The organism is Sedimentibacter saalensis, from assembly GCF_007830175.1.
Taxonomy (GTDB): domain Bacteria; phylum Bacillota; class Clostridia; order Tissierellales; family Sedimentibacteraceae; genus Sedimentibacter; species Sedimentibacter saalensis.
Genome location: NZ_VLKH01000013.1, coordinates 1 through 102,838, shown reverse-complemented (window position 1 = coordinate 102,838; position 102,838 = coordinate 1). Strand labels below are relative to the sequence as shown.

Annotated in this window: 107 protein-coding genes, 1 tRNA gene and 1 riboswitch; of the genes, 94 read left to right on the top strand and 14 right to left on the bottom strand. The window is 36.6% G+C overall.

The window, feature by feature from the left end:
* From LY60_RS16710 to LY60_RS16665, 10 genes are all read left to right on the top strand, one after another.
* Positions 1-2,137, top strand: a 2,137-nt coding sequence (locus tag LY60_RS16710) for an S-layer homology domain-containing protein (protein ID WP_145086547.1), incomplete at its 5' end; no start/stop codon positions are given.
* Between the two features lie 194 nt (positions 2,138-2,331).
* Positions 2,332-2,419, top strand: a riboswitch (cyclic di-GMP riboswitch).
* Between the two features lie 130 nt (positions 2,420-2,549).
* Positions 2,550-4,931, top strand: coding sequence for a DUF7507 domain-containing protein (locus LY60_RS16705; protein ID WP_145086544.1), 2,382 nt, complete (start codon positions 2,550-2,552; stop codon positions 4,929-4,931).
* Between the two features lie 55 nt (positions 4,932-4,986).
* Entirely contained in the window at positions 4,987-5,730 is a 744-nt protein-coding gene (locus LY60_RS16700) for a class D sortase (protein ID WP_170226283.1), read from the top strand.
* A 196-nt stretch (positions 5,731-5,926) separates the two neighbouring features.
* Positions 5,927-8,632: an FAD-dependent oxidoreductase gene (locus LY60_RS16695; protein WP_170226282.1), complete on the top strand. Its 2,706-nt coding sequence runs from the start codon at positions 5,927-5,929 to the stop codon at positions 8,630-8,632.
* 365 nt (positions 8,633-8,997) lie between these two features.
* The gene (locus LY60_RS16690; RefSeq protein ID WP_145086534.1) at positions 8,998-9,891 is read left to right on the top strand and encodes a sigma-E processing peptidase SpoIIGA; all 894 of its coding nucleotides are present in this window, start codon (positions 8,998-9,000) and stop codon (positions 9,889-9,891) included.
* Positions 9,869-10,591, top strand: a complete 723-nt coding sequence (sigE, locus tag LY60_RS16685) for an RNA polymerase sporulation sigma factor SigE (RefSeq protein ID WP_019227360.1) — start codon at positions 9,869-9,871, stop codon at positions 10,589-10,591. Before LY60_RS16690 ends, sigE begins: the two co-directional genes overlap by 23 nt.
* 61 nt (positions 10,592-10,652) lie before the next feature.
* Positions 10,653-11,426 carry an RNA polymerase sporulation sigma factor SigG gene (gene sigG / locus LY60_RS16680; protein WP_019227359.1) on the top strand — a complete coding sequence of 258 codons (774 nt, stop codon included), beginning with the start codon at positions 10,653-10,655 and terminating at the stop codon, positions 11,424-11,426.
* Between the two features lie 207 nt (positions 11,427-11,633).
* Positions 11,634-11,906, top strand: a complete 273-nt coding sequence (locus LY60_RS16675) for a YlmC/YmxH family sporulation protein (RefSeq protein WP_019227358.1) — start codon at positions 11,634-11,636, stop codon at positions 11,904-11,906.
* A gap of 240 nt (positions 11,907-12,146) precedes the next feature.
* Positions 12,147-14,987 (top strand): LCCL domain-containing protein, encoded by a 2,841-nt coding sequence (locus LY60_RS16670; protein ID WP_145086530.1) that lies wholly within the window; start codon positions 12,147-12,149, stop codon positions 14,985-14,987.
* 44 nt (positions 14,988-15,031) lie between these two features.
* Positions 15,032-15,325, top strand: a complete 294-nt coding sequence (locus LY60_RS16665; protein WP_145086527.1) for a copper amine oxidase N-terminal domain-containing protein — start codon at positions 15,032-15,034, stop codon at positions 15,323-15,325.
* An 85-nt stretch (positions 15,326-15,410) separates the two neighbouring features.
* On the opposite strand, the gene LY60_RS16660 is transcribed toward LY60_RS16665, so the two are convergent.
* Entirely contained in the window at positions 15,411-16,565 is a 1,155-nt protein-coding gene (locus LY60_RS16660; RefSeq protein ID WP_145086524.1) for a 1-deoxy-D-xylulose-5-phosphate reductoisomerase, read from the bottom strand.
* A gap of 211 nt (positions 16,566-16,776) precedes the next feature.
* Between LY60_RS16660 and thrC the strand changes: the two genes are divergently transcribed.
* From thrC to LY60_RS16640, 4 genes are read left to right on the top strand one after another with little or no spacing between them, the layout of a single operon-like run.
* Positions 16,777-18,264 carry a threonine synthase gene (gene thrC, locus LY60_RS16655; RefSeq protein WP_145086520.1) on the top strand — a complete coding sequence of 496 codons (1,488 nt, stop codon included), beginning with the start codon at positions 16,777-16,779 and terminating at the stop codon, positions 18,262-18,264.
* A gap of 9 nt (positions 18,265-18,273) precedes the next feature.
* Positions 18,274-19,155, top strand: a complete 882-nt coding sequence (thrB, locus tag LY60_RS16650; protein WP_145086518.1) for a homoserine kinase — start codon at positions 18,274-18,276, stop codon at positions 19,153-19,155.
* Between the two features lie 35 nt (positions 19,156-19,190).
* On the top strand, positions 19,191-19,628 hold the full coding sequence (locus LY60_RS16645) for an ACT domain-containing protein (RefSeq protein WP_145086515.1): 438 nt from the start codon (positions 19,191-19,193) through the stop codon (positions 19,626-19,628).
* 9 nt (positions 19,629-19,637) lie between these two features.
* On the top strand, positions 19,638-20,846 hold the full coding sequence (locus LY60_RS16640) for a patatin-like phospholipase family protein (RefSeq protein ID WP_145086512.1): 1,209 nt from the start codon (positions 19,638-19,640) through the stop codon (positions 20,844-20,846).
* 330 nt (positions 20,847-21,176) lie between these two features.
* Here the strand turns inward: LY60_RS16640 and LY60_RS16635 are convergent, their stop codons facing one another.
* The gene (locus LY60_RS16635) at positions 21,177-22,589 is read right to left on the bottom strand and encodes an N-acetylmuramoyl-L-alanine amidase family protein (protein WP_145086509.1); all 1,413 of its coding nucleotides are present in this window, start codon (positions 22,587-22,589) and stop codon (positions 21,177-21,179) included.
* Positions 22,590-22,770: 181 nt separating this feature from the next.
* Between LY60_RS16635 and cysS the strand changes: the two genes are divergently transcribed.
* The 53 genes from cysS (at position 22,771) to LY60_RS16370 (ending at position 58,725) form a co-directional block, all read left to right on the top strand.
* A complete protein-coding gene (gene cysS, locus LY60_RS16630) occupies positions 22,771-24,180 on the top strand; it encodes a cysteine--tRNA ligase (RefSeq protein WP_145086506.1) in 1,410 nt (469 codons plus the stop codon).
* Positions 24,162-24,623 carry a Mini-ribonuclease 3 gene (locus LY60_RS16625; protein WP_246145555.1) on the top strand — a complete coding sequence of 154 codons (462 nt, stop codon included), beginning with the start codon at positions 24,162-24,164 and terminating at the stop codon, positions 24,621-24,623. The genes cysS and LY60_RS16625 overlap by 19 nt, the downstream gene beginning before the upstream one ends.
* The gene (gene rlmB, locus LY60_RS16620) at positions 24,610-25,338 is read left to right on the top strand and encodes a 23S rRNA (guanosine(2251)-2'-O)-methyltransferase RlmB (protein ID WP_170226281.1); all 729 of its coding nucleotides are present in this window, start codon (positions 24,610-24,612) and stop codon (positions 25,336-25,338) included. The genes LY60_RS16625 and rlmB overlap by 14 nt, the downstream gene beginning before the upstream one ends.
* 1 nt (position 25,339) lies before the next feature.
* Positions 25,340-25,855: an NYN domain-containing protein gene (locus LY60_RS16615; RefSeq protein ID WP_145086503.1), complete on the top strand. Its 516-nt coding sequence runs from the start codon at positions 25,340-25,342 to the stop codon at positions 25,853-25,855.
* Positions 25,856-25,923: 68 nt separating this feature from the next.
* Positions 25,924-26,571, top strand: coding sequence for a sigma-70 family RNA polymerase sigma factor (locus LY60_RS16610; protein ID WP_145086499.1), 648 nt, complete (start codon positions 25,924-25,926; stop codon positions 26,569-26,571).
* Positions 26,572-26,788: 217 nt separating this feature from the next.
* Positions 26,789-26,864 (top strand) — tRNA-Thr (locus LY60_RS16605).
* A 39-nt stretch (positions 26,865-26,903) separates the two neighbouring features.
* Positions 26,904-28,097, top strand: coding sequence for an elongation factor Tu (tuf, locus tag LY60_RS16600; protein ID WP_145086496.1), 1,194 nt, complete (start codon positions 26,904-26,906; stop codon positions 28,095-28,097).
* A gap of 500 nt (positions 28,098-28,597) precedes the next feature.
* Positions 28,598-30,022 carry an alanine/glycine:cation symporter family protein gene (locus tag LY60_RS16595; RefSeq protein ID WP_246145545.1) on the top strand — a complete coding sequence of 475 codons (1,425 nt, stop codon included), beginning with the start codon at positions 28,598-28,600 and terminating at the stop codon, positions 30,020-30,022.
* 559 nt (positions 30,023-30,581) lie between these two features.
* Positions 30,582-30,893, top strand: a complete 312-nt coding sequence (rpsJ, locus tag LY60_RS16590; RefSeq protein ID WP_019229603.1) for a 30S ribosomal protein S10 — start codon at positions 30,582-30,584, stop codon at positions 30,891-30,893.
* A gap of 91 nt (positions 30,894-30,984) precedes the next feature.
* Positions 30,985-31,617 (top strand): 50S ribosomal protein L3, encoded by a 633-nt coding sequence (gene rplC / locus LY60_RS16585; RefSeq protein ID WP_019229602.1) that lies wholly within the window; start codon positions 30,985-30,987, stop codon positions 31,615-31,617.
* 26 nt (positions 31,618-31,643) lie between these two features.
* A complete protein-coding gene (rplD, locus tag LY60_RS16580) occupies positions 31,644-32,267 on the top strand; it encodes a 50S ribosomal protein L4 (protein ID WP_019229601.1) in 624 nt (207 codons plus the stop codon).
* The gene (gene rplW, locus LY60_RS16575) at positions 32,267-32,557 is read left to right on the top strand and encodes a 50S ribosomal protein L23 (RefSeq protein ID WP_019229600.1); all 291 of its coding nucleotides are present in this window, start codon (positions 32,267-32,269) and stop codon (positions 32,555-32,557) included. The genes rplD and rplW overlap by 1 nt, the downstream gene beginning before the upstream one ends.
* A gap of 32 nt (positions 32,558-32,589) precedes the next feature.
* Positions 32,590-33,423 (top strand): 50S ribosomal protein L2, encoded by an 834-nt coding sequence (rplB, locus tag LY60_RS16570; protein ID WP_145086490.1) that lies wholly within the window; start codon positions 32,590-32,592, stop codon positions 33,421-33,423.
* Between the two features lie 31 nt (positions 33,424-33,454).
* Positions 33,455-33,736, top strand: coding sequence for a 30S ribosomal protein S19 (gene rpsS / locus LY60_RS16565; RefSeq protein ID WP_019229598.1), 282 nt, complete (start codon positions 33,455-33,457; stop codon positions 33,734-33,736).
* Positions 33,737-33,754: 18 nt separating this feature from the next.
* Entirely contained in the window at positions 33,755-34,090 is a 336-nt protein-coding gene (rplV, locus tag LY60_RS16560; RefSeq protein ID WP_145086487.1) for a 50S ribosomal protein L22, read from the top strand.
* A gap of 21 nt (positions 34,091-34,111) precedes the next feature.
* Positions 34,112-34,855: a 30S ribosomal protein S3 gene (rpsC, locus tag LY60_RS16555; RefSeq protein ID WP_019229596.1), complete on the top strand. Its 744-nt coding sequence runs from the start codon at positions 34,112-34,114 to the stop codon at positions 34,853-34,855.
* Positions 34,856-34,883: 28 nt separating this feature from the next.
* Positions 34,884-35,327, top strand: a complete 444-nt coding sequence (rplP, locus tag LY60_RS16550) for a 50S ribosomal protein L16 (protein WP_145086484.1) — start codon at positions 34,884-34,886, stop codon at positions 35,325-35,327.
* Entirely contained in the window at positions 35,317-35,520 is a 204-nt protein-coding gene (rpmC, locus tag LY60_RS16545; protein ID WP_019229594.1) for a 50S ribosomal protein L29, read from the top strand. Before rplP ends, rpmC begins: the two co-directional genes overlap by 11 nt.
* An 18-nt stretch (positions 35,521-35,538) precedes the next feature.
* Complete coding sequence (gene rpsQ, locus LY60_RS16540) at positions 35,539-35,793, top strand: 30S ribosomal protein S17 (protein ID WP_019229593.1); 255 nt, start codon at positions 35,539-35,541, stop codon at positions 35,791-35,793.
* A 31-nt stretch (positions 35,794-35,824) separates the two neighbouring features.
* Positions 35,825-36,193, top strand: coding sequence for a 50S ribosomal protein L14 (gene rplN / locus LY60_RS16535; RefSeq protein WP_019229592.1), 369 nt, complete (start codon positions 35,825-35,827; stop codon positions 36,191-36,193).
* A 16-nt stretch (positions 36,194-36,209) separates the two neighbouring features.
* The gene (gene rplX, locus LY60_RS16530; RefSeq protein ID WP_019229591.1) at positions 36,210-36,515 is read left to right on the top strand and encodes a 50S ribosomal protein L24; all 306 of its coding nucleotides are present in this window, start codon (positions 36,210-36,212) and stop codon (positions 36,513-36,515) included.
* Between the two features lie 29 nt (positions 36,516-36,544).
* Positions 36,545-37,084, top strand: coding sequence for a 50S ribosomal protein L5 (gene rplE, locus LY60_RS16525; protein WP_145086481.1), 540 nt, complete (start codon positions 36,545-36,547; stop codon positions 37,082-37,084).
* Positions 37,085-37,100: 16 nt separating this feature from the next.
* On the top strand, positions 37,101-37,286 hold the full coding sequence (locus tag LY60_RS16520) for a type Z 30S ribosomal protein S14 (protein ID WP_019229589.1): 186 nt from the start codon (positions 37,101-37,103) through the stop codon (positions 37,284-37,286).
* Positions 37,287-37,315: 29 nt separating this feature from the next.
* Positions 37,316-37,714, top strand: a complete 399-nt coding sequence (rpsH, locus tag LY60_RS16515) for a 30S ribosomal protein S8 (protein ID WP_145086478.1) — start codon at positions 37,316-37,318, stop codon at positions 37,712-37,714.
* A 25-nt stretch (positions 37,715-37,739) separates the two neighbouring features.
* Positions 37,740-38,279, top strand: coding sequence for a 50S ribosomal protein L6 (gene rplF, locus LY60_RS16510; protein ID WP_145086475.1), 540 nt, complete (start codon positions 37,740-37,742; stop codon positions 38,277-38,279).
* Between the two features lie 21 nt (positions 38,280-38,300).
* Positions 38,301-38,669: a 50S ribosomal protein L18 gene (gene rplR / locus LY60_RS16505; RefSeq protein ID WP_019229586.1), complete on the top strand. Its 369-nt coding sequence runs from the start codon at positions 38,301-38,303 to the stop codon at positions 38,667-38,669.
* 14 nt (positions 38,670-38,683) lie between these two features.
* Positions 38,684-39,193: a 30S ribosomal protein S5 gene (gene rpsE, locus LY60_RS16500; RefSeq protein WP_019229585.1), complete on the top strand. Its 510-nt coding sequence runs from the start codon at positions 38,684-38,686 to the stop codon at positions 39,191-39,193.
* 11 nt (positions 39,194-39,204) lie between these two features.
* Positions 39,205-39,381, top strand: coding sequence for a 50S ribosomal protein L30 (rpmD, locus tag LY60_RS16495; protein ID WP_019229584.1), 177 nt, complete (start codon positions 39,205-39,207; stop codon positions 39,379-39,381).
* Positions 39,382-39,402: 21 nt separating this feature from the next.
* Positions 39,403-39,843: a 50S ribosomal protein L15 gene (rplO, locus tag LY60_RS16490; RefSeq protein WP_019229583.1), complete on the top strand. Its 441-nt coding sequence runs from the start codon at positions 39,403-39,405 to the stop codon at positions 39,841-39,843.
* A 1-nt stretch (position 39,844) separates the two neighbouring features.
* Positions 39,845-41,113 carry a preprotein translocase subunit SecY gene (gene secY / locus LY60_RS16485; RefSeq protein WP_145086471.1) on the top strand — a complete coding sequence of 423 codons (1,269 nt, stop codon included), beginning with the start codon at positions 39,845-39,847 and terminating at the stop codon, positions 41,111-41,113.
* A 15-nt stretch (positions 41,114-41,128) separates the two neighbouring features.
* Complete coding sequence (locus LY60_RS16480) at positions 41,129-41,776, top strand: adenylate kinase (protein ID WP_145086468.1); 648 nt, start codon at positions 41,129-41,131, stop codon at positions 41,774-41,776.
* Between the two features lies 1 nt (position 41,777).
* The gene (gene map / locus LY60_RS16475; protein ID WP_145086465.1) at positions 41,778-42,524 is read left to right on the top strand and encodes a type I methionyl aminopeptidase; all 747 of its coding nucleotides are present in this window, start codon (positions 41,778-41,780) and stop codon (positions 42,522-42,524) included.
* A gap of 10 nt (positions 42,525-42,534) precedes the next feature.
* Complete coding sequence (locus LY60_RS16470) at positions 42,535-42,837, top strand: KOW domain-containing RNA-binding protein (protein ID WP_145086463.1); 303 nt, start codon at positions 42,535-42,537, stop codon at positions 42,835-42,837.
* A gap of 3 nt (positions 42,838-42,840) precedes the next feature.
* On the top strand, positions 42,841-43,059 hold the full coding sequence (gene infA, locus LY60_RS16465; protein WP_019229578.1) for a translation initiation factor IF-1: 219 nt from the start codon (positions 42,841-42,843) through the stop codon (positions 43,057-43,059).
* A 12-nt stretch (positions 43,060-43,071) separates the two neighbouring features.
* Positions 43,072-43,185 carry a 50S ribosomal protein L36 gene (gene rpmJ / locus LY60_RS16460; RefSeq protein WP_019229577.1) on the top strand — a complete coding sequence of 38 codons (114 nt, stop codon included), beginning with the start codon at positions 43,072-43,074 and terminating at the stop codon, positions 43,183-43,185.
* 52 nt (positions 43,186-43,237) lie between these two features.
* Positions 43,238-43,606, top strand: coding sequence for a 30S ribosomal protein S13 (gene rpsM / locus LY60_RS16455; RefSeq protein ID WP_145086461.1), 369 nt, complete (start codon positions 43,238-43,240; stop codon positions 43,604-43,606).
* Between the two features lie 14 nt (positions 43,607-43,620).
* Complete coding sequence (gene rpsK / locus LY60_RS16450; protein ID WP_019229575.1) at positions 43,621-44,019, top strand: 30S ribosomal protein S11; 399 nt, start codon at positions 43,621-43,623, stop codon at positions 44,017-44,019.
* A gap of 19 nt (positions 44,020-44,038) precedes the next feature.
* Entirely contained in the window at positions 44,039-44,662 is a 624-nt protein-coding gene (gene rpsD / locus LY60_RS16445; protein ID WP_019229574.1) for a 30S ribosomal protein S4, read from the top strand.
* Positions 44,663-44,715: 53 nt separating this feature from the next.
* Positions 44,716-45,663, top strand: a complete 948-nt coding sequence (locus LY60_RS16440) for a DNA-directed RNA polymerase subunit alpha (RefSeq protein ID WP_019229573.1) — start codon at positions 44,716-44,718, stop codon at positions 45,661-45,663.
* Positions 45,664-45,683: 20 nt separating this feature from the next.
* Entirely contained in the window at positions 45,684-46,025 is a 342-nt protein-coding gene (rplQ, locus tag LY60_RS16435; RefSeq protein ID WP_019229572.1) for a 50S ribosomal protein L17, read from the top strand.
* Between the two features lie 181 nt (positions 46,026-46,206).
* Positions 46,207-47,346, top strand: coding sequence for an aromatic amino acid transport family protein (locus LY60_RS16430; protein ID WP_145086457.1), 1,140 nt, complete (start codon positions 46,207-46,209; stop codon positions 47,344-47,346).
* 18 nt (positions 47,347-47,364) lie between these two features.
* Positions 47,365-48,708, top strand: a complete 1,344-nt coding sequence (locus tag LY60_RS16425) for a B12-binding domain-containing radical SAM protein (RefSeq protein ID WP_145086454.1) — start codon at positions 47,365-47,367, stop codon at positions 48,706-48,708.
* A gap of 9 nt (positions 48,709-48,717) precedes the next feature.
* Positions 48,718-50,022, top strand: coding sequence for a B12-binding domain-containing radical SAM protein (locus LY60_RS16420; RefSeq protein WP_145086452.1), 1,305 nt, complete (start codon positions 48,718-48,720; stop codon positions 50,020-50,022).
* The gene (locus LY60_RS16415; protein WP_145086449.1) at positions 50,003-51,346 is read left to right on the top strand and encodes a B12-binding domain-containing radical SAM protein; all 1,344 of its coding nucleotides are present in this window, start codon (positions 50,003-50,005) and stop codon (positions 51,344-51,346) included. Before LY60_RS16420 ends, LY60_RS16415 begins: the two co-directional genes overlap by 20 nt.
* A complete protein-coding gene (locus tag LY60_RS16410; protein WP_145086446.1) occupies positions 51,343-52,692 on the top strand; it encodes a B12-binding domain-containing radical SAM protein in 1,350 nt (449 codons plus the stop codon). Before LY60_RS16415 ends, LY60_RS16410 begins: the two co-directional genes overlap by 4 nt.
* Positions 52,682-53,740, top strand: coding sequence for a hypothetical protein (locus tag LY60_RS16405; RefSeq protein ID WP_145086443.1), 1,059 nt, complete (start codon positions 52,682-52,684; stop codon positions 53,738-53,740). The genes LY60_RS16410 and LY60_RS16405 overlap by 11 nt, the downstream gene beginning before the upstream one ends.
* 132 nt (positions 53,741-53,872) lie before the next feature.
* Entirely contained in the window at positions 53,873-54,700 is an 828-nt protein-coding gene (locus LY60_RS16400; protein ID WP_145086556.1) for an energy-coupling factor transporter ATPase, read from the top strand.
* The gene (locus tag LY60_RS16395) at positions 54,691-55,551 is read left to right on the top strand and encodes an energy-coupling factor transporter ATPase (RefSeq protein ID WP_145086440.1); all 861 of its coding nucleotides are present in this window, start codon (positions 54,691-54,693) and stop codon (positions 55,549-55,551) included. The genes LY60_RS16400 and LY60_RS16395 overlap by 10 nt, the downstream gene beginning before the upstream one ends.
* Positions 55,544-56,341 carry an energy-coupling factor transporter transmembrane component T family protein gene (locus LY60_RS16390; RefSeq protein ID WP_145086437.1) on the top strand — a complete coding sequence of 266 codons (798 nt, stop codon included), beginning with the start codon at positions 55,544-55,546 and terminating at the stop codon, positions 56,339-56,341. Before LY60_RS16395 ends, LY60_RS16390 begins: the two co-directional genes overlap by 8 nt.
* Complete coding sequence (gene truA / locus LY60_RS16385; RefSeq protein WP_145086435.1) at positions 56,335-57,084, top strand: tRNA pseudouridine(38-40) synthase TruA; 750 nt, start codon at positions 56,335-56,337, stop codon at positions 57,082-57,084. The genes LY60_RS16390 and truA overlap by 7 nt, the downstream gene beginning before the upstream one ends.
* Before the next feature lie 170 nt (positions 57,085-57,254).
* A complete protein-coding gene (gene rplM / locus LY60_RS16380) occupies positions 57,255-57,683 on the top strand; it encodes a 50S ribosomal protein L13 (protein WP_019229561.1) in 429 nt (142 codons plus the stop codon).
* Positions 57,684-57,703: 20 nt separating this feature from the next.
* The gene (gene rpsI / locus LY60_RS16375; RefSeq protein WP_019229560.1) at positions 57,704-58,093 is read left to right on the top strand and encodes a 30S ribosomal protein S9; all 390 of its coding nucleotides are present in this window, start codon (positions 57,704-57,706) and stop codon (positions 58,091-58,093) included.
* A gap of 122 nt (positions 58,094-58,215) precedes the next feature.
* Positions 58,216-58,725 (top strand): QueT transporter family protein, encoded by a 510-nt coding sequence (locus LY60_RS16370; RefSeq protein ID WP_145086432.1) that lies wholly within the window; start codon positions 58,216-58,218, stop codon positions 58,723-58,725.
* A 249-nt stretch (positions 58,726-58,974) separates the two neighbouring features.
* On the opposite strand, the gene LY60_RS16365 is transcribed toward LY60_RS16370, so the two are convergent.
* From LY60_RS16365 to upp, 3 genes are all read right to left on the bottom strand, one after another.
* Positions 58,975-59,916 (bottom strand): diacylglycerol/lipid kinase family protein, encoded by a 942-nt coding sequence (locus tag LY60_RS16365; RefSeq protein ID WP_145086428.1) that lies wholly within the window; start codon positions 59,914-59,916, stop codon positions 58,975-58,977.
* Between the two features lie 82 nt (positions 59,917-59,998).
* Positions 59,999-61,366: an MATE family efflux transporter gene (locus tag LY60_RS16360; protein WP_145086425.1), complete on the bottom strand. Its 1,368-nt coding sequence runs from the start codon at positions 61,364-61,366 to the stop codon at positions 59,999-60,001.
* A gap of 272 nt (positions 61,367-61,638) precedes the next feature.
* Positions 61,639-62,268 carry a uracil phosphoribosyltransferase gene (gene upp / locus LY60_RS16355; protein WP_019229556.1) on the bottom strand — a complete coding sequence of 210 codons (630 nt, stop codon included), beginning with the start codon at positions 62,266-62,268 and terminating at the stop codon, positions 61,639-61,641.
* A 123-nt stretch (positions 62,269-62,391) separates the two neighbouring features.
* Here upp and acpS point away from each other — a divergent pair, with 123 nt between their 5' ends.
* The 4 genes from acpS to LY60_RS16335 all read left to right on the top strand — a co-directional run bounded on the left by acpS (position 62,392) and on the right by LY60_RS16335 (position 64,063).
* Positions 62,392-62,757, top strand: coding sequence for a holo-ACP synthase (gene acpS / locus LY60_RS16350; protein ID WP_145086422.1), 366 nt, complete (start codon positions 62,392-62,394; stop codon positions 62,755-62,757).
* 73 nt (positions 62,758-62,830) lie between these two features.
* Positions 62,831-63,334, top strand: a complete 504-nt coding sequence (locus tag LY60_RS16345) for a hypothetical protein (protein WP_145086419.1) — start codon at positions 62,831-62,833, stop codon at positions 63,332-63,334.
* A 101-nt stretch (positions 63,335-63,435) separates the two neighbouring features.
* The gene (locus LY60_RS16340; RefSeq protein ID WP_019229553.1) at positions 63,436-63,711 is read left to right on the top strand and encodes a CopG family ribbon-helix-helix protein; all 276 of its coding nucleotides are present in this window, start codon (positions 63,436-63,438) and stop codon (positions 63,709-63,711) included.
* 1 nt (position 63,712) lies between these two features.
* A complete protein-coding gene (locus LY60_RS16335; RefSeq protein ID WP_019229552.1) occupies positions 63,713-64,063 on the top strand; it encodes a type II toxin-antitoxin system PemK/MazF family toxin in 351 nt (116 codons plus the stop codon).
* Between the two features lie 206 nt (positions 64,064-64,269).
* Here the strand turns inward: LY60_RS16335 and LY60_RS16330 are convergent, their stop codons facing one another.
* Positions 64,270-65,583 (bottom strand): bifunctional folylpolyglutamate synthase/dihydrofolate synthase, encoded by a 1,314-nt coding sequence (locus tag LY60_RS16330; RefSeq protein ID WP_145086415.1) that lies wholly within the window; start codon positions 65,581-65,583, stop codon positions 64,270-64,272.
* Positions 65,584-65,821: 238 nt separating this feature from the next.
* Here LY60_RS16330 and LY60_RS16325 point away from each other — a divergent pair, with 238 nt between their 5' ends.
* From LY60_RS16325 to yhbY, 8 genes are all read left to right on the top strand, one after another.
* Positions 65,822-67,675: a TIGR03960 family B12-binding radical SAM protein gene (locus LY60_RS16325; RefSeq protein ID WP_145086412.1), complete on the top strand. Its 1,854-nt coding sequence runs from the start codon at positions 65,822-65,824 to the stop codon at positions 67,673-67,675.
* Positions 67,656-68,336: a TIGR03936 family radical SAM-associated protein gene (locus tag LY60_RS16320; RefSeq protein ID WP_145086409.1), complete on the top strand. Its 681-nt coding sequence runs from the start codon at positions 67,656-67,658 to the stop codon at positions 68,334-68,336. Before LY60_RS16325 ends, LY60_RS16320 begins: the two co-directional genes overlap by 20 nt.
* A 92-nt stretch (positions 68,337-68,428) precedes the next feature.
* Entirely contained in the window at positions 68,429-69,928 is a 1,500-nt protein-coding gene (locus LY60_RS16315) for an Rne/Rng family ribonuclease (protein WP_170226280.1), read from the top strand.
* Between the two features lie 110 nt (positions 69,929-70,038).
* A complete protein-coding gene (gene rplU, locus LY60_RS16310) occupies positions 70,039-70,350 on the top strand; it encodes a 50S ribosomal protein L21 (protein WP_145086403.1) in 312 nt (103 codons plus the stop codon).
* Positions 70,351-70,354: 4 nt separating this feature from the next.
* The gene (locus LY60_RS16305) at positions 70,355-70,684 is read left to right on the top strand and encodes a ribosomal-processing cysteine protease Prp (protein WP_145086400.1); all 330 of its coding nucleotides are present in this window, start codon (positions 70,355-70,357) and stop codon (positions 70,682-70,684) included.
* A 2-nt stretch (positions 70,685-70,686) separates the two neighbouring features.
* Positions 70,687-70,980 (top strand): 50S ribosomal protein L27, encoded by a 294-nt coding sequence (gene rpmA / locus LY60_RS16300; RefSeq protein WP_019229545.1) that lies wholly within the window; start codon positions 70,687-70,689, stop codon positions 70,978-70,980.
* A 241-nt stretch (positions 70,981-71,221) separates the two neighbouring features.
* Positions 71,222-72,493, top strand: coding sequence for a GTPase ObgE (obgE, locus tag LY60_RS16295; protein WP_145086397.1), 1,272 nt, complete (start codon positions 71,222-71,224; stop codon positions 72,491-72,493).
* Between the two features lie 56 nt (positions 72,494-72,549).
* The gene (gene yhbY, locus LY60_RS16290) at positions 72,550-72,840 is read left to right on the top strand and encodes a ribosome assembly RNA-binding protein YhbY (RefSeq protein WP_019229543.1); all 291 of its coding nucleotides are present in this window, start codon (positions 72,550-72,552) and stop codon (positions 72,838-72,840) included.
* Between the two features lie 59 nt (positions 72,841-72,899).
* On the opposite strand, the gene LY60_RS16285 is transcribed toward yhbY, so the two are convergent.
* The gene (locus tag LY60_RS16285; RefSeq protein WP_145086553.1) at positions 72,900-73,538 is read right to left on the bottom strand and encodes an undecaprenyl diphosphate synthase family protein; all 639 of its coding nucleotides are present in this window, start codon (positions 73,536-73,538) and stop codon (positions 72,900-72,902) included.
* A gap of 550 nt (positions 73,539-74,088) precedes the next feature.
* Here LY60_RS16285 and LY60_RS16280 point away from each other — a divergent pair.
* The 4 genes from LY60_RS16280 (at position 74,089) to LY60_RS16265 (ending at position 76,753) form a co-directional block, all read left to right on the top strand.
* The gene (locus tag LY60_RS16280) at positions 74,089-74,850 is read left to right on the top strand and encodes an HAD family hydrolase (protein WP_145086394.1); all 762 of its coding nucleotides are present in this window, start codon (positions 74,089-74,091) and stop codon (positions 74,848-74,850) included.
* 110 nt (positions 74,851-74,960) lie between these two features.
* A complete protein-coding gene (locus LY60_RS16275) occupies positions 74,961-75,155 on the top strand; it encodes a hypothetical protein (protein ID WP_019229540.1) in 195 nt (64 codons plus the stop codon).
* Between the two features lie 248 nt (positions 75,156-75,403).
* Positions 75,404-76,234: a thymidylate synthase gene (thyA, locus tag LY60_RS16270; protein WP_145086391.1), complete on the top strand. Its 831-nt coding sequence runs from the start codon at positions 75,404-75,406 to the stop codon at positions 76,232-76,234.
* A gap of 9 nt (positions 76,235-76,243) precedes the next feature.
* Complete coding sequence (locus LY60_RS16265) at positions 76,244-76,753, top strand: dihydrofolate reductase (protein ID WP_145086388.1); 510 nt, start codon at positions 76,244-76,246, stop codon at positions 76,751-76,753.
* 61 nt (positions 76,754-76,814) lie between these two features.
* Here LY60_RS16265 and ppdK read toward each other — a convergent pair whose 3' ends face one another.
* On the bottom strand, positions 76,815-79,439 hold the full coding sequence (ppdK, locus tag LY60_RS16260; protein WP_145086385.1) for a pyruvate, phosphate dikinase: 2,625 nt from the start codon (positions 79,437-79,439) through the stop codon (positions 76,815-76,817).
* A gap of 401 nt (positions 79,440-79,840) precedes the next feature.
* Between ppdK and dxs the strand changes: the two genes are divergently transcribed.
* Positions 79,841-81,700, top strand: coding sequence for a 1-deoxy-D-xylulose-5-phosphate synthase (dxs, locus tag LY60_RS16255; RefSeq protein WP_145086382.1), 1,860 nt, complete (start codon positions 79,841-79,843; stop codon positions 81,698-81,700).
* Between the two features lie 2 nt (positions 81,701-81,702).
* Positions 81,703-82,434, top strand: coding sequence for a gamma-glutamyl-gamma-aminobutyrate hydrolase family protein (locus LY60_RS16250; RefSeq protein WP_145086379.1), 732 nt, complete (start codon positions 81,703-81,705; stop codon positions 82,432-82,434).
* Positions 82,435-82,502: 68 nt separating this feature from the next.
* Here LY60_RS16250 and LY60_RS16245 read toward each other — a convergent pair whose 3' ends face one another.
* The 5 genes from LY60_RS16245 to LY60_RS16225 are packed head-to-tail and all read right to left on the bottom strand — an operon-like array spanning position 82,503 to position 86,372.
* Positions 82,503-83,594: an NADH:ubiquinone reductase (Na(+)-transporting) subunit F gene (locus tag LY60_RS16245; RefSeq protein ID WP_145086376.1), complete on the bottom strand. Its 1,092-nt coding sequence runs from the start codon at positions 83,592-83,594 to the stop codon at positions 82,503-82,505.
* A gap of 9 nt (positions 83,595-83,603) precedes the next feature.
* Positions 83,604-84,194, bottom strand: a complete 591-nt coding sequence (locus tag LY60_RS16240) for an NADH:ubiquinone reductase (Na(+)-transporting) subunit E (protein WP_170226279.1) — start codon at positions 84,192-84,194, stop codon at positions 83,604-83,606.
* Entirely contained in the window at positions 84,191-84,817 is a 627-nt protein-coding gene (locus LY60_RS16235) for an NADH:ubiquinone reductase (Na(+)-transporting) subunit D (RefSeq protein WP_145086373.1), read from the bottom strand. The genes LY60_RS16240 and LY60_RS16235 overlap by 4 nt, the downstream gene beginning before the upstream one ends.
* Positions 84,817-85,425 carry an RnfABCDGE type electron transport complex subunit G gene (locus LY60_RS16230; RefSeq protein ID WP_145086370.1) on the bottom strand — a complete coding sequence of 203 codons (609 nt, stop codon included), beginning with the start codon at positions 85,423-85,425 and terminating at the stop codon, positions 84,817-84,819. The genes LY60_RS16235 and LY60_RS16230 overlap by 1 nt, the downstream gene beginning before the upstream one ends.
* The gene (locus LY60_RS16225; protein ID WP_145086367.1) at positions 85,422-86,372 is read right to left on the bottom strand and encodes an RnfABCDGE type electron transport complex subunit D; all 951 of its coding nucleotides are present in this window, start codon (positions 86,370-86,372) and stop codon (positions 85,422-85,424) included. Before LY60_RS16225 ends, LY60_RS16230 begins: the two co-directional genes overlap by 4 nt.
* A gap of 244 nt (positions 86,373-86,616) precedes the next feature.
* Here LY60_RS16225 and LY60_RS16220 point away from each other — a divergent pair, with 244 nt between their 5' ends.
* The 3 genes from LY60_RS16220 to LY60_RS16210 all read left to right on the top strand — a co-directional run bounded on the left by LY60_RS16220 (position 86,617) and on the right by LY60_RS16210 (position 92,422).
* Positions 86,617-87,696 (top strand): cell division protein ZapA, encoded by a 1,080-nt coding sequence (locus tag LY60_RS16220; RefSeq protein WP_145086364.1) that lies wholly within the window; start codon positions 86,617-86,619, stop codon positions 87,694-87,696.
* Between the two features lie 44 nt (positions 87,697-87,740).
* Positions 87,741-89,921 (top strand): U32 family peptidase, encoded by a 2,181-nt coding sequence (locus LY60_RS16215; protein WP_145086361.1) that lies wholly within the window; start codon positions 87,741-87,743, stop codon positions 89,919-89,921.
* A 122-nt stretch (positions 89,922-90,043) separates the two neighbouring features.
* Entirely contained in the window at positions 90,044-92,422 is a 2,379-nt protein-coding gene (locus tag LY60_RS16210; RefSeq protein WP_145086358.1) for an endonuclease MutS2, read from the top strand.
* Between the two features lie 221 nt (positions 92,423-92,643).
* On the opposite strand, the gene abc-f is transcribed toward LY60_RS16210, so the two are convergent.
* Complete coding sequence (gene abc-f / locus LY60_RS16205) at positions 92,644-94,218, bottom strand: ribosomal protection-like ABC-F family protein (protein ID WP_145086354.1); 1,575 nt, start codon at positions 94,216-94,218, stop codon at positions 92,644-92,646.
* Between the two features lie 336 nt (positions 94,219-94,554).
* Here abc-f and LY60_RS16200 point away from each other — a divergent pair, with 336 nt between their 5' ends.
* From LY60_RS16200 to LY60_RS16175, 6 genes are all read left to right on the top strand, one after another.
* On the top strand, positions 94,555-95,634 hold the full coding sequence (locus LY60_RS16200; protein WP_145086351.1) for a GNAT family N-acetyltransferase: 1,080 nt from the start codon (positions 94,555-94,557) through the stop codon (positions 95,632-95,634).
* 135 nt (positions 95,635-95,769) lie between these two features.
* Positions 95,770-97,476, top strand: coding sequence for an arginine--tRNA ligase (gene argS, locus LY60_RS16195; protein ID WP_145086348.1), 1,707 nt, complete (start codon positions 95,770-95,772; stop codon positions 97,474-97,476).
* A gap of 350 nt (positions 97,477-97,826) precedes the next feature.
* Complete coding sequence (locus LY60_RS16190) at positions 97,827-98,486, top strand: lytic transglycosylase domain-containing protein (RefSeq protein WP_145086345.1); 660 nt, start codon at positions 97,827-97,829, stop codon at positions 98,484-98,486.
* Positions 98,487-98,537: 51 nt separating this feature from the next.
* Entirely contained in the window at positions 98,538-99,416 is an 879-nt protein-coding gene (locus LY60_RS16185; protein WP_145086342.1) for a hypothetical protein, read from the top strand.
* Positions 99,413-101,143, top strand: coding sequence for a B12-binding domain-containing radical SAM protein (locus LY60_RS16180; RefSeq protein ID WP_145086339.1), 1,731 nt, complete (start codon positions 99,413-99,415; stop codon positions 101,141-101,143). Before LY60_RS16185 ends, LY60_RS16180 begins: the two co-directional genes overlap by 4 nt.
* On the top strand, positions 101,127-102,269 hold the full coding sequence (locus tag LY60_RS16175) for a tetratricopeptide repeat protein (protein ID WP_019229520.1): 1,143 nt from the start codon (positions 101,127-101,129) through the stop codon (positions 102,267-102,269). Before LY60_RS16180 ends, LY60_RS16175 begins: the two co-directional genes overlap by 17 nt.
* Positions 102,270-102,838 lie beyond the last annotated feature (569 nt).

The window sequence follows — 102,838 nt, the reverse complement described above, 5'->3', positions numbered from 1 at the left end:
CGATACTTATGAAAATAGTTACCCAGGCTGGACATATGTTAGCGGAGCAGTAGACGGATTAACATCAGCGGTAGTGGAAGCACCGAACGGAACAACAAAATTGAAACTATATTACACAGTGGATAGTGTTGATTTTACGGTAGAACATTATCTGCAAAATTCAGATGGAACAACATATCCAGCAACACCGACATATACAGAAACAGACAGTGCAAATACTGGAGTGACAGTATATGACGATACTTATGAAAATAGTTACCCAGGCTGGACATATGTTAGCGGAGCAGTAGACGGAGTAACATCAGCGGTAGTGGAAGTACCGAACGGAACAACAATATTGAAACTGTATTATGAGTTGAGAACAGACTTGAGCTACACAATCAACTACTATAAGGATAATGTTACTAATACCGATGATGTAAACTTCTTAGAAACAGAATCAGTATACAATGTAACATTCTTATCAGGAATAACATTGACAGAAGAACAATTAAATAAACATCAGCCAACAGGATATCATTCAGGAGTTCAACAGGGAACAGTACCATATGTAATCCAGGTGTCAGGCAATGTGATTAATGTGCTTTATTCAAGAATAACTATTGAAATACCTGTAAATAAGGTATGGATAGGTGAAGTGCCGTATGAAAGCAATGGCGTGGTAGTTAATCTGATGAGTGGAGAACAATTAATAGACAGCTTAACATTGAATGAACCTGAATGGACAGATAGCTTTGTGGTTCCAAAGTATGATGATCAAGGCAATGAAATTCAATACACAGTTGAAGAAGTTGAAATTGATGGTTATATTTCAAAAGTAATTAAGAATGAAAATGGAAGCTATACAATAACAAACACTGAAACTGTAGATATATTTGTACAAAAGTATTGGATTGATGAAGTATATGAACCGACTCAGGAAATGAGTATCATGCAAGACAAAGTAACTAGACCGAACATTATTATCAATTTGTGGGTAGGGGAAGCTATAATTACTTCTGTTACTCTTGAAAATGGTGACACTGAACACGTGTTTGAAAATCTCCCAAAATTTGATAGTAATGGAGTTCCAATCAATTATGGCGTTGATGAAGTAAAGGTTGTAGGTTACGATACTTTTGTTCATGAATATGAAGATGATTATTATGTTTTAATTGAAAACATAATTCAAAATCATGATGTATTCTACAATGCAAATTTTACAACAACAGATACCATGACTGATAACCTCAATCCATATAAATATGGTGAGAAGGTAACAGTACTAGGTAACACATTTACAAGATACAATTACACATTTATAGGATGGAATACAGAATCAAACGGAAGCGGAACATCTTATTATCCTGGCAATGTCGAACGTAATACATTCGATATGCCGGCTAACGACGTAACTCTTTATGCACAGTGGAGTTACAACGGGGATGACGATGACGATGACGACGATGAAGATATTCCTGATCCACAAGTACCGTTGGCAGACCTTGAAAAATTAGATCACTTTGCGTACGTAATTGGTTATCCAGAGGGAGATGTTAGACCTCTTAACAATATAACCAGGGAAGAAGTGGCAATGATTTTCTACAGACTGCTGACAGATGAAAGCAGAAACAATTTGTTAAGCGATTCTAATCCATTTACGGATTTAGAAAATCATGGATGGTCAAATCGTGCAATATCAACATTGTACAATGCTGGTATAATCAAAGGCTATCCTGATGGAACATTTAAGCCGTCAGATCCTATTAGCAGAGCAGAATTTGCAACTATTGCTGCTAAGTTCGATAAACTCGAGCTAGGCAGTACAAGTAAGTTCACAGACATATTTGGTCATTGGGCAGAGAAGTATATAACATCTTCTGAAATCAAGGGATGGATTAAAGGTTATCCAGATTTAACATTTAAACCTGAACAAGATATTACAAGAGCTGAAGCAATGACATTGATTAACAATGTATTGGAAAGATTAGTTCCGGAAGAAAATATACATCCAGATGCTATGTTCTGGCCGGATAGCACAAGTGACAAGTGGTACTTCGAAGCTGTAATGGAAGCAACAAACAGTCACAATTATATTTATGAAGAAGACGGAGATGAACTCTGGACAGGATTAAAGGCTAATAAAGTTTGGCCGTAAGCATAACAAAAAAAACAACCACTAATGGTGGTTGTTTTTTTTGTTGAATTTACAGATATTGTAGTTAAATTTGAAATTATGTAGAATAAAGAATATATTCTATAAATTAACATATTTATTTACAAAACATATTAATAAGGGAAATATTTTTTAAAATGTTTACAGTTGCTTTTTTGTGGTATAAATTAAATACAATTTAATATTGGCAAAACTATTGAAAAATAGTGACGCAAAGCTATGAAGTCTAAAGTATGAAACTACTATGATAGTTCAGCTGCAAATTAATTATAGAATTATTTTGCAGCTTTTTTATTTTAGAAATAATGGGAGAAGAAAATGTATCTTTAGCTTTTGTTTAAAAGAACAAGGCAACAATTTTATTGGGATTTTCAAATTTGGAAAGGAGAAAATTATGAGAAAAATCAATACCCACAAAAGAATATTAGCGATAGTATTATCTGTAATGCTTATAACGCTGGGAATACCATTGACAGCTCAGGCAACGACTTCAAATTGGAAACAGTTTGCAGATGAATCTGGCAATCAAAAATGGATAAACGGAGATCTTAACCGAAACAATTCTACATATACAGAAGGCAGATCTGTCCCACAACGTCTTATATTGAATGATATTACCACAGGCAGTGGAATACACTATGTTGATTTCGAATACCAGTTTACAAAAGGCGGAAAGTATGCCTATGACTTTATTGTAGGTTATGATCAGGCAGAATCAACATCCGGTCACACTTGGGATGAAGGATGGATATGGTATGACATTGATGAAGAAGACATAGAAAGACTTAATGATAATGTAACGTATATTCCTATACCTACAAACAATTATGCTACAGAAAAGGAAGATGCATTCGAGGATACTAACGGAGAACGAAGGATTTATATTTATTCCAACAAACCATTAACGGATGCTTCAATAACCATGAATAACCAGTTGGACGGAGATTTGAATAAAGACAGCACTCTTGGTTTTACAGTCAGTTGGGAAGGTGATGCTGATGAAGTAATGATTATATATGCTTCTCACATTGCTATGGGTGTTGAAGGGCCAGAAGGCTGGGGTCTTGGTATGGGTGCAAGCGAAATTAACGGTTCACCTTATCACAACAAGCTTGGACCGTACAGCTCAGAATGGAAAGGCAGCAGGTCACAAGACAATCAACTTCAGATTAAGGATGGGCCAGAGACTGTATACGGAAAAATTGAAGTAACTAAAACAGCCAGTCCGTTGACAATGGCTGAGCCTGGTGGAGAGTTTACGTACACATATGTTGTTAAGAATATTGGAACGGTTCCGGTAACATTGACAAGTGTTGTGGATGATATAATAGGTCCCATTGAACTTCCTGCAGATGTAGAACTTGCTCCCGGTGAATCAACAGCAGCTATGACAGCCAAACATACGTACACAGACGATGGAGTGTATACAAATACAGTAATTGCAACAGCAAAGGATAATAAAAATAATACAATCACTGATACAGATTCTGCTGAAGTAACTGTGACAGATACATTACCAAGTATCACAGTGACAAAGGTTGCAAATCCAACAAGTCTGCCAAAATCAGGCGGAGTGTTCACATATACTTATGTGGTTAAAAATAATGGCATTGTGCCGGTGACAGTAACAAGCGTAGAAGATAATGTAATAGGAACCATAACATTGCCGGCAGACGTAGAACTTGCTCCCGGTGAATCAACAACAGCCATGACAGGAGTTAAAACTTACACTGAACCAGGTACTTATTCTAATACAGTAACAGCAAAAGCTGAAGACGATGACGAAAATGAAGCCACAGCAACAGCAGTTGCTTCTGTAACAGTAACAAATTCTGATGCAAGTATTATAGTAACAAAGACAGCAGACCCTATTGTTATGGCAGAGCCTGGTGGAGAGTTCACATATACGTATGTTGTAAAAAATAATGGTAATATACCTGTTACAGTAACGAGTGTAATCGATGATGTAATTGGAGTGATAACATTGCCATCAGATGTTGAACTTGCACCTGGAGAATCAACAGCAGCAATGACAGGCAAGCACACTTACACAGATGATGGAGTTTATACAAACATTGTAACTGTCAAAGCTGTCAATGGTGAAGACGAAGTCACCAACACAGCTAGTGCTACAGTAACCGTAACAGATACAAAACCGATTATATCAGTGACAAAGACAGCCAATCCAACAAGTATGGCAGTGCCTGGAGGACAGTTCACATACACATATATAGTAAAAAACATAGGAACAGTACCGGTGACTGTTACAAGCGTTGAAGATAATGTAATAGGTAAAATAAAATTACCTGATGATGTAAATCTCGAACCTGGTGAATCAACTATTGCCATGACAGGTACAAAGATTTATACAGAAATAGGAACTTATCCAAATACAGTTGTGGCAAAAGCTGTTGATGATGATGAAAATGAAGTCACAGCTTCAGCTAATGTATCTGTAACAGTAACAAGAGCTAGTGATCCGGACGATGATGAAGATGAAGATGATGAAGATGACGATGACGGCGAAGATGAAGAAGAGGACTTAGTTCCAATAGAAGACCCGGATGTTCCAAGAGGGGAAATATTACAGGTGCCGGATGAGCCATCTAGCCCGGATGTTCCTGTTGAAGATGAAACAATAGAGGAAAGTGCTGTTCCTAAAGGAACACTTCCAGATACAGGATCGGTATTTAATACATGGATTTTAGCTGCTATTGGGTTATTTATGATAATAGCGGGTATAATCATAAATAAGAAAAATAAAGTTCAAGGTTAACAATAGCAATAAGGAGGAACGTTAAAGTTCCTCCTATTTAAAAAGGATGATTTTTATGAGAAAATATTTATCACGGATTTTGATAACAGCAGGCTTAATAATAATTGGAATTGCACTGTATCAAAAAGTGAATACCATATATTATCAAAACAAATTAATGAATGAATATGATGAATATATTAGTACGCTTAAAAATCAGGGTACAAATGAAATTGAAGAATTAATAGATGATGTACTTGTTGAAACAGATGATGATATTCTTGAGGCTAACTTGCTGGTGCCTGAAACCGAAGAAGCAAAAGAAATTGATAACTCTGAAGAAAACAATATTGCAGAACCTGAAGGTGTTGAAAACTCAAAGCCTGATCTTGTAAAACTATTTGAAAATAAAGAAATCAGCGGTATTATTGAAATACCCAAAATCAATGTAAGTGCTGCAATACTGGAAGGTACTGATGACAGTGCATTAAAATATGCAGTTGGACATTATCCCGGAACAGTACAGCCAGGCGAAGATGGCAATAGTGTATTGCTGGGACACAGAAATTACGTATATGGGCATTTTTTTAGAAAGCTTGATAAATTGGAAGCAGGAGACAGAGTTGTTATAAAAAAAGATGAAAATATTTATACTTATGTAATTTATGAATCATTTGTAGTGAAGCCGGAGGATACATGGGTATTAGATAAAACATCAGATTCTATTATAACAATGATTACATGTACTCCCATCGGTACATACACAGATAGATTAGTTGTAAGAGGTGAATTGCTGGAAGAAAAAGAAAATCAGTCATAGTCATAAGCGGAGCATAAAATCTCCGCTTATTTTTATGCCTTTTTTGCTTGATGGTTATGGAAAATGTTTACATTTAGGTTAAAAGAGGTTAAAATAATAACAAGAATTAATCAGTATTCGTCAAGATGTGAGTTTGAATTCATAAATGAGGGGTATAATTAAAATTGGCGAAACTTTAATGTTAAGAGGAGGAAAAATGAAATCATTAAAATTGAAAGATAATATTTATTGGGTGGGGAGCCTTGATCCTGAACTTGAGGTGTTTGATATAATTATGCGCACCGAGTTCGGCACATCATACAATTCATATGTTGTGAAAGGCAGCGAAAAAATTGCGCTGATTGAAACAGTTAAATTGAAGTGTTTTGATGATTATCTGGAAAAGTTAAAGGAATTAAATATATCAGCACAAGATGTGGATTACATAATAGTAAATCATACAGAACCTGACCACTCGGGCTCAATTGAAAATCTTGTTAAAATGAACCCTGACATTCAGGTTGTTGGTTCAAAACAAGCAATTGAATTCATGAATCACATAAGCAATACTCAGTTTAAATCCATTGCAGTTAAGGATGGAGATGAATTGTCACTGGGGGACAAGACGTTTAAATTCATTGATGCAAAGTTCCTGCACTGGCCTGATTCAATGTTTTCTTATTTGAAGGAAGACAAGACATTGTTCACATGTGATGCTTTCGGAGCTCATTATTCTCTGGATACGGTTTTGCAGAGCACCGTTATTAACAAAGATGATTACATGGGTGCTTTCAAATATTATTTTGATAATATTCTTGCTCCTTTTAAATCTTTTTATCTTCAGGCAATTGAAAGAATTGAAAATCTTGACATAGATATGGTCTGCACAGGACACGGTCCTGTCCTTGATGAAGATCCATGGAAAATTATCAATCTTTCCAAACAATATTCAACAGAAAAGAAGCCATTTGAAGGAAAATTGGTTGTAATTCCATATGTTTCAGCATATGGCTACACAAAATCAATGGCTGAAGAAATTGCAAAAGGTATTTCAGAGTCAGGTATCAAGACTGAACTATATGATATGGTTTATGAAGATGAAAAGAAAGTGCTTGATAGAATATACTGGGCAGACGGTGTGCTGTTTGGTTCACCTACAATGGTGGGAGAAGCATTAGAGCCCATATGGAGTATTCTAATTAAAATGTATGCTCCTATTTACAAAGGAAAATATGCATCTGCTTTTGGTTCATATGGCTGGAGCGGAGAAGCGGTTCCAAACATCATGCAAAGAATTAAGCAAATAAGACTGAAGCCTTTTGGTGAAGGCCTGAGAATTCGATTTAAACCTTCTGAGGAACAAATAAAAGAAGCATACAATTTCGGCGTAGAATTTGCATATGCTGTTGATCCAAGTGCAAAAAAAGAAACTCAAACAAAGTGGAAATGTATTGTATGCGGAGCAGTTGTTGAAGGTGAAGAGCCTCCTGCAAAGTGTCCTGTGTGCGGCGTTGGACCTGAAAATTTTGAAAAGGTTCAAGAAGAACTTAAAGTTCAATCAACAAAGGTAAATGAAGCAGCAGTTGCCGGTGATGAACAAAAAACTTTCAGATGGAAATGTACCGTATGCGGTGAAATTATAGAAGGAACAAATCCGCCTGAAGCATGTCCTGTATGCGGCGTGGGCCCGGAATATTTTGTAAAGGTTGATGATGAAGGTTCAGAAGAAAATTATGCTGACATAAATGAAAAAATAGTCATCATAGGTGCAAGCGGTGCTGGAATGGCAGCTTGTGTTGAAATAAGGAAAAGAAACAAAATAAGCGACATTACAATTATCTCTAAGGAGAGTGTTAAGGGATACTACAGGCCGCAGCTTTCTAAAATGCTGTCAAACGATACAGTAACAGTTGAATCGATGATTATAAAGGATGACAAGTGGCTTCAGGAAAACAAGGTTAATCTCATGCTTGACAAAGTAGTTACATCAATTGATTCAGAAAATAAAACTGTAACACTTGAAAGCGGAGAAAAGATTGAATACACTAAACTCATAGTTGCATCAGGAGCAGAAGTGTTTGTGCCTCCTTTTGCAGGAAGAGATAAGCAGGGGGTATTTACACTGAGATATGCCAAGGACGGCAATGACATAAAAGAATATTCAAAAGGCAAGAAAACAGGAGCTGTAATTGGCGGCGGTGTTTTAGGACTTGAAGCAGCCAATGAGTTAAAGAATTTAGGACTTAAGGTTACTGTAATTGAAATGGCAGACAGGATTCTTCCTCGTCAGCTTGACGGTGATGCTTCAAAAATACTTGAAGAAATAGTTGAAAATTCAGGTGTTACATTTTTAAAAGGTGTAGGAACAAAGGAAATTTTAGGCGATGACAAAGTTAAGGGAATACTACTGGACAACGGTGAAACGGTGGAGGCAGAAGTTGTAATAGTATCTACTGGAGTCAAAGCCAACACCAAAATTGCAGAAGGAACAGGCATTGAAATTAAAAGGGCCATTGTTGTTAACAGCAAAATGGAAACAGCTGCAAAAGACATATATGCATGCGGAGACTGCGCTGAATACAACGGCATAAACTACGCGTTATGGAGTGAAGCAATTGAGCAGGGAAAAGCAGCAGGAATCAATGTCTTAGGCGGAAGAAGCGAATATGAAACAATAATTCCTTCCACAACTTTAAATGCCTTTGGTTCAAGCGTATTTTCAATAGGTGACATAGGTTCTGATCCTAATGCTGAATACATGACATTTGAAAAAAATGAAGGCAAAAATTACAAGAAGCTGTATTTCAAGGAAGGGATACTTGCTGGAGGAATACTAATCGGTGACACCTCACAGACTGTAGACCTTATTCAGGGATTTGAAAATAAAAAAACCATGGAAGAAATGGCTGAAAAGTTTAAATAATAGAATCATTATGTGCGGATTTTATTTGAGCTAATAACAGCGGGCGGACAGTAATCCGCCCCTACGCATTAGAAACATTGATATTTGGCGATGTATCGGAATTCCAGATTGTAGGGGAGAACTACTGTTCTCCCGCATATAAAAATTATTGAATCAATAACAACGGGCGGACAGTAATCCGCCCCTACGCATTGGCAATATTGACATTTTTCGCGGGATTTATTCCGCGTTTTTTTTTATTTTTGATTACATGTTATGACAAAATATTTTAAAAGTGTATTTTATAATGAATAATGTGATTTCTCAAAAATACTGACGCAGTGTGTATTTATGACAATCATATTATTACATTTTGCGAGGTGGAGATGGTTTATTACGTTGAATATATCTTCGCTGAAAATTTTTTGATTGATTTCATATTGCTTTTCATAACAGGAAAACTCTTAAAAAAAACAATTATATACAGGAGGTTGATCATTTCATCTGTTCTTGGTGCAGTGTATGTAATTTTGACTGCATATATAGGCAGAGAATTTATGACATATTTCATAGTCAAGTTCAGCGTTTCGGTTTTAATGGTAATGATTGCTTATGATTCCAAAGGAATTGCAGCAAATTTAAGAACCATAATAGTCTTCTACATCACATCACTGTTGATGGTTGGGATTATAACCGCTTTGTACTATCTGGACTATGACAAGTTGACTGTTAATGCAATTGTATGCTCAATTTTTATGGGCTATGCAGCGTTGCATTTCTTTTTTAAAGAAATAAAAGCCAAATTTGAGAAACATAATTATATGAGAAATGTGGAAATAACAGTCAACAACAAAAGCAAAATACTGAGGGCGTACATTGATACTGGAAACGAGCTTACAGAACCAATGAGCGGGAAACCTGTAATAGTTGCAAATATGGAATGCATTAAGAACCTTTTAAGCAAAGAACTGTATGAGGAAATACTAATCTGCTGCAAGAATGGAAAAAACAGTTACGAAAATCTGCTAAACATGAAGAGCGATGTTAATCTCAGGATTGTTAAATACAACACCATAAGCAGCATAGGCGAAAATATGATTTGCCTGGTGCCTGATAATATTGAAATAACAGATGATAAAAATAATATTGTCAAGACAGATGCAGTAATAGGAATTTATCCCGGAAGAATAAACAAGAAGGATGACTATGATGCGCTGCTGTTTAAAAAATTGCTAGAATTGGAGAGGGAAACAAATAATGAGTATGTTAAATCATGTTAAAGATTTTTATAATAAAATACTTAACTTTATCATAGAGAAGTTTGGTTCTGACAAGGATATATTTTATATTGGCGGAAGTGACACTCTTCCTGCCCCTTTGTCTCAGGATGAAGAAAGAGAAGTAATCAACAGGCTAAAGGATTCGGATGATGCAAAAGCAATTCTCATTGAACACAATCTTAGGCTTGTGGTGTACCTTGCCAAGAAATTTGAATCCACAGGCATAAATGTGGAGGATTTAATTTCAATTGGAACTATCGGACTCATAAAAGCTGTCAACACATTTAAAGTTGAAAAGAATATTAAGCTTGCAACATATGCATCAAAGTGCATTGAAAATGAAATCTTGATGCACTTAAGGCGCGTTGGTAAGGCAAAGACGGAAATTTCACTGGATGAACCACTGAACATTGACTGGGACGGAAATGAACTTTTGCTGTCTGATATTTTGGGAACAGAGGAAGACATTGTTTTTAAAGACATGGAAAATGAAGTTGATTTGACGCTTCTCAATGAGTCCATAAAAAAACTTAACAAAAGGGAATACATGATTATGAAACTCAGGTTTGGCCTCAACAATTCAAGAAGCTTCACTCAGAAGGAAGTTGCTGACATGCTTGGAATCTCTCAATCCTACATATCACGCCTTGAGAAAAAGATACTGAGCAGACTAAAAAAGGAAATAAACAAGGCTGTATAAAAAGCATATACACGGTAATAATTTTAAAGGGGGATAATTTTTTATAAGGGGAAAAACGACGATGATAAACAAAGTAGTTATATGTGGCGTTAATACTTCTCAATTGCCTACAATAAAAACATCAGAAATGAGAGGTATGATAAAGAAAATCCAAGAAGGCGACAATGAGCTAAGAGAACAGTTTATAAATGGCAATTTAAGGCTAGTGCTAAGCGTGATTCAAAGATTTAATTCGAAAAACGAGCCAGTTGATGATTTGTTTCAAATCGGATGCGTTGGTCTTATAAAAGCAATTGATAATTTTGACTTGTCTCTTGACGTTAAGTTTTCTACATATGCTGTGCCTATGATTATAGGGGAAATCAGAAGGTATCTGAGAGACAACAATTCAATCAGGGTGTCAAGGTCTATGAAGGATACAGCCTACAAAGCTCTGCAAGTAAGAGAAAGACTTACAGCAGTTAATTCTCAGGAGCCTACAATAGCTGAAATAGCAAATGAAATTGGCGTTGACAAAGAAGAAATCATATTTGCTTTAGAGTCCATTCAAGAGCCTGTATCGTTGTTTGAACCCATTTACAATGACGGAGGAGATGCTCTTTACGTTGTAGATCAGGTCAAGGATGAAAAAAACATAGACGAAAGATGGATTGAAAAAATTACTTTAGAAGACAGCATAAGCAATTTGTCAGAAAGAGAAAGGCAAATAGTCGACATGCGTTTTTATAAAGGAAAGACTCAAATGGAAGTAGCCGAAGAAATAGGAATATCTCAGGCCCAGGTGTCCCGTCTGGAAAAATCAGCGCTGACACAATTGAAAAAAGGGTTCAGGTGAAACAGTTAATAAAAATTAAGAGTTAAGAATTAATAATTATGAATTAATGTTGGAACGCGTAGGCGTTCCTTCTTTTAATTCTTCACTCTTCACTCTTAATTCTTAATTTGTGACTATTTATTCTGAAATTCTAATGAACAGTGAATTTTTGGAATATTTTGTACAATCGGACATACCTTGTAATATATGCTGTGAAGGGGTGAATCTATGACTAACTACTGGGACATGATTGAAAAAGATGTTGTTAATATCAAAAACGGTGAAGTTTTAGGCAGATTTGACGATGTGGAAATAGACACAAGGGCAGGAAAAATTTCAGCATTTTATATAGAAGAAGCAAGCAAGTTCATGGGTATGCTGGGAAAATCAAAATCACGAAAAATAAAGTGGGAAGAAATACTAAAAGTTGGCATGGATGTTATTATAGTAAACGTCGACGATGATGAAAACAACGCAAGAATAAAAGACATGCTGGACTGAGCGTTAAAATATTACTTGAATTGAAATATAAGTTTGCAAAATGTTTATGGAGGGATACCCTACTGTAAATACCTATGTTAATTTCAAGAAAAAATGAAACAGACCTAATTAGAATTACCTAGGTCTGTTTTTGTGTCTCAATTAGACTTAATGAATATACTTTTAATGCTATTGAACATAAAATAATGTTAATGATATTAAAAGTGATTCACAAATTTGAAAATAGGTAAGGGGGTAAAAATGAGCAAAAAATCTATTATTAAAGTTATAACGCTTCTTATTATTCTGTATTCACTGAATGTGTCACAGGCATATGCATGGAAAGTAAAAACACATGTATACTCTGCAAATTTAATTTTAGAGGATGTAAGTGATGGATTTGTTGAAATAAAACCTTATGGTGAATTTGAAGTGTTGCCTGAATATGCAGAAATACTCAGGCAGTATCCGGAATATTACAGAGCTGGTGCACTAGGGCCGGATCTTATGCCGGATATTTTAATCGGTCAGACCATATTTCATCCCGGCAACACATATCAAACACCGGGAGACATGATTAATACGTTTTGGCACTTGGCTAATGAGCTGCCGGATTATGTTCCATCTCAAATGCAGCAGTCTATGAGCAACTATATAAGTTCAACCGTTCAAATTGATGTTATTCCACCAAAAGATGAAAATGATCCTGCAAATGATTTTTTGAGGATGAACAATAAACAACAGGCAAAAGCTTATGTCCTTGGTTTTATGGCACATGCAGCCGGAGATTATTTCGGGCACAGCTACATCAATAAATGGGCTGAAAAACCATGGCCAAATGTAGTTGATGGAATCAATGCAGAAGAAAAAAACATAATAAAGCGCCATTCAGTATTAGAATCATACATTGATTCAAAGATTCCTTCAAAGTATAAGACTAGACAATATAATTTAATCAAGGTGCCGCAAAGATTTTTGTTTGATACAATGTTGGTTGACGGAGAATTAAATATGCACAACATTGCACTGGACAGCAGGATGGCTCAATTTTTCGGAGATACTGAGTGTGTGCCTCCTCACATGGAACTATTCTTTGCAATCCGTGATGCCTGTGCAAGCAGAATCCAAACAATAAATAACAACAAAAACGGAAATGCATGGGATCAGTTTGTTTGGGGCATTTCTCTGCAAGCTGCACAAAAAGCATATTGTGAAGCGTGGATTGAAGATATAGATAGGGGTCTTGGCGCGTGGATAGATGCCAATGAAAGGGCTGCTCAGACAATGGTTATTGATGGATACGGCATGGAGCAGTACAAGGATGAGCTGAAAAAATGGTATGATGAGCACTTTTTGAGCATGCTTGGTTATCCTGATGTGGCAGTCAGTGTAAAAAATGATTTAGGCAGTGTTTCTGATTTCATAATGGAAATCGTACCGAATTCTGTTGAACAGGATTATAAGGCTGCAAAGCAGGATGCCATAAACTATGCTGTTAAAAAAGTGTTTAACATTGACCTTAATGAATGGATGACTCTTTTAAATCCGCCGCTCAGTTCAATGCAGACAGGCGGACTGTTCCGTCTAGGATCTTTTGATACAATTAATCAGGAAATGGGAAATTTTGCAACATGTACAAATACCAATGACCAGGAATTTGCTCCATTCAAGAACACGCTGACGCTAATGAAGCTTACATTGATCGGAGAGCCTGGTATACAGGAATTAAGAAGAGTATCAGGTTCTGGTGGATCACTCAGTTTTCCACCTTTTAAAAATACCATGACATATTTCATCAGAAACATGGATGTGGGATATGATTGGAATAATGGATCACCGCTGATGGGTTTCTTCATGTGGGGAAGCAATGAAGACAAGAACAAAATATTGAATTTAATATTTGATTTGAATCCTGAAGGTGTAAGGCCAACATTTTCAGATATGACACAGGGACCGATAGAAATTGTTCCTGGACCGCGTGAATATGGGTCAGTTCCTGATATATATGTTAAATATCAAAATGCACCTAATCAAATCAACGCAACCATAGGCTTGTATTCAACAGATAGCTTCATTAAAAATCCTGAGCAATGGAAAAACATCGCAGGTAAGGTAAACAGTGATTTTCTTGTTACAACTCCAGGAAAAGCAGGAAAATATCATTTCAGAATCTATGACAACAACAATGTATTGCTGGCAGTGAGCAATGAAATTGAAGTTGTTGCAGTAGAAAAAGAAAACAATAATTCCTCTCAAACAACTACAACGAAACCGACTGATGCAAACACTCAACCACCAGCCGTTGACAATGGCGCATTAAATGGTAATGGTTTAGATCTGACATACTATAGAAGCCGGGTAAATCAAACTTTAAATATAACTGTTACTGGAAGACTGGATGGATCAGTCTGGGGCAACGGAATTTATACTGATGATTCTGATGTTTCCACAGCAGCTGTCCATGCAGGAATAGTAAAATGTGGTGAAACCAAGACAGTGAGGGTAACAATTTTGCCCGGTCAATCTAGCTATGAAGGCAGCTGGAGGAACGGAGTTCGTTCAGAAGATTATATTGAATTTGATGGCAGTTTTAAATTTACCGACGTAAGTCTGCCGCTTTCTGAACAAGGTTTAACAGAAGGTATAGGAACCACAACCCGTGAAGAAGACTTGTATCTTGTAGAATATCAGGGAATGCATGGTACTGTAATAAATCTCATAGTAACAGGAGATACAGAAGGTGATGTGTGGGGTACCGATGTTTATACGGATGATTCAGATATTTCAGCAGCAGCTGTTCATGCAGGAATTTTAAAAGTAGGCGAGACAAAGACAATCAGCATTACAATACTTCCAGGACAAAGTTCATACAGAGGGACATTAAGAAACGGTGTAGAATCAGGTGATTACGGAGAATGGGACGGAAGCTTCAAATTTAACGATGTCTCCGCGGCACCGACACCGGTGAATGATTTAAATGAACAGGATGATATAACGGGTGTTAAAAATAAATATTATGCTGAAACAAATGACAGCAGTATTTTTGAATTAGCAGAAAACAGCTTTATAATGCTGCAGATAGATAATCCAAACATGACGTAAATGGTGAATGGGAGGAAATTGACCCGGGAAGAGGCACCACCCCTATGATAATTTCGTCACGTTCCATGGTTCCCATCAGAGCAGTTGTGGAAGCACTTGACGGGACTGTAAGCTGGGAAGGAAGCAGTCAAAAGATCACATTGACTGCGCAGGGTAACACGGTTGTTATGTGGATTGATAAAAATGAAATTCTGGTTAACGGCAACAGGTACTACATTGATGTGGCTCCTACCATTGTCAACGGACGCACATACGTACCATTAAGATTTGCAGCTGAAAACCTTAATACTAAGGTTTATTGGATAAATTCAACAAGAGAGGCTGTTATTATTTATTGATTCATATTATGACTTATGGGGATGATTTATCATCCCAATAAGTTTAAAGTATTATAACAAACTCTCAGCTTCCGAATGGTTCATTCTAATTTTTCAACAAGGAGTTTATTGTTCGTTTAGTCCATTCCTCGGCACTGAGGATTGTTTCTATTGATTCTATTTTTTCTTTTTTGTGCATGTTCATAATTTTTTCGTTTAAGTCTCCTATTTCAAGGAAGCTTATTTTTTTATCCAAAAACAAGCTGACGCATACTTCGTTTGATGCATTCAGCACAGCCGGCATGGTTCCTCCTTCTCTAAGTGAGTCAAAGGCAAGCCTTAAGCATTTGAAAACTTCCATGTCAGGCTTTTCAAATGTCAGATTGCCGATTTCAGAAAGAGAAAGGCTCTTGTAGCTGTTATTTAAACGTTTTGGATAAAACAAAGCAAACTGTATTGGTACTCTCATGTCCGGAAGTCCAAGCTGAGCAATGGTTGAATGATCACAGAACTCAACACCCGAATGTATTATGCTCTGAGGGTGTACCACAACTTCAATTTGTTCAGGTTCCACGTCGAATAAAAACTTTGCTTCAATAACTTCAAGTCCTTTGTTCATAAGCGTTGCTGAGTCTATGGTGATTTTTTTACCCATTGACCAGTTAGGATGCTTTAGTGCATCTTCAACCTTGACATTTTTTAAAAAATCAGTGTTTTTCCCCCTGAATGGTCCTCCGGAAGCTGTAAGGACTATTTTATTTATGGATTTTTTGTCATTTGCCATGAGGCTTTGGAAAATTGCACTGTGTTCGCTGTCAACGGGAAGTATTGGAGCATGATATTGTCTTGCAAGGTTCATTATGTAATCTCCGCCTGTTACTAATGTTTCCTTGTTTGCCAGGGCTATGGTTTTTCCTTTTTTTATTGCTGCAACTGTTGGCTTAAGACCTATCATTCCTGATACGGCAGTTACTATTATTTCACTCTTTTCATATTCTGCCGCTGCAATTAATCCGTCCATTCCAGACATTATTTCTGTCTTCACGTTGGATGGAAGAATGTTTTTTAAGGCAGATGCTTTTTCTTCGTTCATTACGCAGCAAAGCATTGGTGAAAATTCAATTATTTGTTCTCTTAAAAGTTCTATGTTGTTATTGCCTGTAATTGCGCACACCTTCAGCTCATCATCATGTTCGCGGACAACATCAAGAGTCTGGGTTCCTATGGAACCGGTGGAACCAAGTATACTTATATATTTCATGGCTGCTCCTTATTGTTTATGTAATTTTTAAATAATTTTATTTTATGAGTTACATTTTATCACAAAGACTATTACTTGCATAGCAAAATCAGGAAATTGCAATGATGTTCAAAATATTATGCTTACGAATTGTTTTATTTAAAAAAACACTTGTAATAATTTTGAGAACAGTATATCATATAGTATTATATCAAAGTACACGGAGGATAAAATGTTTCAAAGTTATGAAAGCACTAGAAACTCAAGTCTTGTTTCAACAGCGTCAAAAGCGGTACTGAAGGGAATAGCAGACGACGGCGGCTTGTACGTAATGAGGAATATTGAAGATAAAAATATTGACATAGAACGACTTCAAGGCAAGAGCTACACAGAAATTGCAGAAGAGATCTTAAGTATTATGCTTGATGATTTTCCAAAAGACAAAATAAAACAATGCGTCAAGAATGCATATACAGGCAAGTTCAGCACTGACGAAATAACTCCTGTTGTTAAGGTTGGAGATTCATATGTATCAGAGCTTTTCCACGGACCTACATCAGCATTCAAGGATGTTGCTTTGTCCATATTGCCGCACCTTTTGACAACAGCATATGATATGAACGATCTGAAGGGTGAGGTAATAATTCTTACAGCAACATCGGGAGACACAGGAAAAGCAGCTCTTGAAGGATTCAAGGATGTAAAGGGTACAAAAATAATTGTGTTTTATCCTGACGGTGGGGTCAGCCAGGTTCAAAAAGCACAGATGGCCACACAGGAAGGAACAAACACATATGTTTGTGCAATAAAAGGAAATTTTGATGATGCCCAGACAGGCGTTAAGAACATATTTGCAAATGAAAATTTAAGAGATGAGCTTGAAAAAAGAAATGAAATGTTTTCATCGGCAAATTCAATAAACATAGGCAGACTTGTTCCGCAAATCGTATATTATTTTTATGCCTACATGAAGCTTGTAGAATCAAATAGTATTAAAATAGGGGACAAGGTTAATTTCGCAGTTCCCACAGGAAATTTCGGAAACATTCTGGCAGGCTATTATGCCAAGAATCTTGGACTTCCTGTAAATAAACTAATTTGCGGATCAAATGAAAACAACGTGCTATATGATTTCATTAGGACGGGAATTTATGACAAAAACAGAGAATTCCACAAAACCATTTCTCCATCCATGGACATTCTTGTTTCAAGCAACCTAGAAAGGCTTTTGTACTATGTAAGTGGCAAGGACAACAATACTATAAAAAATCTAATGGAACAGCTTAATACTGCTGGAAAGTACGAAGTAAGTGATGAAATGAAAAAAGTCATCAGTGAGGAATTTTACGCTAATTGCGTTTTCAAGAATGAAACTGAAGAAACAATAAAAAGTGTATTCGAAAAATACGGATATCTTCTTGATACCCACACAGCTGTTGCATATAAGGCGCTGGAAACATACAAAAATGAAACAAATGATAATACAATGAGCATTGTTTTGTCCACTGCAAGTCCGTACAAGTTTTCAAAAAGTGTGTATGAATCACTTTACAATGAAACAAACAGCGACGAGTTTGAAATAATGCAGGAGCTTTCTGAAAAAACAGGAGTGAAAATACCTGAAAACCTAAAAGGATTAAAGGAAAAGAAAGTGATTCACAAAGAAGTGTGTGAAAAAGATGAAATGGAAATCTACGTGAGAAAAATTGCAATGAAATAGGAGATGAAAATGGTAAGAGTTACTGTACCTGCAACTACAGCAAATATAGGGCCGGGCTTTGACACTTTGGGGCTTGCTCTTAACATGTACAATGTTTACAATTTTGAAGAAACAGAACTAGGGCTTATTATAGAAGGCTGCCCTGATGAATATAATAATGAAGACAATTTGATTTATAAATCATTTGTAATTGCTGCAAAGGAAATGGGAAAAGAAGTAAAAGGTCTTAAAATTTCCATGAACACTGAAATTCCTGTTTCAAGAGGACTTGGAAGCAGCTCAGCCTGTATAGTGGGAGGAGTATATGGAGCCAATGAGCTTCTTCATGGAGGGTTGTCAAAGGATGAACTCTTTAGAATTGCAGTAAAAATTGAAGGACATCCCGACAACATCGCTCCTGCTGTTTACGGTGGACTAACTGCCTCAATAGTGGAGGATGACAAGACTTACTGCATGAAGTACAACTTAAGCGAAAAACTTAAATTTTGCGCACTCATACCTGACTTTGAAACTTCAACATGCGAAGCAAGAAAACTTCTGCCTCAGGATGTGACTTTCAAGGATGCGGTTTTTAATATTTCAAGAACAGCAGTGCTGTTAAAAGCCATGGAGGAAGGAAACTTTGAAGTAATAAGTGTATCCCTCAAGGACAAACTTCACCAAAAATACAGAAAGACACTAATTCATCAATATGATGAAGTGAAAAAAATTTGTATTGAAAATAAATCAGATGCGTTTTTTATAAGCGGTTCGGGGCCTACTTTGATGAACATAATTCAAAATCCTGAATTTACAAACAGAATAAAAGTGAGTATAATGAATCTAGAACATAATTGGATTGTCAAGTATCTAGAAGCAGACAAATATGGAGTTACTGTAGAACAAATATGATGATTAAAAATTATTTTAAATAAAGAGGTGGATTTATGTTAAAGAAGTATTTAATTGTAAGCAAGAAAATATTGCCGGATGTATATGAGAAGGTTATTGAAGCACGTAACCTGATTAATAACGGCAATGTAAAGGGAATCAGCGAAGCAGTAAAAAAGGTTGGAATAAGCAGAAGCACTTATTATAAGTACAAAGATTATGTTTTTTCTCCTTCTGAGAATTCAATCGGAAGAAAAGCAGTTATTTCCATGATGTTAAGACATGAGAAGGGTGTTCTTTCAAATGTATTGAATTACATGTCATCAGAAAATGCAAATATACTAACAATAAACCAAAGCATTCCAATTAACGGCAAGGCTTCGGTGAATGTGTCATTAGACATTTCTGACATTAGCAAGTCAATTGATGATATCATAACAGAAATGAAATCAATAAAAGGTGTAAGTTCTGTAAAACTGTTGTCTATCGAGTAGGAGAAAGCTATGTATGGATTGGTTTTAGAAGGCGGAGGCGCAAAAGGTTCCTACCATGTGGGAGCATACAAGGCTCTTATGGAGCTTGGCGTAGAAATAGGTGGAATTGCAGGAACTTCAATAGGAGCAATAAATGGAGCACTGATGGTTCAGGGGGATTATGAGCTTTTAGAAAAAGTGTGGTACAATGTAAATTCCCATGAACTGTTTGATATTGACGAGAAGGCAATAGATAATATTAAAAATTTCAATCTGCAGGAAATAAATTTTTCCTATCTAATCCACCAGTCAAAGGAAATTTTAAACAACCGCGGACTTGATACAACAAAAATGAGGGAGCTCTTTGATACATATGTTGATGAGGATAAAATCAGAAAGTCAAACATCGACTTTGGAATTGTAACAGTCAACATGACAGACAAAAAGCCTCTTGAACTTTATAAAGAAGATATACCTGAAGGCAAACTTGTTGATTTTCTCTTGGCAAGTGCAAATCTACCTGCTTTCAGGATGGAAGAGATGGACGGCAAGAAATATCTGGACGGTGGATTTTATGACAATCTTCCAATAGGTCTTCTTGCAAAAAAAGGATTCAAAAACATAATTGCCGTAAGAACAATGGCAATAGGAATTGTAAAAAAGGTAAAAACTAAGGACTTAAATATCATCTACATACAGCCTGCCGTAGGTCTGGGCGGAATGCTCGGCTCACTTGATTTCAACAGGGAAAAGGCAGAAGAACTTATTAAGCTTGGATATTACGACACCATGAAGGTTTTTAAACGCCTTAGAGGATACAGATACTACTGCACTCCATATGAAGGTCATTTCATTCAAGTGTTGGTGGATTTTTTGTTGCAGCATAAGGAAAAGATTGAAAATATAGGAATGATGTTGGGTTTTGAAGATGTTTATGATGAAAGAATGCTTTTTGAAAAAATACTTCCAAGGGTTGAAGCCATCCTTGATATGAAGGGAAAGAACGATTATCAGGACATATTGCTTCGTCTCACGGAAAGAATAGCTGAAAAATATGATATTGAAAGATATAAAATTTATTCAGCCAAGGAATTTATGGAGCTTACTGCAAAGAAGTTTATTGAAAAGCCTCTTCCGTTCACCAGGAATGTTCCTGCATTTGTAAAGAGAAACAAAATATTGTCCCTGGCAGTAAAAGAAGACATAATATCGGAAATTTTCGCAGAAATATTTCTGTAATTAGTAGTTAAATAATGAAGAATTAAGAGTTAAATGAAAAATCAGGGCGCAAGCCCTGATTTAGTTTTTTTAGTCAATATATTTTACAGTATGCGTTGAATTTGGAATCGCGGATTGTAGGGGAGGACCTCGTGTCCTCCCGCAGTTACTAGATTAATAACCCCGGGCGGACACAAGGTCCGCCCCTACGCCTCGATTAATTTGACATTTTGCAGTGAATTAAGAATAGCGAGTTGTAGGGTAGAGCCTTGTGCTCTCCCGCAGATATAAATTTCTGAATTAATAACCCCGGGCGGGCAGTAACCAGCCCCTACGCAATGTGAGTCGCTTTTAATTATTGAAATAGTCTGTTATTCCGGCTGCTATTTTTTCAACAACTATATTTTGAAAGCTTGAGTTATGAATGTTCATTTCTTCTTTTGGATTAGACATGAATCCTATTTCTATTAAGGCTGCCGGTGTCTTTGTTTCCCTTAGGACCTCGTAGTTTCTGTCAAGTATACCGTCTCTATATACACCGTTTACCGTCACGGCATTTAAATAAATCGATTCAGCTAAATTGTATCCATACTTCTTATCTTTAAAATTCTTTGTGTTGTAGTAAGTTGACAAACCAAAATAATCGCTGTTGTTAAGTGAGTTGTGGTGTATGGAAAGCAGTATGTCGCATCCAAGTTTGTCTGCCATTCGTCCTCTTTCTGAATTTTTTATGTATGTGTCACCATTTCTTGTAAGATAAACAGTTGCTCCGAGATTTTCAAGCTTTTCTTTAAGCATAAGCGCAACATCCATGTTCACATATTTTTCAAACTTTCCGGTGAAGCTTATACTGCCCGGGTCTTTGCCGCCGTGTCCGGGATCAAGAAGTATTTTTTTGCCGGACAATGGTAGAACTTCCTTTAAATAAGAATTGTTGCACCAGCCCACGTTTCCTTTTTTATCAACAATTTTGTCCCACCCGTTTTCTGTATCAACAACTGTAACGGATGAACCTTTTTTTATTGAAAGTACTTTTTTGTCTTTTGTTGAAGGGCCTGTCCTGATATTAAGATCATCGGTTGTTTTTTTGTAAGACACGGTTCCTTCAGAATAATAGTTCATGTTGTATGAGGTAAGCCAAGCTGCAACGTATCCCGACTGCCCGTCAGGAAGTTTTAATTTAAGCCAGCCACTTTTTTCTCCACATACTTCAAAACTGTCATATTTGTTTCCTTGAGCAACAACATTTCCGCTGACACTGTCAGTGTCCCTGATGTTGATGTTGTCATAAAGAAAATATACATTTTCAGATTCATCATATTCAATATCTGTAAGCCAGCTTGCTATGTAATATTCTGTACCCTTGTATTCGATTATGTGCCAGCTGTGGTATGTATCTATATATTTTGCCTTTTCTCCCGGGGAAAGCTGTCCCACTTGTTTTGAAGTTGTGGTAGGGGCTGTCCTTATGTTGATCATGTGTTCTGTGTTGTTCTTAACATATTTATCAGCTGGAACAGTAACGAAGTATTTTTCAATCCAGCCTGTTTTTCCGTCTTGGGTTTTTACATTGTACCAGTCTTTGCTTTCCTTAACAATGGAAATCCTGCTGTTAATTTTCAATGTGTCAACAACGTTTGATGTATAATTATCGCTTTTGTACAGGGCAATGTTTGAGATGTTCGTGTAGCCTATTTCATCGCCTAGAGCCTCAGGCATTGACAATGCAAGGATAATTGAAGCAAGTAGTAATATTTTTTTCATTTTTAACCCCCTTTTTGAATGATTTTAATATTGCTGTCAATGTATGAAAATTATAACATTTATCGACAAAATAAACCATTACAGTTTAATTACATTAAAAAATTGTTCGTGAAAAAATAACTTGATAGTCAACAAACTGTATTATATAATGATTTTAAAGTCACGAGGGGAGATATTTCTTATGAAACTTTATAATACACTATCAAGATCAATCGAAGATTTTAAACCTATAGATGAAAATTCGGTAAAAATGTACACATGCGGACCAACTGTATATAATTATGCTCATCTGGGCAATTTAAGGATGTACATACATGAGGACGTGCTTGAAAAAACATTGAGATACATAGGTTACCCTGTTAAAAGAGTCATGAACATTACAGATGTTGGACATTTGGAGTCTGATGCCGATGACGGCGAAGATAAAATGCTCAAGGGCGCAAAAAGGGAAAACAAGACTGTATGGGAAATTGCACAGCACTATACGGATGCTTTTTTTAGAGACATAGAAAAGCTTAACATCAAGAAAGCGGATGTTGTAGCAAAAGCAACTGATTATATAGATCAATACATTGAATTTATAAAAGGGCTGGAAAAAAAGGGATTCACATACATTGCAAATGGAAATGTGTATTTTGACATAACAAAGGTTACGAACTACACAAAACTTTCCGGCATGGACCTGGAACAGCTCAGAACTGCTTCCAGAGAAGATGTGGATGTTGATGTTCACAAGAAAAATCCTCAGGATTTTGTTTTGTGGTTCACAAAATCAAAGTTTGAAAACCAGGCAATGAAATGGGATTCCCCATGGGGTGTAGGTTATCCGGGCTGGCATATTGAATGCTCGGTAATAAGCCTCGTTAATCTTGGAGAACAAATGGATATTCACTGCGGGGGAGTAGACCATATACCTGTTCACCACACAAATGAAATAGCTCAAACTGAAAGCTACACAGGAAAAGATTGGGTCAAATACTGGTGGCATGGTGAATTTTTAATTGATAATGACGGAAAGATGAGCAAATCAAGCGGAGAGTTTCTGACGCTGTCCCTCATAGAGAAAAAGGGATTCAATCCTTTGTCTTACAGATACTTTGTTCTTAACTCCCATTACAGAAAACAGCTTGCATTTTCTTTTGATTCACTTGCTTCAGCTGAAAATGCATACACAAAATTAAAAAGCAGAGTAAAGTCAATAAAAGACAATTTAGACGACAAGGGAGCAAATGAACAGGCAGCTGTCAGATACAAGGAAGCATTCAAAAAATGCCTTGAAGATGATTTAAACACTGCAAATGCCATTACTGTTTTGTTTGATATGCTCAAGACTGACGAATTAAACAGCAGCCAGAAATTAGAACTTGTTGCTGATTTTGAAAAAGTTTTATCTCTTGATCTTTTGAAGGAAGAAACAATCGAAATACATGACGAACTTGCCGATTACATTGAAGAAATGATTCAAAAAAGACAGGACGCCAAGAAAAATAAAGACTATCAGCTGGCAGATTCCATTAGAGCAGAACTTCTGGAAAAAGGAATAGTGCTGGAAGATACAAGACAGGGTGTAAATTGGAAGAAAATAAATTAGAATTTGAAAAAGAAATGCTTGTATCAGCAAGCAAAAAATCATCAAAAAATACGACTATGTATTCACCTGCACAACTAGCTTATGCAGGTGATGCTGTTTATGAGATGCTGGTGAGAAGTTACATCATAAAAAACAACGACATTAATGTAAATAAAATGCACCGCCTCACCGTTAAATTTGTAAAGGCAAAGGCTCAGGCTTATATTGTAAGTAAGCTTGACAATGAACTTACAGATGAGGAAAAAACAATTGTAAAAAGAGGAAGAAACGCCAAAGTAACATCATCCCCTAAAAATGCAGAGCTTATGGATTACAGATATGCCACAGGTTTTGAAGCATTGGTGGGGTACTTGTATTTAAATGATGAACTGGACAGGTTGATGGAGCTTTTTGAAAAGATTATTGAAATAATTGAAAAGGATGAAGAACATGAGAATAATTGAGGGTAAAAACCCGGTAATGGAAGCGCTTAGAAGCGATACCCAGATAGATACAATATTAATAAGCAGAGAAGCTGCCCAGGGTTCCATGAACAAAATACTTGAACTTGCCAAGGAAAAGAACATACTTGTCAAAAATGTGGATAAGGCACTTTTGGACAGATTGAGCGAAAACAAAAGACACCAGGGAATCATAGCAGAAGCCATGGAATATGAATATAAGGATATTGATGATATACTTGATTTTGCAAAACAAAAAGGCGAAAAACCTTTTGTTATAATTCTTGATGAAATAACTGACGTTCACAATCTCGGAGCAATAATCCGTACAGCGGAATGTTTGGGAGCACACGGAGTAATCATTCCCAAAAGAAGGGCTGCACAGGTAAACGGAGTTGTTGCAAAATCTTCTGCAGGAGCTGTTGAGTTTCTTCCTGTTGCAAGAGTCACAAACATTGTGAATGCAATTGAAGAACTTCAAAAAAAGGGACTGTGGATTTACGGAGCCGACATGGCAGGGAACAATGTTGGTGATGAAAAATTTGATGTTCCTGTTGGACTTGTCATAGGAAATGAAGGCTCAGGAATAGGCAGGCTTGTAAAGGAAAAATGTGACACACTTGTAAAGATTCCTATGAAGGGAAAAATCAACTCATTGAATGCATCCTGTGCTGCTTCCATAATAATTTATGAAGTGATGAAGCAAAGGAACATGTAAAATGCCAAGGACTAAAAAAGAATACCTGTTTATTGACGGGTACAACATTATTAATCAGTGGCAATATTACAAGGATGTAAAAAACATTGCAAACAGCAGAAACAAACTTATTGAACTTTTAATAGAATACCAGGCATACACAGGACTGAAGGTTATTGTGGTTTTTGACGCGCATCTTGTTAAGGGAAGTCTTGAAAAAACGGAAAGGTATGCAGGCGTTGAAGTTGTTTACACAAAGGAACACGAAACTGCAGACAGCTACATTGAAAAGCAGCTTGACAAAATAGGAAGATATGAAAGAGTTCAGGTAGCAACATCTGATAGCGCAATTCAGCAAATAGTCATTTCCAGGGGCGGAACAAGAATTTCTGCTCATGAAATGATATTGGAAATTGAAAACACTAAAAAAGATATAAGAACAAAAACCGAGAAACCTCGACAAAAAGGAACAAATATTGACCTTGTTTTAGACTCTGAAACTTTGGAAAAATTGGAAAAGCTCAGAAGAAGCATGTAAGGTGTTGACATTAAATGTAATTGTAGATATAATTTCCATATATTTGAAAGAATTTTGCGGAGGACAGTATGATACCGGTTGTTTTATTTGACAATTATATTTATAACTTTGATGACTATGATAATTTTTCCGATGAAGAGCTGGTAGAAAAAAGAAATGACGGAGATAAATATGCCGAAGAATGTTTGTATAAAAGGTATACATATGTAGTCAAGAGAATAACCAGTTCTTTCTTCATTATAGGCGGCGGGAAAGATGATTTGTTCCAGGAAGCAATGATTGGTCTCATTAAGGCAGTTAATAGCTATGATGGAAAATTTGGAGCGAAGTTCAAGACATATGCTGAAGTGTGCGTAAGAAGACAGGTTATTTCTGCCATTAGGAAAACAAGCACTCATATGGTTAAGGGTATTTCTCTGTATGATTATATCGATTCGGAAAACGATTCTAAGGTTTTTGATTATTATTTCAGTTCAGAAAATCTTAATCCGGAAATTGTTTATATTAATGAAGAAGAAAAAAACTTATATTATGAGCAGGCAAAGAAAATTTTAAGCAGATTTGAAATAGAAGTGCTTACGGAATATGAAGAAGGAAAGAGCTACGAGGAAATATCTTTAGTTCTGAACAAGAGCATTAAATCCATAGACAATGCACTGCAAAGAGTGAAAAGAAAAATCTGCAACAATAAAGAAAAAATGTATATGATTAATTGAGGGCGTAAGCCCTTTTATTATGCCATGACTCAAACATTGCATATATTCAAATGTAATGAGTTCTATATTGTATAAGAACGTAGTTTATAAATTTGTGTATGAGACCAGTACCACCTGCCCAAAATGTTCTATAAAATTGCTATTCTGCGATTTTTACTATTGATTTATTTTTACTTTGTTGGTATAATAAATTTTGCTAACAAAGAAGTGACGTAATGCCTATGTAGCTCAGGCGGTAGAGCACTACATTGGTAATGTAGAGGTCGGCAGTTCGAGTCTGCTCGTAGGCTCCAAATCTTATTTTAAAAAAATTATAACTCGGGAGGAATAAAATGGCAAAGCAGAAATATGAAAGAACGAAACCACACGTTAACATTGGTACAATCGGCCACGTTGACCACGGTAAGACTACTTTAACAGCAGCAATTACAAAGACATTGCATGAAAGATATGGTACTGGAGAAGCTGTAGCATTTGAAAACATAGACAAAGCTCCAGAAGAAAGAGAAAGAGGAATCACAATTTCAACAGCACACGTTGAATATGAAACTCCTAACAGACACTACGCACACGTTGACTGCCCAGGCCATGCTGACTATGTTAAGAACATGATCACTGGAGCAGCTCAGATGGACGGCGGTATCATAGTTGTATCAGCAGCTGATGGTCCTATGCCACAGACAAGAGAGCACATCCTTCTTTCAAGACAGGTTGGCGTTCCTAAGTTAGTTGTTTTCTTGAACAAAGAAGACATGGTAGACGATCCGGAATTAATCGAATTGGTTGAAATGGAAGTAAGAGAACTTCTTTCAGAATATGAATTCGACGGAGACAACACTCCAATAGTAAAAGGTTCAGCATTAAAAGCTCTTGAAGATCCAATGGGACCTTGGGGAGATAAAATACTTGAATTGATGGCAGCAGTTGACGAATGGGTACCAACACCAGAAAGAGACATTGACAAACCATTCTTGATGCCTGTAGAAGATGTATTCTCTATTACAGGAAGAGGAACAGTTGCAACAGGAAGAGTTGAAAGAGGAGTATTGAAGGTTCAGGATAAGATTCAGATCGTTGGATTGAATGAAGAACCAACTGAAACTACTTGTACAGGTGTTGAAATGTTCAAGAAGTTGCTTGATCAGGCACAGGCTGGAGACAACATCGGAGCTCTTTTAAGAGGAGTTCAGAGAAATGAAATCCAGAGAGGCCAGGTTCTTGCAAAACCAGGTTCAATCACACCACACACAAAATTCAATGCAGAAGTATACGTATTGACTAAAGAAGAAGGTGGAAGACACACTCCATTCTTTAACGGATACAGACCACAGTTCTATTTCAGAACAACAGACATCACAGGACAAATCGACCTTGAAGAAGGCGTAGAAATGTGTATGCCTGGAGATAACTCAAGATTTATAGTTGAACTTATTCACCCAATAGCAATCGAAGAAGGTTTGAGATTCGCTATTCGTGAAGGCGGAAGAACAGTTGGATCTGGAGTTGTTACTTCTATTATTAAGTAATTAATAATTAAGAGTGAAGAATTAAGAATTAAATGATAAAACAGCTTTCTTGCGAAAGCTGTTTTTTTAAAATTCTGTAAAAAGCCATGTTTAAAAACTTATGAATTTTAGTACATGTGTACAAAAATCTTACATTAAATGTTATGATTTTTGTACATTATTTTAAAAAAATTTATACAAAAATTCGCATATAAAATAACAAGCATTTTATTATGTTGAATTTACTAATACTTTGCAGTTTATGAAAGAAAAAATAAGAGTTGGCACAGTAATTGCTTTATTTATATTTGATTTATATTATAAACTAGCCATAATTAATAGGATTTGTAAATTTTGAAACACAGGAATCATATTATAACATAAATTGACAGTCTTATAAGAACAGGCAAGGCAAGTAATATAAATTGTGTGAAAACCTTATCAAATTTTAGGAGGGAACTATGTTAAATGTTTTAAACAGTTTTGTTAATTGGGCCAATGGCTACATTTGGGGCGTTGGTATGCTTGTACTTATTGCTGGTACCGGTATTTATTTTACAGTAAGATTAGGTTTTTTCCAATTTGTTCGTTTTAAAGATATGTGGAGCCGTATCATAGAAAAAGGTGATTCCGCATCAGGTATTTCTTCGTTTGCATCTTTTTGTACTACAATGGCTATGCGTATTGGTACAGGCAATATAGCAGGTGTTGCCGTTGCAATTTATATGGGTGGTCCCGGTGCAATGTTTTGGATGATACTTATAGGTATGACTAACTCTGCAGTTTGCTTTGCTGAGTGTACACTTGGTCAGCTTTATAAAATCCGTGTTGACGGAGCATATCGTGGCGGCGGTGCTTACTGTGCAGAGCGTGGGCTTGGCTGGAAAGCATATGGTACATTTATGGCTGTAGTCTTTGGTGTTGCTTGTGCTGTATTTATGCCGGCAGCTGCTACGTACACAATTTCAGATGCATTCCGTGAAGCAACAGGTGTTCCAATGGCAGTTACTTCTGCTATTATTGCAATATTATTGTTTATAACAGTCTTTGGCGGTATTAAACGTATAAGCTCCGTAGCTTCTATGATAGTTCCTTTTATGACCGTTGTTTACATGGCGGTTACTATTATAGTAGTAGTGTTAAATATTACAAAAGTCCCTGCATTGATTTCTAATGTTGTTACTTCAGCATTTGGATTGAACGCTGTATTTGGAGCTAGTATTGGTACTGCAATTCAGCAAGGTGTTAAGAGAGGTACGTTCTCATCTGCATCAGGTATGGGTGAGTCTACACCAACAGCAGCTGCTGCTGAAACCAGCCATCCTGTAAAACAAGGATTATCAAATGCTGCAGGTGTATGGTTAGATACAGTTATCGTATGTTCATGCTCAGGTCTTTTGATTCTTTTAACAGATACTTTCAATACAGCAAGCGGCTACAATGGCAGCGGTGTAGCTGCAGGTGTTACTGGTGGTGTTGTATTCGTTCAAGCGGCCGCAAGTACTGTTCTTGGTGGATTAGGAAATATCTTTATAGCAGTTATGTTGTTATTATTCTCTTTCACATGTTTAATCAGTTACTACTATGAAGCAGAAACAGCAGCTCTGTACTTGTTCCAAAAACCGGAACAACAAAAAATTCGTAAAGCCATAACAAAATCTATGCAATTTGGTATGCCTGTATTAGTATTCTGCTGGGGTATCATTGAATCCGGTACAGCTTGGAACCTTTCAGACCTTGCTCTTGGTACAACTACATGGGTTAATATGTTAATTGTTATCTTATTATTCCCAAAATGTATCGCTTTGTACAAAGACTATGTTGAACAAATGAAAGCAGGCAGGGATCCTTACTATGATCCTGACAAGCTTTCTTGGAAAGGTGTTGATGTGGAGCTTTGGAAAGAAATCAATGCTAAAAGAATACAGGAAAGCAAATCACTTTAACAATTAAATATGGAATAGTCAAAACACCATCCAAATAATTTCGGGTGGTGTTTTTTTCTCCTGCAGCGTCTGGCATCTCCTTGATGGTAATGGCGTCTGAAAATGCACTCACCGTTTTTATATAATATGATATTATATAAAAGTGTGTACAAATTAAATACGAATATGGTATAATTGAAAAAGTTCCTGATTTTAATTATTAAATTTCAGTAATTTTAGAAATCAGCTTAAAATCAATCAAAAATCAGCTAATAATGTCAGGGAAAACACAAGCTTTGTTAACGGAACGTAACAAATATTAAACATCTGAAATATTTGAAAAAAAATGAAAAAAACACTTGATTTATGATAAATTATGGTTTATTATTATAAAGCTTGCCACATGCGATGACGCAGAAGGTTGCTGAAATACAACGTTTCAGGTAATTTCTGCAGAGTATGTCCTGTTTAGAAAACAGGGCGACCGGTATTGCTTTTTTAAAAAAATAAGAAACACCCGGTAGGGTGTATCGAGCAATTCCGAGTTGTATGGATGACATACGAAGAAGGAGGTAAAAAAATGGCAAACGCACAGAAAATAAGAATTAGGTTAAAAGCTTATGATCATCAATTAATTGATCAATCTGCACAAAAAATCGTGGAAACAGCTAAAAGTACTGGTGCAACAGTAGCAGGTCCTATTCCGCTGCCGACAGAAAAACAGATAATCACAATACTTAGAGCAGTTCACAAGTACAAAGATTCCAGAGAGCAGTTTGAACAAAGAACACACAAAAGATTGATTGACATAACAAATCCTACTCCTAAGACTGTTGATTCGTTGATGAAATTGAATCTGCCAGCTGGAGTGGACATTGAAATCAAATTGTAAAAGCAAGTAGAGAAAAATAAAGCAAAAAGCAACTCTGCTTAGAATGATTGCCGAAAAGGCAATCCGCTGTAAGAAAATAGGAGGTGTAAAGATGAAAGCAATTCTTGGTAAAAAAGTCGGAATGACTCAAGTATTTACTGAACTGGGTGATGTTGTTCCGGTTACAGTTGTTGAATCCAGCGACATGGTTGTTGTTCAGAAGAAAACTGTTGAAAAAGACGGTTACAACGCAATTCAGGTTGGATTTGGTGATGTAAAACTGAAAAATGTTACTAAACCTATCAAAGGTCATTTTGATAAATCAAAAGCAGAACCTAAGAGATTTTTGAGAGAGTTCAGAGTAGACAACATCGATGACTACGAAGTTGGTCAGAAAATCGGAGTTGACATTTTCCAGGCTGGTGAAAAAGTTGACGTTTCTGGTATTTCTAAAGGTAAGGGATTCCAGGGAAGTATTAAAAGACATGGACACCATACAGGTGATGCAAGCCACGGTTCAAAATTCCACAGATTAAGAGGTTCTTTGGGAGCTTCTGCAGGTGTTGGAAGAGTAGTAAAGGGAACTAAACATCACGGACATATGGGAAATGAAAAAGTAACAGTATTAAACCTTGAAGTAGTTAAAGTAGACGTTGAAAGAAACGCATTACTTTTAAAAGGTGCAATACCAGGACCTAAAAAAGGTTTAGTAAAAATAAGAGAAGCAGTTAGAAAATCTAAGTAATAATTGCAGGGAAAGGAGGATTAAAGATGCCAAAAGTAGCTCTTTATGATATAACAGGCAGCCAAGTAGGTGACATCCAATTAAGCGATGACATATTTGGTGTAGAAGTAAACACTCATGTAATGTATGAAGCTGTAAAAAATTATTTGGCTAATCAAAGACAAGGAACTCAATCAGCTAAGCTGAGAGGCGAAGTTCGTGGCGGCGGAAGAAAGCCATGGAGACAAAAAGGTACTGGCCGTGCAAGACAAGGAAGTATCAGAGCACCTCAGTGGAAGGGCGGCGGAGTTGTATTTGCTCCAAAACCAAGAGATTACAGCTACAAAATTCCTAAAAAAGTTAAGAGATTGGCTCTTAAATCAGCATTAACTTCTAAAGTTCAGGATCAGGAAATGATCGTTGTTGACAGAATTGTGCTGGAACAGCCAAAAACAAAAGAAATGGTTAAGGTTTTGACTAACCTTAAAGCAAGTAAAAAGACATTGATAGTTTTACCTGAAAGAGATGAGGCTGTATTAAGAGCAGCTGCTAACATCGAAGGTGTTAAGACAGCTTATGTTAATACAATCAATGTTTATGACATATTAAACTGTGATTCTTTCATAATAACAAAGGATGCAGTTAATAAAGTGGAGGAGGTGTACGCATAATGCGCGATCCACACGATATTATAATCAGACCAATAGTTACAGAAGCCAGCATGGACAACATGGCTGACAAAAAGTACACTTTTGTGGTAGATAAGAAATCAAATAAGACAGAAATAAAAAATGCAGTGGAAAAAATATTCGGAGTTAAAGTAGATAGCGTAAACACTATGAACATGCTTGGAAAGAAAAAGAGAATGGGCGCTAGTGTTGGCAAGAAAAACGACTGGAAAAAAGCCATCGTTACTTTAACAGAAGAAAGCAAGACAATAGAATTCTTTGAAGGAATCTAAACGGTATAAATTGAAAAAAGGAGGAAAATCTCATGGGTATTAGAAAATACAGACCAACCTCTCCGGCGTTGAGACAAATGACTGTTTCAACATTTGAAGAAATTACTACTAATGAACCAGAGAAGTCTCTTTTAGCTCCATTGAAAAGCAAAGCGGGCAGAAACTCTTACGGTAGAATAACTGTTCGTCATCAGGGCGGCGGAGAAAAGAGAAAATATAGAATCATTGATTTTAAAAGAACTAAAGACGGAGTTCCGGGAAAAGTTGCAACAATCGAATATGATCCAAACAGAAGCGCTAATATCGCTTTAATCAATTATGTAGACGGAGAAAAAAGATACATCATTGCTCCATATAAATTGAATGTTGGTGACACAATTGTTTCAGGACCGGATGCCGATATCAAAATCGGTAATGCACTTCCTATAAGAAACATTCCTGTAGGTACATTAATTCATAATATAGAACTTAAACCTGGCAAAGGTGCTCAGCTTGTTCGTTCAGCTGGAAACTCAGCTCAGCTTATGGCTAAGGAAGGCAAATATGCTACACTTAGATTACCAAGCAGTGAAATGAGAATGGTAAGCCTGGACTGCAGAGCTACAATCGGCCAAGTTGGAAATTTAGATCATGAAAATATATCAATAGGTAAAGCTGGAAGAAAGAGACATATGGGAATCAGACCTACAGTAAGAGGTTCCGTAATGAACCCTAACGACCACCCACACGGCGGTGGAGAAGGTAGAGCTCCTATAGGTAGACCAGGACCAGTTACTCCTTGGGGTAAACCAGCCCTTGGTTACAAAACTCGTAAGAAAAAGAATAAATCTGACAAGATGATTGTTAAGAGAAGAAACGCAAAATAGGCGATTGTTTTGTGAAAGGAGGAAATAGTGAATGGGTAGATCATTAAAGAAAGGGCCTTATTGCGAACCAAGTCTTATGAAGAAGATTGTGGATATGAATGAAGCCAACAATAAGAAAGTATTAAAAACTTGGTCTAGAAGATCGACAATATTCCCCGAAATGGTAGGCCATACATTAGCTATACATGATGGCAGAAAGCACGTTCCTGTATATATAACTGAAGATATGGTTGGACACAAACTCGGCGAATTTGCTCCAACAAGAACTTATCGTGGACATGATAAGACTGATAAATCTTCAAAAGTTAGATAGGAAGGGAGGTAAGCTTAAATGGAAGCTAGAGCAGTTGCTAAATATATAAGAGTATCACCTAGAAAAATGAGATTCGTGTGTGATATGGTAAGAGGCAAACAAGTTGACGAAGCATTGGCAATTTTGAAATTTTACCCAAGCAAAGGTGCTAAAATTTTAGAAAAAGTAGTTAAATCAGCTACAGCAAATGCAGAAAACAACTTTGATATGAATAGAGACAAATTATTTGTTTCTGAAGTCTATGCTAATCAAGGACCAACTCTTAAGAGATGGAGACCAAGAGCAAAGGGTTCAGCATATAAAATATTAAAGAGAAGCAGTCACATCGGTGCTGTAGTAAAAGAAAGAGAATAACATCAGTAAAGGAGGTAAAAAATGGGTCAAAAGGTAAATCCTCATGGACTTAGAGTTGGTATAATCAATGATTGGGACTCTAAATGGTATGCTGACAAGAAGAATTTTGGAATCAACTTAAACGAAGACTACAAAATTCGTGAGTATATAAATAAAAACTTGAATCAGGCAGGTATTGCTAAGGTAGAAATCGAAAGATTTGCCAGCAGAGTAAAAGTAAGTGTATTCACAGCAAAACCAGGTATGATAATCGGTAAGGGCGGTACTGGCGTTGACAGTTTAAAAAATGCCATCGAAGCAATATCTGGAAAGACTGTTATAATCAATGTAGAAGAAATAAAGGTTCCTGAATTAAACGCACAATTAGTTGCTGAAAATATCGCTAGCCAGATCGAAAAGCGTATATCTTTCAGAAGAGCAATGAAACAATCAATGCAAAGAACAATGAAATTGGGTGCTAAGGGAATTAAGACTAGTGTATCTGGAAGATTAAACGGAGCAGATATGGCTAGAACTGAAGGATATTCAGAGGGTAAAATTCCTCTTCAAACTTTAAGAGCTGACATTAGCTATGGTTTTGCAGAAGCAAACACTACATTCGGTAAAATCGGCGTTAAAGTATGGATATGCAGAGGTGAAGTTCTGAGAAAGAAAGGTTCATTATTGTCAGACAATCAGGAACCAACAAAAGCACTTTCAGACAACAGAGACAACAAGAAAAAAAGAAGACCAAACAATAACTTTAATAAAAGAGATAAAAAGTAATAAGTCCTGAAGGAAGGAGGAAATTATTATGTTAATGCCTAAAAGAGTAAAACACCGTAAGCAACAAAGAGGTAGAATGACTGGAGTTGCTACAAGAGGCAACAAGGTTACTTACGGCGAATATGGGCTTCAAGCACTTGAACCCGCTTGGATAACATCAAACCAGATAGAAGCTGCCAGAAGAGCTATGACTAGATCAGTTAAGAGAGGCGGTCAAATTTGGATTAAAATATTCCCAGATAAACCAGTTACAAAAAAACCTGCTGAGACTCGTATGGGTAAAGGTAAGGGATCACCTGAGTACTGGGTGGCAGTTGTAAAACCTGGCAGAGTAATGTTCGAAATGTCAGGAGTTTCAGAAGAAGTAGCCAGAGAAGCAATGAGACTTGCCATGCATAAATTGCCTATCAAATGCAAATTTGTTACCAAGGATCAGGCAGCAGAAAAGGATGGTGAAGCAAATGAAAGCTAATGAACTAAGAAATAAATCAGTTGATGAATTGAATAAGTCTGTAGTTGATTTAAAAACAGAACTTTTCAATTTAAGATTTCAACTTGCAACCGGAGAGCTTGACAATCCGATGAGAATAAATAAGGTCAAGAAAGATATTGCACGTGTTAAGACAGTTCTCAGAGAACGTGAATTGAATATTAACGCTCAATAAGAAAGGAGGATATTTACTTTGGAAAGAGGCAACAGAAAAGTAAGAATTGGAAAAGTAGTCAGTGATAAAATGGATAAAACAATAGTAGTTGCTACTGAGAAACTTGTAGCACATCCTCTTTATAAGAAACAAATAAAAATGACTAAGAAATACAAGGCACATGATGAAGAGAATATGTGCAAAATAGGTGACACTGTTAAAATAATGGAAACAAGACCATTATCAAAAGAAAAATGTTGGAGAGTCATCGAAATATTAGAGAAAGCTAAATAAACCCTAAGACAATTGAAGGGAGGTAGAAGACATGATACAAACTGAGTCGAGGTTAAGAGTCGCAGACAATTCTGGAGCAAAAGAAGTTCTTGTAATAAGAGTAATGGGCGGTTCCGTTAGAAAATATGGTAACATTGGCGATATAATTGTATGTGCGGTTAAATCTGCAACACCTGGAGGAGTTGTTAAGAAGGGTGATGTTGTTAAAGCGGTTATAGTGAGAACTAAGACTGGCGTAAGAAGAAAAGATGGCACATATATAAAATTCGATGAGAATGCAGCTGTTATAATCAAAGATGATAAAACACCAGTTGGAACACGTATATTTGGACCTATAACAAGAGAATTAAGAGATGGAAAATTCATGAAGATAATCTCACTAGCACCGGAAGTACTTTAATGGGAGGTGTATAAAGATGCACGTAAAAAAAGGCGATAAAGTAGTAGTTATAGCAGGCAGCGATAAAGGTAAGATCGGCAAAGTTCTTACAAGCATGCCAAAACAGAATAGAGTCATCGTTGAAGGTGTAAAAATGATTACAAAGCATCAAAAGCAGACTAATCAAATGCAGCAAGCAGGCATTTTGCACCAGGAAGGCACTATTAATGTTTCCAATGTTATGCTATATTGCGATAAATGCAAATCAGGCGTAAGAACTGAAACTAAAATAGAAAACGGAAAAAAAGTTAGAGCATGTAAAAAATGCGGTACATTGATTTAATATAATGCTCGAAGGGAGGTACGAATTATATGGCTAGATTAAAAACGACATATAACGAACAAGTAGTGCCGGCGCTGATGGAAAAATTTCAGTATAAAAGCATTATGCAGGCACCAAAGATAGAAAAAATAATAATTAATATGGGCGTTGGCGAAGCTAAAGAAAACCAAAAATTCTTAGAAAACGCCGTAGAAGAAATGACTATCATAGCAGGTCAAAAACCTGTAGTTACTAAAGCTAGAAAATCAATTTCTAACTTTAAAGTAAGAGAAGGCATGGCAGTTGGTTGCAAGGTTACTTTGAGAGGAAATCACATGTATGAATTCCTTGACAAACTTGTAAATGTGGCTTTACCTAGAGTTAGAGACTTCAGAGGCGTTTCAAAAACAGCTTTTGACGGAAGAGGAAACTACGCTTTAGGAATTAAAGAACAATTGATATTTCCAGAAATCAATTACGATAAAATCGATAAAATAAGAGGTATGGACATAATCATAACAACCACAGCTAATACAGATGAGGAAGCACGTGAGCTTTTGAAATTAATGGGAATGCCTTTTAGTAAGTAAGGGAGGGAGCGAAATTATGGCAAAAACATCTCTAAAAGTTAAACAACAGAGAAAACAGAAATTCTCTACAAGAGAATATACAAGATGCAAGATTTGTGGAAGACCTCATGCTTATTTAAGGAAATTCGGTATATGCCGTATATGCTTTAGAGAACTGGCTTATAAAGGTCAGATACCTGGCGTTAAAAAAGCTAGCTGGTAAAATTTATAAAATGGAAGGAGGTTACTTACATGGTAATGACAGATCCTATCGCAGATATGTTAACGAGAATAAGAAATGGCAATAAAGCAAAGCACGAATTTGTTGATGTACCGTCTTCAAAGATAAAGAAAGAATTAGCAACAATTCTTTTGGAAGAAGGTTATATTAAGGGTTTTGATGTTATAGATGATGGTAAGCAAGGTATTATAAGAGTTGAACTTAAATACCAGCAGAACAAGGAAAGAGTTATAACTGGCATTAAGAGAATATCTAAACCGGGACTAAGAGTTTACGTAGGAAAAGATGAAACTCCAAAGGTATTGGGTGGCTTAGGAATAGCTATACTTTCTACTTCACAAGGCATTATAACAGACAAAAAAGCAAGAACACAGGGAGTTGGCGGAGAAGTAATCTGCTACGTATGGTAATAATAAACGAATAGGAGGTGCTAAGATGTCAAGAATAGGTATTAAACCTGTAACTATACCTGCAAATGTTGAAGTTAAAATCGACAAAAACAATTATGCAGTTGTTAAGGGACCAAAGGGACAGCTTGAACAACAGCTGGCTAAATCCATGAAAATAGAAATCGAAGGAAATGAACTGACAGTTTCAAGACCTAATGATGAAAAAACAAACAGATCTCTTCACGGATTGACAAGAACTCTCATCAGCAACATGGTAGTTGGTGTTACTGCAGGTTTCGATAAGACACTTGAAATCGTAGGTGTTGGATATAGAGCACAAAAGCAAGGAAACAAATTGGTATTGAACTTAGGTTTCTCACATCCTGTTGAAATGGAAGATCCACAAGGAATTGAAACAGCTGTAGAAGGAACTAACAAGATAATAGTAAAAGGTATAGATAAACAGCAAGTAGGTAATTACGCGGCAGTTATTAGAGACTGGAGAAGACCTGAGCCTTACAAAGGAAAGGGTATTAAGTACACTAATGAAGTTGTTAGACGTAAAGCTGGTAAAACTGGTAAATAATTAAGAAAGGAGTGAGTATTAGTGCTTAAAAAAATTGATAAAAATCAAAAGAGAAAAGAAAGACACTATAGTATAAGAAATAAAGTCGTAGGAACTCCTGAGAGACCAAGATTGAATATATTTAAAAGCTCTAAGCACATATACGCTCAAGTAATTGATGATGCTACTGGAACAACTCTTGCATCTGCATCTACACAAGATAAAGAATTGAGAGACCAGGTAGCTGAGCTTACTAAGACTGATGCAGCAAAATTAGTTGGCAAAACAGTAGGAGAAAGAGCGAAGAATAAAGGTATAAATACAGTAGTTTTCGACAGAGGCGGCTATTTATATCATGGCAGAGTTAAAGTACTTGCTGACGGAGCAAGAGAAAGCGGACTTGAATTTTAATAAGGAGGTTAGTCATGGAGCAGCGTGGACGTATAGATGCAAGCCAACTGGATGTGAAAGAAAAAGTTATCAGCATCAACCGTGTAACTAAAGTTGTTAAAGGTGGTAGAAACTTTAGATTCAGCGTATTGGTTGTTGTTGGTGATGAAAATGGTCATGTTGGAATAGGAATGGCAAAAGCTGTTGAAATTCCAGATGCTATTAGAAAAGCAATCCAGGATGCTAAAAAGAACATGATCGAAGTGCCACTGAAAGATACAACAGTGCCACATGAAATAATTGGCAGATATGGCGCAGGCAGAGTTCTTGTTAAACCAGCCAAAGAAGGTACTGGAATCATAGCCGGCGGTCCTGTTCGTGCAGTATTAGAACTTGCAGGAATAAGAGATATAAGAACAAAGTCTTTGGGATCAAGCAACCCAAGAAACGTAGTAAATGCAACAATTGAAGCCTTAAAACTTCTTAAGAAGCCTGAAGATGTAGCAAAAATCAGAGGTAAATCTGTAGAAGAAATATTAGGTTAAGAGGTGAAATTATGGCAACGATAAAAATTAAACAAACAAAAAGCAAGATCGGTAGAACACCTAACCAGGTTAAAAACATTAAAGCTTTAGGTTTGAGAAAAATAGGCCAGATAGTTGAAAAAGAAGATACTCCTCAAATCAGAGGAATGATTAAAAAAGTCGACTTTATGGTAGAGGTTATTGAATAAGACTATAAGGAGGTGTTAAAGATGAAACTTCATGAATTAAAACCTAGTCCTGGTAGTTCAAAAAACAGAAAAAGATTAGGAAGAGGTACAGCTACAGGACAGGGTAAGACAGCCGGCAGAGGTATGAATGGACAAAAATCACGTTCTGGCGGCGGAGTAAGACCAGGATTTGAAGGCGGACAGATGCCTCTTTACAGGAGACTGCCAAAGAGAGGATTTACTAATGTCTTTGGAACAGTGTTTGCTGAGATAAATGTTGAAGTGTTAAACCAATTCGAAGATGGAGCAGAGGTTACTCCAGAAGTTCTTAAGTCAGAGGGTATTGTTAAAAAACAACTTGATGGTATTAAGATACTGGGAAACGGTGAACTTGCTAAGAAGCTTACAGTTAAAGCTCATAAATTCAGCAAATCAGCGGTAGAAAAAATCGAAGCTGCCGGCGGAAAAGCTGAGGTGATTTAAGTTGTTTGAAACTTTAAAAAATGCATGGAAAATACCTGATTTAAGAAAAAGAATGATTTTTACTTTTTTAATGTTAGTAGTGTACAGATTAGGCGCTGTAATACCTGTTCCAGGAATAGATAAAGCAGTTGTTCAAAACATGTTTTCAGGCACAGCAGGAGGTCTGCTGGATTTCTTTGATATGATGTCCGGCGGTGCTTTCAAAGATTTTACAATATTTGCATTAAATATTTATCCATACATTACGTCTTCTATAATTCTTCAGTTGCTGGCAATTGCAATTCCATCAATTGAACAATTTTTCAAAGCAGAAGACGGAAAGAAAAAAATGGCTCAATGGACCAGATATGTAACTGTTATATTGGCATTGATACAAGCTACAGCATACAGCGTTGGATTCTTTAATTCAGCAATCATTGACAAAAGCTTCTTATCAATAGTTTCAGTAGTAATAGTACTTACAGCAGGAACAGCATTCTTGATGTGGCTGGGAGAGTTAATTACAGACAAAGGTATTGGCAACGGTATATCACTGATAATAATGATTGGTATAGTATCCCGCTATCCTAGAGACTTTGGAACAATGATTTTCCAGGTTCAAAACGGAGCGGTAAATATAATAGAGATCTTAATATTCCTGATATTTGCTTTCTTCATAGTTGTTGGAGTAATAGCTATCCAGCAAGGTGAAAGAAAGATACCGGTTCAGTATGCAAAAAGAGTTGTAGGAAGAAAGATGTATGGCGGACAAAGCACACACATTCCTATGAAAGTGTTAATGGCAGGAGTTATGCCGGTAATATTTGCTTCAACACTCTTAGCAATACCACAGACATTGGCATTCTTCTTCCCAAGCATGGCAGAGGGAGTACAAAAGTATTTCTCAACAGCTCAAAGTCCAGGAATATATGTTTATACAATCTTAAATATATTATTGATAATATTCTTCACATATTTCTATACAGCGGTACAGTTCAATCCATTTGAATATTCAAATACCCTTAAAGAAAATGGAGGATTTATACCTGGAATCAGACCAGGCAGACCAACTGCAGAGTATTTAAACAAAGTTTTAAACAGAATAACAATAGCAGGTGCAATATCACTTGCAATAATAGCGACAATACCAACTTTAATATTTTCATTTACAGATTTAAACATTAACTTTGGCGGAACGTCACTGTTGATTGTAACCGGTGTAGCTCTTGAAACAATGAAGCAAGTTGAAGCACAGATGTTGATGAGACACTACAAAGGATTTTTGAAGTAAAGAGAGGTAAGGAAAATGAGAGCAATTTTATTGGGGCCTCCCGGAGCCGGAAAAGGAACTCAGGCAGACACCATAGTAAAGGAATTTTCAATACCACATATATCCACAGGTGATATATTCAGAAAAAATATTAAAGAAGGAACTGTTCTGGGCAAAAAAGCTAAAGAATATATGGATCAGGGTTTACTTGTTCCGGATGAACTGACAGTGGAACTTGTCAAGGACAGATTGCTTGATGAAGATTGCAAAAATGGATTTCTGTTAGACGGATTTCCAAGAACAATTTTCCAGGCAGATGCTTTAGAAGAAGCTTTAAAGGACATGAATCAGAGTCTTGATTATGTAGTTAATATAGAAGTAAGAAAAGAACTTCTCATTGAAAGAGCTGTTGGAAGAAGAGTGTGTAAAGACTGCGGTCAGACATACCATATGACTTTCAACAGACCAGCAGTGGAAGGTGTTTGTGACAATTGTAAAGGCGAACTTCTTCAGCGCAAGGATGATACTGAAGAGACTGTTACCAAAAGAATTAATGTTTACCAGGAGCAGACTGAACCGCTTATAGAGTATTACACCAATAAAGGTATAATAGTTAACATAGACGGAGAAAAACCTATAGCTGAGGTTGGCAAAAACATTGTTGCAAAATTGAGGAATAAATAGTATGATTATCCTCAAAACAAGAAGAGAAATAGAAATTATGAGAAAAGCCGGACGTTTGGTGGCACAGTCTCATGAACTTGTGAGAAAGTACATTAAACCCGGAGTTACTACTAAAGAAATTGATCAGATGGTTGAAGATTTCTTAAGATCTCAAAATGCGATACCTACATTCAAAGGTTACGGAGGATTTCCATATTCAATATGCGCTTCAGTAAATGAAGAAGTTGTTCATGGATTCCCCAGCAGCAGAAAACTTATTGAAGGCGATATTGTCAGCATTGATATAGGTGCTACTTTTGAAGGATATGTGGGAGACAGCGCAAAAACATTCCTCGTGGGAGAAGTTGACGACGAGAAGAGACGTTTAGTCGAAGCTACTCGACAAAGCTTCTATGAAGGAATAAAGTATGCAAAGACGTCTTACAGACTCTCAGACATATCGCATGCAGTACAGCAGTATGCAGAAAGTCAAGGGTTCTCGGTTGTAAGAGATTACGTTGGGCACGGAGTTGGGAAGGATATGCATGAATCACCGCAAATACCTAACTTCGGAAGACCTGGTAAAGGGCCGCGGCTGCAAGTTGGAATGGTCCTTGCTATAGAGCCTATGATAAACGCAGGAACATACAACGTGAAAGTCCTTGACAACAACTGGACTGTGGTGACCACAGACGGCAAACCGTCAGCTCACTATGAACATACTGTTGCTATTACAGACGGCGAACCAGAGCTGTTAACCGTATTATAGGGGTGATTTATTGGAATTTACAACAGATATAAAAATTGGTCAAATAGTGAAATCCAAGGCAGGCAGAGATAAAGGAAGAATATTTATTGTATGCAGCGTTGCGGATGAACAAAATGTGTTGGTATGTGACGGAGATCTCAGAAAGCTAGATTCTCCTAAGAAGAAAAAAATTAAACATTTAATGATTTATAATACAGTATTGACAGAATTTGCATTCAAGTTACAATGTAACGAAAATCTCGATGATGCATATGTGAGAAAGCTCTTAGAGCCATTCACAAAAAATGTATCTGTAGAAATGGAGGTTGAGTGATCAATGTCCAAGAAAGATGTTATAGAAGTCGAAGGAAAAGTCCTGGAAGCACTTCCTAATGCAATGTTCATAGTTGAGCTTCAGAACGGACACCAGATTTTAGCGCATATTTCTGGAAAACTGAGGATGAACTATATCAGGATTCTTCCGGGAGATACTGTAGCTGTTGAATTATCACCATATGATTTGACAAGAGGAAGAATAACCTGGAGGAAAAAGTAAGGAGGTATTACAATGAAAGTAAGACCATCAGTAAAACCAATGTGCGAGAAATGCAAGATTATCAGACGTAAAGGCAAAGTTATGGTAATTTGCGAAAATCCAAAGCACAAACAAAAACAAGGCTAGACAGATATAAAATAGAAGATTAAGTGCTACTGAGGTAGGAGGTGTAAGCTTAATGGCCAGAATCGCTGGTGTGGATTTACCAAGAGAAAAAAGAGTTGAAATCGGTCTGACATATATCTATGGTATAGGCAGAAAGACTTCAAACCAGATATTAAAAGACACAGGTATTAACCCTGACACAAGAGTTAAAGACCTGACTGAAGATGAAATACAACAGTTAAGAACTGAAATAGATAAGCATCCTGTTGAAGGTGACTTGAGAAGAGAAATAGCGTTGAATATTAAGAGATTAAAAGAAATCAACTGCTACAGAGGCTTAAGACATAAAAAAGGATTGCCTGTCAGAGGACAAAACACTAAGAACAATGCTAGAACTAGAAAAGGTCCTAAGAGAGTTTCAGGGAAAAAATCTAAAAAATAAAAGGAGGGACTTAAGTGGCAGCTAAAAAACAACAAAAAACAAGAGTAAGAAAAAGAGAACGTAAAAATATTGAAAAAGGCCAGGCACATATTAAGTCAACTTTTAACAATACACTTGTAACTCTTACTGACTTGCAGGGAAACGCACTTTCTTGGGCTAGTTCAGGACAATTGGGATTCAAGGGTTCAAGAAAATCTACTCCATATGCAGCTAGCATGGTTGCAGAAGAAGCAGCAAAAAGAGCTATGGAACATGGTTTGAAGACAGTAGAAGTGTACGTTAAAGGACCGGGCTCAGGCAGAGAAGCAGCAATAAGATCTTTGCAGGCAGCTGGACTGGAAGTTAATTTAATAAAAGACGTTACTCCAATACCACATAATGGTTGCAGACCACCAAAACGTAGAAGAGTATAATTAGAAACGAGGTGAAAAGATGGCAAGATATACTGGACCTGTTTGCAGAATATGCAGAAGAGAAGGATTAAAGTTATATTTAAAAGGTGACAGATGTTACACTGACAAGTGTTCTATAGGAAGAAGAAACTATGCTCCTGGACAGCACGGTCAAAACAACAAGAAACTGACTAACTACGGTATTCAGTTGAGAGAAAAACAAAAAGTTAGAAAGTATTACGGAGTTTTGGAAGGACAATTTGCTGAAGCTTTTAAAGTTGCAGATAAAATGTCTGGAAAAACTGGTGATAACTTATTGAAATTGATGGAGCTTAGATTTGACAATGTAATATACAGATTAGGCTTTGCAAGTTCAAGACCAGAAGCAAGACAATTGGTAGTTCACGGTCATTTTACAGTAAACGGTAAGAAGGCTGATATTCCATCAATGACTCTTTCAGTTGGCGATGTAATAAAGGTTAAGGAAAAGAGCCAAAGCTCTGATAAGTTCAAAGCTTTAGTTGAAAATCACAAGAAGACTGCACCACAATGGCTGCAAGTTGAACCTGAAAACTTCACAGGCAGAATAATAGCTGAACCTGCGAAAGAAGATATTGAAATACCAATAGAAGAGCATCTGATTGTCGAGTTGTACTCTAAGTAGTAAGAATTAAGAATTATTACCCTCGACATACATCACATCTAAGGAGGGTTGGGATGATAGAAATAGAAAAACCTAATATTACGTTAATTGAAAAGAATGATGATAACTCATATGGGAAGATAGTTGTTGAACCACTTGAAAGAGGTTACGGAACAACACTTGGAAATTCACTCAGAAGAATACTACTTTCATCGTTACCAGGAGCTGCTGTTACATCTATCAACATCCAAGGTGTATTGCATGAATTTTCTACAATACCTGGAGTAAGAGAAGATGTAACAGAGATAATTCTTAATATTAAGAATCTGGCTGCGAAAATGAACGTGCCCGGACCTGTGCAGCTTTTAATAGACGCAAAGGGCCCTAAAGAGGTTACAGCAGCAGATATTATAACAGGAGGCGACGTTGATATAATCAACGAAGATTTGCATATTGCAACTCTTGAAGAAGGTTCCGAACTCATTATTGAGATGGAAATGGAACAAGGAAGAGGATATGTAATAGCTGAAAGAAACAAGAAGGATAGCCAGTCAATCGGCGTTATCCCAATTGATTCAATCTACACTCCTGTTAAAAAAGTAAACTTCTCAGTGGAAGACACCAGAGTTGGAAACAGAACAGATTTTGACAAATTGACAATCGAGATTTGGACTAACGGAACAATTGAACCTGAAGAAGCAGTTTCTTTAGGAGCAAAAATATTGAACGAACATCTCAACTTGTTCATATCATTGACAGAACATATTAACGATGTTGAAATAATGATTGAAAAAGAAGAAGATGAAAAAGAAAAAGTTTTGGAAATGACAATAGAGGAACTTGATTTATCAGTAAGATCCTACAACTGTCTGAAGAGAGCAGGAATCAATACTGTAGAGGAACTTACATACAAGTCAGAAGATGACATGATGAAAGTTAGAAACCTCGGAAAGAAATCTTTGGATGAAGTAGCGAAGAAACTTGAAGAGTTGGGTTTATCTTTAAGGAAAAATGATAATTAGCAGTAAAAGGAGGACTAAGCATGGGTAGTCACAGAAAGCTTGGTATCAAGTCTGACCACAGAGTAGCAATGTTAAGAAACATGACTGCTGACTTAATTAACAATGGCAGAATGGTTACAACAGTAACTAGAGCCAAAGAATTAAGAAGAGTTGCAGAAAGAACTATTACTCTTGGTAAAAGAGGAGATCTACATGCAAGACGTCAAGCAGCAGCTTATTTATATGATAAAAATGCAGTAAGTAAGCTATTTGAAGAAGTTGCTCCTAAATACAAGGATAGAAACGGTGGATACACTAGAATTCTAAAATTGGGACCACGCAGAGGCGATGGAGCAGAAATGGCAATAATTGAATTAGTATAATTCAATTAGCAATATAGTTGACTTAATCCCGCAGGTGCATACCTGCGGGATTTTAGTATGCGCAAATTCCGACAAATTATTTACCTTTATGTTATAGAAATTTGAAATTCATGTTTATAAAGCTTGTTTCAACATACTCTTATTGGGTAAAATAACGTTAACATTGTGTTTAGGAGAACTTATGAAGAGTAAAAAAATATCTGCGTGGGAAGCAGCAATGCTCATTGCAGGAAGCGGTCTTGGAACCGGAATTCTTGCCATTCCCTACGCTGCTTCAAGGACAGGCCTGTTTGGAATTATTACAGCTGTTGCTGCTGCATTTGTTGCAAGTGCACTCATGCATCTGCTTGTTGCAGATCTTGTTTTGAACTCTAAAAATTCTACGCAGCTCATGGGAATTTTTAAAGAGCACTTGTTTAAGGGAAAAAATGAAAATTTGTATTCGTCTTTGTTTTTTGCAGTGCTTGCAGTGGTGCTTCTATTTAATCTTGCAATATACATTTTGGTTGCTGCTGAAGTTTTTACTGAAACTTTTGGTATAGCTCCGTCCGTTTCAAAAATAATATTTTACGGCATCAGTTCTTTAATAGTTGTTGCAGGAATAAAAATAATAGGTGTCAGTGAAAAGTATTCCATGATTATAATTGGTGGTGTGGTAATGTTTTTGACTGTCAAGTCATTAGACCATCCTGTAAGGAATATAGAACTTACATTTGGAAGCTATAGGGGAGCACTTGCATTGTATGGTCTGGTGATGTTTTCATTTTCTGCATTGTTTTCCATTCCTCAGGCTGCAAACAACATTGAAAATAAAAACAAGTTAAAGACTGCAATAATAGCAGGGATTGCAATTAATGCAGCCATAACTCTCTTTTTTACATTTTCTGCAATAAAAGCTTCAGATACTGTAACTCAGGTTGCCACCATAGGGCTTAGCAGCTCCTTAGGAAATATGACAAATGTAGTGTGTGCTTTGTTTGTTGCTTTGGCAATGTTCACTTCATATTTGTCCATAGCCCTGGCTCAGATTGACATAATATGCACTGAAATTAAAGTGAAAAGAAAGACTGCCTTCATGGGGGCCACGGTTCCTTCTCTTTTGACGGCACTGTTTCTTCCCATAAGTTTCATAGCAATGATTCAGGTGGTTGGGGGCATAGTAGCAGTCATAACGTCACTGCTTGTCATACCCGGTTACATAAAAGCCACAGAACATTCAAATGGAAATCTTATGCTTGGAAATCTGGGAAAAAACAAGATATTGCTGAGCATAGTGTTGGCATCATATATATTAATGGCAGCTTCTTCGTTTATAAACTAAAATCAAAGGAAGGATAAAATGAAAATAGCACTGTTAGCTCCAGCTGGTGCAATGCACCGCTACAACGGCATGTTTCATAAAAATCTTCACTATGCGCCCATAACCCTGGCTCTACTTGCAGCACTTGTTCCTGAAGAACTGGGTGCTGATGTAAAAATATATGATGAAACAGCTGAAAAAATCCCTCTTGATATTGATGCTGATATTGTGGGAATTACCTGCATTACAGGAACTGCTTCAAGGTGCTACAGGTATGCCGATTATTTCAGAAAAAGAGGCATAAAGGTAATTTTGGGGGGAGTTCATCCTTCACTTAAACCCTATGAAGCAATGGAGCATGCTGATTCAGTTGTTGTGGGACTGGGAGAAAACAATTTTCCGAGAGCATTAAAAGATTTCCGGGATGATTGCATGCAGAGACTGTATTTTCAAGGAGAAAACACCACTGTTGAAAACCGTCCTCTACCCCGCAAAGACCTTTTAAAAGAAGATAAGTACATTACACTCAACACTGTAGAGGCAATACGTGGATGCAACTTAAACTGCACATTCTGCGCCTATCCTAAGGCTTTTGGAAGTAAGCTCTACAAGAGGACAGTACAAAATATCATAGATGAAATAAAAACTCTCAAGGGCAGGATTGTTGTTTTTCCGGATGTTAATTTAATAGCAGACACTTCTTTTGCAAAGGAACTTTTCAGGGAAATGATACCCCTTAAAAAGTGGTGGTTCGGTCTGACAACTTCAGCAATAGGAGCTGACCATGAACTCATTGAGCTGTTTGAAAAAAGCGGCTGCAAGGGACTCCTCATAGGATTTGAATCTGTAAATCAGGAAACCCAGAAAAGCATGAGAAAAGGCGTCAACAAAGTTTATGAATACCAGCTTCTCATGGATAAATTGCACTCTCACGGCATAATGGTAATGGGATGCTTTGCCTTTGGAAGCGACGATGATGAAATAGACGTATTTTTAAGAACTGTAAATTTGTGCCTGGAAGCAAAAATAGATTTGCCAAGGTTTTCCGTTATTACTCCATTTCCTGGAACAGATTACTACAGGCAGCTTGAAAGAGAACAAAGAATAATTGAAACGGACTGGTCCATGTACGATGTGGAGCATGTTGTTTACAGACCAAAAAATATGACTGTAAATGAACTTGAAGAAGGAATCAAATTAGCATGGAAGGATGCTTATTCAGTTAAGAACATAATAAAGCGAATAGACATAAAAAATTTATGGAAAATCAATATTTTATATGGCATTTATTTCGGCCTGAATTTTGGATATAAAAAATATGCTGAATCTTTTGAAGCGTACGGCAAGACAGTTATGGCTGACAATTCCGATATACCCGACTAAAGGAGCAATATGAAAATAGCATTTATAAGACCCGGCATGTTCGGGAAAAAGTCAAGGGATGCAATGATGCCCCTTGTTTTTGCAATAATAAAGCCTCTTACAAAAGCACCAATAGAATTTTATGATGAAAAAATAGAAAAATTGCCGGAAAATCTTGATGCTGAAGTTGTGGCCATGACTGTGGACACATTTTCTGCCCGAAGGGCTTATTTTCTTGCACAAAAGTACAAAAAAGAAAATAAAATTGTAATCATGGGAGGATTTCACCCTACCATGGTTCCTGATGAATGCCTTCAATATGCAGATGCAGTTGTTGTGGGAGAAGCAGAAGACACATGGACTATGATTGTAGAAGACCTAAAGAACAACTCCTTAAAGAAAAAGTATATTAGCAATAACAGTTCAGATTTATCCCAAGTGAAATACGACTACACTGTTTTTAACGGAAAATATTATAACAACATTGCATTGGTGCAGTTTGGACGGGGATGCAGGTATTGCTGTGATTTCTGTTCTATAAATGCTTTCTATAAAGGCAGTGTTAGAACTAGAAACGTTGAGAATGTTGTAGCCGACATTAAAAAAATAAAGGAAAAATATATTTTCTTTGTTGATGACAACATTTTTGCAGACAGGGAAAAAGCTGTAAAACTATTCTTGCTCATGAAAAAACTCCGAAAGAAATGGGCATGCCAGATATCGATGGACATTGCAGAAAACGCTGAAATTTTGAAAATCATGAAACAAAGCGGCTGCATGATGGTTCTCATTGGTTTTGAATCTTTAAATAAAGAAAACCTGAAAAAGATGAACAAGAAGGCAAATATGAAACTTGACTATGAAAAAGTCCTGAAAAATATTTACGATGCAGGACTCATGGTTTACGGCACATTTGTAATAGGCTATGGGGAAGACACTGTGAATTCTGCACAGGAAATAGTGGATTTTACAGTACATCATAAATTTGCAATTGCAAACTTCAATCCCCTAATGGCAATGCCGGGTACTGCCCTCTATGAGAGACTTAAGTGGGAAAACAAACTTGTTATAGATAAGTGGTGGCTTGAAAATAATTTCAGGTACGGAGATTCAATGATTGTTCCTGAAAATATGACTGTCCGGCAGCTAAAAGAAAGTTGCAGAGATGCAAGATATTCATTTTATTCCTTGGGAAATATTTTTAAAAGAATGATGAGTCGAAGCAATTTAAAAAATGTGCATGTCTACTTGATTACCAATCTAGTATCCAGATTTGAAATAATGTTCAAGCAGGGAAGGAAACTTGGTGACAGAGATGAAAATTACGCTGATTAAACCAAACATAGGAAGAAGAGGTCACAGCCTGTATGTGGATGAAAGCAGGATGGAGCCTCTGCAGCTTGGAATACTTGCAGCACTTACACCATCTGACATAGAAGTTGTAATGTATGACGACAGGGCTGAAGTGATTCCCTATGATGAAAAAACGGACCTTGTATGCATAACAGTTGAAACATTCACTGCAAGAAGAGCCTATGAAATAAGCCGGCAGTTCATGGACATGGGAGTCAAAGTACTCATGGGGGGAATGCATGCCATGCTTCTTCCCGGTGAAGTTAAGGAACATGCAACAAGCATTATGATTGGAGATGCAGAAGACAAATGGCTGGAAATGACAGAGGATCTGCGTAATGGATGTTTAAAGGAAGAATATGTGTGCAGTGAAGTTATTGTTCCTCAAAAAGGAATAATCACAAGAAGGGACATTTTCAAGGGAAAAAACTATCTTCCCATTACACTTTTGCAGTTTAGCAGGGGATGCAGAAATTCGTGCAGCTTTTGTGCTTCAGGGGCATACTTCAGACACCACCATTACTGCAGGGATGTCTCTGAAGTAATTGAAGAAATTAAAAGCCAGGAAAGGAAAGTGTTGTTCTTTGTTGACGACAACATTGTAGGCAACAAGGAAAAAGCCAAGGAACTATTTCGTGCTCTCATACCTCTAAAAATAAAATGGGTTAGTCAGGCGAGCCTTGACATGCTTGAAGATAAAGAACTTATGGACATTATGGTCAAAAGCGGCTGTATGGGACTTGTTGTTGGGTTTGAATCGATAATGTCTGAAAGCATAGAAGCAATGAAAAAGGGAATAAACAAAAGTTATGCAGACAATCATTACAAGGAAGCAATTCGTATGCTTAAATCCTACGGACTGCAGATATGGGCTGCGTTCACTCTTGGCCACGACACAGATACACTGGATTCAATCAAAGAAACATATAATTTTGCCCTTAAAAATAAATTTTCTTTTGCTGCATACAACATTTTGATGCCATATCCCGGAACTCCTCTTTACGATGAGCTTTCACGTGAAGGAAGGCTTCTTTACGAAAAGAAGTGGTGGCTTCATCCTGACTACAGGTTCAATTACGCGTCATTTGTTCCAAAGAACATGTCGGCTATTGAGCTTACAGAAGTGTCTTTTGGGTGCAGAAAAAATTACAATTCTATGAGTTCCATAATTTACAGGGCATTTGACTTTAAAACAAACATGCGAAATCCGTACAAGCTTTTAACATACATGGTTTATAACCCCATATTCAAAAAAGAAGTTTTCAGAAAACAAGGAATGAAATTTGGATTTAAGGACGGACAATGATGAAAATAACATTTATTTTGCCTGGAATAGGCAGGAAGAAAAATGAAAAATATTTAAAATCCTGGCTCATGGAACCATTGACCATTGCAGTATTAAACAAGCTCACTCCTGAAAGGTACCAAAGAAATTTTTTTGACGACCGTATTGAAAACATTGACTATGGCTGTGAAACAGATGTTGTGGCAATAACAGTTGAAGCATACACAGCCAGAAGAGCCTATGAAATAGCAGAAAAGTTTAAACAAAGAGGTAAAATAGTTGTAATGGGAGGATACCATGCAACATTGGCAGAACATGAAGTTATTAAGCACGCCGACATAGTTGTCAAGGGAAATGCTGAAGAAGTGTGGGCAGGAGTGCTCTTAGATATTGAAAATAAAAGTTTCAAAAAAGTTTATGAAGGTAAAGCGAACATTGACTATGGTCTTCCAGATAGAAGTATTTATGTTGATAAGCAAAAGAAGTATCTTCCAATTACACTGGTTGAAATAGGAAGAGGGTGCCGCCATCTGTGTGAATTTTGTTCCATCCATTCATATTACAGCGGACAGTATATGCACAGAAAAATAAGTGACATAGTGGAAGAAATTAAAATGTGCCGCAATAAAATTTACTTTTTTGTTGATGACAGCATTTTTTCTGACAGGGAATTTGCAAAAGAGCTTTTTAAAGAAGTAGAAAAGCTGAATATCATATGGGTAACCCAGATCACTCTAGACATTGCCCGTGATGAAGAAATTCTTAATTTAATGAAAAAAAGCGGATGTGAAATGATATTGATAGGATTTGAATCAATTGATCCGAAAAACCTGGAGCAGATGAACAAGTCATGGTCAGCCCGACTTGGCGAGAGGGACGAGCTAGTTGAAAGAATTCACAAATGCGGCATAAGCATTTATGCCAGTTTTGTATTTGGTTTTGACTATGACAACGAGGAAAGCTTTATAAAAAATCTTGAATTTTGCAGCCGTCATGAGTTTTTTGTAACTGCGTTCAATCATCTTTTGGCTTTTCCGGGAACAGAGACATATGAACGATTTCTGGAGGAAGGAAGACTGTTTCATGAAAGCTGGTGGCTGGAAAAAGGATACACATTCGGTACAATCTCATTTATGCCGAAGCTTGTTTCTGATTTTGAGCTTAAAAATCTCTGCAGGAAGTACAAGAAAAAATACTATACATTCTTCTCCATATTAAAAAGGGGAATCACTCTTTTAAGGCGCACAAAAAAACCTCTCATAAACATGGTATACTGGTATCAGAACATTCTTTTTCATTTTGAAGTGGACAAGCGCTTTGGTATTCCCATAGGAGAAAACATGGATGAGGTAATTAATGATAAATAAAATTGAAGAAGCCTGTCTAGAAGACGGCGTTGAAATGCTTGAAATAATTGAATCAGAAGCATCTAAGGGTAATATTGAACTTATTTATACCAGGAGGACAAATGCATTTGAATCCTATAAAAAAGAGAGCAAAGATTCAAAGATTGCCATCATAAGGGACAAAAAAGGAAAAATAGTTTTTCAGGCAGCCTGTGTTCCCGGTAGTTACCATGTTGACGGAAAAAGTGTACTTGCAGGATATGTAGGGGGAATAAGAAAAAGAAATGATTATAATGGAGTAATAAACTGGAAAAATGTGGCTGATTTTTTTGAAAAGCAGGATTTAGGTCTTTATCTTTGTTCATTTTTGTCTGACAATGAAGCAGCAGAAAAAATGTTTTATAAAAAAAGAAGCTTTTTTCCAGAGCTCATACCTCTTTGCGACTATACAACTTACATAATCAATCCCAAAATATTTACGAAAGTGTGTCCGGAAGGCTTAACATTCAGGAGTATAAAAAGTGATGATCTTGAATATGTCCATGAATTTTTAAAAAGAGAAATGATGAAATATAATTTTTCAACGGCCATAAACAATATTACAGATTTTTACGGACTTAATATTGATGATTGTTACGTCCTGGAAAAAAGAGGAGAAATACTGGCATTCGGAGCGCTGTGGAACCAAAAAGGATTTAAGCAGTACATAGTCAAGGGGTATTCAAGAACATTAAAAACAATACAGAAATTTTCATTTGTTACAAATCTTCTTGGGTACATTGATATTCCGGAGGAAGGAAAAGAACTTGATTTTCCCATGCTTTCTTTTTTTTATTCAAAAGACGGAAACATGGAATACTACAACTTATTTATAAATCAAATTGCCCAGTCCATGAGAAAAAAATATAAAATGTTCGTCATTGGAATATGTGATGATGATCCTGCAGACAAACTGTATAAAAAAATCAGGACAATCAATTTCAAAAGCAAAATTTACTGTGCCGATTTCAAAGATGAATTTAATTTTGACCCTGCAAGGCCAAGACGCATTGAATGCGGATTGCTTTAGATTTCCTTAAATTTCAAACAAATTTACGTTGAGTTTCAACAACATGATTAAAATTACTGTTGTAAAATTATGTGATTGATGATATTATCTTAATGCGAAGTGACGCACAATTTAAATGAATACAGGTGTATGATGGACGATTACATAATTAAAATTGAAAATGTCAAGTTTAAATACAGCAAGGAAGATACGGACTACGCCGTTGACGGCTGCAGTCTGAATATCAAAAAAGGCGAGTTCACTGCTATAATCGGTCACAACGGTTCAGGCAAGTCAACTCTGGCAAAATTAATAAATTCCATACTTCTTCCTACAGAAGGAAAAATTTATGTAAAGGGAATGGACACAGCAGATGATTCCAAGCTCTGGGACATAAGACAGGCAGCAGGAATGGTTTTTCAGAATCCTGACAATCAGCTTGTTGCAACAATAGTTGAGGAAGACATTGCATTTGGACCTGAAAATCAAGGGGTTGAGTCTTCTGAAATAAGAAGAAGGGTGGATGATGCCTTGAATGCTGTTGGAATGTATGAATACAGAAAAAGACCACCACATCTTTTATCTGGAGGACAAAAGCAGAGAATTGCCATAGCAGGTGTTCTTGCTCTTAATTCTGACTGCATAATACTGGATGAGCCAACAGCAATGCTTGACCCTTCAGGCAGGAAAGAAGTTATGGACACACTGAAAAAACTGGATACCCAGGGTAAGACAATACTTCTCATAACTCATTACATGGATGAGGCCGTTCTTGCAGACAGGGTTGTTATTATGGACAAGGGAAATATAAAATTGGATGGTACTCCTAAAGACGTTTTTAAAAATATTGAAGCTATAAAAAAATTTGGACTTGATGTTCCACAAGTAACTGAGCTTGCACAGGAACTTGCCAAGGAAGGTCTTAATATACCACCTGATATAATAAACGTAAAGGATTTGGTGGATTTGTTATGTCAATAAAAGCAGAAAACATAAAATACATTTACAGCGAAGGAACACCTTTCAGGACTGTTGCTCTTGATGATATAAATCTGGAAATAAAAGAAGGGGACTTTCTGGGAGTAATAGGACACACCGGTTCCGGAAAATCCACGCTGATTCAGCTTTTAAACGGTCTGGAAAAACCATCTGACGGAAAAATAATTGTCAATGACACAGTTGTTGGGGAAGACAAGAAAAAATTAAGCAAAATACGCCAGACTGTGGGTTTGGTTTTTCAGTATCCGGAATATCAGCTATTTGAAGAAACTGTTGCGAAGGATGTTGCCTTTGGTCCAATGAACTTAAACCTTTCCGAAGAAGAAACAGAAAAGAGAGTCAAAGAAGCACTGGAGCTTGTAGGGTTTAACTATAAAAGCATAAAGGATGAATCACCGTTTGACCTTTCCGGAGGACAAAAAAGAAGAGTTGCCATTGCAGGTGTTCTTGCAATGAAACCTGATTACCTCATTCTTGATGAACCTACTGCAGGGCTTGATCCTGCAGGAAGAAATGAAATTTTCGAACAGATAAAGAAACTTCACAAAAAAGCAAATGTGACGGTTGTACTTGTTTCTCACAGCATGGAAGACATTGCCAAGCTTGTAAACAGAGTAATAGTACTTTACAAGGGCAAAATACACATGCAGGGAACACCAAAGGAAATTTATTCCCAGTCTGAAGAACTTAAAAAAATCGGACTTGGAGTTCCTCAGGTAGCAGAAATAGTCAATGAACTCAGAAAACGAGGATTTAACATAAGGCCTGATATACTCACTGTTGAAGAAGCCAAGGAAGAAATACTCAAGGAAGTGAGGAGGAATTATGTTTAAGAATTTAACCATAGGACAGCATTATCCTGTCGAATCACCTGTTCACAATCTCGATCCCAGGGTTAAGATAATAATCACTCTGGCATTTTTGGTTTCATTGTTTCTGATTGACAGTTTTTCAACATATTTAATAGTTGTGGTGTTTCTCACAGCAGCCATTACAATATCGAAAGTTCCTGTAAAGTTTGTAATTAAGGGCTTAAGACCCATACTCATGATTATAATCATAACATTTGTTATTAACCTTCTAATGACACCGGGAAGAATAATTTTCCAGGCAGGATTTATCAAGATAACAGAGGAAGGTTTGAAACAAGCGGGTTTCATGGCCATAAGACTTACACTTTTGATAATGGGAACATCGCTTCTTACGCTTACAACATCGCCAATAATTCTGACAGATGGTATAGAAAGCCTCTTAAAGCCATTTAAAAGGTTCGGACTTCCGGCTCATGAACTTGCAATGATGATGACAATAGCACTTCGTTTCATTCCAACACTCATGGAGGAAACTGAAAAAATAATGAAGGCTCAGAAATCAAGAGGAGCGGATTTTGAAAGCGGAAACATTATGAGCAGGGCAAAAAACCTGGTGCCTCTTTTGGTGCCGCTGTTTATAAGTGCATTCAGAAGAGCTGATGAACTGGCAATGGCAATGGAAGCAAGATGTTACAGAGGCGGAGAAAACAGAACACGCATGAGACAGCTTAAAATATCTAAGGGAGATTATGCTGCATCATTTATTTTTATTGTTTATTTTGCAGCTGTAATCGCATTGAAAATATGGTAAGAAACATTAAATTAACTGTTGCCTATGACGGCACAAACTACAACGGATGGCAGACACAGACAAACGGCATCGGTATCCAGGAAGTTATAGAAAATGCTGCAGCCAGGGTAATGAAGCAAAAAATTGAACTTACTGGCTCCGGAAGAACTGACAGCGGAGTTCATGCCCTTGGGCAAGTAGCAAACTTCAAGGCTGACACAAGAATAGAAGAGCAAAAAATTAAAATTGCCCTAAATGCAAATTTGCCTCATGACATAAGCATTCTTGATAGTGTTGATGTTCCGTTGGAATTTAATTCGCGCTTTGATGCTCACGACAAGACGTACATGTATCAGATATACAACAGCAGGGTAGGCAATCCGTTTTACAGAAACTACTCAACATTTGTTCCATCAATACTTGATATGGGCAAAATGGAGGAAGCTTTTAAGCTGGTTGTGGGTACTCATGATTTCAGAGCATTTATGGCAGCCGGTTCACAGGCAAAGACAACTGTCAGGACAGTCTACAGCACAAGAATTGAAAAGGAAGGAAATCTCATCAGGCTTTATGTAACAGGAAGCGGATTTTTGTACAACATGGTGAGAATAATAGCAGGAACACTCATTGATGTGGGCAAGGGTTTAAAGGAAATATCATGTATAGAAAATGCCCTTGAATCAAAAGAAAGAGCCCTTCTGGGACAAACAGCAGCACCGGAAGGATTATTTTTATTAAGTGTCAACTATAATAAAGTATTATAGGAAAGAGAGCTTTCCTATAATTTAAAAAAAGTCTTGACATTTAATGCTAGGTAATATAAAATATCCTAGGTATGAAATGCAGAGAAAAACCGGTCCAATGCCCCGGAGTTAGGTTTTTTGAATAGATTGATATACAAATTTTAATATTGAAAATTACAGGAGGAAACAAGATGAAAAGCTTCTTGGCTAAACCTAATGAAGTTGAAAGGGCATGGTATGTAATAGATGCCGAAGGAAAAACTTTAGGTAGACTCGCAACTGAAGTTGCTAAACTTTTAAGAGGTAAACACAAAGCAATATATACACCAAGCGTTGATACAGGAGACTTTGTTATAGTAGTAAATGCTGAAAAAGTTGTATTGACAGGTAAAAAATTAGATCAGAAATTATACAGACACCACTCTCTATATCCAGGTGGATTGAAGGAAACTCCTTACAGAAACTTATTCCAGGATAAACCGACTCAACCTCTTTATCTTGCAGTAAAAGGAATGCTTCCAAAAAACAGCCTTGGAAGACAAATGTTGAAGAAACTTAAAGTATACGCTGGTCCAGAGCACAACAACCAAGCTCAGAAACCACAAGTATACGAGTTTTAATTAGGGAGGAGGACGATTAAATGAACGTACAATACAGAGGAACAGGCAGAAGAAAAAGCGCAATTGCTAGAGTAAGATTAGTTCCAGGAACTGGAAAAATCAATATAAACAAAAGAGACTTGGAAGATTACATCAAGTATGAAACTTTAAGAACTATCGTTAGAGAACCAATGGTGATTACTGACACATTAGGACAGTATGATGTATTGGTTAATGTTAAAGGCGGCGGATACACTGGCCAAGCCGGAGCAATCAGACACGGTATTTCAAGAGCACTTCTTCAGGTAGACGGAGAATTAAGACCAATACTTAAAAAAGCCGGATTCTTGACTAGAGATTCAAGAATGAAAGAAAGAAAGAAATACGGTTTGAAAAAAGCAAGAAGAGCTTCACAGTTCAGCAAGAGATAATAAAAATTATATACAATGGAGGTTCTGCATTGCAGAATCTCCAAGTGTTTTCTTGGCACCCACTTTAAAAATCAAGGTTTTTTTAGTGACTCCGAGAATTATATTCGAAAGGAGTTTTTTTAATGGAAAAAAACGTAAATTTAAAATTTTTAACACACACTGCCCTCATAGCGGCAGCCTATGCAGCGCTTACCTATGCCTTTGCATTTATGAGCTATGGACAGGTACAGTTTCGTGTATCTGAAATATTGGTGCTTTTTGCGTTCATTGAGCCAAAATATGGTCTGGGACTTGTCCTTGGATGCATATTGGCTAACTTCACAAGCCCTCTTGGGGTAATTGACGTTGTAGTTGGTTCATTTGCAACTCTGATTGCAATATTGTACATTGCAGCTATAAGAAAAACTTTTGGATACAATAAAAAATCCATGTACCTGGCAAGTTTGGGACCTGTTTTATCAAATGCAATTTTTGTTGGACTTGAGCTTACGTATCTGTTCCAGACACCTTTCTTGCTGAATGCATTGTATGTGGCAATTGGAGAATTTGTTGTCGTTACACTTGTGGGAACACAGGTTGTAAATGCTGTAATGAAAAATTCAGCCTTGTCAGAAAGACTTACAATAAACTAAATTGTATTAAGAAATAAAAAGACGATTCAATTAAGAATCGTCTTTTTGATGACAAAGTTATTAAAATTAATTAATATTGGTAATTGTCGGTGAACTTGAAATCATATTTTGTAGTGGAGGACCTCGAGTCCTCCCGAAGATAAGAAAATTATTGTATTAATAACCCCAGGCGGAAACAAGATCCGCCCTTATGATTTGTGGAAAATTATATTTGTCAATAGCCTGGCGATTCTACAAGAGTCGTCTTTTTTATTGAGCTTTTTGAGGTTTTGAACCTTGAACCGTAACTCCTTTAGGAAGACGGAAATTCAGCGATTCAGGAACAATTTCAAAATCAATTTCTTCAAATACATAATTTTCACCGTCAACACATAAGTTGATTGATTCCTGACTTATGATTTTCACTGTCTTGCATTTTTTGTATGTGATGTAATCTTTAAGCTTTTCATTTTCCAGGTGGGTTCCATTTTTGTAACTTCCTATGAGGCCCAAAATCTTAAATCTCGACATTTTATTTACGAAACAAACATCTATAACTCCGTCATTAATCAAAGCTTTTGGAGCGCATTTATAGCCTCCTCCATAGGAATGGCCGTTAGCTGCAACACCAAGAAGAAATGTTCCTTCAAATGTATAGTCATCATCCAGCACAACTTTCAGTTTCTTGCCTAGTTTTTTTAATAAACAGTATAAAACAGAAAGAATATAGCAACCGGAGCCTGTAATAAAGGGTATTTTTTTAAACTTGTGCATGTTGAATGCCGCATCTGCGTCAAATCCTATGTTGCATACAGAAACGGAATATTCATTCTGTGCTTTTATCATGTCAAGCTTTACTGTTTCTCCTGATACCTGAGCTGCAATATCACCAAAAAGATAATGGTTGTTGAAATTTTTTACGAAATCATTTCCTGAACCGCAGGGAATAACACCCACGCTTGCATGGCTGTAAGATACAGCTGCGTTTATGACTTCATGAAGCGTTCCGTCTCCGCCGCATGCGTAAAATACCACAGGAGACTTGTCCGTACACTTGCTGTCAACAAATGACTTAGCATCGCCTTTGTACCTGGTGTAATAAATTTCATATTGTATTTCCTTGTTTTGTAGCAGAGAATTAATGTTGCTTGCAATTTCAGACTGAGATCTGCCTTTGCCGGCAACAGGATTAATTATAAAAATATGCCTCATAATATCCTCCCCATAGTCATAATAAACATATCATTGTGAAAACATTTTGTCAATAATTCAAAAAAGGCTTGCGCCTTCTTTGCTATTCCATAATTAAATTGTTAATCCACTTGTTGCTGTAGTATCTTTTAAGTACAGTTATGGATTTTATGAGCTCTTCTGCAAAAACCATGGCCATTACCCAGTGTATTGGAAGTTTTAAAACAAGGACTGAGAAAAATGCAACAGGAACGCCTATGAACCATATGGTTACAATGTCTACGATCATGCAAAACTTTGTATCTCCTCCCGAACGGAGTATTCCGCAGATGAAAATGTATGAGAACATTTTGGGAGTGAAGTATGCCGTAAACACAATCAGTGTCTTGTTCAGGGAAATGCTTGTTGCTTGCTCCAGGTTGAAGTAACTTGCTATCATTCCTCTTGACACAAACAGCAGTGAAGCAAGAATTATGCTCAGAACAAATGTTATTTTTAGTATTTTGTTGCTGTAGTCACGTGCTTTTTCAATATCATTTCTTCCAATTTCATTTCCTATCATTACAGCACTTGCATTTCCAATGCCGAAGAAGAAGGCCTGGAAAAAGTCTGATATGTTGTATGCTATCTGAACAACTGCAATTGCCGAAGCTCCCATGAAGCCGTATGCTATGAAGTATACGCTTGTTCCCACAGACCATGCAGTTTCAGATAAAATTACAGGAAAGGATGTTTTAAGAACCTTTTTTAACATATTCATGTCCCAAGAAGTCATTTCCTTTATGGAAGCAGCAAGGGGATGATTTTTATTTCTGTAAATAAGAAATATAAGAGCTGTAAATTCAAAAATTCTTGCAATAAGTGTTGCAGTTGCTGCTCCTTCTACTCCAAGTGCAGGAAATCCAAGATTTCCGTTTATCAGAAGCCAGTTTATGAATGTATTTATCAAAAGTGCCACTGCATTTACTGCTGTAGGCATCTTGAGCATATGTATTGCTCTTGAGTTGAAGCTGAAAGCAAAGGAAATTGCAGTGAAAAAATATGAAAACGACACAATTTTAAGATACTTGCTTCCAAGTGCTATTACAGTGGGATCATCTATGAATATTCTCATTATTTGATCTCTTAGAAAGAATACTGTCAAAGAAAACAAAATTGAAAGAGACGAACCTATTATTATGTCAATGCCGAAAACTTTTTTGATGCTTACTTTGTCCTGGGCTCCCCAGTACTGAGCTATGAAAATAGCAGCTCCGCTGTAAATTCCAAAACATATCGTAGTAAAAATAAAATAAATTCTGTTAGCCAGGCCTACAGCTGAAATAGCATTTTCACCCAGACTGCTTACCATTATGGTATCAATCATGTTAAGACCGATGCTTATGATATTTTGTATTACTACAGGAAGTGCAATTATAATCAGTGTTGTAAGAAATACTTTGTCTTTGCTGGTTTTAAAAAGCTTGTTCATTTCCACCTCATAGCAAACTTAAGGACGGATTAAAATCCGCCCTGTTTGCTTATATAGTAAATTTTCACATGTTCGTGCCGATATTGGCGAAATTTTTCTGGGTACAAGAGTTCATCTCTTGTGAGATGTCTTACACTTCGTTTATCAAACGAGATCCTTCGCTACGCTCAGGATAAGCTGTGAGACGTCAAACCTCTTTGCTTATCAAACGAGATCCTTCGCTACGCTCAGGATAAGCGACTGTCACCAAATCGAAGATTTGGGACATCTGCTTACTTTGTGCCGAACAATCTGTCGCCTGCATCTCCAAGGCCAGGTACTATGTAACCTATGTCGTTGAATTTTTCATCAATGCTTGCAGTATAAATTTCAACATCAGGATGAGCATCTGTAACTTTTTTAAGCCCTTCGGGAGCACATACCAAGTGTATTGATTTTATTTTTTTTGCGCCGTGTTTTTTTAATAATGCTATGGCTCCGTTCATTGAGCCTCCGGTTGAAAGCATTGGTTCTGTAATTATTACTATTCTGTTTCCGATGTCACTTGGAAGTTTGCAGTAATATTCAACAGGTTCCAATGTTTCTTCATTTCTGTACAATCCTATGTGGCCTATTTTTGCATTTGGTATTAAATCAAGCATACCATCAACCATTCCAAGGCCGGCACGAAGTACCGGAACTATTGCAATATCCTCACCTGCAAGGACCTTTCCTGTTGTCTTTATTATGGGTGTTTCAATTTCAATGTCTTTAAGCTGAAGATTTCTTGTTACTTCGTAAGCCATTAGCATTGCTATTTCTCTTACTAGTTCTCTGAAATCTTTTGAAGATGTGTTTTTGTCTCTAAGCATTGTCAGTTTGTGCTGTATCAATGGATGAGAGACTACTGTTACATTACTCATATGTTGACTCCTTTATTGAAGAATTGTTAGTATTAGTTGTAATGAATTTAAACATGTAATATAATTATTATATACATGAAGAACTTTGTCAATTAATTTTTTTCTTAAAAAGGAGTATGCACAATGATAAAAGGCACAGGAATAGATATGACGGAAGTGGACAGAATTAAAAATAACATTGAAAATGAGAGATTCCTTCATAAAATTTATTCAACGGTTGAAATTGAATATTTAAAGTCACGGAAATTCAATCCTCAGACTGCTGCAGGAATGTTTGCAGCAAAAGAAGCTGTATCAAAGTGCCTTGGCACCGGATTTACAAATTTCGGCCCCTGCGACATAGAAGTTGTGAAGGATGAAATGGGAAAACCGGGAATTATTTTAAAAAATAATGCAAAAAAAAGAGCCCAGGAACTAAATATTGAAACAATCCACCTATCCATATCCCACACAAGTGAGTATGCTGTTGCCTATTGTGTGGCTGAATAGTTTTTAAGTTATTAGGCATATATTTTGAAATCTCTTCATATATGTATTATATAACTATGGAGAGGATATTGGTATGAAGCTTAAAATTTGCTGCCTGATTTTGATTGTTTTTTTGCTTTCAAGCTGTAAAAAAGAAGACAAAACATTTTCGATACCTGTTAATTATACTGCAGATGCGGTGATGCAGGTGTATGAACAAACAAGAGAAGACACTTACAACTTGAGCATTATCTCGAGAGACAATAATTACAGCATCAAGACTACCTCTGGAAATCAAACGTGGAACACTGCTTATCTCTCAGGGGGCAGGTGCGTTTTAAGCAACGACAAATTTCCGGATGGCAGTGTAACAATTGAAAACTTCAAGACGGAAAAGTATCTTGTTCAGGATATTGATCTTAGTAAGTTTCAAAACACAGTAGACGGATTGTCGGAGGAAATAATCTATTGGGACGGAACGTTCAGGCATGTTCTTAGATTTAGCAGTGAAAACTTGCTTCCAGACACAATTTTTATTTATAAAAATGACGATTTGGTTAAGACTATCAAGTATGAAAACATAAAAGTAGAGGAATAATATTTCACATAAATACAAAAAGTTACCATACAACTTTTAGTATTCATGTGGTAAAATTACTAATAAAACATGAACTGAGATGCAATTGTGAGGTGTGTGATTTGGCTGATAATAAGAAAATATTGATATCCATTCCGGAAAACCTGCTGAGAGAACTGGATAATGCCGTTAAAGAAGAAGGAACAAACAGAAGCGACTTTATTAGAAAATCAATAAGGTTTTATTTAATTGAAAAAAGAAAGCTTGAAATCAGAAACAAGATGAAGGCCGGATATTTGGAAATGAGCAACATTAACAAAAGTATTACAGAAGAATACTCAGAAGGGGACTATGAGGACTTTTTAAGCTATGAAACAAAATTAATAGGAAGTGAATAGTTTGATTGTTAAAAGGGGAGATGTATACTATGCCGACTTAAGCCCTGTCATAGGTTCAGAACAAGGGGGCGTGAGGCCGGTTTTAGTTGTACAAAACGACATAGGGAATAGATATAGTCCAACAGTTATTGTATCTGCAATTACTTCTCAGATCAATAAGGCAAAGCTGCCTACACACATAGAGATAAGTTCTGAAGACTTCAGTCTGCCAAAAGATTCTGTAGTTCTCTTAGAACAAATTCGCACAATCGACAAGAAGCGTTTAAAAGAAAAAATAGGCAGGTTTGATAAAAATCTCATGGGCGAAGTTGACGACTGCTTGAAAATAAGTTTGGGGCTCATTGATTTTTAATTACGTTTAAAATCAATAATTAAATTAAAATAAAATGAAGAATTAAGAATGAAGAGTTAAGAATTAAAATAAAGGGGTTGCTGCATTTTCATGTCATCCTGAGCGATAGCGAAGGATCTCATCTTTTGAAGGTATGAGATCTTTCGGGATAAAGTCCTCAGAATGACACGATAAAAATCATTAATGCAGCAGCCTCTTTTTGCTGTTTATTTATTTTCTATGAAGCCGTTGTTTTTCAACAGTGTTCTTATGTCGCCTATCATGTAAAGGGAACCTACAAATGCTATACAGTCTTCTTTTTTTGCTGCATTTAAAATAGGTAGTGTGTCCTCATATGAGTTAAGAGGAGCAACCTCAACTTCATAGTGTTCTCTGATTAGTGATGCCAGATCTTCCGACTTCATGGCACGTGGATTGTTTGGAGTCAATGTGTAAACTTTTTTGCAAAGAGGAATAATAAATGGAAGAACATCTTCAGGGTTTTTGTCCTTAAGCATTCCAAAAAACAAAGTGATTTTATTTTCCTTGAAATTTTCCTTCACAGCCTTAGAAAAATATTCGATGCCGTTTATGTTGTGGCCGCCGTCAAGGACAATAACCGGATTTTCCCTTAATATTTCAAACCTTCCGGCAAAACGGCATGTAAAAAGTCCTTCTTTTATTGATTCTTCTGTTACATTGTATCCTGATGTTTTTACTATTTCAAGGGCACGAAGTGCTGTGAGCACGTTGTAGAGCTGATGTTCCCCAAGGAAGTTCATTTTTGTTTCAGAAAGGCTGAACACATCTTTTTTAAGGTAGTTAAACCACTGACCTGTGAGATTTCCCCGGGTTTTTTCTATATCTTTAATGTTCACAACATATACGTTTGAATTTTTACCTTCAGCAACATCACTTATTGTTTTCACAACATTTTCAGCCTGCGGATATATTATTACGCTTGAGTTTTCCTTTATAATGCCAGCTTTTTCAAATGCTATTTTTTCAAGTGTGTCTCCAAGATACTCCATGTGGTCGAAGCTTATGGATGTTATGACGGATACAAGGGTGTCTTTTACAACATTTGTAGCGTCAAACCTTCCTCCCATGCCTACTTCAAGCACAAGAAAGTCAATGTTTTGTTCCTGAAAGTATTTAAAACCTATGGCAGTGACAACTTCAAATTCCGTGGGGTGATTGTATCCTTCCTCAAGCATCACTGCAATTTTTTCCTTCACCAGAGAAGTTATTTTTGCCAGGGATTCCTTGTCTATGTGGTGTTTGTTCACTTGTATTCTTTCTGTGAATTCTTCAAGAAAGGGGCTTATAAAAAGTCCGGTCTTGTATCCGGAGGCCATTAACACATCGTGAATCATGTTGCTTGTGGAACCTTTTCCGTTTGTTCCTGCAACGTGGATTATTTTGTATGAGTCCTGTGGATTGCCAAGAAGTTCTGTGAGTCTTGTAATATTTTCAAGTCCTAATTTGGAACCGAATTTGTAAGTTGAATGAATGAATTCAATTGATTCTTCGTAGTTCATTTTAACCTCCGCTATATGTATTCAAATACTATAATATTTCAAGCAATACAATATTTCAAGCTTTTTACAAATAAATTTTCTTTATAAGTTGTCATTTAATATTTGGTATGATAAAATATATAGAATTTAATGAATTGTAATGTCAATAAAGTGAAAAATAATTAAACATATATAATGTTTTACAACATGGAAAATTTCTTGGCGTTATATAATATAGAAAGGATTTACTATGATAGATATGAAAAAGTTGGACAGAGAGCTTTTGAAGGTTGAAAAACCTGCCCGTTATGTGGGCAGCGAGCTTAACTCTGTTGTAAAAAACAAAGAAGATGTAAATGTAAGATTTGCTTTTGCTTTTCCTGATGTTTACGAAGTAGGAATGTCACATACAGGAATGCACATTTTGTACCATCTCATGAACAGCATGGAAAATGTGTGGTGCGAAAGAGTCTTTGCTCCATGGACAGACATGGAAGAAATAATGCGCAAAAACAACATTCCTCTTTACGGACTTGAAAGCAAGGACGAACTAATGGAATTTGATTTTGTTGGATTCACTCTTCAATATGAAATGAGCTACACAAACATCCTGAATATGCTTGACCTTGGAAAAATCCCTGTAAGGTCAAAAAACAGGACAAATGATATGCCTCTTGTTATTGCAGGAGGACCGTGTGCTTACAATCCTGAACCTCTTTATGAAGTCATTGACCTGTTTACAATAGGAGAAACAGAAGAACTTCTCCCTGAACTTTTGAAGCTTTATGAAGAAGAAAAGAAAAACGGATTTGACAGACTTGTTTTTCTTGAAAAAGCAGCAAAATTGGATGGAATTTATGTTCCTTCATTCTATGAGGAATTATACAATGAAGACGGCACTGTAAAAGGAAGAAAGACACTTAATGAAAATGCTAAGGAAACAATCACTAAAAGAATCATCAGGGATCTGAACAAAAGTTTTTACCCCGAAAAAAGCATTCTTCCTTACATTGACGTTGTTCATGACCGTGTTGTCCTTGAGCTTTTCCGCGGATGCACCAGAGGCTGCCGTTTCTGTCAGGCAGGAATGGTTTACAGACCTGTAAGGGAAAAAGAAGCAGACACTCTTGTAAAACAAGCTGAAAGACTTATTGATTCAACGGGACACGATGAAATATCTCTTACATCACTGAGTTCCGGCGATTACTCATGTCTTCCCGACCTTACACTGAAGCTATTAGACATGTATGAAAATCAAAATGTAAGCATTTCGCTTCCTTCACTGAGGCTTGACTCAATGACTTTTGACATCATTGAAAGACTTCAGGAAGTAAGAAAATCAGGTCTTACATTTGCACCTGAAGCAGGCACTCAAAGGATGAGGGATGTCATAAACAAAAATCTTACGGAAGAGCAAATATTGGGACCTGTGGAAACTGCATTCAATCTGGGATGGTCAACTGTAAAGCTTTATTTCATGATAGGACTTCCTGGAGAAACAATGGAAGATGTTCTTGGAATAAAGGAACTAGCCTACAAGGTAAAGGATAAATTCTTCCAAAGGCCAAAGGAAGACATAAAAGGAAACTTAAAAATAAATGCCAGTGCATCGTGCTTTGTGCCTAAGCCTTTCACGCCGTTCCAGTGGGTTAAGCAGGACAGCATGGAGGAATTTTTCGACAAGGCTAAATCGCTGCAGAGGGAAATAAAGGACAAAAAAGTTTCCTTCAGCTACCACGAGCCAAAATTAAGCTACCTTGAAGCTGTGTTTGCAAGAGGAGACAGAAGACTTTCTTCTGCGCTTATAAGAGCATGGGAAAAAGGCTGCCGTTTTGACGGATGGTATGACATGTTTGATTTTAGCAAGTGGATGGAAGCTTTTGAAGAAACTTCAACTGACGCTGACTTTTTCGGAAGAAGGGAAAGATCTCTTACAGAAGTTCTTCCTTGGGACTTCATTGACATAGGAGTTGACAAAAAATTCCTTGTGAGTGAATATGAAAAAGCAATGGGATATACAACAACACCTGACTGCAGACAAAAGTGCGTGAACTGCGGCGTGAACCATAGATTTATAGGAGGTGCATGCCCTCATGTGCAAGTTAATAAATAAGTACAGCAAGACAGGAAATTTAAAATATATTTCACACCTGGATGTTTTAAGATTCATCCAAAGAGCTGTTAAAAGAACAGGTCTTCCTGCAAAATATTCAGAAGGATTCAATCCTCACATGAAGACGGCCTTCGGATATCCGCTGTCATTGGGAACTGAAAGCATTGGTGAATATTTTGAGCTTGAATTCAATGAACATGTTGATCCTGAAGATTTTGTAAGCAAGATGAACAAAGTGCTGCCCAAAGAAATGCAGATTCAAAAATCAATGGAAACTGACGAACAGGAATCCATAATGTCAAGGTGCGCCTATGCAGAATATATAATAACACTTGAATCAGAAACAATGGATGCGGACAATCTCAATATTTTGTTCAATGAAATGTTAGAGACGGGACTTGTGTACCCAAGGCAGAAAAAGAACAAGAAAAACAAAACAGTTATTAAAGACATAAACACATTGGATTATATAAAATATCTGAAAGCCGAAAGACTTTCGGAAGGAAAATTAAAAGTGGAAGCCGTATTTTTGACAACAGAAACAGGAAGCATGAAAGTTGACGAGCTTTTAAAGCTAATGGAAGAAAGAGGCTTCACCGCAGATTATCATTCTATAATGAAAATAGATGCTCTGGATAAAAACATGCAGCCAATTCTTTAAGCAATTAAGAATGAAGAATGAAGAGTGAAAAATGCGGGAGGGTACGAGACCCTCCCCTACGTCTTAATTCTTCATTAACAAAAGGGGTTATTATGAAGCAGATTATAATCAATAATTCGGTTTTTTTCGATCAGGTGGCAATCCTTAAAGATGGAAGACTGCATGATTTTATGCACGAAGAAAAGGACTACAAAAGTTTGGTGGGGAACATTTACAAAGGAAGAGTAATGAACATATTGCCTGGTATGGAAGCAGCCTTTATTGATGTGGGTCTTGAAAAAAACGCATATATATTTTTGGATGACTTGCTTTCAGATAAATTCCTGAAAGAAAAGAATCTGAAGAAAAAGGATGCTAAAAGCATTGTAAATGTTTTGAAAAAGGGTGAGGAAATCCTTGTGCAGATTGCAAGAGAACCAATCGGTGAAAAAAACATAGCTGTAACAACTGATATTTCAATTTCAGGCAAGTATATAGCCCTTATTCCCAAAAGCACTAAAGTTAATATATCAAAAAAAATCAAGGATGCTGAAAAAAGAAAAAGGCTCACGGAAATTGGCAAGTCAATCATGACTGATGGAAACGGAATGATTATCAGGACGTTTTCCGAAGACTGTGAAAGAGAAGAAATTGAAAATGAATACAATATGCTTTCATCCATATACAATCAGATAGAAAAGGAAAACAATTATTCCTATGCCCCTAAGCTTCTGTATAAAAGCAATTCCCTGGTAGAAAAAGTATTTTTGGATTCCATAGATTCTACAGTTGATGAAATATATGTAGAGGACAAGAAAACAAAGGATAAAATCACTTCTCTTGTTAAGGGATGTGGCGACAATCTAAATGATATTAGAATTATTGAGTCTGAAAGAGCATTTCAAGACTTCAACGTGGAAAATCAAATCAAGACACTTTTTCAGAGAAAGGTAGAGCTTGAAAACGGAGGTTCTATTTTCATTGATGTAACTGAAGCATTGACGGTTATTGATGTAAACAGCGGCAAATTCATAGGAAGCGAAAACATGGAGGAAACCGCACTTCAAATTAATCTTTCTGCCTTAGATGAAATAGCCCTGCAGGTGAGGCTTCGAAACATAAGCGGAATCATATTAATTGATTTCATTGATGTTAAAAGTAAGGATAATATTGAAATTATAGTGAACAAAGCAAAATCAGTGTTCAAGGAAGACAAGGCCAAAACAAACATCCTTGGAATGACAAAACTAAATCTTATGGAAATCACAAGAAAGAAAAACAAGGATAACTTCTACAACCTTATAACACAGCAGTGCAGCCACTGCAGCGGAAGCGGAAGGACCGGGTCAAAGCTGTATGTTTTCTTCAGGCTTGAAAGTATAATAAAAAACATAAAAAGAAACACTTCGTCGGACGCTGTTGTTCTTAAATGCGGTTATCTTATGAACAATTTCATAAAAAACAACTGCACGGATATTATCAAGAAAGTTGAAAACAAATACAGCATTAAACTATTTTTTAAAATGGATGACAATATGAGCACTGACGATATAGTTGTTGATAAAATTGGAAAGACAAACTTAATAAATTCATATTTAAATGAAGAAAAATAAGTTGACAAACTTGATAATGTTTGATAAACTTTATATTTGCAAGAGCCGCACGGATCAGGTTAAAACTTTATGTACCTGCAATGGCGAGACTGGGAAGAGGAGGTAATATTATGTACGCAATTATTGAAACAGGTGGAAAACAATATAGAGTTCAGGAAGGCGATGTTGTAAGAGTTGAAAAACTTGAAATCGCTGATGGTGAAACAGTAAAATTTGATAAAGTTTTACTTGTAGCTGATGAAGGAAAATTAAATGTTGGAAAACCATATGTTGACGGAGCTGTAGTTGAAGCTGTAGTTGAAAACCAAGGTAAGGCAAAGAAAATCATAATTTTCAAATACAAAGCTAAAAAAGACTACAGAAAGAAACAAGGTCATCGTCAGCCATATACACAAGTAAAAATCGGTAAAATAGTTGGATAGTGATATGATTACAATCACAATATATAAAACTAAAGAACAAATCAATGGTTTTATAGTTGAAGGTCATTCTGGATACGCTGAAGAAGGATCGGACATAGTATGCGCATCAGTTTCAATTTTATCTTACACTGCACTTAATGCAATGAACTTAGTTGCAGGTGTGAGTCCTGAATTCATAAGTTATGAAGTTGATGAAGAGACCGGATTTATGAACATGAGGACTTTGAAGGTAAATGATAAGACTGATGTCATATACAGAAACTTTATGGTAGGAATTGAATTGTTGCTGGAAGATTACAGTGATTATATTACACTTAAATTTGAGGAGGTGTAACCATGTTATTGAAATTAAACTTACAGTTATTCGCACATAAAAAAGGTGTTGGTAGCTCTAAAAACGGTCGTGATAGCAATGCTAAAAGACTTGGAGTAAAAAGAACTGACGGTCAATTCGTATTGGCTGGAAATATTCTTGTAAGACAAAGAGGAACTAAACTTCATCCAGGATTGAATGTAGGCATCGGCAGCGATGATACATTGTTTGCAATGGTAGACGGAAAAGTAAAGTTTGAAAGAAAAGACAAAACAAGAAAGCAAGTCAGTGTATATCCTTGTGAATTAGAAGCATAATAAACGAAAGTGACCTACCTTAACGGTAGGTTTTTGTTTGTTTGCCCTATCCTCATTTTCAGAGGTTTTTTGAAAATGGTTGGTAGGTCAGACTCAACGAATTCCAAAATTATGCGAACGATAGTGAGCTGATAATTTTGTGAATGAGACTGCGATAGGAACGGGGACACACCCCTAAGCAGGGTGAGTCTTTGGAGTAGGCTTAGGGGAATGTCCCCAAATTAGAAAAGGTTGGGATAAAATGTTTGTAGACATAGCAAAAATTAATGTTAAAGCCGGCAAAGGCGGAAACGGCAGTGTTGCTTTCAGACGTGAAAAATATGTGCCACTGGGCGGACCTGCCGGAGGAGACGGCGGTGATGGCGGAAGCATAATATTGGTTGCTGATGAAGGCTTGAGAACATTGATGGATTTCAGATATAAGAGGCACTATCAGGCAGAAAACGGCGAAGACGGCAGAGGCAAGAAACAATACGGTTCGGACGGAAAAGACATGTACTTGAGAGTTCCGACAGGAACACTGGTAAAGGATGAAGAAACCGGCATTGTATTGGCAGATTTAAAAGTAGATGGACAGGAATATGTGTGTGCAAGAGGAGGACGCGGTGGAAAAGGAAACGTAAGGTTTAAAAATTCCATAAGACGTACGCCTCGTTTTGCTGAGCCCGGAACAAAGGGTGAAGAAAGAGAAATTTTGCTTGAGCTTAAGCTCATAGCCGATGTGGGCCTCGTTGGTTTTCCAAATGTAGGGAAGTCTACTATACTGGCATCCGTAACAAGTGCTAAGCCAAAAATTGCCAATTACCATTTCACAACGCTTAAACCGAATCTCGGAGTTGTTATGATAGGTGAAGGCCACAGCTATGTTCTTGCAGACATTCCTGGACTTATAGAAGGAGCAAGCGAAGGTGCCGGACTTGGTCTTGAGTTTTTAAGGCATGTGGAAAGAACGAAGCTTCTGTTGCATGTAATTGATGCCTCAGGCCAGGAAGACAGAGATCCTGTAGAAGATTTTTACAAAATCAATGAAGAGCTTAAAAATTACAGTGAAAAATTGACCAAGAAGGAACAGATCATTGTTCTTAACAAAATGGACCTTCCTCAGTCATTGGATAATCTGGAAAAAATCAAGAAGGAATTCAAGGATTACGAAATAATAGAAGTATCTGCTGCAACAGGCGAAGGTCTTGATTTCCTCAAGAAAAGAGCTTACGAAAGACTTCTTGAAATCGAAGAAGAAATTGAATTTGTTGATGAAGTACAGGTTGAACAATTCTTTGACAGAAAAGAAAGAGACACCATTGTTGTTTCCAGGGAAGAAGATTACTTCCTGGCTGAAGGAGAATTTCTTGAAAGGCTGGTTGCTTCTACAAACTTTGATGACTTTGAATCATTCAGCTACTTCCAGAAGGTTCTCATTGACAAGGGCGTTATTGAAAAGTTAAGAGAGCTTGGTGCAAAAGAAGGAGATCTCATAAGCGTGTGCGGAATAGAATTTGACTTCGTAGACTAATATTATTAGTCAATGCACTGAATGCTTTATGCAACCAATGTTCTAAAGGAGGACAAATGCTAACAGGAAAACAAAGAAGTTATTTAAAGTCTCTTGCAAACGGAATAGACCCCATTATGCAGATAGGCAAAGGCGGCGTTACAGACAATGTGCTCAAGCAGATTGACGACGCTTTGGAAGCAAGAGAATTAATTAAGATAAAACTGCTGAACAACAGTCAGCTTGAGGCAAAACAAACTGCCAATGAAATTGCTGAGTCAGTGAGAGCTGAGTTTGTTCAAAGCATAGGAAACAAATTTGTGCTTTACAGAGAAGCAAAAGATGCACAAATTGTAATACCTAAATAACAGAAAAGTGACGGCTTTGTCCTCTTGCGAGTGCCGTCACAATTTTTTTTGACAGGGAATTATCCTCCCAGTGTCACATCCTGCATGTTGTACCACTTCATGGCCTCATGAAATTGTTCCGGTTTGAAATCAGGCCACATGTCATCAATGGTGTAGATATCTGAATAAACAGACTGCAAGGGCAAAAATCCGGACAACCTTTTTCTCCCTCCCCACCTGAGTATCAGGTCTATTCTAGATATATCTCTTGAATAAAGCCCATCCAGTATGCTTTTTCTTCCTGCGTTGTTTGATAAGTTTGATATGTCCCAGTCCCATCCATAGTTAACAAGAAAGTTTACTTTCATGCCACCCCTGCCTATGTTTGTTCTGTTTGTGAACTTGAGAAGTTCTTCAGGAAACATGGGTGAATTTTTGTTTCCTATGACTAAAAGAGACACATCTTCCTTTGCAATTAAATTAACTGCATCAACACATGCCTTAACAAAAGAGTCAATTTGTATTCTTGGTCTTTTGCAGTTGTCTGTTGTGAAACCATAATATGTAATTTCATTTATTCCGTATTCCCTGGCAAGGTACAATGCATGAAGACCGGGTGTGAGGCTGTACTGGTAGCCATCTTTCTTTTCATATCCCTTGTCCTGTGCCCAGCGCCTGTTGCCGTCTGGTATTATTCCAATATGCCTTGGCACTCTCAATAAAAACACAACCTTTCTGTAATGATATTGTATTATCTGCATTTTTTTGACAAATATACTTTTCTATGGATAATTTGGACATGTAAAAAAGTTCTAAAATTTTATTTTGGTAACAAAGTAACATTCGACCGTGTCATTCTGAGGGCGTAGCCCGAAGAATCTCATGTTTCTTATAACGATGAGATCCTGCAGTTTCGGACACAAATTTATTTATTCGCTAACGTTCATATAAATTTGGTGCTCGTTGCGAATGACCTACCGCTATTTTTCAGAAAACACTTGAAAAATAGGGTTAGGGCAACTTTCACTAACGTTCAGGATGACAGAGTCGGGGTTTGTCAATAGTCTGAAGTTGTTACACTACTTTCGCTAAGGGGACTAATGTCCTATTCTATAAAAAAAGTATTCACATTTTATTAATTATGTTATATAATACAGCATTACTCTTTAAGGCTAGCTAAAGCTTGGGGGTATATAATATACATATATTTTACAATACACTTATTTTATATTTACAAAAGAGTGATATTGTGTACAAGGAGGTGAAAATATGATAAAAGGAATATTGTTTGACAAAGATGGAACCATAATAGATTTTTCATTGTGGAGAAATGCCGGAGTAAACATGATAGAAACTGTTTTAAGGGAATATGGATTAAGTGATGGAAATTTAAAAAGAGAACTTCAAAGGTCCATAGGAATAACTGAAAACGGAGTGGAACCATTCGGCGCACTGGCTTATAAAACCCATGAACACGTGGCTTTAGAAATGCATTTCATCCTGAGCAGGTACAGAAACATAGATTTTGAAGAATTCAAGGTTCATGTGGCAGAGCTTTTAAGAAACGAAGTGCTGAGAGACGATGCAGATATAAGGGAAACCACAGATTTAAGAGCATTGTTCAATCATCTTAAGGAAAATGGCATAAAGGTAGGACTGGCAACAGCAGACACATATCAGTCAGCAATGCACATGGTGAACAAACTCAACCATCAGGACATGTATGATTTCTTCGGTTCTTATGACGGAGTAATGAAACCAAAACCACACAAGGACATGTGCGTAAGGTTCTGTGAAATGTACGGATTCAAGCCATATGAGGTTGCTATTGTAGGAGACTCATACAACGACATGATATTTGCAAGAAATTCAGGAGCCATTGGAGTAGGAGTACTTTCCGGTGTGAGCAGCAAAATAAACTTAAAAGATACTGCGGACATAATAATACCGTCAGTTGAATCGCTGTTTGATAAAGAAGTGCTCAGCGCCCTTTATGAAGAAGCATCTGAAAGAAAATTTAAAACAGCGTAAGTCTTTGAATTACACAGTAGTTCAAGGACTTAATTTTTTTTTTGGAAAAATGTAATAATTTATGGATATGCGTCAATAATATAGTATATAAAATACTTGGGGAGTGTATTATGGACGAATTTGATAAAATCAAAAAAATGTACGACAGCGGATACAGATGCATAAGGTACGATGACACTAAGGACGGAGAAATGTGCATTTATTTCAAAAACTTTGAAAATGAAAATTCAGAGGCAATGAGGGTGTCAGGATTTGATCAGAAAATGCAGATTAAAAATTTCATAAATCAAAACACCATGAAATAACAGGGAACGAATAGTTCTCTTTTTTATATCATAGGAAATTATTCTTTCCTATGATATAAAAAACGGGGATTGCAAAGGGCGGGACGCCCTTAACCTTAAGAGGGGTGCTCAGTTAAAACGCGTATGCGTTTTAACGCCGAAGGGGGACGTAGGTCCCCCTAGCGGAAATTGCGCAGCAATTTTTTTTATATTGTAAAGAAAGTCCGGCTATTGTATAATATAAATATTAATTAGACAGGAGGTTCCGCATGAGCACAGCAGATAAAATTTTTATAGAGACTTGCAAAGATATACTCACAAACGGAGTTTGGGACAAAGATTATGAAGTGAGACCAAGGTGGGAGGACGGTACACCTGCTCATACCATAAAAAAATTCGGAATTGTAAACAGATACAATCTGCAGGAAAGTTTTCCTATCCTGACATTGAGGAAGACAAATTTCACTGCAGCCGCTGATGAACTTCTGTGGATATGGCAGAAGAAATCAAACAATGTAAACGACCTTAACAGCCACATCTGGGATTCATGGGCAGACGAATCAGGTTCCATAGGAAAGGCATACGGATACCAGCTTGGATTGAAGCACAAGTACAAGGAAGGCGAATTTGATCAGGTTGACAGGGTCATTTATGATTTAAAAAATAACCCTGCAAGCAGAAGAATTATGACCAACATTTACAATTTCCAGGATTTGAATGAAATGCACCTTTACCCATGTGCATACAGCATGACATTCAATGTTTCAGGAAACAAGTTAAATGCCATACTTAACCAGCGTTCACAAGATGTGCTTGCAGCAAACAACTGGAATGTTGTGCAGTATTCTCTTCTTGTACATATGATGGCTCAGGTAAGCGGTCTTGTTCCGGGAGAACTTGTGCATGTAATATCAGATGCACACATTTATGATAGACATGTTCCAATAATTGAAGAGCTTATCGAAAGAGTTGAGCACGATGCGCCTATATTTGAAATCGACAAATCCATTGACAACTTTTATGATTTTACAGTTGACAGCTTTAAATTCATAAATTATGAATATAATCCTTTTAAAACAAAAGTACCTATAGCGGTATAAGGAGCAAGTATGAAATTAATAGTAGCTGTGGCAAAAGACTGGGGAATAGGAAATAGCGGAGATCTTCTTTTTGATTTGCCCGATGACATGAAATTCTTCAGGGAAACCACAAAAAACAAAACAGTTGTTATGGGAAGAATAACACTTCTTTCACTTCCGGGAGGCAATCCACTGAAAAACAGGGTGAACATTGTAATGACAACTGACATGAATTATGAAAAAGAAGGATGCACTGTAGTTCATTCAGTGGAGGAGCTTCTTGAAGAGGTAAAAAAATATAACAGCGATGATGTGTTTGTAATTGGTGGAAGCAAAATTTACAATGAGCTTTATCCATACTGCAGTGAAGCATACATAACAAAGGTTGATGCTGTGAAAGATGCTGATTCATATCTTCACAACTTCGACCAGGATCAGGACTGGTTGCTGACATTTGCTTCAGAGCTCCATGAGAACAACGGGCTTAAGTTTAACTTCAACACTTATAAAAACCTGAACGTTAAGCAAATTAATAATTAAGAGTTAAGAATTAAGAATGATATGAAAAAAGTCAGGCTCGCCTGACTTTTTTATTCATTTTTTAATTGCTTTTTATTGCTGATTGTGCTGCTGCAAGTCTTGCTATTGGAACTCTGAATGGTGAGCAGGAAACATAGTCAAGTCCTGTTCTGTGGAAGAATTCAATGGATGCAGGGTCGCCGCCGTGCTCTCCGCAAACTCCCAGGTGAATGTGGTCCTTGGCAGCTCTTCCAAGCTTCACTGCCATACTAACCATTTTTCCAACTCCGTCCTGGTCAATGCTCTGGAACGGATCTTGTTCAAGTATTCCAACTTCCTTGTAGTCATTGATGAATTTTCCTGCATCATCTCTTGAGAAGCCAAATGTCATCTGAGTGAGGTCGTTTGTTCCGAAAGAGAAGAAATCTGCTGTTTCTGCAATTTCATCAGCTGTTACGCATGCTCTTGGAACTTCTATCATTGTTCCAACAAGGTACTCTATAGTTGAATTCATTTCTTTTTTAACTTCTTCAGCTGTTTCTACAATATATTTCTTTACAAAGTCAAGCTCTGATTTCTTTCCAACAAGTGGAACCATTATTTCAGGAACAATTGTGATATTTTCTTCCTTTGATACCTCAATTGCAGCTTCCATTATTGCTCTTGATTGCATTTTTGCTATTTCAGGATATGTTACAGCAAGTCGGCAGCCTCTGTGTCCAAGCATTGGGTTAAACTCATGAAGAGAGTTTATTTTGTCCGTCAGCTTATCAACAGGAACATTCATGTCCCGTGCCAGGTCTTCTATGTCTTGTTTGTTTGTAGGAATGAACTCATGAAGAGGAGGATCAAGTAGTCTTATTGTCACTGGTCGAACTCCCATTATTTTGAATATTCCCTTGAAGTCATTTTTCTGCATTGGAAGAATTTCAGCCAGTGCTTTTTCTCTTTGAGAAACGGTGTCTGCAATAATCATTTTTCTTACTGAGAAAATACGGCTTTCTTCAAAAAACATGTGCTCAGTCCTGCAAAGGCCTATTCCTTCAGCGCCAAATTTAACAGCCATTGCTGAATCATTAGGAGTATCAGCATTAGTTCTTATTTTGAGCTTTCTGAACTCATCTGCCCATTCCATGAGTATTCCGAAGTTTCCTGAAATATTTGCTTCAACGGTCTTTATTTTTCCTATATATACATTGCCTGTACTTCCGTCAAGAGAGATATAATCTCCTTCAGTGTAGACTTTACCTTCAATTGTCATTGTTTTTCTTGCTTCATCAACAAATATTGTTTCGCATCCTGCCACACAGCATTTTCCCATTCCTCTGGCAACAACTGCAGCATGGGATGTCATTCCTCCTCTTGAAGTGAGTATTCCCTTGGCTTTACTCATTCCTTCAATGTCTTCAGGAGATGTTTCTTTTCTTACCAAAATGGCTGCTTCGCCGTTTTTAGCTGCAGCAACTGCTTCATCTGCTGTGAAATATATTTTTCCTGTGGCTGCTCCCGGAGAGGCAGGAAGCCCTTTGGCAACAGGCGTTGCCTTTTTCAAATCATCAGGATCAAATTTAGGGTGAAGAAGCTGGTCTAATGATTTTGGGTCAACTCTCATTACGGCAGTCTTTTTGTCAATAAGATTTTCCCCAACCATTTCTACTGCAGCTCTAAGAGCTGCTTCTGCTGTTCTTTTTCCGTTACGGGTCTGAAGGAAGTATAATTTTCCCTGTTCAATGGTGAACTCAATGTCCTGCATGTCTTTGTAATGCTGTTCAAGTGTGTTGGCAGATTCCATGAATTCTTTGTATATTTCAGGCATAACGTCGTTTAATTTATCTATTGTAAGAGGAGTTCTTATTCCTGCAACAACATCTTCTCCCTGTGCATTAATTAGGAATTCTCCGAATACTTTCTTTTCTCCGGTGGAAGGATTTCTTGTAAAGGCAACCCCTGTTCCCGAACTGTCTCCCATATTTCCGAAAACCATGGATTGTACATTAACTGCAGTTCCCAGGTTGTGAGGAATGTCGTATAGGTTTCTGTATGTTATGGCTCTTTGATTGTTCCATGATCTGAACACTGCTTCAACAGCCATGAGTAGCTGAGCCTCAGGTTCCTGAGGAAAATCAGATTTTGTTTCTTTTTTGTAAATTTCCTTGAATTCTTTAACCAGTTGTTTTAAATCATCTGCAGTGAGTTCAGTGTCATACTTGTAGTTGTTTTTTTCCTTTGTGTCATCCAGCACGTTGTCAAATTTGTATTTTGGAATTTCAAGCACAACATCACCGAACATCTGAATGAATCTTCTGTAGCTGTCGTAAGCAAAACGAGGATTTCCTGTCTTGTTAGCCATACCTTCAACTGTGAGGTCATTGAGTCCTAGATTTAAAATTGTGTCCATCATGCCAGGCATGGAAAAAGCTGCTCCTGAACGTACTGAAACAAGCAGCGGATTTTCTTCATCACCGAATTTTTTTCCTGTCTGCTCTTCTAATAGAGTCATGTGTGTTTTAATCTGATTTATTATTTCATCAGTTAATTTTTTTCCTTGCTCGTAAAACTCTGTGCATGCTTCTGTAGTGACTGTAATTCCAGGAGGTACAGGAAGACCTATGTTTGTCATTTCTGACAGATTGGCACCCTTACCACCAAGAAGATATTTTTGTGAAGCATTTCCTTCCTTAAACAAATAAACCCATTTTTTGCTCATAATCGTCCTCCATTTTAATCATATATAATTTCTAATATTTCTAGAGTGATTGTTACGCACTGACATTTCGCCAGTCAGACTTTACAAACCCTGATGCTGTCATCCTGAACGATAGTGAAGGATCTCATTTTTATTGAAAACATGAGATTCTTCGGGCTACGTCCTCAGAATGACAACGTCGAAAATTACTTTATCATCAACCTGACTGACATTTTGTCAGTATTTATGTTTCCTTGTTTTGTCATTTATATTTGATGAATATTACAAATATAATATAACACATTTAACTAAAAGTACAGAATATTTTTGACCCTTGATATAAAAATATTAATTTTGACATATATATTTAAACAATATATAATTATTAAATGCATACTCAATAAAATGCTTGAGAGGTAAAAATGAAATTTTTAGATAAAATAAATTCTCCATTGGAGTTAAAACAGCTTAAAACAAGTGAGCTGCCCATACTTGCCAATGAGATAAGGGAATACATAATACAAAGCGTGTCAAAAACAGGAGGACATCTTGCTTCAAACCTTGGAGTGGTAGAGCTTACAGTAGCAATGCACTATTCATTAAATACTCCTGAAGATAAAATAATATGGGATGTGGGACATCAGTCATACGTTCATAAAATATTGACAGGAAGAAAAAATGAAATGTCCACCTTGAGGCAGTTGAAAGGCCTCAGCGGTTTTCCAAAACGTGCTGAAAGTATATACGACTGTTTTGACACAGGGCACAGCAGCACTTCTATTTCTGCAGCCATGGGAATGGCAAGGGCAAGAGATCTGAAAAAAGAAAATTATGAAATAGTTGCAGTAATAGGTGATGGAGCCCTCACCGGAGGCATGGCATTTGAAGCTTTAAATGATGCTGGAAGAAGCAATACAAAACTTATTATAATATTAAACGACAATGAAATGTCAATTTCAAAAAACGTGGGAGGTCTGTCAAAATACCTAAGCAAGGTCAGGACCGACACAAGGTACCTTTCTACAAAAAAGGATGTTGAAAAAATACTAAACAACATGCCCGTTGCAGGGGGGAAAGTAAAAGCGTTTTTAAAGAGAGCCAAGGACGCAGTCAAGCAGATGGTTGTTCCAGGAATGCTTTTTGAAGAGCTTGGTCTCACATACATGGGCCCCATAGATGGACACAACATTGACGATTTGTTAGAAGCCTTCAAGACTGCAAAAAACATTGAAGGGCCTCTTATAATGCATGTGGTAACAAAAAAAGGAAAAGGATATAAATTTGCTGAACAAAGGCCAAATGAATACCACGGCGTATCAGCATTTGACATAGAAACAGGAAAGAACATAAAAGAGTCTACAGTTGCCTCGTATTCTGATGTATTTGGAAAGAAGCTTTGCGAAATAGCTGAAAACAACAACAATGTTGTAGCCATTACAGCAGCCATGACAGATGGAACAGGGCTCACTAATTTTGCAAGGAAATTCCCAAAAAGAATTTTTGATGCAGGCATTGCCGAACAGCATGCAGTTACTATGGCTGCAGGACTTGCTGCAAATGGAATTGTTCCTGTTGTGGCTCTTTATTCTTCATTTCTTCAAAGAGCTTATGACCAGGTAATTCATGATGTTGCAATTCAAAACCTTCATGTTGTGCTTGCTGTTGACAGGGCAGGTCTTGTGGGAAATGACGGTGAAACACACCAGGGGGTGTTTGATGAGTCATTTTTAATACAGATTCCAAACATGACTGTCATGTGTCCTGCAGACTACAGAGAGCTTGAAAGTATGCTTGAATATGCAGTGAATGAAATTGACGGGCCTGTGGCCATAAGGTATCCAAGAGGAAGTCTCAAGGAATATGTGAGCGGAAGCTATAAAAAAATAGAAAAAGGCAAGGGCATCGTGGCTGAGGAAGGCAGTGATGTTACCATAGCTGCCAGCGGTAAAATGGTTGTGACTGCACTTCATGTCCGAGAAATATTAAAAGAGCAAGATATTGATGCTGAAGTTGTAAATTTGAGATTCATAAAGCCTTTGGATGATAATTTGCTGTTAAAATCAGTAATGAAGACAAAGAAGGCTGTTGTTATAGATGAAGCTGTTCCATGGGGATCTTTTGCATTAAGTATAAAAGCAGCACTTCAAGATCATGCTGATGTTCTCATAAAGACATTGCCTGATGAATTTATCAGACACGGCACTGTTGAAGAACTGCTTAAGGAAAACAATATGGACCCTGAGAGCATTGCTTATGACATAAAAAAATTCTTGGGGAGGTAAAAATGAACACCATAATCGGTATTACAGCTGATAAAATTATGGAAGACGGATTTTACTATGAAAAGGTCAACGAAAGCAATTTAAATGCTGTTTTTCAACATGGAGGCGTGCCTGTCATTCTTCCGATAACTGAAGATGAAAAAACAATAGAAAAATATTTAAGTTTTGTTGACGGAATTTATTTCACAGGAGGCGGAGACATAAACCCTCTGTTGTTTGGTGAGGAACCAATCAGACAAATAGGTGCCATAGATTACGACAGGGATGCATTTGAAGTGAAATTGTACAAACATGCCGCAGCAAAAAACATGCCCATGCTTGGCATATGCAGGGGGCAGCAAATAATGAACATTGCCGCAGGAGGAACACTATACCAGGACATATACACCCAGAGACAAAATACGAACGGGCATTCCCCAAAGTTCACATTTGGAGGATATGAGCACCACACTGTTAATTTGTTAAAGGATTCCATGATTTTTAACATATTAAAAACAGACAAGATTAAAACAAATTCATTTCACCACCAGGCAGTGAAGGATGTGGCTGATGATTACATTGCAACTGCTTTTACTGAAGATGGAATAATAGAATGCATAGAATCTGCAGAACTTGATTTTGCACTGGGTATTCAGTGGCATCCTGAAATAATGTTTGAGAGATATCCTGTATTTTGCAATATTTTCATCAGTTTTATAGAGGCTTCAAAAACATATTCTTTAAAAAAGAATTGAGTATACAATAAAGCACGGCTTCAGACTGCTATAGTTTGAGGCCGTGCTTTTTTCCCAGGGAATTTATTTTAGAACTTGTCGTAATAAATTTTATTAAGGGGAACATTCTTTTCTTCCAGAGATTTTATTATGGAATCAATCATTGCAGGGCTGCCGCAAAGATATGCTGAATAATTTTCTCCATTTTCCACATGTTTTATTATTGAATCCGGAACTCTTCCCCTGTCTCCATTCCAATCAGGAGATTCTTCACGGGACAGTGTTGCTATGAATTTAAAAGCTGGAAGTTTTTCTTCAAAATATTTTATTTGTTCAAGCATGAACAAATCCGACATTGTCTTTGCTCCGAAGAAAAATATTGTTTTTCTGTTTATGTTATTTTCAGCCATGTACTTAAGTATTGAAAGTATGGGCGCCATGCCGGTTCCTGCTCCTGCCAGTATTATGGGGCCGTTGTCATCCTCGTGGTAGTAGAAATCTCCATAGGGTCCGTTTATGTGCACATTGTCTCCCACATTCAGGTGCTGATGAACATATGTTGTTGCAATGCCTCCGGTATATCCTATCAAAAGCTCGATTGCATGTTTGTCGTTGACGCTTGAAGCAACAGAATATGCCCTGTAAACCTCTTCATCGTTACCTTCATATGCAGGCGCCTTAAGCTGCACATATTGTCCGGGTCTGAAGTTTATTTCTTCATCTCCCAGATCAAAGCGCAGATACTTGATTGTTGGAGTTACCTTTTCCATTTTTACAACTGTTGAAGCATATTCCTTCACGTTGAAAAGCTCTTCAGGTATTTCAATTTTTATGTCTTGTTTTAATTTACATTGACATGAAAGGCGCATGTTTTTTGCAAACTCTTCCTTTGTTAGTAGAGGAAGTTCCGTAGCAAGCACAGGCCCTCCACCTTCTGTTACCACAACTTTGCAGTATCCGCAGGAACCCTTGCCTCCACAGGCCGATGGTATGAATATTTTTTCGTTCCTCAGTGTTGAAAGAAGGCTGGTTCCTCCTTCCACGGTGTAAGTTTTTTCATTGTTGATGGTGAGTTTTACTTCTCCATAATTTCCCACTGTCCTGTCTGCAGCTGTTAGTATTGCAGCAAGGATTGAGGTAATTGCAGAGATTATCAATGTAGTGGTTAATATTGTGCTCATGGTGGCCTCCTATTGAATTTGAACCATGCCGCTGAAGCCTATGAATGCCAGGGCCATGATGCCGGTTATAATAAGTGTTATAGGTGCGCCTCTTAAACCTTCAGGTATGGAACTTTCATTTAGTTTTGATCTTATTCCTGCCATTGCCGTAATGGCAAGAGCCCATCCAATTCCTGAGCCAACAGAAAACATAAATGTCTGAAGAAAATCATACTGCCTTGCAACCATGAACAAAGATACACCAAGTATGGCGCAGTTTACGGTTATGAGAGGAAGAAATATTCCAAGTGCGTAGTAAAGATTTGATAAGTATCTTTCCATGACCATTTCCAAAAGCTGTACAAATGCTGCAATGACAAGGATGAACACTATATACATAAGGTATTCAAGCCCGAAAGGAACAAGTATGTTCCAGTAAACAATGTAGTTTAGTACTGTGGTGAATGAAAGAACCATGGTGACTGCAACACCAAGTCCAATTGCAGTTGGAATTTCCTTTGATACAGCTATGAAGGAGCACATTCCGAGAAAATTGGAAAATATCATGTTGCTGGTGAAAATTGAAGCTACGAAAATTACAAATGGATGTACGTCAATCATTTTTTCTCAACTCCTTCTTTTTCCTTTTTAGTTCTTAAGTTGTATGCTGCCCACATAATCAAAGCAAGTATGAAGAATGCAGAGGGCGGCATTACCATCAGTGTCCATTTTGTGAAGTTTTCAGGCATTACAGCTCTTCCGAACACAGTGCCGAATCCAAGCAGTTCCCTTACCAGTGAAATAAAAAGAAGTACTAGCGTGTACCCGAAACCGGAGGACAGACCGTCAAGGAATGATAATAATGGTGGATTAGACTGAGCAAAACCTTCAGCCCTTCCCATAATAATGCAGTTTGTAATAATAAGTCCCACATAAGGACCCAGTGCTTTGCTCATATCAATCATATATGCCTTTAAGAATATGTCTACAATAATTACGTAGGCAGAAATTATTAGAACCTGGACCATCATGCGTATGTGTCTGGGGGTGCGGCTTTTTAAAAGCGATACGGTCATGGAAGAAAATGCTGTTACAAATGAAAGTGCAATGCCCATAATGAGGGAGTTCATCATTCTGTTTGTCACTGCCAGGGCTGAGCAAATTCCTATAACCTGAACCAGTATTGGATTGTCATATAATATTCCTTTTTTAAAGATTTTTGTTGCATCCTTCTTAAGGCTCATTATTTCACCTCCAGTTTCTTAAAAAAATCATTTAAATCTTCGTTGATAAGTTTTTCCACAGCCGCTGAAGTCTGGGTTGCTCCTGCAATGGCATCCACATTGTTTCCGGTTTGGGGAGAGGAAACTATAAACTTGCCGTCCTGAACATCAGATATGTCGATTTCTCTGAACTGTTCCTTGTATGATTCTTCTGAAATCCTCCCTCCAAGCCCAGGTGTTTCAGATTGTTTGACAAAATCAATGCCTGTTATTTTTGAATAGTCTTCATTAAGACCTACATATCCTGAAATAGTACCCCAAAGACCGGGTCCTTCAACAGGAACTGCATAAGAAATTTCTTTTTCCCCGTCCATGAGAACATAAATGTTCTTTCCGCCAGTAAATCTTTCTTCAACACGTTCATTAAAAACTTTTTCTATATCTTTTGGATTTTTACTTTCCGGAAGAATGTTGAATATGTAAAGAATTTTATATCTTAGCTCGCTTTCGTTGTTAAAAGCAATTGTATCTTTTGTTGCTTGGCTGAATGCAGAAAGAATAAATACGAAGAAGGCTGTTACAACAGTCATGAAAATAATCGGATAAAAAAATGATTTTTGTTTTTTCATATTGCAGCCTCCTTTTTCTTTTTTTCTGCTTCTTTAACAAAGTAATCAATTATAGGGGCAAATGTGTTTCCTATTAATATTGCAAACATCATTCCGCCGTTAAAAAGAGACATGCTCCTTATGAGTATGGTCACAGCACCTATTATTAAACCGTAAATCCATTTTCCTGCCTTTGTTTTTGCAGCGCTTATGGGATCAGTCGCCATGTACACGGTTCCAAACAAAAATCCTCCCATCATCATACCATAAAGGGGATTTGCTGCATGTACACCTGCAAATTTCATGACAATAGATAATAAGCTAAAACCAGCCACAGAGCCCAGCATTATTTCATGAGATGCAGTCTTTTTGTAAATTAAATATAAAGCTGAAATTATTATTAAAATTTTGCATGTTTCTCCTGCTGCACCTGGAATGGTGCCAAGGACAAGAGATTTAATATCAGCCAATGCTCCTGAATTTTTAAACATTATCATTGGAGTTGAACTTGATACTGCATCAATCTCTTGAGTCAAATAAGAGGAAAATCCACCGGGAAAAAAACCAGAAGCCACATTCCATGATATGGTCATGGGTTCGGGAAAATTGACATAAATAAAGGCACGACCCACAAGTGCCGGATTGAAAATATTGCGCCCAAAACCTCCAAAAAACAATTTACCAAAAAAGAGTCCGAAAAGAATTCCTATAGCTGCAATCCACATGGGAATGGACGGAGGCAGGGTCATTGTGTAAAGAATGCATGTGACAAACACGGCTTCAGATGCTTTGCTGCCATAGTGCTTTTCCCACATATACTCTGCAGCTGTTCCAATAGTTGTCACAAGTATCAATAAAACAAGAACTCTTTGTCCATAAATATAGATTGAAAACAACACTATAGGCACAAGGGACAAAAGAACAGCCCGCATATTTTTCTGAACTTTAAAAATATCTTTGTAAATCATAATCACCTCCGAAATATCAATACTATATATATACACGCAAAAATGAATGTCAATCACGGAAAAGTTTACATTTTGCCGAAAAAATTAAAAAATAACCAAAAAGTATTATTTGCTATTGAAATTTTAAGTGTTTTACATTAATATTAATATATAATTGAAGTAAATTCGGAAATTTTAAATAAATGTTAGTCATTCCGTTATTATTCAGAATCAAAAGAAAATAATATAAAGGGGATTTGATTATATGAATAAAATAGAAATTGTTATAGGTGATAAAAAATACAACGTTAAAACTGATGAAAGTCCCGAATATGTGAAAAATATAGAAACAGTCCTTAATGACCAGATAAATTCAATAGCAAATGCAAACAAACGCTTCAACGAAATAGACAAGATGATTTTGTCTTCATTTGTGATTGTTGATAAATATATTAAACTTTCGAAGGAAGCAAGCGACTACAGAAAAGAAATCAAAGATGAAATACAGCTTTTGAAGGAAGAAAAAATCAAGGCTCTGCAGGAAAAGGACGAAGCATTTGTAAAATCTTCTGAAGCTGTGCTTGAAAAGGAAAGATACAGAGAAAAACTTCTTGCAAGGGACAATGACAGAGAATATCTGAATTCACAGATTTCAAAACTACAGGAAAAACTTTCAGAGCAGGAACAGCAGCTTGTAAAAAGCGAAATGTTCATTAATGAGCTTAAAATCAAAAATGAAGAACTTAATGAACTATGTGAAGAGCTTAAAAATGAAAGAGAAAATTTCACAAAAGAAATAAATTTCATGAACAACACCAAGAGCAGCTTAAACGGAAGAATTTCAAAACTTCAGCTGAAGCTGAACGAAAGGGAACAGTACGTTGTTCAGCTTGAAAAAAATATCAGGGAACTTAAAGGAAACCTTGAGGACAAATCTCAGAAAATTTATAATTTCAGCGACGACCAGCAAAAAATGAACATGATTATAGAGTCCAAGCAAAACGACATTGATACATTGAACAATAAAATCACGCTGCTTCAAAACAAGCTGAATGAAAAAGATGAAGTTATTAACAACAAGGATAAGTCAATTTTAGAACTTAAAAAGAGCACTGAAGAGCTTAAGCAAAAATATGAAAACATCAACGATGAAAAGGAAAGATACCTTGAAGAGCTGCTGATGACAAACAACGACAAGGAAAACCTAATAAACAGCATCAATGAACTTCAGGACAGGTTAAATCGCAAGGAAACAGAAAATTATCAGAATCAGCTTGAAATCAGTAAGCTTAAGAAAGACAACAGAGAATTAATGGAACTTCTAGAGGATGAAACGTCTAATTAACCAGGGGAACGCAGAAGCGTTCCTTTTTAAAAACAGGAGAAAGCATGAAAAAACAAATTGAACTTTTAGCACCTGCAGGAAGCATGGAATCATTTTATGCCGCAGTTAACAGCGGAGCAGATTCAGTGTATCTTGGAGGAAAGCTATTCAACGCAAGACAAAACTCACAAAATTTTGACAACGAAGAAATGAAACATATAATACGCTATGCCCACAACAAGGGTGTGAAGGTATATGTAACTATGAACACAGTACTTAAAGATTCGGAAATGATAGATGCTCTAAACTATGCAGCTTTTCTGCATGATTCTGATGCAGATGCTGTAATAGTGCAGGATCTTGGATTGTTGTACCTAATAAATAAGTTTCTTCCGGATTTAAGCGTGAACATGAGCACACAGGCGGCCATTTATGATGAATATGGAGTGAAGTTTTTTGAAGACTTTAACATTAACAAAGTCATAATGGCAAGAGAATTGTCCATCAGCCAGCTTAAGGAAACCCTTAATATCACAAATGTGGACCTTGAAATTTTCATTCACGGAGCACTTTGTGCGTGTTATTCAGGGCAGTGCTACATGTCAAGCTTCTTAGGAGGCAGAAGCGGCAACAGAGGAAAATGTGCTCAGCCTTGCAGGCTTAATTACAGCTTTTACGACAAAGAAAAGAAGGAAGAACTTCATGACTTCGGAACTATTCCTGTACTCAGCATGAAGGATTTCAATGCAGGTCAGTCAATAGGCGAATTAATTGATGCAGGCATAAAAACATTTAAAATTGAAGGGCGCATGAAAGGACCTGAATACACTTCTGCAGTCGTGGAATATTACAGAGAGATTATAGACAATCATCTGACAGGCAAAACGACAGACATCAGTGAACTTGAGAAAAAAGCAATATCAACATTTTCAAGAGGATATACAAATGGATATTTAAAACCGTCAAAGGACGATGAGATGTTTGCAAGAACAAGTTCAGGCGTTAAGGGTGATGATATTGAAAATATTGAGGAAGAAACAAAGGACATTGCCCATGAATTTTCATCATTCAGAAGGAAAAAAGTGAAATTTGCTATTTCACTTAAGGTTGGAGAGCAGGCTGTACTTACTGCAACAGACGGGGAAAATGAAGTTGTTGTGAAAAGCAGCGAAGTTTGCGAAACAAGCATTAAAAATCCTGCCACAGAAGAAATAATAAAGGAACAGTTGGGAAAACTGGGAAGTACAATATATGAGTTAGAAAAACTAGACATTGCCAGTGACGAAAATGTGTTCTTAAGAAAAAGCACATTGAATCAGCTTAGAAGAGAAGCTACTGAACTTCTTTATGAAAAGGGAGCCGTTGTTTATTCAAGAAAAGAAGCAGGAAACATACCACTGAGCAGAGTGTTCGACTTTGAGAAAAACAAAAATGATGCAAGGGCAAAAATAAGTCTGAAAATAAATCACAACAACGAAATAGAATTCATAGACAACATGAAGGTAAAAAGAGTTTATGTTCCATACAATCTTGACATGGAAATGGCAAAGACAATTGAAGTTGAAGAAAAATACCTCTGGATACCAAACATAGTTTCAAAATCGGAATATGCTCAGTTCGACAAAAACATGAAGATTTATGAGGGAATTTTTGACGGTGTATGTGTTAACAATCCCGGAAGTTTTTATTTCTTCAAGGAAAACTCAAATTTAAAAATACACTGCGGACCGTTCTTCAACATCATAAATTCATTTTCAGCGGAGCTTTTGAAGGGTAAGGGAGCAGAAAGCATTACATTTTCCATCGAAGCAAACATAAAAGACATGGAAAGCATCACGCGGAATTCAACTCTCAGGACTGAAATAGTATCCCATGCATATGCGCAGCTCATGGTTATGAAAAACTGCCCAATGTCAATGGTTAAAAACTGCAAAAACCTTCAGGACTGCAGCAAGTGCGAGTACAGGGAAAAAATAATGCTTAAGGACAGAAAAGGCGTTTATTTTAACATTGAAAGAGAAAACAAACTAACCCACATATACAACAGCGTTCCATTGACGCTCATAGGAAAAGTATATGATTTTGAACGTGCAGGAATTGAATTTTTCTTTGTGGACACAAAGTATCTTGAAGATCCTGAAGAAATAATTGATGCTATGTACTGCGAAATAAACGGTGTTCAAACATCAAACGTGCTTCAGGAGAATGGCTTTACAAGAGGACACTATTTAAAGAACATACTTTAAAAATTAATAATGAATAATTAAGAATGAAAAATTAATTGATGGAATTTTGGGTACCAAAATTCCTTCCATAATTCTTAATTCTTAACTCTTAATTCTTAATTAGGAGAAAGAAGGGATTAAAAATGAAACAAAAATCTAAATCAGTATTGGAATTTGATAAGATTATTGAAAAGCTTTCAAATTATGCGGAAACATCCAATGGAAAAAAAGAGGTTTTAAAACTGGATGTTTCATCAGATGTTGAGGCAGTTAAGTTTAAGCAAAATCAGACTTCACAGGCTCTTTCAATAATTATGGAAAAAGGAAATCCTCCATTAGGAGGAATATCAGATATAAAAGAATATGCAAGAAGGGGAGCCGTGGGAGGAATAATTTCCCTAAGAGGGCTTCTTAACTGCGCGGATACATTAAGAGCTGCTAGGCTTTTAAAAAATTATGTGCTCCTCAACAACAAGGAAGAAAGAAACTATTCTCTCCTTGAAGAACTGTGCGAAGGAATTTTCACAGACAAGGACACAGAGGACAAAATATACCACGTGGTTATAAGTGAAGAGGAAATTGCAGATGATGCAAGCCCGGAGCTTAAAAGAATAAGAAGAGAAATACAAATAAAAAACAACGCCATAAAAAATAAAATAAATACCATTGTGAATTCATCCGCCATGCAGAAATACCTGCAGGAAAACATAGTGACAATGAGAAATGACAGATATGTAATTCCTGTTCGCAAGGAATATAGATCCATGGTGAGAGGAATAATCCACGACCAGTCATCAACAGGCTCCACTCTTTTTATTGAACCAATGGCAGTGGTAGAAATGACAAATGACATTTCTAACCTAAAAATAGAAGAAAAGAAAGAAGTTGAAAGAATACTTCTTGAACTGAGCGGATTAATAGGCGAAATAAGCGAACAAATGCTCATAAACCAGGAAATTCTAACAGAACTTGATTTCATATTTGCAAAGGGAAAGTATGCCATAAGTTTAAATGCCGTTGAGCCTAAGGTAAATGACAGAGGCTATATAAGAATAAAAAAAGGAAGACACCCTCTCATTGACCCAAAAGTTGTTGTTCCCATAGATGCATGGCTGGGGGATAAGTTCAGGACTCTCATTATCACAGGACCTAACACAGGAGGAAAGACAGTATCTATTAAGACACTGGGGTTATTTTCTCTCATGGGAATGGCAGGGCTTCATATTCCGGCGGAATACGGAACAGAAATATCAGTTTTCAGCGCCGTCTATGCGGACATAGGTGATGAGCAAAGCATTGAGCAGAGCCTGAGCACATTTTCTTCCCACATGACAAACATAGTGAAAATCATGAAAGAAGTTGATGAAAAATCTTTTGTTTTATTTGACGAACTTGGAGCAGGAACAGACCCTACAGAAGGTGCTGCTCTTGCCATATCAATTCTTGATACTCTTCACGAAAGAAATATTGTAACTGCTGCCACAACTCACTACAGCGAGCTTAAACTATATGCCCTGAACACAGTAGGAGTCATAAACGGAAGCGTTGAATTTAATGTTGAAACATTAAGTCCAACATACAAGCTGTTAATAGGAGTTCCGGGAAAATCTAATGCCTTTGAAATATCGAGAAAGCTTGGCTTGAGTAATGACATTATAGATAAAGCAAAGAAAAGCATTGAAACTGAAAAGGTTGAATTTGAAGATGCATTGAAGCAAATAGAAGACAACCGGGTATATATTGAAGAAAAAAGGCGTGAAATTGAAAGACTTGATGAGCAAAGCAGGAAAAAGCACTCGGACTTTCTGGCCAAGGAAAGAAAATCACTTGAAAAAAGTGAAAAGCTTGTTGATGAAGCAAATTACGAGGCAAGAAAAATAGTTGAAAACGCCAAGAGAGAAGCTGCAGAAATCATTAAGGAACTTAAGAAATTAAACCTTGAGATGGATAAGGACAAAAGCCGAAGGGTAAATGAACTTAGACAGACGCTGAACGATAAATCAAAGGAACTTGATGAAAACCAGTATACAGAACAGATTTTCCAGGAAGACACATACGACACGGATTCTCCCATATCAAATGGAGATGCCGTAACAGTGAGAAGCCTCAATCAAAAGGGATTTGTCATTTCTGATACAGACAATCAACAAAATGTAATGGTACAAATAGGCCTTATTAAAATGAAAGTAAAGAAATCAGATTTGATAAAAATCAAATCTGACGAGGAAGTGAAACAAAAAAACAACACTACAAGAATGGTTAAACTGAAAACATCATCCATAAGTCCTGTAATAGACTTAAGGGGACTTAACTTAGACGAGGCGCTTTTGGAGCTTGACAAGTACCTTGATGATGCGTTCATGTCAAATCTCAACGAAATACAAGTCATTCACGGCAAGGGAATGGGCATCTTAAGAGAAGGTATAACACAATTTTTGAAAAAGCACAAGCATGTTAAAGAGTCAAGGCTTGGTTCGTTCAACGAAGGCGGAGACGGTGTAACAATAGTTACGTTCAAATAATGTGAGAACATAGTACAACGCACGATAAAACTAATAAAAAGGCCCCTTTGGGGCCGTTTTTAATATACTAGGAAAGTTCTCTTTCCTAGTATATTAAAAACGGGGATTGCAAAGGGCGGGACGCCCTTGCCGTCAAGGGGGGTGCTCAGCAAAAAATACGTTAGTATTTTTTGCGCCGAAGGGGGACATAGGTCCCCCTAGCGGAGTTGCGGAGCAACTTTTTAACTTAAATTAACAATTTTGTTTGCAACATTCTCATTGAACATGAAATCATGTTCCACAAAAATCATTGTAGGGCAGTACTTCAAAATGAGCTCCTCAATTTGCATTCGTGAATTCACATCAATAAAATTCAGTGGTTCATCCCATATATAAATGTGAGCTCTTTGCGAAAGGCTTTTTGCAATGAGAACTTTTTTCTTTTGTCCTCCGCTTAATTGTTCCAGATTTTTTTCGAATATTTCATTTCCGGTATCAAGCTTGTCAAGAAGCATTCTGAATATGCTTTCGTCAATATTTTCATCCCTGCAGTAATTTTTTAAAGAACCTCTTAAAAATCCTGTGTCCTGAGGAACGTATGAAACTACAAGTCCGCTTCCCATAGTTACCGTTCCTGAATAATTGTTATTTTCTCCTGTTAGGATTTTCAATATGCTAGATTTTCCGCTGCCGTTTTTTCCGCGAAGTGCAATTCTGTCTTCATGCTCTGCCTGAAAGCTTATGTTGTCAAATATTTTTCTGTCCTCATAACTTAAGGACAATCCTTCAACATTTATGAGGGTGTTTTTGCGGTATTTAAGCGGCATGATTTTTAATTCATCGCTTCTTTCAATGTTTTTAAGAAGGAGCTTCTTATTTTCAATGGATTTTTCTTTCCTGTGCTCAATTGATTTTGCTCTTTTCATCATCTTGGCAGCTTTATGACCTATAAAGCCTCTGTCAGGCACAGGTTCTCCGAACTTTGACTTTTCTGTCTTGTCGCTCCAGCCAGCAGTGCGCCTTGATGATACTTCAAGATTTTTAATTTCTTTTTCAAGCTTTTCGTTTTCGTTTATTTCAAAATTATCTCTTAAATCCTTATTTGATTGCCACGTTGAAAAATTACCTTTTTGAATGTCTATGCATGCTTTATTTATGGATAGAATGTGATCAACAACGCTGTCAAGAAAGTGTCTGTCGTGGGATACAAGTATGAATCCTTTTTTGTTTTTAAGATACTCAGAAACTGTGTTTCTTCCCTCAAGGTCCAGGTGGTTTGTGGGTTCATCAATCAATAGAAAATTATTTTTCTTAAGAAACAGTGAAGCAAGCATAACCTTTGTTTTTTCACCGCTGCTTAATGTTGAAAACTGCCTTGAAAGAACATCTCTTTCAACTTGAAGCATGTTTAGTTCCTTTTCAATCATTTCATTAATGATGTATCCATCATTTTCAGAGTATAAGTCAAGTATTTCACCGTATCGTACCATGTCACCGTCCGTACCGGATGTAATAAGTCTTTGCATTTCTTTTTCCCACCGGGTGAAAGGAGCAATGATGTTTCTTGCATTTTCCAATGTGCTGTCATTGCCGTTTATTTCGAAAGGAAAGTAATCAAATTTTGTTGAAGCACTTATGCTTCCTGAGTAGCTGTATTTTCCCATCAAAAGATTCAAGAAAGTTGTTTTGCCTCTGCCGTTTCTTCCTATGAAGCCAAGCTTCCAGTCAGTGTCAATTTCAAAGGACGTATTTTCAAAAATATTTTCATAATTTGTTTCATAGCTGAAAGTCAAATTTTTTACACTTATTATAGACATAATCCCTCCTGTACGAGAGAAAATTAATTTAAAATAAAACACAAAAAAAACATTACAGAATCATGAAATATCAGAAATTAATTTACTCTCAAGTATTTTCTTAAAACAAAGCCTTATATTGGCTTGTTTAACATTTCATACATCGAATAAATAAATTATCTAATCATTTCACCGTTACCTTTCTTTAATGTTTAATTAATTATATATAATATAATTCTGCATGTCAATGTCGCAGTACTGAAATATATGGAAAAAATTAAATTAATTGCATTTTTATATCTAAAACATTATAATTAGATACAAAAAAGCATACAATAAACAAAACTCGGAGGTCATATGGAAAGAGAAATAGTAAGATTGGACATGAATAAAGATTTTGAAGCCTTTGAAGAACTTTCGGTGATTTCCTTCGGTGAAGGAACTAACAGTAAAAAAGAAATGTATCAATGGCTTTTTGATAAAAACCCATATAATAAATCAGGCAACATGATGTACCTGCTTAAGGAAGGCGACAAGGTAATAGGCTGCGACGGGCTTTTGCCTAACGAGCTTTATGTTAACGGAAAAGTACTCTTGACAGCTCATTCTGTAAAATCTATGACTCATCCCGATTACAAGAAGCAGGGAATATTCAGGACCATGACTCAGAATTCCTGCGAAAGAGGCCGTCAGGACGGTGTCGATGTTGTCATCGGACTTGCAAATGACCAGTCATATCCTGCGTACCAAAGATTCGGCTGGCCCACATTGTTTGAAAAGGAAGTATATGTGAGACCAATACTCATAAACAATATACTTAAAAGAAGAATAAAGGTAGGATTCCTTGCTTCAATGGGAAATTCAGTTTATTCAGCTTACATGAAAAATAAACTCAAAGGACAGATGGACAAAGAGATACGTTTTGAAATTCTTGACAGGGTTCCTGAAGAAATTCAGAAATGCTGGGACAAATATAAAGAAAAGTACAGAGTTATGCTGGTTCGTGATTTCAAATACTGCAACTACAGGTACAATTTAAGACCTGACGTAAATTACGTTACAATACTGGCAAGACTAAACAATGAGATAATAGGTTTTTCAATTCTTCACAATTCTGTTGCAAATGGTTCAAAAATGACGTCTGCAGTTGAATTTTTCACAGACCCTACAAATGAAAGATACATAAAGGCTTTGGCAAACGGAGTAGCAAAATACTGCTATGACAACGGGCTTGAATATGCCGTAGTAGGAACAGGGCTTTACGGAAAATATAAGGAAGTTCTTTTGAACAATGGTTTCATGATTACGAGAAAGCCGCCAAAAAACAACATGATGATTGCCAACGTGCTTTCAGACCGGGTTACTATTGAGGAACTCATGGGACATGAAAATTGGCATATAACACAGGGAGACGGAGAAACAGAACTGGATTTGTAGAATAATAAAAAACAATATTATATGAATAAACTAAGTCAATTCAACAATTGATTAACTAATGTTGCATTGACATTGAAAAACAGCTGTGATATTATTACTAACAAACTAATAAAAGGGAATACTCGGAGGAAAGAGATGGATTTTAAAGAAAAAGTAGCAGAGATATTCACTGCCGTAGAATCAGATTTGTCTATGGATGATGCTCTTCAGTTAATAGAGATACCACCCAGCCAGGATATGGGAGATTATGCGGTTCCATGCTTTAAATTTGCAAAGAAGTACAGAAAGTCTCCTGCAGTTGTAGCAACAGAAATTGCAGAAAAGATTGGCAGTGTTGATTTATTTGAAAAAATCGAATGCAACGGTCCATATGTAAACTTTTTTGTTGACAAAAAACATTTTGCAGAAAGAATATTAAAACAAGCATACATAGAAAAAGAAAATTTCGGAAGCACAGATGTAGGACAGGGCAAGACTGTCATTGTTGAGTTTTCATCTCCCAACATTGCAAAGCCATTCCATATAGGACACATCCGTTCAACTCTTATAGGAAACTCCATAAACAAAATATACAAGTACATGGGCTACAACACAGTTGCAATCAACCACTTAGGAGATTACGGCACTCAGTTCGGAATGCTTATTTCAGCTTATAAGAAATGGGGAACACCTGAAATAGTTGAAGCCATAGAAAAAGATCCAATACCTGAGTTGTTGAAGCTGTACGTAAGATACAACCAGGAAATAGAAACTCATCCGGAATACAGGGATGAGGCAAGATACTGGTTCAAGGAACTTGAAAACGGCAACGAGGAAGCACAAAAGCTGTGGTCATGGTTCAGAGAAGTGAGCCTCAAGGAATTTAACCGTGTATATGACATGTTCGGAATAAAATTTGATTCATATGCTGGAGAAAGTTTCTATTCAGATAAAATGCCTGCAATTTTAGATGAGCTTGAAGACAAGTGCCTCCTTAAAGATTCAGAAGGAGCAAAAATTGTTGAACTTTCTGAATATGGACTGACAGATGCCGTAATTCAAAAAAGCGATGGATCAACTCTTTATGTAACAAGAGACATTGCAGCAGCAACTTACAGAAAAAGAACTTATGATTTCTATAAAAATATATATGTTGTTGGCGCACCGCAAAAGCTTCACTTTGACCAGTGGAGAAAAATCATAGATTTGATGGGATATGACTGGGCATACGACTGTGTCCACATAATGTTCGGAACAGTGAGCCTTGAAGACGGAGCACTGGCAACACGCAAGGGAAGAGTTGTGTTCCTTGAAGATGTTTTGAAAAAAGCAATTGAAAAAACAACTGAAATAATAAATGAAAGAAATCCAAACCTTGAAAATAAGGAAGAGGTTGCAAAACAAGTGGGCATAGGAGCTGTAATATTCCAGGAGCTGTTCAACAACCGCATTAAGGACTACATGTTCTCATGGGATAAAACTTTAAGCTTTGAAGGCGAGACAGGGCCATATGTTCAATATACATATGCAAGAACATGCAGTCTTCTTAGAAAAGCAGGTACAGATATTGATGACAATGTTGATTATTCAGTTCTTACTGACAAAGAATCATTCAACATCATAAGAAAACTTGAAGGATTTAAATCAGCAGTACTTGGTTCACATGATAAATACGAGCCTTTCTTCATCACAAGATACATAGTGAGCCTTGCTCAGGAATTTAATCGATTCTATCATGAGTGCCCTATACTTGTTGAAGATGAAGAAGTTAAAAAAGCAAGACTGCTTCTTACAAAGACAGTTAACACAGTCCTTAAAAAGGGAATGGAGCTTTTGGGAATGGAAACTCCGGAAAAAATGTAGCAAATTATTAATTAGTAATATAGGAGAGGGCTTTTGTCCTCTTAGATTTATGACAAAGTTTATGTTGGATGTTGTCATTCTGAGAGCTTGCTCGAAGAATCTCATGTTTTAAGCAAAGATGAGATCCTTCACTATCGTTCAGGATGACTACGGCAGGGTTTGTCAATTGTCTGAGAGGGCATAGCCCTCTCTTTTATATTAAAATTAATCAAAGCATTTTTCAAAATCTTACATTGTCGTGCAGATATGCTAAAAACAATCAAATTTCAACAATACATATCATTATTCACCGTTGACTGCAAAATTAGTTGTAAAATATAATTAGACAACAAACATAAAAGGGTGATGAAATGAAACGTGAAAAGTACATGACAATGCTATTTGCTACGTGTGTTCTGTCTTATTTTATGATGATAAACATGAGCATGACTGCAAGTGCTGAAGATTTATCCAAGTATTACGGCAAGACCACAAGTCAGCAAAAAATTGAAACTTTTATATTTGATTTGAGAGATTCCTATATCAATGAAAAAAAATTGATACAATATGCTAATGAGTTGACAGAACTTAATCTTAGCGACTGTGAATACATGGTAAAAGAATGTAAAAATGAAAAGCTTGATATATTTTTGCTTTTGGGAGTGCTTCGAAGAGAAAGCAATTTTAATCCTTCAGCCATAGGAACATCAGGAGAACGAGGACTTGGGCAGCTCATGGAAAACACCGCAAAACCTGTTGCAGAGAATTTAGGCTATGAATACCATTCTGACAGGCTTTTTGACACAAAATTTAATATTAAGCTGACAATAACCCAGCTGGTGTACTTAATCAACATTTACGACGGTGATCTTCACATGGCTCTCACTGCATACAACAGGGGGCAGCAGGGTCTTGATGATTACATGGAAAAAAGAAGTCATGCTAATAATCCCGGTGAAAGCGAATATTCCTTAAAAGTTTTGCAATTTGCTGGAGAGTATAAAGAAGAGTTTGATAAATTTAATAATTAATTGTATAATAGAGTCGCGTCATTACGCGATTCTATTTTTTAAGGAGCACATATGCTTTCGAAAATACAAAATCTACTCTACAGCTGCTATGAAGACATTACATGGGACAGATTACCAGACATTAGATTTCAGCTGTTTTTAATTTCAGTTAAATGTCTTATGCCTTACGAGGACAACATTGGATGCTACCTGGATAAGGACAGATACATAAAGGAAATAGATCTTTTCAAACTTTATATTAACGGACATGATGATTGCATTGAAAATTATTTTAAAAACAAAACTCCATGTGATGTCGAGGATGGATTAATAGAATATAAAATCATGCCCATTGCAATTTCAAACACTGTATGGGAAAACCTCATGGAAGAAGTAATGAAGATGACTTCCTTTTATTCTCTTAATAAAAGCACAATTATAAATTCAATCCTCATATCATCTGCAGTGTATGATTATTTAAGCGATGAAAATATAGATATTGAAAACATGAATCTAAATGCAAAAGAAAGGATCATTCAATTTTCAATAAAGGAATTTGCACAAAGACATAATATCAATCTTGACAAAATGAGCATAATTGATTTTGAAAAAGAAAGAATTAAAACTATAACTAAAGCCCATCTTTATTCAGAGGAATGCATTTTAAAATCAAAAACATTACAGAACATAATAAACAATGTATCTCCTGAAGAAAAGGAATATAATGATGAAATACTTTCAAACTACTCCGCATACCTGCTGAAACTTCGAAAGGGAACCATTAGTCCTGAGAAGCTTAAGATTGGGGATGGAAAAATTCCTGAACTGAAGGAATTTTTAAAATATTCTTCATTCAGCCACCCTCTTCTTGGAAAGTGCAAAATAGTTCGAAGAACCGAAAAAGAAATTATATTAAGAAACAAGACAGGAATTATGAAGGTGAATATATGAAAATTTTGCTTGTAACACTGGATTCAAAATTTATCCATGCAAATCTTGCAGTAAGATATCTAAAAAAATTCTGCAAGGATGATGATTTTAATATAGAAATAAAGGAATTTACAATAAACCAAAAACAGGAATACATAATTGGTGAGATACTTTCGGCCAATGCTGATTTAATATGCTTTTCGTGCTACATATGGAACATTGAATACATAAAGGAAATTTCCTATATAATTAAAGAAGCAAAAAACGACCTGGACATACTGTGGGGTGGACCTGAAGTGTCATTTGAAGTTAAAAAACTCATGGAAGAAGAAACATACGTTGATTATGTTGTGTTTGGAGAAGGAGAAATAACTTTCAGGGAATTCCTTAAACAATATCACAGTGAAAATACCGATTATTCATCCATAAATGGTCTGGTCTTCAGAAAAGAAAAAAGCATCATTATTAATGAAGAAAGAAATCTCATTTTAAATCTTGATGAACTGAGCTACCCATACGAGGAAGTCGATGATTTTGAAGACAAAATCATATATTACGAATCATCCCGGGGATGCCCATTTTGCTGCAGCTTCTGCATGTCTTCTATTGATAAGAGAATGAGGACATTTTCCATGGAAAGGGTTAAAAGAGATTTGGCCATGCTTTTAAAAACAAATGCAAGGCAAATCAAGTTCGTGGACAGAACATTCAACGCAGACTACAAAAGATCCATGGAAATAATGAGTTTCATAATAGCGAACAACCATAACAACATGACAATTCACTTTGAAATAACCGCAGACATAATAAATAATGAATTCCTTGAATTTGTCGGAACCCTTCCTGTTAACATGTTTCAGTTTGAAATAGGCGTGCAGTCATTGAATGATGAAACATTGAAAGAAATCAACAGGCACATGGACATCAATAAATTGTTTGACATTGTCAGGTTCATTGAAGATCATAACAACGTCCACCTTCATTTAGACCTCATAGCAGGACTTCCTTATGAAGATTACAACACGTTTAAAAAATCATTTGATGGTCTTCACAATCTCCAGTCAGAAAAAATACAGCTTGGTTTTTTAAAGGTGCTTAAGGGAACAAAGATATATGCTGACAAAGAAAAGCATGAAATCCGTTACAGAAAAACAGCTCCATATGAAGTTATCCGCACAAAATATATTTCAGCGGAAGAAATATTCAAACTCAAAGACATTGAAGAACTTGTTGACAAGTATTACAATGAAAAGTACTTTGAAAAAACCCTTGAGTACATACTGAAACATTATTTTACGTCATCAGCCTTTGAATTTTATGAGTCTTTCAGTTCATTCTGGAAAAATAATGATTTGTATAAAGTATCACACAGCAGAAAAAAGCTTTACAAAATACTATATGATTATGTACAATGCTTGGATGGGATTAACAATGAATTTATTGACTGCATGAAATATGACTATGTGTTCAATAATCAGCATGAAGATATTCCGGATTATCTCATAAGAGAATCTGAGGACAAATACAGGCTGATTAAAAGATATCTTGCAAATGATGCGGATTTTAGAAAAACGTACTTTGCTCATGCAAAAAAAGAAGAAAAAATAGTCAATGATTTCAGAATTGTTGAAATAGGAAAAAATGCAACCTTGTTTATTTACTATGATAAGGACAATATATTCAACAGATGCTTAACACATGTAATAAACCATGCAATAGAGGAGATAGATTATGAACAAAAAAGATAAATACTTTCAGGATAGCTTTACTAAAAAAAGAAACGACATATCATTCATAGATTTAAGAAAAGGTGCTTCAATAAGCTTTAAAGACAAGACTTACAAAACAGAAAAGGAACTGCCGGTACCTGTAAGGGTAGAAAAGCTTCTTGAAGACATTAAGAAGCAAAATGAAAGAGACGGTATAACACTTAATAACATAATAGACGGTATAATATTCATCCAGGGGACGGACCCTTCATTTGAATATTTAAAAGATTACCATGAAATGCTCAAGGAACTTCATTTTGACATCAAGCCATACATAATATACTGCATCAACAAGTTTGAAGGTAATGAAACAAAGGACAGCGTCATATACGGCAAGGCTCTGGTAAACATTGAGGAAAATGAAAAAAGCTGCTTTGTTTATGCTTCTGCACTTGAAAAAATGGGTGTTCAACTCAATGAAAAGGGCAAGGACACAATAAGCCAGTACTTTTTTGAAGAAGCCCACAAGTATTTTGAAAAAGCTTTGGATTATGATGACAAATTTGCTCTTTCTTATTACAAACTAGGTTACTATTACAAAAGGATGCAACAGTATGTTAAAGCAAATCTTACTTGGGAAAAACATCAGGAAGTTGATGATGATCCATTAAGAATAGATGAAATAAGAAATGAGCTTATTTCTTTAAAGCCATATGTTGATTATGAAAGAGGTTACAACCTTGTATTGAAGGAAAGACCGGAAGAAGCTCTTGAATTTTTGCTTCCGCTGGTTAAAGATTTCAGCGGATGGTGGAACTTGCTTTTCTTTATAGGGCTTGCTTACAGATCATTAGGTGATTATGAAATAGCTGAAACATACTTTGAAAATGTATTAAAAATCGATGGCTCCCAAAAAGAAGCCATGAACGAGCTTGGACTGTGCAAAATATGCAGAAAAAAATACGTTGAAGCCGAAGAACTTTTCTCTACTCTGTTAAGCATTGATCCAGGCAACTGTGAAGTTTTCTGTAACCGTGCAGTAGCTTTGTTTTACAACAACCAGATTGACAGAGCATTAGAAGATATACAGACTGCCCTTAAAATCAATCCAGATGACCAGGTAGCCCTAGCCATAAAATCAGAAATTGAAAAATCACAGCAATAGAGTTATAGATATGATTAAAGTAGTTAATTAAAGTGTACCCCAAATGTTAGGCATAATAAACTAGCATTTGGGGTACTTTATAATCATCGTTCTTTTTGTTTGTATTTGAATGGATTTAACTGCAATAAATAAGCTCAAATAAAAAAGTTCAAACAAAGAATGAAAAGGGGATTGACAAAAATAAATAAGTGAGCTACAATATAAAAGCACTTCAGCTTTCTAAGCTGTTTAGGCAAAAATTAATTGAAAAACAAATGAAAAACCAGTTGACTTTATCACGGTGTTGTGGTAAACTAACAAAGCTGTCGAACTTGACAGAATAAACAAATAAAAAAGATAGTTTTGAAAAGAAGAAAAAACTTCTTGACAAAGAAATACTGATGTGATAAACTATCAAAGCTGTCTCCGCAAGAGACGGCGAGTCAAGAAAAAAGAAATTAAAAAGAAATAAAAAAAGTTCTTGACAAGTTAAAACAAAAGTGATAAACTATTAAAGCTGTCTCAACTGACAGCGACGAACTTAGACAATAAAACAGCATAAGAAACCTTTGAGAGTTCTAAAAAAGAAC

Excerpts from the sequence above, each read along its gene's own strand:
- LY60_RS16705 (WP_145086544.1), top strand. The coding sequence starts at position 2,550 with ATGAGAAAAATCAATACCCACAAAAGAATATTAGCGATAGTATTATCT.
- LY60_RS16700 (WP_170226283.1), top strand. The coding sequence starts at position 4,987 with ATGAGAAAATATTTATCACGGATTTTGATAACAGCAGGCTTAATAATA.
- LY60_RS16695 (WP_170226282.1), top strand. The coding sequence starts at position 5,927 with ATGAAATCATTAAAATTGAAAGATAATATTTATTGGGTGGGGAGCCTT.
- LY60_RS16690 (WP_145086534.1), top strand. The coding sequence starts at position 8,998 with ATGGTTTATTACGTTGAATATATCTTCGCTGAAAATTTTTTGATTGAT.
- sigE (WP_019227360.1), top strand. The coding sequence starts at position 9,869 with ATGAGTATGTTAAATCATGTTAAAGATTTTTATAATAAAATACTTAAC.
- sigG (WP_019227359.1), top strand. The coding sequence starts at position 10,653 with ATGATAAACAAAGTAGTTATATGTGGCGTTAATACTTCTCAATTGCCT.
- LY60_RS16675 (WP_019227358.1), top strand. The coding sequence starts at position 11,634 with ATGACTAACTACTGGGACATGATTGAAAAAGATGTTGTTAATATCAAA.
- LY60_RS16670 (WP_145086530.1), top strand. The coding sequence starts at position 12,147 with ATGAGCAAAAAATCTATTATTAAAGTTATAACGCTTCTTATTATTCTG.
- LY60_RS16665 (WP_145086527.1), top strand. The coding sequence starts at position 15,032 with ATGATAATTTCGTCACGTTCCATGGTTCCCATCAGAGCAGTTGTGGAA.
- LY60_RS16660 (WP_145086524.1), bottom strand. The coding sequence starts at position 16,565 with ATGAAATATATAAGTATACTTGGTTCCACCGGTTCCATAGGAACCCAG.
- thrC (WP_145086520.1), top strand. The coding sequence starts at position 16,777 with ATGTTTCAAAGTTATGAAAGCACTAGAAACTCAAGTCTTGTTTCAACA.
- thrB (WP_145086518.1), top strand. The coding sequence starts at position 18,274 with ATGGTAAGAGTTACTGTACCTGCAACTACAGCAAATATAGGGCCGGGC.
- LY60_RS16645 (WP_145086515.1), top strand. The coding sequence starts at position 19,191 with ATGTTAAAGAAGTATTTAATTGTAAGCAAGAAAATATTGCCGGATGTA.
- LY60_RS16640 (WP_145086512.1), top strand. The coding sequence starts at position 19,638 with ATGTATGGATTGGTTTTAGAAGGCGGAGGCGCAAAAGGTTCCTACCAT.
- LY60_RS16635 (WP_145086509.1), bottom strand. The coding sequence starts at position 22,589 with ATGAAAAAAATATTACTACTTGCTTCAATTATCCTTGCATTGTCAATG.
- cysS (WP_145086506.1), top strand. The coding sequence starts at position 22,771 with ATGAAACTTTATAATACACTATCAAGATCAATCGAAGATTTTAAACCT.
- rlmB (WP_170226281.1), top strand. The coding sequence starts at position 24,610 with ATGAGAATAATTGAGGGTAAAAACCCGGTAATGGAAGCGCTTAGAAGC.
- LY60_RS16615 (WP_145086503.1), top strand. The coding sequence starts at position 25,340 with ATGCCAAGGACTAAAAAAGAATACCTGTTTATTGACGGGTACAACATT.
- LY60_RS16610 (WP_145086499.1), top strand. The coding sequence starts at position 25,924 with ATGATACCGGTTGTTTTATTTGACAATTATATTTATAACTTTGATGAC.
- tuf (WP_145086496.1), top strand. The coding sequence starts at position 26,904 with ATGGCAAAGCAGAAATATGAAAGAACGAAACCACACGTTAACATTGGT.
- LY60_RS16595 (WP_246145545.1), top strand. The coding sequence starts at position 28,598 with ATGCTTGTACTTATTGCTGGTACCGGTATTTATTTTACAGTAAGATTA.
- rpsJ (WP_019229603.1), top strand. The coding sequence starts at position 30,582 with ATGGCAAACGCACAGAAAATAAGAATTAGGTTAAAAGCTTATGATCAT.
- rplC (WP_019229602.1), top strand. The coding sequence starts at position 30,985 with ATGAAAGCAATTCTTGGTAAAAAAGTCGGAATGACTCAAGTATTTACT.
- rplD (WP_019229601.1), top strand. The coding sequence starts at position 31,644 with ATGCCAAAAGTAGCTCTTTATGATATAACAGGCAGCCAAGTAGGTGAC.
- rplW (WP_019229600.1), top strand. The coding sequence starts at position 32,267 with ATGCGCGATCCACACGATATTATAATCAGACCAATAGTTACAGAAGCC.
- rplB (WP_145086490.1), top strand. The coding sequence starts at position 32,590 with ATGGGTATTAGAAAATACAGACCAACCTCTCCGGCGTTGAGACAAATG.
- rpsS (WP_019229598.1), top strand. The coding sequence starts at position 33,455 with ATGGGTAGATCATTAAAGAAAGGGCCTTATTGCGAACCAAGTCTTATG.
- rplV (WP_145086487.1), top strand. The coding sequence starts at position 33,755 with ATGGAAGCTAGAGCAGTTGCTAAATATATAAGAGTATCACCTAGAAAA.
- rpsC (WP_019229596.1), top strand. The coding sequence starts at position 34,112 with ATGGGTCAAAAGGTAAATCCTCATGGACTTAGAGTTGGTATAATCAAT.
- rplP (WP_145086484.1), top strand. The coding sequence starts at position 34,884 with ATGTTAATGCCTAAAAGAGTAAAACACCGTAAGCAACAAAGAGGTAGA.
- rpmC (WP_019229594.1), top strand. The coding sequence starts at position 35,317 with ATGAAAGCTAATGAACTAAGAAATAAATCAGTTGATGAATTGAATAAG.
- rplN (WP_019229592.1), top strand. The coding sequence starts at position 35,825 with ATGATACAAACTGAGTCGAGGTTAAGAGTCGCAGACAATTCTGGAGCA.
- rplX (WP_019229591.1), top strand. The coding sequence starts at position 36,210 with ATGCACGTAAAAAAAGGCGATAAAGTAGTAGTTATAGCAGGCAGCGAT.
- rplE (WP_145086481.1), top strand. The coding sequence starts at position 36,545 with ATGGCTAGATTAAAAACGACATATAACGAACAAGTAGTGCCGGCGCTG.
- LY60_RS16520 (WP_019229589.1), top strand. The coding sequence starts at position 37,101 with ATGGCAAAAACATCTCTAAAAGTTAAACAACAGAGAAAACAGAAATTC.
- rpsH (WP_145086478.1), top strand. The coding sequence starts at position 37,316 with ATGGTAATGACAGATCCTATCGCAGATATGTTAACGAGAATAAGAAAT.
- rplF (WP_145086475.1), top strand. The coding sequence starts at position 37,740 with ATGTCAAGAATAGGTATTAAACCTGTAACTATACCTGCAAATGTTGAA.
- rpsE (WP_019229585.1), top strand. The coding sequence starts at position 38,684 with ATGGAGCAGCGTGGACGTATAGATGCAAGCCAACTGGATGTGAAAGAA.
- rpmD (WP_019229584.1), top strand. The coding sequence starts at position 39,205 with ATGGCAACGATAAAAATTAAACAAACAAAAAGCAAGATCGGTAGAACA.
- rplO (WP_019229583.1), top strand. The coding sequence starts at position 39,403 with ATGAAACTTCATGAATTAAAACCTAGTCCTGGTAGTTCAAAAAACAGA.
- LY60_RS16480 (WP_145086468.1), top strand. The coding sequence starts at position 41,129 with ATGAGAGCAATTTTATTGGGGCCTCCCGGAGCCGGAAAAGGAACTCAG.
- map (WP_145086465.1), top strand. The coding sequence starts at position 41,778 with ATGATTATCCTCAAAACAAGAAGAGAAATAGAAATTATGAGAAAAGCC.
- infA (WP_019229578.1), top strand. The coding sequence starts at position 42,841 with ATGTCCAAGAAAGATGTTATAGAAGTCGAAGGAAAAGTCCTGGAAGCA.
- rpmJ (WP_019229577.1), top strand. The coding sequence starts at position 43,072 with ATGAAAGTAAGACCATCAGTAAAACCAATGTGCGAGAAATGCAAGATT.
- rpsM (WP_145086461.1), top strand. The coding sequence starts at position 43,238 with ATGGCCAGAATCGCTGGTGTGGATTTACCAAGAGAAAAAAGAGTTGAA.
- rpsD (WP_019229574.1), top strand. The coding sequence starts at position 44,039 with ATGGCAAGATATACTGGACCTGTTTGCAGAATATGCAGAAGAGAAGGA.
- LY60_RS16440 (WP_019229573.1), top strand. The coding sequence starts at position 44,716 with ATGATAGAAATAGAAAAACCTAATATTACGTTAATTGAAAAGAATGAT.
- rplQ (WP_019229572.1), top strand. The coding sequence starts at position 45,684 with ATGGGTAGTCACAGAAAGCTTGGTATCAAGTCTGACCACAGAGTAGCA.
- LY60_RS16430 (WP_145086457.1), top strand. The coding sequence starts at position 46,207 with ATGAAGAGTAAAAAAATATCTGCGTGGGAAGCAGCAATGCTCATTGCA.
- LY60_RS16425 (WP_145086454.1), top strand. The coding sequence starts at position 47,365 with ATGAAAATAGCACTGTTAGCTCCAGCTGGTGCAATGCACCGCTACAAC.
- LY60_RS16420 (WP_145086452.1), top strand. The coding sequence starts at position 48,718 with ATGAAAATAGCATTTATAAGACCCGGCATGTTCGGGAAAAAGTCAAGG.
- LY60_RS16415 (WP_145086449.1), top strand. The coding sequence starts at position 50,003 with ATGAAAATTACGCTGATTAAACCAAACATAGGAAGAAGAGGTCACAGC.
- LY60_RS16410 (WP_145086446.1), top strand. The coding sequence starts at position 51,343 with ATGATGAAAATAACATTTATTTTGCCTGGAATAGGCAGGAAGAAAAAT.
- LY60_RS16405 (WP_145086443.1), top strand. The coding sequence starts at position 52,682 with ATGATAAATAAAATTGAAGAAGCCTGTCTAGAAGACGGCGTTGAAATG.
- LY60_RS16400 (WP_145086556.1), top strand. The coding sequence starts at position 53,873 with ATGGACGATTACATAATTAAAATTGAAAATGTCAAGTTTAAATACAGC.
- LY60_RS16395 (WP_145086440.1), top strand. The coding sequence starts at position 54,691 with ATGTCAATAAAAGCAGAAAACATAAAATACATTTACAGCGAAGGAACA.
- LY60_RS16390 (WP_145086437.1), top strand. The coding sequence starts at position 55,544 with ATGTTTAAGAATTTAACCATAGGACAGCATTATCCTGTCGAATCACCT.
- truA (WP_145086435.1), top strand. The coding sequence starts at position 56,335 with ATGGTAAGAAACATTAAATTAACTGTTGCCTATGACGGCACAAACTAC.
- rplM (WP_019229561.1), top strand. The coding sequence starts at position 57,255 with ATGAAAAGCTTCTTGGCTAAACCTAATGAAGTTGAAAGGGCATGGTAT.
- rpsI (WP_019229560.1), top strand. The coding sequence starts at position 57,704 with ATGAACGTACAATACAGAGGAACAGGCAGAAGAAAAAGCGCAATTGCT.
- LY60_RS16370 (WP_145086432.1), top strand. The coding sequence starts at position 58,216 with ATGGAAAAAAACGTAAATTTAAAATTTTTAACACACACTGCCCTCATA.
- LY60_RS16365 (WP_145086428.1), bottom strand. The coding sequence starts at position 59,916 with ATGAGGCATATTTTTATAATTAATCCTGTTGCCGGCAAAGGCAGATCT.
- LY60_RS16360 (WP_145086425.1), bottom strand. The coding sequence starts at position 61,366 with ATGAACAAGCTTTTTAAAACCAGCAAAGACAAAGTATTTCTTACAACA.
- upp (WP_019229556.1), bottom strand. The coding sequence starts at position 62,268 with ATGAGTAATGTAACAGTAGTCTCTCATCCATTGATACAGCACAAACTG.
- acpS (WP_145086422.1), top strand. The coding sequence starts at position 62,392 with ATGATAAAAGGCACAGGAATAGATATGACGGAAGTGGACAGAATTAAA.
- LY60_RS16345 (WP_145086419.1), top strand. The coding sequence starts at position 62,831 with ATGAAGCTTAAAATTTGCTGCCTGATTTTGATTGTTTTTTTGCTTTCA.
- LY60_RS16330 (WP_145086415.1), bottom strand. The coding sequence starts at position 65,583 with ATGAACTACGAAGAATCAATTGAATTCATTCATTCAACTTACAAATTC.
- LY60_RS16325 (WP_145086412.1), top strand. The coding sequence starts at position 65,822 with ATGAAAAAGTTGGACAGAGAGCTTTTGAAGGTTGAAAAACCTGCCCGT.
- LY60_RS16320 (WP_145086409.1), top strand. The coding sequence starts at position 67,656 with ATGTGCAAGTTAATAAATAAGTACAGCAAGACAGGAAATTTAAAATAT.
- LY60_RS16315 (WP_170226280.1), top strand. The coding sequence starts at position 68,429 with ATGAAGCAGATTATAATCAATAATTCGGTTTTTTTCGATCAGGTGGCA.
- rplU (WP_145086403.1), top strand. The coding sequence starts at position 70,039 with ATGTACGCAATTATTGAAACAGGTGGAAAACAATATAGAGTTCAGGAA.
- LY60_RS16305 (WP_145086400.1), top strand. The coding sequence starts at position 70,355 with ATGATTACAATCACAATATATAAAACTAAAGAACAAATCAATGGTTTT.
- rpmA (WP_019229545.1), top strand. The coding sequence starts at position 70,687 with ATGTTATTGAAATTAAACTTACAGTTATTCGCACATAAAAAAGGTGTT.
- obgE (WP_145086397.1), top strand. The coding sequence starts at position 71,222 with ATGTTTGTAGACATAGCAAAAATTAATGTTAAAGCCGGCAAAGGCGGA.
- yhbY (WP_019229543.1), top strand. The coding sequence starts at position 72,550 with ATGCTAACAGGAAAACAAAGAAGTTATTTAAAGTCTCTTGCAAACGGA.
- LY60_RS16280 (WP_145086394.1), top strand. The coding sequence starts at position 74,089 with ATGATAAAAGGAATATTGTTTGACAAAGATGGAACCATAATAGATTTT.
- LY60_RS16275 (WP_019229540.1), top strand. The coding sequence starts at position 74,961 with ATGGACGAATTTGATAAAATCAAAAAAATGTACGACAGCGGATACAGA.
- thyA (WP_145086391.1), top strand. The coding sequence starts at position 75,404 with ATGAGCACAGCAGATAAAATTTTTATAGAGACTTGCAAAGATATACTC.
- LY60_RS16265 (WP_145086388.1), top strand. The coding sequence starts at position 76,244 with ATGAAATTAATAGTAGCTGTGGCAAAAGACTGGGGAATAGGAAATAGC.
- ppdK (WP_145086385.1), bottom strand. The coding sequence starts at position 79,439 with ATGAGCAAAAAATGGGTTTATTTGTTTAAGGAAGGAAATGCTTCACAA.
- dxs (WP_145086382.1), top strand. The coding sequence starts at position 79,841 with ATGAAATTTTTAGATAAAATAAATTCTCCATTGGAGTTAAAACAGCTT.
- LY60_RS16250 (WP_145086379.1), top strand. The coding sequence starts at position 81,703 with ATGAACACCATAATCGGTATTACAGCTGATAAAATTATGGAAGACGGA.
- LY60_RS16245 (WP_145086376.1), bottom strand. The coding sequence starts at position 83,594 with ATGAGCACAATATTAACCACTACATTGATAATCTCTGCAATTACCTCA.
- LY60_RS16240 (WP_170226279.1), bottom strand. The coding sequence starts at position 84,194 with ATGATTGACGTACATCCATTTGTAATTTTCGTAGCTTCAATTTTCACC.
- LY60_RS16235 (WP_145086373.1), bottom strand. The coding sequence starts at position 84,817 with ATGAGCCTTAAGAAGGATGCAACAAAAATCTTTAAAAAAGGAATATTA.
- LY60_RS16230 (WP_145086370.1), bottom strand. The coding sequence starts at position 85,425 with ATGAAAAAACAAAAATCATTTTTTTATCCGATTATTTTCATGACTGTT.
- LY60_RS16225 (WP_145086367.1), bottom strand. The coding sequence starts at position 86,372 with ATGATTTACAAAGATATTTTTAAAGTTCAGAAAAATATGCGGGCTGTT.
- LY60_RS16220 (WP_145086364.1), top strand. The coding sequence starts at position 86,617 with ATGAATAAAATAGAAATTGTTATAGGTGATAAAAAATACAACGTTAAA.
- LY60_RS16215 (WP_145086361.1), top strand. The coding sequence starts at position 87,741 with ATGAAAAAACAAATTGAACTTTTAGCACCTGCAGGAAGCATGGAATCA.
- LY60_RS16210 (WP_145086358.1), top strand. The coding sequence starts at position 90,044 with ATGAAACAAAAATCTAAATCAGTATTGGAATTTGATAAGATTATTGAA.
- abc-f (WP_145086354.1), bottom strand. The coding sequence starts at position 94,218 with ATGTCTATAATAAGTGTAAAAAATTTGACTTTCAGCTATGAAACAAAT.
- LY60_RS16200 (WP_145086351.1), top strand. The coding sequence starts at position 94,555 with ATGGAAAGAGAAATAGTAAGATTGGACATGAATAAAGATTTTGAAGCC.
- argS (WP_145086348.1), top strand. The coding sequence starts at position 95,770 with ATGGATTTTAAAGAAAAAGTAGCAGAGATATTCACTGCCGTAGAATCA.
- LY60_RS16190 (WP_145086345.1), top strand. The coding sequence starts at position 97,827 with ATGAAACGTGAAAAGTACATGACAATGCTATTTGCTACGTGTGTTCTG.
- LY60_RS16185 (WP_145086342.1), top strand. The coding sequence starts at position 98,538 with ATGCTTTCGAAAATACAAAATCTACTCTACAGCTGCTATGAAGACATT.
- LY60_RS16180 (WP_145086339.1), top strand. The coding sequence starts at position 99,413 with ATGAAAATTTTGCTTGTAACACTGGATTCAAAATTTATCCATGCAAAT.
- LY60_RS16175 (WP_019229520.1), top strand. The coding sequence starts at position 101,127 with ATGAACAAAAAAGATAAATACTTTCAGGATAGCTTTACTAAAAAAAGA.